Source organism: Pseudomonas sp. XS1P51 (genome assembly GCF_054897845.1).
In genome coordinates, this window is sequence record NZ_CM142707.1 from 393,604 (window position 1) to 508,946 (window position 115,343).

The 115,343-nt window shown below is 56.6% G+C and carries 99 protein-coding genes and 4 pseudogenes (2 of these 103 only partly in view); 53 read left to right on the plus strand and 50 right to left on the minus strand.

The annotated features are described in order from the left end of the window. From ACYZUD_RS01950 to ACYZUD_RS01960, 3 genes are all read left to right on the plus strand, one after another. Positions 1–574, plus strand: partial view of an NADP-dependent oxidoreductase gene (locus ACYZUD_RS01950; RefSeq protein WP_462022346.1) — the 3' portion only. It extends 431 nt beyond the left edge of the window; the window shows 574 of its 1,005 coding nt (coding positions 432–1,005); its start codon lies off the left edge, out of view; its stop codon occupies positions 572–574. A 207-nt stretch (positions 575–781) separates the two neighbouring features. Then, complete coding sequence (locus tag ACYZUD_RS01955) at positions 782–2,230, plus strand: aldehyde dehydrogenase family protein (protein ID WP_462022347.1); 1,449 nt, start codon at positions 782–784, stop codon at positions 2,228–2,230. 667 nt (positions 2,231–2,897) lie between these two features. Continuing rightward, the gene (locus ACYZUD_RS01960) at positions 2,898–3,356 is read left to right on the plus strand and encodes a phage minor head protein (RefSeq protein WP_462022348.1); all 459 of its coding nucleotides are present in this window, start codon (positions 2,898–2,900) and stop codon (positions 3,354–3,356) included. Positions 3,357–4,085: 729 nt separating this feature from the next. Here the strand turns inward: ACYZUD_RS01960 and ACYZUD_RS01965 are convergent. The 4 genes and pseudogenes from ACYZUD_RS01965 to ACYZUD_RS01980 form a co-directional block, all read right to left on the minus strand. Continuing rightward, a complete protein-coding gene (locus ACYZUD_RS01965; RefSeq protein ID WP_462022349.1) occupies positions 4,086–4,490 on the minus strand; it encodes a type 2 periplasmic-binding domain-containing protein in 405 nt (134 codons plus the stop codon). Between the two features lie 11 nt (positions 4,491–4,501). After that, complete coding sequence (locus ACYZUD_RS01970; protein ID WP_462022350.1) at positions 4,502–5,659, minus strand: porin family protein; 1,158 nt, start codon at positions 5,657–5,659, stop codon at positions 4,502–4,504. A 26-nt stretch (positions 5,660–5,685) separates the two neighbouring features. Further along, positions 5,686–6,570: a methyl-accepting chemotaxis protein gene (locus ACYZUD_RS01975; protein WP_462025167.1), complete on the minus strand. Its 885-nt coding sequence runs from the start codon at positions 6,568–6,570 to the stop codon at positions 5,686–5,688. Beyond that, a pseudogene (locus ACYZUD_RS01980) lies at positions 6,544–7,305 on the minus strand (HAMP domain-containing protein); the annotation flags it as partial. The gene ACYZUD_RS01975 and the pseudogene ACYZUD_RS01980, both read right to left, overlap by 27 nt. A gap of 1,198 nt (positions 7,306–8,503) precedes the next feature. Here ACYZUD_RS01980 and ACYZUD_RS01985 point away from each other — a divergent pair. After that, a complete protein-coding gene (locus ACYZUD_RS01985; protein ID WP_462022351.1) occupies positions 8,504–9,277 on the plus strand; it encodes a hypothetical protein in 774 nt (257 codons plus the stop codon). Here the strand turns inward: ACYZUD_RS01985 and ACYZUD_RS01990 are convergent. The 7 genes and pseudogenes from ACYZUD_RS01990 to ACYZUD_RS02020 all read right to left on the minus strand — a co-directional run bounded on the left by ACYZUD_RS01990 (position 9,179) and on the right by ACYZUD_RS02020 (position 18,093). After that, positions 9,179–9,961 (minus strand): SDR family NAD(P)-dependent oxidoreductase, encoded by a 783-nt coding sequence (locus ACYZUD_RS01990; protein WP_462022352.1) that lies wholly within the window; start codon positions 9,959–9,961, stop codon positions 9,179–9,181. The genes ACYZUD_RS01985 and ACYZUD_RS01990 overlap by 99 nt on opposite strands. A 201-nt stretch (positions 9,962–10,162) precedes the next feature. After that, positions 10,163–10,306: a hypothetical protein gene (locus ACYZUD_RS01995; protein WP_462022353.1), complete on the minus strand. Its 144-nt coding sequence runs from the start codon at positions 10,304–10,306 to the stop codon at positions 10,163–10,165. 390 nt (positions 10,307–10,696) lie between these two features. Beyond that, positions 10,697–12,361: an AMP-binding protein gene (locus ACYZUD_RS02000; RefSeq protein ID WP_462022354.1), complete on the minus strand. Its 1,665-nt coding sequence runs from the start codon at positions 12,359–12,361 to the stop codon at positions 10,697–10,699. Between the two features lie 161 nt (positions 12,362–12,522). Further along, the gene (locus tag ACYZUD_RS02005; RefSeq protein ID WP_462025168.1) at positions 12,523–13,278 is read right to left on the minus strand and encodes a methyl-accepting chemotaxis protein; all 756 of its coding nucleotides are present in this window, start codon (positions 13,276–13,278) and stop codon (positions 12,523–12,525) included. A gap of 102 nt (positions 13,279–13,380) precedes the next feature. After that, positions 13,381–14,523 (minus strand): annotated as a pseudogene (locus tag ACYZUD_RS02010) (HAMP domain-containing protein); the annotation flags it as partial. Between the two features lie 82 nt (positions 14,524–14,605). Then, entirely contained in the window at positions 14,606–16,966 is a 2,361-nt protein-coding gene (locus ACYZUD_RS02015; RefSeq protein WP_462022355.1) for an efflux RND transporter permease subunit, read from the minus strand. Beyond that, complete coding sequence (locus ACYZUD_RS02020; RefSeq protein ID WP_462022356.1) at positions 16,963–18,093, minus strand: WD40/YVTN/BNR-like repeat-containing protein; 1,131 nt, start codon at positions 18,091–18,093, stop codon at positions 16,963–16,965. The genes ACYZUD_RS02015 and ACYZUD_RS02020 overlap by 4 nt, the downstream gene beginning before the upstream one ends. 634 nt (positions 18,094–18,727) lie before the next feature. Here ACYZUD_RS02020 and qhpR point away from each other — a divergent pair. From qhpR to ACYZUD_RS02065, 9 genes are all read left to right on the plus strand, one after another. Next, on the plus strand, positions 18,728–19,729 hold the full coding sequence (qhpR, locus tag ACYZUD_RS02025; protein ID WP_462022357.1) for an AraC-like transcriptional regulator QhpR: 1,002 nt from the start codon (positions 18,728–18,730) through the stop codon (positions 19,727–19,729). Between the two features lie 246 nt (positions 19,730–19,975). Further along, a complete protein-coding gene (locus ACYZUD_RS02030; protein ID WP_462022358.1) occupies positions 19,976–20,596 on the plus strand; it encodes a c-type cytochrome in 621 nt (206 codons plus the stop codon). Positions 20,597–20,603: 7 nt separating this feature from the next. After that, the gene (locus ACYZUD_RS02035; RefSeq protein ID WP_462022360.1) at positions 20,604–21,770 is read left to right on the plus strand and encodes a cytochrome-c peroxidase; all 1,167 of its coding nucleotides are present in this window, start codon (positions 20,604–20,606) and stop codon (positions 21,768–21,770) included. Further along, positions 21,767–22,834, plus strand: a complete 1,068-nt coding sequence (locus ACYZUD_RS02040) for a tetratricopeptide repeat protein (protein WP_462022361.1) — start codon at positions 21,767–21,769, stop codon at positions 22,832–22,834. The genes ACYZUD_RS02035 and ACYZUD_RS02040 overlap by 4 nt, the downstream gene beginning before the upstream one ends. An 11-nt stretch (positions 22,835–22,845) precedes the next feature. After that, positions 22,846–24,219: a parallel beta-helix domain-containing protein gene (locus ACYZUD_RS02045; RefSeq protein ID WP_462022362.1), complete on the plus strand. Its 1,374-nt coding sequence runs from the start codon at positions 22,846–22,848 to the stop codon at positions 24,217–24,219. Positions 24,220–24,523: 304 nt separating this feature from the next. Beyond that, the gene (locus ACYZUD_RS02050; RefSeq protein WP_462022363.1) at positions 24,524–26,320 is read left to right on the plus strand and encodes a DUF1302 domain-containing protein; all 1,797 of its coding nucleotides are present in this window, start codon (positions 24,524–24,526) and stop codon (positions 26,318–26,320) included. A gap of 17 nt (positions 26,321–26,337) precedes the next feature. Beyond that, positions 26,338–27,690, plus strand: a complete 1,353-nt coding sequence (locus ACYZUD_RS02055; protein WP_462022364.1) for a DUF1329 domain-containing protein — start codon at positions 26,338–26,340, stop codon at positions 27,688–27,690. 155 nt (positions 27,691–27,845) lie between these two features. Continuing rightward, positions 27,846–28,253, plus strand: coding sequence for a GNAT family N-acetyltransferase (locus ACYZUD_RS02060; protein ID WP_462022365.1), 408 nt, complete (start codon positions 27,846–27,848; stop codon positions 28,251–28,253). A 124-nt stretch (positions 28,254–28,377) separates the two neighbouring features. Next, positions 28,378–29,223, plus strand: a complete 846-nt coding sequence (locus ACYZUD_RS02065) for an alpha/beta fold hydrolase (protein WP_462022366.1) — start codon at positions 28,378–28,380, stop codon at positions 29,221–29,223. A 108-nt stretch (positions 29,224–29,331) separates the two neighbouring features. On the opposite strand, the gene ACYZUD_RS02070 is transcribed toward ACYZUD_RS02065, so the two are convergent. Together ACYZUD_RS02070 and ACYZUD_RS02075 are read right to left on the minus strand one after the other, a co-directional pair. Then, positions 29,332–30,645 (minus strand): aspartate aminotransferase family protein, encoded by a 1,314-nt coding sequence (locus tag ACYZUD_RS02070; RefSeq protein ID WP_462022367.1) that lies wholly within the window; start codon positions 30,643–30,645, stop codon positions 29,332–29,334. 77 nt (positions 30,646–30,722) lie between these two features. Beyond that, entirely contained in the window at positions 30,723–31,379 is a 657-nt protein-coding gene (locus ACYZUD_RS02075) for a TetR/AcrR family transcriptional regulator (protein WP_462022368.1), read from the minus strand. A 1,297-nt stretch (positions 31,380–32,676) separates the two neighbouring features. Here ACYZUD_RS02075 and ACYZUD_RS02080 point away from each other — a divergent pair. Together ACYZUD_RS02080 and ACYZUD_RS02085 are read left to right on the plus strand one after the other, a co-directional pair. Then, positions 32,677–33,933, plus strand: coding sequence for a hypothetical protein (locus ACYZUD_RS02080; RefSeq protein WP_462022369.1), 1,257 nt, complete (start codon positions 32,677–32,679; stop codon positions 33,931–33,933). A gap of 71 nt (positions 33,934–34,004) precedes the next feature. Further along, a complete protein-coding gene (locus tag ACYZUD_RS02085) occupies positions 34,005–34,802 on the plus strand; it encodes an alpha/beta fold hydrolase (protein WP_462022370.1) in 798 nt (265 codons plus the stop codon). Positions 34,803–35,314: 512 nt separating this feature from the next. Here the strand turns inward: ACYZUD_RS02085 and ACYZUD_RS02090 are convergent. From ACYZUD_RS02090 to ACYZUD_RS02100, 3 genes are all read right to left on the minus strand, one after another. Further along, a complete protein-coding gene (locus ACYZUD_RS02090; RefSeq protein WP_462022371.1) occupies positions 35,315–36,589 on the minus strand; it encodes an MFS transporter in 1,275 nt (424 codons plus the stop codon). A gap of 64 nt (positions 36,590–36,653) precedes the next feature. Beyond that, positions 36,654–37,808 (minus strand): acyl-CoA dehydrogenase family protein, encoded by a 1,155-nt coding sequence (locus tag ACYZUD_RS02095; RefSeq protein WP_462022372.1) that lies wholly within the window; start codon positions 37,806–37,808, stop codon positions 36,654–36,656. Between the two features lie 58 nt (positions 37,809–37,866). Further along, the gene (locus ACYZUD_RS02100; protein ID WP_462022373.1) at positions 37,867–38,733 is read right to left on the minus strand and encodes an IclR family transcriptional regulator; all 867 of its coding nucleotides are present in this window, start codon (positions 38,731–38,733) and stop codon (positions 37,867–37,869) included. A 237-nt stretch (positions 38,734–38,970) separates the two neighbouring features. Between ACYZUD_RS02100 and ACYZUD_RS02105 the strand changes: the two genes are divergently transcribed. From ACYZUD_RS02105 to ACYZUD_RS02130, 6 genes are read left to right on the plus strand one after another with little or no spacing between them, the layout of a single operon-like run. Further along, the gene (locus ACYZUD_RS02105) at positions 38,971–39,756 is read left to right on the plus strand and encodes an enoyl-CoA hydratase (protein ID WP_462022374.1); all 786 of its coding nucleotides are present in this window, start codon (positions 38,971–38,973) and stop codon (positions 39,754–39,756) included. Between the two features lie 3 nt (positions 39,757–39,759). Further along, positions 39,760–41,289 (plus strand): 3-hydroxyacyl-CoA dehydrogenase, encoded by a 1,530-nt coding sequence (locus ACYZUD_RS02110; RefSeq protein ID WP_462022375.1) that lies wholly within the window; start codon positions 39,760–39,762, stop codon positions 41,287–41,289. A gap of 24 nt (positions 41,290–41,313) precedes the next feature. Further along, the gene (locus ACYZUD_RS02115; RefSeq protein ID WP_462022376.1) at positions 41,314–42,516 is read left to right on the plus strand and encodes a 3-oxoadipyl-CoA thiolase; all 1,203 of its coding nucleotides are present in this window, start codon (positions 41,314–41,316) and stop codon (positions 42,514–42,516) included. 24 nt (positions 42,517–42,540) lie between these two features. Next, a complete protein-coding gene (locus tag ACYZUD_RS02120) occupies positions 42,541–43,779 on the plus strand; it encodes a CaiB/BaiF CoA transferase family protein (RefSeq protein WP_462022377.1) in 1,239 nt (412 codons plus the stop codon). Positions 43,780–43,839: 60 nt separating this feature from the next. Further along, positions 43,840–44,589, plus strand: coding sequence for an electron transfer flavoprotein subunit beta/FixA family protein (locus ACYZUD_RS02125; RefSeq protein WP_462022378.1), 750 nt, complete (start codon positions 43,840–43,842; stop codon positions 44,587–44,589). A gap of 16 nt (positions 44,590–44,605) precedes the next feature. Beyond that, positions 44,606–45,535 carry an electron transfer flavoprotein subunit alpha/FixB family protein gene (locus tag ACYZUD_RS02130; protein ID WP_462022379.1) on the plus strand — a complete coding sequence of 310 codons (930 nt, stop codon included), beginning with the start codon at positions 44,606–44,608 and terminating at the stop codon, positions 45,533–45,535. Between the two features lie 38 nt (positions 45,536–45,573). Here the strand turns inward: ACYZUD_RS02130 and ACYZUD_RS02135 are convergent, their stop codons facing one another. Continuing rightward, entirely contained in the window at positions 45,574–47,442 is a 1,869-nt protein-coding gene (locus tag ACYZUD_RS02135) for a sigma-54-dependent Fis family transcriptional regulator (RefSeq protein WP_462022380.1), read from the minus strand. 313 nt (positions 47,443–47,755) lie between these two features. Between ACYZUD_RS02135 and ACYZUD_RS02140 the strand changes: the two genes are divergently transcribed. From ACYZUD_RS02140 to ACYZUD_RS02165, 6 genes are all read left to right on the plus strand, one after another. Continuing rightward, complete coding sequence (locus ACYZUD_RS02140; protein WP_462022381.1) at positions 47,756–48,556, plus strand: SDR family NAD(P)-dependent oxidoreductase; 801 nt, start codon at positions 47,756–47,758, stop codon at positions 48,554–48,556. Between the two features lie 157 nt (positions 48,557–48,713). Continuing rightward, entirely contained in the window at positions 48,714–50,393 is a 1,680-nt protein-coding gene (locus tag ACYZUD_RS02145) for a flavin-containing monooxygenase (RefSeq protein ID WP_462022382.1), read from the plus strand. Continuing rightward, on the plus strand, positions 50,390–51,838 hold the full coding sequence (gene gabD / locus ACYZUD_RS02150; RefSeq protein WP_462022383.1) for an NADP-dependent succinate-semialdehyde dehydrogenase: 1,449 nt from the start codon (positions 50,390–50,392) through the stop codon (positions 51,836–51,838). The genes ACYZUD_RS02145 and gabD overlap by 4 nt, the downstream gene beginning before the upstream one ends. A 117-nt stretch (positions 51,839–51,955) precedes the next feature. Then, the gene (locus ACYZUD_RS02155) at positions 51,956–53,287 is read left to right on the plus strand and encodes a carbohydrate porin (protein WP_462022384.1); all 1,332 of its coding nucleotides are present in this window, start codon (positions 51,956–51,958) and stop codon (positions 53,285–53,287) included. Positions 53,288–53,358: 71 nt separating this feature from the next. Beyond that, positions 53,359–54,141 carry a (S)-acetoin forming diacetyl reductase gene (locus ACYZUD_RS02160; protein WP_134101500.1) on the plus strand — a complete coding sequence of 261 codons (783 nt, stop codon included), beginning with the start codon at positions 53,359–53,361 and terminating at the stop codon, positions 54,139–54,141. Between the two features lie 79 nt (positions 54,142–54,220). Then, positions 54,221–55,345 (plus strand): glycerol dehydrogenase, encoded by a 1,125-nt coding sequence (locus ACYZUD_RS02165; RefSeq protein WP_462022385.1) that lies wholly within the window; start codon positions 54,221–54,223, stop codon positions 55,343–55,345. A 119-nt stretch (positions 55,346–55,464) separates the two neighbouring features. Here ACYZUD_RS02165 and gfa read toward each other — a convergent pair whose 3' ends face one another. From gfa to ACYZUD_RS02205, 8 genes are all read right to left on the minus strand, one after another. After that, entirely contained in the window at positions 55,465–56,043 is a 579-nt protein-coding gene (gfa, locus tag ACYZUD_RS02170) for an S-(hydroxymethyl)glutathione synthase (protein ID WP_462022386.1), read from the minus strand. A gap of 50 nt (positions 56,044–56,093) precedes the next feature. Continuing rightward, a complete protein-coding gene (locus tag ACYZUD_RS02175) occupies positions 56,094–57,203 on the minus strand; it encodes an S-(hydroxymethyl)glutathione dehydrogenase/class III alcohol dehydrogenase (protein WP_201021280.1) in 1,110 nt (369 codons plus the stop codon). A gap of 72 nt (positions 57,204–57,275) precedes the next feature. Then, positions 57,276–57,551 carry a formaldehyde-responsive transcriptional repressor FrmR gene (frmR, locus tag ACYZUD_RS02180; RefSeq protein WP_323570261.1) on the minus strand — a complete coding sequence of 92 codons (276 nt, stop codon included), beginning with the start codon at positions 57,549–57,551 and terminating at the stop codon, positions 57,276–57,278. Between the two features lie 185 nt (positions 57,552–57,736). Then, the gene (locus ACYZUD_RS02185) at positions 57,737–58,105 is read right to left on the minus strand and encodes an ArsR/SmtB family transcription factor (protein WP_462022387.1); all 369 of its coding nucleotides are present in this window, start codon (positions 58,103–58,105) and stop codon (positions 57,737–57,739) included. 86 nt (positions 58,106–58,191) lie between these two features. Continuing rightward, a complete protein-coding gene (locus ACYZUD_RS02190) occupies positions 58,192–59,175 on the minus strand; it encodes an LLM class flavin-dependent oxidoreductase (protein WP_462022388.1) in 984 nt (327 codons plus the stop codon). Between the two features lie 44 nt (positions 59,176–59,219). Further along, entirely contained in the window at positions 59,220–60,026 is an 807-nt protein-coding gene (locus ACYZUD_RS02195; RefSeq protein ID WP_462022389.1) for a sugar phosphate isomerase/epimerase family protein, read from the minus strand. A gap of 15 nt (positions 60,027–60,041) precedes the next feature. Beyond that, entirely contained in the window at positions 60,042–60,842 is an 801-nt protein-coding gene (locus tag ACYZUD_RS02200) for a sugar phosphate isomerase/epimerase family protein (RefSeq protein WP_462022390.1), read from the minus strand. Beyond that, the gene (locus ACYZUD_RS02205; RefSeq protein WP_462022391.1) at positions 60,839–61,855 is read right to left on the minus strand and encodes an LLM class oxidoreductase; all 1,017 of its coding nucleotides are present in this window, start codon (positions 61,853–61,855) and stop codon (positions 60,839–60,841) included. Before ACYZUD_RS02205 ends, ACYZUD_RS02200 begins: the two co-directional genes overlap by 4 nt. A 158-nt stretch (positions 61,856–62,013) precedes the next feature. Between ACYZUD_RS02205 and ACYZUD_RS02210 the strand changes: the two genes are divergently transcribed. Then, positions 62,014–62,895 carry a LysR family transcriptional regulator gene (locus tag ACYZUD_RS02210; RefSeq protein ID WP_462022392.1) on the plus strand — a complete coding sequence of 294 codons (882 nt, stop codon included), beginning with the start codon at positions 62,014–62,016 and terminating at the stop codon, positions 62,893–62,895. Positions 62,896–62,976: 81 nt separating this feature from the next. Here the strand turns inward: ACYZUD_RS02210 and ACYZUD_RS02215 are convergent, their stop codons facing one another. Genes ACYZUD_RS02215 through ACYZUD_RS02230 form a run of 4 tightly spaced genes read right to left on the minus strand, consistent with a single transcriptional unit; the run spans position 62,977 to position 65,553 of the window. Further along, positions 62,977–63,378 (minus strand): DoxX family protein, encoded by a 402-nt coding sequence (locus ACYZUD_RS02215; protein WP_134101522.1) that lies wholly within the window; start codon positions 63,376–63,378, stop codon positions 62,977–62,979. 18 nt (positions 63,379–63,396) lie between these two features. Then, entirely contained in the window at positions 63,397–64,068 is a 672-nt protein-coding gene (locus ACYZUD_RS02220) for an alpha/beta hydrolase (RefSeq protein WP_462022393.1), read from the minus strand. Beyond that, complete coding sequence (locus ACYZUD_RS02225) at positions 64,061–64,903, minus strand: DODA-type extradiol aromatic ring-opening family dioxygenase (protein WP_462022394.1); 843 nt, start codon at positions 64,901–64,903, stop codon at positions 64,061–64,063. Before ACYZUD_RS02225 ends, ACYZUD_RS02220 begins: the two co-directional genes overlap by 8 nt. Positions 64,904–64,923: 20 nt before the next feature. Continuing rightward, positions 64,924–65,553 carry an NADPH-dependent F420 reductase gene (locus ACYZUD_RS02230; RefSeq protein WP_462022395.1) on the minus strand — a complete coding sequence of 210 codons (630 nt, stop codon included), beginning with the start codon at positions 65,551–65,553 and terminating at the stop codon, positions 64,924–64,926. 109 nt (positions 65,554–65,662) lie between these two features. Here ACYZUD_RS02230 and ACYZUD_RS02235 point away from each other — a divergent pair, with 109 nt between their 5' ends. Beyond that, a complete protein-coding gene (locus ACYZUD_RS02235) occupies positions 65,663–66,562 on the plus strand; it encodes a LysR family transcriptional regulator (RefSeq protein ID WP_462022396.1) in 900 nt (299 codons plus the stop codon). 145 nt (positions 66,563–66,707) lie between these two features. Here ACYZUD_RS02235 and ACYZUD_RS02240 read toward each other — a convergent pair whose 3' ends face one another. Continuing rightward, positions 66,708–67,661 (minus strand): alpha/beta fold hydrolase, encoded by a 954-nt coding sequence (locus ACYZUD_RS02240; RefSeq protein ID WP_462022397.1) that lies wholly within the window; start codon positions 67,659–67,661, stop codon positions 66,708–66,710. A 167-nt stretch (positions 67,662–67,828) separates the two neighbouring features. On the opposite strand from ACYZUD_RS02240, the gene ACYZUD_RS02245 reads away from it, so the two are divergent. Together ACYZUD_RS02245 and ACYZUD_RS02250 are read left to right on the plus strand one after the other, a co-directional pair. Further along, entirely contained in the window at positions 67,829–68,737 is a 909-nt protein-coding gene (locus ACYZUD_RS02245) for a LysR family transcriptional regulator (RefSeq protein WP_462022398.1), read from the plus strand. Between the two features lie 140 nt (positions 68,738–68,877). After that, positions 68,878–69,672 carry an SDR family NAD(P)-dependent oxidoreductase gene (locus ACYZUD_RS02250; RefSeq protein WP_462022399.1) on the plus strand — a complete coding sequence of 265 codons (795 nt, stop codon included), beginning with the start codon at positions 68,878–68,880 and terminating at the stop codon, positions 69,670–69,672. A 129-nt stretch (positions 69,673–69,801) separates the two neighbouring features. Here ACYZUD_RS02250 and ACYZUD_RS02255 read toward each other — a convergent pair whose 3' ends face one another. From ACYZUD_RS02255 to ACYZUD_RS02270, 4 genes are all read right to left on the minus strand, one after another. Beyond that, positions 69,802–71,187: an MFS transporter gene (locus tag ACYZUD_RS02255; protein ID WP_462022400.1), complete on the minus strand. Its 1,386-nt coding sequence runs from the start codon at positions 71,185–71,187 to the stop codon at positions 69,802–69,804. A gap of 91 nt (positions 71,188–71,278) precedes the next feature. Next, positions 71,279–71,893, minus strand: coding sequence for a nitroreductase family protein (locus ACYZUD_RS02260; protein WP_462022401.1), 615 nt, complete (start codon positions 71,891–71,893; stop codon positions 71,279–71,281). A 72-nt stretch (positions 71,894–71,965) separates the two neighbouring features. Beyond that, positions 71,966–72,319, minus strand: a complete 354-nt coding sequence (locus ACYZUD_RS02265) for a putative quinol monooxygenase (protein WP_462022402.1) — start codon at positions 72,317–72,319, stop codon at positions 71,966–71,968. Between the two features lie 84 nt (positions 72,320–72,403). Further along, complete coding sequence (locus tag ACYZUD_RS02270; protein ID WP_201021264.1) at positions 72,404–72,601, minus strand: tautomerase family protein; 198 nt, start codon at positions 72,599–72,601, stop codon at positions 72,404–72,406. Positions 72,602–72,765: 164 nt separating this feature from the next. Between ACYZUD_RS02270 and ACYZUD_RS02275 the strand changes: the two genes are divergently transcribed. Next, positions 72,766–73,668 (plus strand): LysR family transcriptional regulator, encoded by a 903-nt coding sequence (locus ACYZUD_RS02275; protein WP_462022403.1) that lies wholly within the window; start codon positions 72,766–72,768, stop codon positions 73,666–73,668. A 65-nt stretch (positions 73,669–73,733) separates the two neighbouring features. On the opposite strand, the gene ACYZUD_RS02280 is transcribed toward ACYZUD_RS02275, so the two are convergent. Continuing rightward, positions 73,734–74,633: a LysR family transcriptional regulator gene (locus ACYZUD_RS02280; protein ID WP_462025169.1), complete on the minus strand. Its 900-nt coding sequence runs from the start codon at positions 74,631–74,633 to the stop codon at positions 73,734–73,736. Between the two features lie 148 nt (positions 74,634–74,781). On the opposite strand from ACYZUD_RS02280, the gene salA reads away from it, so the two are divergent. The 6 genes from salA to ACYZUD_RS02310 all read left to right on the plus strand — a co-directional run bounded on the left by salA (position 74,782) and on the right by ACYZUD_RS02310 (position 81,513). Beyond that, a complete protein-coding gene (gene salA / locus ACYZUD_RS02285; protein ID WP_462022404.1) occupies positions 74,782–76,065 on the plus strand; it encodes a salicylate 1-monooxygenase in 1,284 nt (427 codons plus the stop codon). A 72-nt stretch (positions 76,066–76,137) separates the two neighbouring features. Beyond that, on the plus strand, positions 76,138–77,076 hold the full coding sequence (gene catA / locus ACYZUD_RS02290; protein WP_462022405.1) for a catechol 1,2-dioxygenase: 939 nt from the start codon (positions 76,138–76,140) through the stop codon (positions 77,074–77,076). A 45-nt stretch (positions 77,077–77,121) separates the two neighbouring features. Further along, on the plus strand, positions 77,122–78,270 hold the full coding sequence (locus ACYZUD_RS02295) for an NAD(P)-dependent alcohol dehydrogenase (protein ID WP_462022406.1): 1,149 nt from the start codon (positions 77,122–77,124) through the stop codon (positions 78,268–78,270). 28 nt (positions 78,271–78,298) lie between these two features. Beyond that, positions 78,299–79,750: an aldehyde dehydrogenase gene (locus ACYZUD_RS02300; RefSeq protein ID WP_462022407.1), complete on the plus strand. Its 1,452-nt coding sequence runs from the start codon at positions 78,299–78,301 to the stop codon at positions 79,748–79,750. A gap of 119 nt (positions 79,751–79,869) precedes the next feature. Next, positions 79,870–80,793 carry a SphA family protein gene (locus ACYZUD_RS02305; protein WP_462022408.1) on the plus strand — a complete coding sequence of 308 codons (924 nt, stop codon included), beginning with the start codon at positions 79,870–79,872 and terminating at the stop codon, positions 80,791–80,793. Positions 80,794–81,045: 252 nt separating this feature from the next. Further along, positions 81,046–81,513, plus strand: coding sequence for a cytochrome b (locus tag ACYZUD_RS02310; RefSeq protein ID WP_462022409.1), 468 nt, complete (start codon positions 81,046–81,048; stop codon positions 81,511–81,513). A gap of 66 nt (positions 81,514–81,579) precedes the next feature. On the opposite strand, the gene ACYZUD_RS02315 is transcribed toward ACYZUD_RS02310, so the two are convergent. The 3 genes from ACYZUD_RS02315 to ACYZUD_RS02325 form a co-directional block, all read right to left on the minus strand. Continuing rightward, positions 81,580–82,893: a sensor histidine kinase gene (locus ACYZUD_RS02315; protein ID WP_462022410.1), complete on the minus strand. Its 1,314-nt coding sequence runs from the start codon at positions 82,891–82,893 to the stop codon at positions 81,580–81,582. A gap of 77 nt (positions 82,894–82,970) precedes the next feature. After that, the gene (locus ACYZUD_RS02320; RefSeq protein WP_462022411.1) at positions 82,971–83,636 is read right to left on the minus strand and encodes a response regulator transcription factor; all 666 of its coding nucleotides are present in this window, start codon (positions 83,634–83,636) and stop codon (positions 82,971–82,973) included. 320 nt (positions 83,637–83,956) lie between these two features. After that, a complete protein-coding gene (locus ACYZUD_RS02325; RefSeq protein ID WP_462022412.1) occupies positions 83,957–84,568 on the minus strand; it encodes a TetR/AcrR family transcriptional regulator in 612 nt (203 codons plus the stop codon). A 400-nt stretch (positions 84,569–84,968) separates the two neighbouring features. On the opposite strand from ACYZUD_RS02325, the gene ACYZUD_RS02330 reads away from it, so the two are divergent. Next, positions 84,969–86,405, plus strand: coding sequence for an MDR family MFS transporter (locus tag ACYZUD_RS02330; protein WP_462022413.1), 1,437 nt, complete (start codon positions 84,969–84,971; stop codon positions 86,403–86,405). Here ACYZUD_RS02330 and ACYZUD_RS02335 read toward each other — a convergent pair. From ACYZUD_RS02335 to ACYZUD_RS02370, 8 genes are all read right to left on the minus strand, one after another. Beyond that, on the minus strand, positions 86,312–87,271 hold the full coding sequence (locus ACYZUD_RS02335; RefSeq protein ID WP_462022414.1) for a class I adenylate-forming enzyme family protein: 960 nt from the start codon (positions 87,269–87,271) through the stop codon (positions 86,312–86,314). The genes ACYZUD_RS02330 and ACYZUD_RS02335 overlap by 94 nt on opposite strands. 232 nt (positions 87,272–87,503) lie before the next feature. Then, positions 87,504–88,319, minus strand: a complete 816-nt coding sequence (locus ACYZUD_RS02340) for a MipA/OmpV family protein (protein ID WP_462022415.1) — start codon at positions 88,317–88,319, stop codon at positions 87,504–87,506. A gap of 353 nt (positions 88,320–88,672) precedes the next feature. Continuing rightward, entirely contained in the window at positions 88,673–90,193 is a 1,521-nt protein-coding gene (locus tag ACYZUD_RS02345; protein WP_462022416.1) for an MFS transporter, read from the minus strand. An 11-nt stretch (positions 90,194–90,204) separates the two neighbouring features. Beyond that, positions 90,205–91,395, minus strand: a complete 1,191-nt coding sequence (locus ACYZUD_RS02350) for an HlyD family secretion protein (RefSeq protein ID WP_462022417.1) — start codon at positions 91,393–91,395, stop codon at positions 90,205–90,207. Further along, positions 91,392–92,900, minus strand: a complete 1,509-nt coding sequence (locus ACYZUD_RS02355) for an efflux transporter outer membrane subunit (protein WP_462022418.1) — start codon at positions 92,898–92,900, stop codon at positions 91,392–91,394. The genes ACYZUD_RS02350 and ACYZUD_RS02355 overlap by 4 nt, the downstream gene beginning before the upstream one ends. 126 nt (positions 92,901–93,026) lie before the next feature. Then, positions 93,027–93,647, minus strand: coding sequence for a TetR/AcrR family transcriptional regulator (locus tag ACYZUD_RS02360; protein WP_462022419.1), 621 nt, complete (start codon positions 93,645–93,647; stop codon positions 93,027–93,029). Positions 93,648–93,806: 159 nt separating this feature from the next. Continuing rightward, a complete protein-coding gene (locus tag ACYZUD_RS02365; protein WP_462022420.1) occupies positions 93,807–94,415 on the minus strand; it encodes an alpha-ketoglutarate-dependent dioxygenase AlkB family protein in 609 nt (202 codons plus the stop codon). 160 nt (positions 94,416–94,575) lie between these two features. Beyond that, positions 94,576–94,911 (minus strand): ArsR/SmtB family transcription factor, encoded by a 336-nt coding sequence (locus tag ACYZUD_RS02370; RefSeq protein WP_462025170.1) that lies wholly within the window; start codon positions 94,909–94,911, stop codon positions 94,576–94,578. Between the two features lie 59 nt (positions 94,912–94,970). Between ACYZUD_RS02370 and ACYZUD_RS02375 the strand changes: the two genes are divergently transcribed. Next, complete coding sequence (locus ACYZUD_RS02375; protein WP_462022421.1) at positions 94,971–96,062, plus strand: NADH:flavin oxidoreductase/NADH oxidase; 1,092 nt, start codon at positions 94,971–94,973, stop codon at positions 96,060–96,062. Positions 96,063–96,261: 199 nt separating this feature from the next. Here the strand turns inward: ACYZUD_RS02375 and ACYZUD_RS02380 are convergent. The 3 genes and pseudogenes from ACYZUD_RS02380 to ACYZUD_RS02390 form a co-directional block, all read right to left on the minus strand. Next, positions 96,262–96,696 (minus strand): annotated as a pseudogene (locus ACYZUD_RS02380) (site-specific integrase); the annotation flags it as partial. A gap of 3 nt (positions 96,697–96,699) precedes the next feature. After that, positions 96,700–97,924, minus strand: a pseudogene (locus ACYZUD_RS02385) (DUF3422 domain-containing protein). Between the two features lie 5 nt (positions 97,925–97,929). Next, positions 97,930–98,547 carry a TetR/AcrR family transcriptional regulator gene (locus tag ACYZUD_RS02390; protein WP_462022422.1) on the minus strand — a complete coding sequence of 206 codons (618 nt, stop codon included), beginning with the start codon at positions 98,545–98,547 and terminating at the stop codon, positions 97,930–97,932. Positions 98,548–98,662: 115 nt separating this feature from the next. On the opposite strand from ACYZUD_RS02390, the gene ACYZUD_RS02395 reads away from it, so the two are divergent. The 9 genes from ACYZUD_RS02395 (at position 98,663) to ACYZUD_RS02435 (ending at position 110,620) form a co-directional block, all read left to right on the plus strand. Then, positions 98,663–99,412, plus strand: coding sequence for an SDR family NAD(P)-dependent oxidoreductase (locus tag ACYZUD_RS02395; protein WP_462022424.1), 750 nt, complete (start codon positions 98,663–98,665; stop codon positions 99,410–99,412). Then, complete coding sequence (locus ACYZUD_RS02400; RefSeq protein ID WP_462022425.1) at positions 99,405–100,163, plus strand: SDR family oxidoreductase; 759 nt, start codon at positions 99,405–99,407, stop codon at positions 100,161–100,163. The genes ACYZUD_RS02395 and ACYZUD_RS02400 overlap by 8 nt, the downstream gene beginning before the upstream one ends. Before the next feature lie 169 nt (positions 100,164–100,332). After that, a complete protein-coding gene (locus tag ACYZUD_RS02405; RefSeq protein ID WP_462022426.1) occupies positions 100,333–102,408 on the plus strand; it encodes a hydantoinase/oxoprolinase family protein in 2,076 nt (691 codons plus the stop codon). A gap of 29 nt (positions 102,409–102,437) precedes the next feature. Next, entirely contained in the window at positions 102,438–104,105 is a 1,668-nt protein-coding gene (locus ACYZUD_RS02410; RefSeq protein ID WP_462022427.1) for a hydantoinase B/oxoprolinase family protein, read from the plus strand. Further along, on the plus strand, positions 104,105–105,307 hold the full coding sequence (locus ACYZUD_RS02415; RefSeq protein ID WP_462022428.1) for a pyridoxal phosphate-dependent aminotransferase: 1,203 nt from the start codon (positions 104,105–104,107) through the stop codon (positions 105,305–105,307). Before ACYZUD_RS02410 ends, ACYZUD_RS02415 begins: the two co-directional genes overlap by 1 nt. 35 nt (positions 105,308–105,342) lie before the next feature. Further along, complete coding sequence (locus tag ACYZUD_RS02420; protein ID WP_462022429.1) at positions 105,343–106,155, plus strand: NAD-dependent epimerase/dehydratase family protein; 813 nt, start codon at positions 105,343–105,345, stop codon at positions 106,153–106,155. Between the two features lie 34 nt (positions 106,156–106,189). Then, a complete protein-coding gene (locus ACYZUD_RS02425; RefSeq protein ID WP_462022430.1) occupies positions 106,190–107,386 on the plus strand; it encodes an NAD(P)/FAD-dependent oxidoreductase in 1,197 nt (398 codons plus the stop codon). A gap of 25 nt (positions 107,387–107,411) precedes the next feature. Next, complete coding sequence (locus ACYZUD_RS02430; protein ID WP_177132583.1) at positions 107,412–109,100, plus strand: thiamine pyrophosphate-binding protein; 1,689 nt, start codon at positions 107,412–107,414, stop codon at positions 109,098–109,100. 68 nt (positions 109,101–109,168) lie between these two features. Next, positions 109,169–110,620 carry an NAD-dependent succinate-semialdehyde dehydrogenase gene (locus tag ACYZUD_RS02435; RefSeq protein WP_462022431.1) on the plus strand — a complete coding sequence of 484 codons (1,452 nt, stop codon included), beginning with the start codon at positions 109,169–109,171 and terminating at the stop codon, positions 110,618–110,620. 24 nt (positions 110,621–110,644) lie between these two features. On the opposite strand, the gene ACYZUD_RS02440 is transcribed toward ACYZUD_RS02435, so the two are convergent. Further along, positions 110,645–111,370: a FadR/GntR family transcriptional regulator gene (locus tag ACYZUD_RS02440; protein ID WP_462022432.1), complete on the minus strand. Its 726-nt coding sequence runs from the start codon at positions 111,368–111,370 to the stop codon at positions 110,645–110,647. A 443-nt stretch (positions 111,371–111,813) separates the two neighbouring features. Between ACYZUD_RS02440 and ACYZUD_RS02445 the strand changes: the two genes are divergently transcribed. The 4 genes from ACYZUD_RS02445 to ACYZUD_RS02460 form a co-directional block, all read left to right on the plus strand. Beyond that, on the plus strand, positions 111,814–112,962 hold the full coding sequence (locus ACYZUD_RS02445; protein ID WP_462022433.1) for a branched-chain amino acid ABC transporter substrate-binding protein: 1,149 nt from the start codon (positions 111,814–111,816) through the stop codon (positions 112,960–112,962). Positions 112,963–113,103: 141 nt separating this feature from the next. After that, a complete protein-coding gene (locus tag ACYZUD_RS02450; protein WP_462022434.1) occupies positions 113,104–114,042 on the plus strand; it encodes a branched-chain amino acid ABC transporter permease in 939 nt (312 codons plus the stop codon). 11 nt (positions 114,043–114,053) lie between these two features. After that, positions 114,054–115,298: an ABC transporter permease subunit gene (locus tag ACYZUD_RS02455; RefSeq protein ID WP_462022435.1), complete on the plus strand. Its 1,245-nt coding sequence runs from the start codon at positions 114,054–114,056 to the stop codon at positions 115,296–115,298. Continuing rightward, positions 115,295–115,343: the beginning of an ABC transporter ATP-binding protein gene (locus tag ACYZUD_RS02460; RefSeq protein WP_462022436.1), read on the plus strand. The gene runs 725 nt beyond the window's last position; 49 of the gene's 774 nt are visible here — the first part of the coding sequence; its start codon is at positions 115,295–115,297; its stop codon lies off the right edge, out of view. The genes ACYZUD_RS02455 and ACYZUD_RS02460 overlap by 4 nt, the downstream gene beginning before the upstream one ends.

Sequence of the window (115,343 nt, forward strand, 5' to 3'; positions counted from 1 at the left end):
ACCTCAAGCGGGCGAGACCGTTTTCGTCTCGTCAGCCGCTGGCGCCGTTGGGTCTCTTGTCGCGCAGATCGCCAAACTCAAGGGCTGCCGAGTCATCGGTTCGGTGGGTTCGGAAGCGAAGGCAGAATGGTTGCGAGATGAGTTGGGCGTGGATGTCGCGATCAACTACAACGCAGAACCTGATCTTGAAGCGGCCCTGCGCCGGGCTGCACCAGAAGGTATCGATATCTATTTCGACAACGTGGGCGGCTCTCATCTGAAGGCGGCTATCGCGGTGGCGAAGGACTTCGCTCGTTTCCCGCTTTGCGGAATGGTGACCCAGTACAACGGTGAATCCGAAGGGCCGAGCAATATCTACGCAGTCATTCAGAAGAGTCTGCTTCTGCAAGGGTTCGTCGGTATTAACCACTTGGATATCTGGGAGGAATTTACGCACGAGATGATCAAGTGGATTGCTGAAGGGCAGATCAAAACACGGGAAACCATCGTGAATGGCCTGGAGAATGCGCCCGATGCGCTGATCGGCCTGTTCGCAGGTGACAACATCGGAAAAATGCTGGTCCGGCTCGGATAAGCGACCACTTTACCAAATCCTCGGATCAACAGTTGATTCGGGGATTTTGTGTCAGCACCTTGATATCGAGTTTCGCTCGCTCAATAAACCGTGGCCTCAGGCCTTCCAGTCGCTGATTTTCTCTACAGCACAGTGCCTCAGTCCATACGTTTGACAGCCCTGGCCTCGCGGCCCAAGTGATGCTCCAAACTGACCGGAGATAACAACATGACGTTTATAGAACGGGAACAACAAGATGGCTCCGACGGTACATCCATTGCCAAGTTGCGCCACGTCTTCGCGCTGCAGAAGCATGCTTTCCTCGAAAACCCCATGCCAAGTCTCGAACAACGCCTGGAACTGCTAGGCGCTTTGGCCAACATGATGCTGACCAACCGCCAAAAGATTCAGGAGGCTGTTGCCGCGGACTTTTCCTCACACCCGCGCCAACTCTCCGACATGGTGGAATGTCTGAACATAGCCGGGCGCGTCCAATATGCAGCCACACATCTGGCTGAGTGGATGCGACCTCAGGAGCGAGTTGCCGACGCCAGCTTTTTCGGCAGTGGACGGGCTTGCGTACAGGCACAGCCCAAAGGCGTTGTGGGAAACATGGCACCGTGGAACTTCCCGTTCGACATCGGCATCGGCCCTTTGGTGGAGATGCTCGCGGCGGGTAACCGGGTCATCGTTAAACCTTCCGATCTGACACCAGCCTGCAGCGAGCTGACCATGGAGATGATCAGTAATACCTTCGATCCCGCGCAGGTGGCAGCTGTCGCCGGCGGCCTGGAACTGGCCAAGTTCTTCCCGACCCTTGAATGGGATCACCTGATGTACACGGGCAGCACTGAAGTGGGGCGCAGCATTGCAGTGGCCGCCGCTCAGAATCTGGTGCCAGTCACTCTGGAACTCGGTGGAAAATGCCCGGCTCTCATTGCCGCAGATGGTTTGAGTGCGCGCACGATCGAGCAGGTTGTCGGGTGCAAGACATTCAAAAGCGGTCAGATGTGCGTCACGGTGGATTACGCCCTGGTTACTCATGCGCAACGCGATGAGTTTGTTTCCCTGGTGCGCAAGCATGTCGAAACCAATCTACCCAATTACACCCAGCGACAGGACACCACCGGCATCATTAACCAGCGCCACCTACAACGCCTGCAAAGCTATCTGGATGACGCCGTTGCCAAAGGTGCCACGCTGGTGCAACTGGGCGGCGATGTGGATGAGCGCAACCGGCGTATGCCACTGACCCTGGTCCTCGATGTGAGCGACGACATGCTGGTGATGCAGCAAGAGATATTCGGTCCGATATTGCCGATCAAGACCTACGGGGAAATTTCCGAGGCCGTTGCGTATATAAACGGTGGCGAGCGCCCTCTGGGTATTTACGTCTTCACCGAGACACCCGCCGTTGCCGAACAGGTGCTTTCACATACGGTTTCGGGAGGCGCCTGTGTCAATTCGGCCGCCTTGCATGCTTCCATGCCTTGCCTGCCGTTTGGTGGCATCGGCAAAAGCGGGACCGGTCGTCATCATGGGTATGAAGGCTTCCAGGAGTTCTCCAACGCGCGTGCGATCTTTTACCGTGGCGAGAATGATTTGGTGGCTGCAATGTTCGCGCCCTACGGCGAACTGGCTGACGCAGTGATTGCTGGCGCCCTGGGTCATTCCTGATGAATCGTCTGCGCAGGGTTTCCTCTGCGCAGACAGGAAAGCCTTCGCCTGAATTGGTTGATGCAGTTTGAGCATGCCAGCGCACCCTTTATTGAGGCACTTCAGCGCAGCCGTAACGACGCTGAGGGCTTGGGCTTGCTAGCAGAAGCTTTCGCGCAATCGGAGGGTCAGAAGCTCGAACAACCACTCGCTGACCTCATGTTCATGGCCAACACCTGAGGCTAGCTGAGCGCAAACGCAGACCGGGAAGACTGACATGGCCAGCCCGCGAAAGTCCTCAGTCCCGCCGACCTCCTTGCCATCTTCGGGCTTGAACCGGCTAAGGCCATCGCCTATCTCAAGCAAAAAGGCGAAGCAATCACCTGGCACTGGCAAAGAGATGCTCGATCAAGCACATAACGTTCACCGTCGCCAAGGCTATGCTGCCTCGACTTGCTGTCCGATATATCCGCGCAGCACTGCAAACGGCCCTTCAACAAGGTCAAACGCTCAAACATTTCACCGCCAACGTACAACCCATTCTTCAGGCTCAAGGCTGGTGGGGCCAACAGATCATCATCGACAGCGAATGCACAAGTGAACTCGTCCGACTCGGCAGCCCACGCCGCCTTAAAAACAACTACCCAACCAACTTGCAAAGCGCCCACATGGCAGCCCGCTAGCCAGCATGCAAGCCACCGCCAAAACTCACCCCAGCCATCGCGCACTGCACGGTCAAGTCTTCCGTCACGACGATCCCATCTGGGCATCCATCTTCCCGCCCAGCGGCTTCAACTGCCGACGTCGCGTCATCGCCCTGAGCGAAGCGCCGTGGGCTAACGCTAGTATCGAGCGCAGGAAGGGTATTCACGGAAACAGTCGAAGTAGGCACCAACAAACGTACCGGCGAAGTTCGTACAGCCACGGTTACCGGTATTCGCTTAAAAGACGCCCAAGGCCCGCCATCACATTCCGCACCGATCCAGGCTTCAACCACTCGCCCGGCAGTGGCTTGGTAGAAGCCATAAAACGCAAACAGGCATTCGGCGCTCAAGGTGCACGAAATGTCATCATCGAAGTGGAACACCATCGTGTTCAGAGTGTTCTACGCCAAGTACGGTGGGTCGTCAGCGACCTCTCAATCTGATGCAAAGCATTTCTGCTGGGCTTGCTGAAAAAACCGAGGAAAATTTTGAAAACGAAGGCCGTACTCAATGGGCCGCATAACGGCGATACACATCCCAATAGCAAACGCGACAGAAATAGGAAACGTGTTCATGTCGAATATACCGCGCAGCGAATACCATGCTAAGCATCCAGCAACAGCTATTAGGGCGATCCAGCCCTGATTACGGCGTAAGGTTTCCTCCCCGCGTGGAGGCAATTGAATGACGCTCCGGGCTAGCCACACCGCCACTATTCCTGAAATCACCACAACAGTAAAAATATTAGACCTGTGAGCATGATGCGTGTCTCTAGGGGGCGAGCCCGGCCGTATCTAAGAACGGGTAATTATTTAATCGCACAGGCTGCCTTCTCGGCGCTTATGTAACGCTCCACATACCGATGGTGACTGGAAATAGCTGCAGCTCAAAGCGCACAGCACGATCGGCAGGCGGTGGCGAGCGACCCGCCAGCCGGGGTGCAGTGTCGGGTATGTGAGAACGGTCAGAAGCGGTTCAGGCAGGGAAACACTGTAAATCGAATCTACCGCGTCACGTCATTCACGAAACACGGGGGCTTGAGCATATTAGAGTGGTTGTTCGGGTCTGCCGTCTTATCAGGCCTTGCGCAGAAAATCGCCGTGCTGAAAAACGTCCGGCAACGGCCACACGGATGTGGCCGGGCATTCATCGCCTACACACTGAAGCGCAGGTCAAGGCAAGGTAAAAAGCACCTTCACTTTGTCCGTTACTGCGCCTTTGTCGACGTAACCAATGGCATCCTCCTCGGCACTCACCTTGGCGACTACCGCGGCATCGTCGGTGACGCTTGTCAGCGGTTGGCCTTTACCGGTGAACACCAGACCAGACCAGTACGACTTCAACTGCGACTCATTTTTGCTCGCCACGGCGCTATAGAACTTGTCCTTGGTCGGATTCCAGTCTTTCTGGTCAACGCCTTTCAGGGACTTGTCCTTGCCGAGGAAAATGTTGGCAACGTCAGATTGCGATGGTGCCACGCTCGCTGCGGGGTTGACGATGACGGCTACTTCGGCGTGGGCAGTAGTGGCAATCGCCACCAAGGCGCAAGCACTGAGAGCACTTAACAATAGCTTCATGGGGGCTCTCCTTAAAATACGAAGTCAACGCCGACACTGATGATGTCGCCGTCATAATTGCGTGCGGGGGTGCCGGCCACGCCGTTCGTGATCGAGTGCACCGCATGGTCGTAGGACTCTTGCGAACTTTCGACAAACACGCCAGCGTAACCGCCTGAGGTGTCTACGCGCTTGTATTCGGTTTTTACGATCACGTTTGCCGACACGTTGTAATTCAGGCCATAGGTCCAGGAATTCTGCCTGCCCTGGTCGGCGTCTAACTGGGCGTAAGTGATGTGAGCCAGGAAGTCGCCAAAGCGACGGCCGCCCATCAGGTAGAAGGCCTCGATACTGCCCTGGCCATCTCTCTCGGTAACCAGGCGAGTCCATTCGTTGGCGGTCAGCCAGGTCCCATTGTCATACTGGTAGCCAACCGAGGTGAACTTGCTTTTCTGCTTGTCCAAATGACTCAATGTCGCGATTTCGGGAGCGCCGAACGGGTCGATGACCGTAGCGTTGACCGTATTGTCGACGTCGGCTTCGGTGTACCCCACACGCACAGTACCGAAGTCGCTGGTTTCGAGGCTGACATTGGTGGCAAATATCTTTTTGTAGTCGATGTCGTACAGCCCATCGGTTGCGAAGATATTGCGGTTTACCGCCTGGCCACCCGCCACCTGGAAAGTCACCGAACCAAACGACAGCGGCACGGTATAGATCGCATCCGCACCTTCGTAGTTACTCACCTGAACCTGGCTGTAAACCTCGTCCGGTAGACGCAGCCACGGATAGGTGAAACCCACATCCAGGGTTTCCGAATACATGTACACCGGGCTACGCAAACGGCCGGCGCGCAGTTTCAAACCGTCAGTGGCCTGCCACGAGAGATAAGCCCACTCCAGATTGGCTTTCCAGTTGTCCTGCTCGGGCTTGGCAGTGGCTTGTACCGTAACGCCAAGGGTGTCGGTCAGGCCGTATTGAAATTGGCCTCCAATCTTGGAAAGCTGATCGCCACGCCAGGAATCGGTAGTCTGGCCGTTTATACCGTAGCTGCGGCCATCGCCTTCACCGCCGAGACGGGTGATGCCGGCGGTGCCGAAGCCGTTGAAGCGGTATTCACCCTGATCAAGGGCGAAGGCAGAGGTGCTCGCAAGGCTGGCTGCGAGGGTTAGGACTCGAAGTGGGGTCATGCTAGTGCTCTCTCGGTCTGAGTCAATTAAACGCGGAATTGGGCTGTAGCAGCGCGCAAGTGGTCCCCGGTGGTGACCAGTTGCTCGCCAAGGCGCGCGGTCGCATCGGCTCCCTGGGTCGTTGCCTGGGTGTCCTGCTGCAACACTTGGGTGTCTCGCTGGATCGAATTGGAAAGGCCGATTTGCTCCTGGGTGAACTGGGCAATACCGGCATTCAATTCGTCGATCTGGCGCACCGCTTGAGCAATGGCTTCGAGGGTTTGAGTGGCCTGTACCGAGCGTTCGATGCTGACCTGGGCTTTCTCGCCATTGAGGGTCATGACATCAAGCACACCGTTGGCACTGTTTTGCAGGCGCTGAATGATGTTTTGGATCTCTTCGGTAGACGCGGCGGTTTTCTGCGCCAGGTTGCGCACCTCGTCAGCGACCACAGCAAAGCCACGGCCTTGCTCGCCTGCACGGGCCGCTTCGATGGCGGCATTGAGCGCAAGCAGGTTGGTTTGCTCGGCGATGCTGCGAATAACGGTGAGCACCGAACCCACTTGCTGGGTTTCTTCTTCCAACTGCTGCATGGCCTGAACCGAGTTCATCACGCTGTTGCCCAGGTCGCTGATGCTGGTGGATAGACCACCGATATTCTGCCGGGCGGTTTCCGCTTGCCTGGAAGCCGCGCCCGCTTCGTCCGAGGCCTGGCGCGAACGCTGAGCGACCTCCTGAATGCTGCCGGTCATATTGCTGATATCGCGGCTGATGGATTCAGCATGGCCTTGCTGCGAACGGGCGTTTTCTTCAGCGCCCTGGGTCAGGCGATAGAGTTCCTTGGACATACCACCCAGCGGGCTGGCGGAATCGATAATCTGGCGGATGGTGCCCTGCAGCTTGTCGAGGAAGCCGTTGAACAGTTTGATCATCACGCCGATTTCGTCGCCGGTTTCCACGTTGACGCGACGAGTCAGATCGCCCTCGCCGGTGGCGATGGCTTTCAACGAGTCGATAACGCCGTGGATATTGCTCATCACGCTGCGGATCACCATTATCGAACCAACACTCACCAAGAGCACCAGCAAAGCGCTCAAGCCAAAGCCGACCCGGGTGGTGGTGGCGTTGTCGGTACGGGTTTTCGCCAGACCTTTCTGGAAGTCTTCGTAAGCGTGGCCGCGGAACGCATCGCCGGCTTTTTGCGCGGTTTGCAGGTCAGTGGCCATACGGTCGAGGTTTGGGCGCAGGTCTTCAAAGGCCGTGCCTTTAAGCAAATGCCCGGAGGCGGAGAAGGCGTTGTCGGCATAGTCCTTGATCGCCGCATTCCAGGCGCTCAGTTCTTCGCTGCGTTGTTTGTGCGCACTTGTAAGGGTGTTCAGTTCCTGCTGCTTGCTACTGATTTCTTCGATGATCTTGCGGGCTTCGTTGAGGGTCTCCGCTTCGCCAGCCGCCACGGCGCTATTGAGCAGTCCGGGAATTCGGGAAAACTGAAAAATAACCGCGTCGGCCTTTTCCAGGGTCGGGTAGCTCTGTTTTTCCAGTGCGACCAAACGGCTGTCGTTATTGCTCAGTTGTACGGAGGTATAGATTACGAACAGCAAGAGGCCGATCAGGGCCACGGCCGGCGGCAAGGAAAGCTTTAGAGTCAGCGAAAGATTTTTGAACATGAATTATTTTCCCGACTGCGCACAGGGTGAGTGTTAGATGAACAAATAGAACCTGTTTTTTGGTCATGCTCCGACAACTACAACCACCCACACCGGAGCGCGGCGATCATTAAGATAGATGGCCGAAAGTTGGTGTACGAAAGAAAATAAGTCTCTATTTAAGAGTCGCCTGAATGGCTTTTCAACCACGAACACCACGAGCACGAAAAGCGTGACAAACAATTTACTTACTCACTAAAATGGCAGTCAAAAACATCAGCATGTCGTAGCCGGCGGAGTTAATCCACAACCTGTTAGTTAACCAGATTTGTGGCACGCAACCTGACAGCGCTCGTCATCCCTCGCGCCCCGATCAAAGGCGCGAATACATCGCGCTGAATCACGCCTCTCTATGCTGTCGCCACAAAACCCTGCCCACATGTCCCAATGGCTGAATCGAAAAAGTATTGAGGACTGTAAGACTGCATATCTCAGCTGGCATAAAAAAGAGGCAGGTCAAAAAGACCCACCTAAACTCCATGTTGATACGCACAGCAAGGCTATTCAAAAGAAGAGTGCACAGCTTGCCAGCAGGTGACAGTTACGTTGACATTCCATGCCAAATAAATGGTTTCAGACTTGTGTGCGCTAGAGAAATTGCGAAGCAGCGAGAAACACCATCTTGCACGCGACGATTAACAAATAAGTCAACAACTAATTCGGCAGCGCTGCTACGAAAAACGCCAACTAGCCGAACCATTATAATTTCGGTGCCTGCGCGCAGCGGCTACCCTTTAAGAATGCTTTCTCGATAGTCAGAAAGATATGAATGTCGGCCAGCTGACAACAGCGCAAAATTGGACCACCTCCAGTGGCTACCTCGCGCCCGCCAAAGACATTGCATGGGGATTGGTGTGGAAGGCCCTGGAAGGGATCAAGCCAACAGGCCTGGTGGCATTTCTGTTGCCTGCCATGGGGATCTTGCACAACTCCGAGAGCCAAGCCGCGCGCCGCATGTTGCTGCAGCGGTCCAGGACCGCCGAATTATTAATATGTCTGATCTCTGCTTTCAGCTTTGATGGAGTGCAGTGTCCAACCGCCTTCGTGCTGTATAGGCCTTAGTAGCAGGAGCAAGCTCCCTACCGCTTCGAGTACTGGGTCCCTAAGGCTGACCTTACTCGACAACAGCGGCGGCAAAGTCTAGACCGGTGCAGGCGCCATGACCCTGGTTGCCGATGATCTGCGCAACCAGCAAGGCCAGCTCAATGCTCAAGGCGGCAAGCTCAAGGTCAATAGCTCCACCTTCGACCACACTCAGGGTGACGCCCGCGCCGACAATGTAGAAGTCACCAGCACCACGCGCCTTACCAACGATCGCGGTCACCTGGTCGCCACCACTGGCAACCTCGAACTCAAGCGCGGAGAAATCCTCAACAACTCAGGCGAACTGAGTGCCCGCCAACAGTTGCAGGTCGATGCCGACAAGCTGAAGAACCTTCAGGGTAATCTGAGCGCAGAGGTCATTGGTCTGACGCTGAGCGACGCTCTGGATAACGACAATAGTCTGATCGAGTCTCGGGAAACCCTCGGCATTGATGCAGGCACCCTGACTAGCCTCAATGGCAAATTGCGCGCACTGGGCTCCAAAGATAGAAGCCAGTTCAAGGTCGGCGGTCATTTCAACAACGACAATGGCCTGGTGGAAATCGGCAATGATCGGTTTGCCCTCGACAGCTCGAGCTTAAGCAACCAGCAAGGCACCGTCCGCCACCTCGGCACCCAAGGATTCGATCTGTCACTGGCGGATAGCCACAACGTCAAAATTTTTTGCGCTCGGCATCATGTGGAATCTATTTTTGGAGTCAGCTTCACCCCATCCCCGACATGCTGTTGCTCAGAGGCCGCTAATCAAGTGACCACCATCGACCGCAAGGATGCTGCCAGTCATGAACGAACCGGCCTCGCTGGCGAGGAGCAAGAAAGGCCCGTCTAACTCTTGCAATTCACCCAGGCGGCGCATAGGTATCTGCCCACGGACATATTGTTTACTGTCGTCACTCTCGAAATAGGCTTCGTTCATTTCGGTCTTGAAATAGCCTGGGGCGATCGCGTTAACGCGGATACCGAAGCGCGAGAGCTCCAGCGCCAGCGATTTGGTCAGATGTACCACTCCGGCCTTGGCTGTGCTGTAGTGGCTGTAGCCCATGCTGACGCGCAAACCGAGGATCGAGGCGATGTTTACGATGCTGCCGCCGCGTCCTGCTTTGACCAACCTCTGGGCGGCGACTTGGGCGACGCGCCAAACGCCATCTAGATTGGTCGACAGCATGGCGCGCCAGTCCTCTTCACTGATCTCCAGAGGACGCTTGCCGTCACCGATGCCGGCGTTGTTGAGCACTACGTCGACGACACCGAAATGTGCCTCGGCTGTGTCAAAAGCCGCTTCCACGCTGGCCCGATCGGTGACATCGAGTGCCACCACCAATGCTTGACCTTCTGCCTGTTCGATTTCTGTGGAGAGTTGCTGTAGCCGTTCGATGCGGCGCGCGGCCAATACCACGCGAGCGCCAGCCCTGGCCGCTACGCGTGCCAGATGTGCCCCAATGCCGCTGGATGCACCTGTAACCAGCACTACGCGATTGGCGAGGGAAAAGTTTTGGGCGTAACTGTTGCTCATAGGTAAACCTCGGAGAGAAAGGATGAATGCATTGCGCGTCAAACCCTGTCGATTACCAGCGTGGGGTGATCATGCGCACCTTGAGGCTGGGTGCTCGTAAACCCGCCGTAAATGCGTGTCGAAACTCCACGGTGCCGGTTGCTCAGCGATGCTCATGATCCATGACAAACCGGATGATCATCAGTCTCCGTGCACTCAATCTCAGTGCTTGTAAAGGTCACCAAAGCTGGCAGTGGGGTAGGCGGTGTACACCTTGACGACATTGACCTTGGGCGTTGACTCGCAGGTATAAATGACCCCTGCGGCCAGGGCCATGCTCAGGCACACGAAGTAGAATGGGCGCATGGAAACCTCCGTCGCCCGGCCGAAGCCGAACGCAGTCTTTTATTATTTGGGACCTTGATTTTGGTTAGAGGCGGGGAGGAATGCTTTGCATGTCGTGCCACAAAATAAGCAAATCGTGTCACTCGAACAGCCGGTTGCTTGTCCCGGACTTCATAGGTCCGCCAAGCCTTTCATAGACCCGCCAACGTGTACATTGGCAGGGTGGGTGGATTTTGATTCGCATGTGAGATCAAGAGGCTGAAATCGCTGATGAGTGACCTGTCTCTCAATGCGCATTCGCTGGCATCATCATTTTTCATGCCGATACCATGTCCCTTGGCAGCGCTTGAACTCAAACCATTTGATCAATGGTCGGAAAGAGGGGGGCGTGTCGTTTCGGGGCTGAAGTTATTAACTCAGGTCAGCCAGTTTGCGAAGTTCTCGACGCAAGATTTTACCGACAGGAGATTTCGGCAGTTCGTCTAGAAAGACGACGGTTTTAGGGACCTTGTAGGCGGTCATCCCAAGCCTGCAATGCGAAATGACGTCGAAGGGTTTCAGCGAGCTTCCTGGGGTTTTGACGACATAGAGCTTTACGGCTTCGCCTGTTCTCTCATTAGGCACCCCTATGCATGCGCACTCTCGTACGCCTGGGCAACTGGATGCATACGCCTCGATCTCATTGGGGAAAACGTTGAAGCCGGACACAATGATCATGTCTTTCTTTCGATCGACAATGGTCAAAAAGCCGTTTTCATCGATCCTGCCAATATCACCCGTCAAAAAATAGCCATCGGCAGTGAACGATGAAGCGTTGGCGTCAGGCTTGTTCCAGTAACCCCGCATGACTTGAGGCCCCTTGGCGCATATCTCCCCCACTTCCCCCGCGGCGACTTCCGACCCATTTTCGTCGAGCAATTTAATGTCAGTACCGGGTACGGGCAGACCTGTGGTTGCGGTGAACTCTTCGATCTTCAAGGGATTGAAGGACAGGATCGGTCCGGTTTCCGAGAGACCATAGCCTTCACGAATAAAGGTACCGGTCAGCTTTTGCCATTTTTTTGAGGTGACCTCCAGGACAGCTGCGCCGCCTCCACCTGCCAGGTGCAATCTTGAAAAATCAACTTCGCCAATACGGGGGTGCGCTACCAGATTCGAATAGATGGTGTTGACCCCCATAAACACGCTTGGTTTGGCTTGAATCAATATGTCGATGAACCCGTCCATGTCGGAAGGATTGGCAACCAGCCAGTTATCTGCTCCAGCTGAAAAGCAGGTGATGAAATTCACCATCAACGCAAAGATATGGTAGAGCGGTAAGGCAGTGACCAGTACTTCCTGTCCCGGTTGCAGGCTGCCCGGCATCATGCTCTGAAACTGCTCGGTATTGGCCAGCAGGTTGTGATGCGAAAGCGCCGCTCCCTTGGACAATCCAGTGGTCCCACCGGTGTATTGCAGCAACAGCAGGTCATCGCCCCCCACCTCCACTGCGGTGCGCTGTAGCTTCGCGCCTCCCCGAAGTACCGTTTCGAATGCGATCGTATCGGTCAGCCAGTCGCCCATCGGCAGGGGAGGCGGAGGTAAGTAATCGTCGTCGTCCTCCTGCTCGACACTGACGCCGACGGTAATGACCGACCGGATCCGGGTTTCGCCGATCACCGACGTCAGCGTTGGGCTCGATCCGTTGAAAACGACGATGATTTCGCACCCTGAATCACTCAGTTGGTGTTCGAGTTCGCGTGCTGTGTAAAGCGGGTTGATGCTGACTTGTATTGCCCCTGCACGCGCAATCCCGAGGAATGCAATGGGAAAAGCCAGCAGGTTCGGCATCATCACCGCGATGCGATCGCCTTTCTTGACCCCGAGCTTGTGCTGCAACCATGCGGCGAACGCGCTTGAAAGACGGTCCACGTCTCTGTAGCTCAGCGTTTGACCATACGAACGGAAGGCGGGTTTGTGGTCGAATGTCCTCATGGCCTCTTCGAGCAAGTCAACCACCGAGTGATGGCGGCTCGGGCTGATGTCGGAAGGAATTCCATACTGGCGATAGGTGGCGAACCAGGGCTTAGAGTTCATTGGGCAGAGTCCTTGTTGCATTCGTCGAATAGAGGCTGGGCTCGAGTATCCCCGGAGGGGGGGGGAGCTGTTGGATATCTCGCGCCAAAAAGTTGCTTTTTAGTGCCAAGTGCATCGTGATGGTGCGCATCTCTAATCGCTGCTGTTGCCTGATCGGCGATTCACACTCTGAATGTGCTGATTAATCCATTGAGCCTGCTGACCAATCGGCCCAGCTCCCGGCTTGCCTGCTCAGCTCGGTCGGCGCCTTGTGCCGTGAGTTCAGCCGCCTGATTGATCTGCAGAATGTGTTGATCGATCTCCGTTGCCACGGTGGTTTGTTCCTCCGCACTGGCCGATATCTGCAGGCTTTGTTCAGCGATCTGGTCGACGGTCAGCAGGATGCCTCCGAGCTTGTGCTGGACCTGGATCGAGTCTGCGGCATTGCCGGTTGCCTTCGTCTGACTTTTATCCATCGCTTCCACTGCTGCGTTTGCACCCCTTTGTAATTGGCTGATCATCTGTTCGATCTCGCCACTGGAGTCCTGCGTGCGCCTTGCCAGATTGCGCACTTCGTCAGCCACGACGGCGAAACCGCGACCTTGTTCGCCAGCGCGTGCGGCTTCGATCGCTGCATTGAGGGCAAGCAGGTTGGTTTGCCCGGCAATGTCTTTGATCACGTTCAGGACTTGGCCGATGGCTTTGCTTTCATCCGCTAGACGCTCAATGACCTGAACCGCTTCCTCTATTCCCGTGGCCAACTGGTGGGTGCTGGTTGTCTGATTGCTGACCAGGGAATTGCCAAGGGCGGTTTCATGGCTAACCTGTTCTGCGCCGCGTGAAGCCACTGCTGCGCTGCGCGCCACTTCCTGAGCAGTCATGGTCATCTGATTCATCGACGTGGCGACTTGGCCGATCATTTCGCGCTGACTACTCATTGCCGCGTTGGTATCGCCGGCGATTGCTTCGACTTGCCGGGCTTGGGCTTCGACAAGCTCGATCCCCGCATGGATCTCACTGATTAGCAGGCGTATGCGCTGCACGCTTCCATTCAAAACTTGGCTCAATGCATTGATTTCGTCTCGGCTATTGGTTGTGTACTCACAAGTAAGGTCACCCTCTGCGACTTGTCGCAACGTTGCCGCTAGTCCGTTAAGGTTGCGGCGCAGAGAAACGTAAAACGCGCTGTATAAATAGACGATCAACAGCAGGCCGAAAGACGTCAGCCCTGCTTGTAGCCACATTCTCTGCTGACTTTTCTGCAGATTCTGTTCGAGCTGTGTACGTAACAGCGACAGGATGTCCTGTTCGATATTCAGCGTGTGCTCAAGCTGCCCGGTGGTGTTGTCGAAGAACAGTTGCCACGGCTGGTCCAGCTCATCGGCTAGCAAAATCTGCTTTTCCAATAGGTCGCGAATCGATGACAAGCTGTTGATGCTGGTTTGGAGAGAGCCGTACAGCGACGAATCCAACTCTCCATTCTGTCGCAGGATCTGGTATTCACTGCCCAGGTTCTCCAGCTCGACAGTCAGTTGGTCGAGTTGGTCGCTGGCGGCGGCGGGGAGACTTTTAAGGAGTAGCGCTTCGGCGCTGATGGCGCGGCTCTGACCAATAATCCAGCGCGTCTTTGGACCGTTCCTGACCAGTAGGGCCACAAGCTGTCTTAGTTGTGCCGAGGCGTTTTGGGTCAGTCCCGAGCCACTGGCGGCCAATTCGATCAGCGTGGGTGCCTGGTCGAGTGCCTGCTTGAATTGGCTCTGCCTGGTACTGACCGATGCTTGCATCACCCCCTCAAGCGTGGTTGCCAACTCATCTCGCAGTTTGACAAAACGCGCCACACTGACCGGCTCGCCCCAGTCCGCCTGCAGTGCTCGCAGTTGCTCCATTGTTTTTTGGCGTAGCGGTTCAATACCTATTGTCTCGGCCCCGACCTGCGTGGCCCGTTGCGCCTGGTTTAAGTCATGCAATGTCTCCAGTGAACTGAGCAACTCAAGACTCTGTTTGATCGGCGTCAGCCCGTTGACCTCGTTACGGATGGCAGCGCTTTGCCCAAGGCGCTCGTGGAGTAACAGGTAGTTTGTCGTCAGCGTGGGAACAAAGATAAACAGGCTGATCAAGCCAAATTTGCGACTCAGGGATAGACGATCGAGCAGGCGGCTGCCAGGACGGAGCACGTTGAACATCGTTGAATTCCTATTAAGCCGTGGCGGCGATGATTGTTTTGGAATCAGCCGTCGCCCGTATTGCACGGGCGACGGCGTTTGCTCAATTGCGTTGTTTTTTGCTCATCAGCATTGAGGCAATAGCGGGTAGCAGTAGCAGGGCGCCGACCATGTTCCAGATGAAGATGAGCATGAGCAGCAGGCCCATGTCAGCTTGGAATTTCAGGGCGGAGAAGGTCCATGTACCGACACCGACCGCCAGCGTCAGGCCAGTGAACGCCACTGACGTGCCTGTCGTTTTCAGCGCTTCAAAGTACGCAGCGCGCAGGTTCAGGCCTCGGTGAAGGAACGTCTCCATTCGACTGTACAAGTAGATGCCGTAGTCCACGCCGATGCCGACGCCAAGGGCAATCACTGGCAGGGTGGCGACTTTCACTCCAAGTCCCATTTGCGCCATCACGGCCTCGCAGAGCACCGTAGAAAGGTAAAGCGGTGCCATCAGTGCGAAGGTCACTTTGAGCGAGCGGAATTCCCAGAGCACCACCAGCGAAATGATGACGAACACCAAAATCAGCATGCGCTTTTCGGAGTCCTTGATGACGATGTTGGTCGCCGCTTCGATGCCGGCATTCCCGGCTGCCTGGAGGATCTCGAACTCACCGGTGTCGTATTGCTTTTTAAATGCCTCTACCGCATCGACTACGCGACTGAGCGTTTCTGCCTTGTGATCGGCCAGATACAGGCTGATGGGGGCAACGCTGCAATGGGGGTCGACGAATTCGGCGGAAACCCCCGAGCGTGCATTGTTCATGACGAACTGATCCCGCGACAGCTCCGCCCACTTCGGGTTGCCTTCGTTGTGCGCCAGGATGTCGAAGCGCATGGCCTGATACAACGATTGCGCCGATTCGACACCTTTGACCTGCAACAGGGTCTGCTCAAACTGGTTGGCGAGGTCGGCCGCAGCAAATCGCGAGCATTGTTCCGGTGGTGTTTTGAACATCACCACGTAGACGTCGGTACTGGTCGAGTAGTGGTTGAGCAGGAAGGCGTTGTCCTGGTTGTAACGAGACTCGGGACGGAACTCCGGGGCACCCTTGTCCAGATCGCCGATCTTCAGATCCTGACGCAGATGGTAGCCGACTCCCAGCAGCACAAGGCTTGTCAGAATCAGCGGTATGGCCGCTCGCGGTTCGACCACGGCCGACAAACGACGGAATACCGGCCAGGAGGATCGGGCTCGTTTGTGTTGCTGGCGTAATCCTTTGGGGCTGACACCGCAATAGGACATCAGCACGGGCAGCAGGAACATCTTGGTGAAAATGGCAACGAATACGCCGATGCTCGAGGTGATCGCCAATTGCTGGATCACGCCGATGTCGATCACCAGCAGCGTAAGAAAGCCCACGGCGTCGGCCAGTAGCGCGGTTGAGCCGGGGATGAACAGCGCCCGGAAGGTTCGCCGGGAGGCCTCCAGCGGAGTGGCGCCGTCGCCCATCTCGCTCATCATCAAGTTAATGTTCTGTACCGCATGACTGATGCCGATGGCAAAAATCAGAAACGGCACCAGGATTGAATAAGGGTCCAGGCCATAGCCCAGCAGGTTGAGCAAGCCAAGCTGGCAGACCACTGTGAGCAGGCAGGTCAGCACGGTCGCCGCAGTGCTCCGCCAACAGCGGCAATAGGCGTAGAGCAATAAGCTTATAAGGCAGACCGTAATGGCGAAGAACACCGCGATATCGCTGGCTGCAGCCAGCAGATCACCAATGATCTGGGCGAACCCGATGACTCGAATATTCACGCCTTGGCTGGCGAAGTACGAACGAACATCCCGTTCCAGTGCGAGGCTGAAGGCTCCGTAATCCAGGGGCTTGCCGGTTTCAGGGTCGTTTTCAAGAAGGGGGACCCGAATGACCGTCGATTTGAAGTCATTGGCCACGAAACTGCCGATCATGTCGGCGCGTTGTATGTTGTGCTTGACCTGCGCGAGCGCGCCCGCACTTCCATCGTAGGTATCTGGAATGACTCGTCCGGCCCGCAGTCCCTCAGTGGTGACTTCGGACCACATCGCGTTAGGTGTCCAGAGCGATTTGAGATTGCCCCGGTCCACGCCCGGTATGTAGAAGACCTTGTCGTTCACCTCACGCAACGTCTCCAGATACTCTTTCGTCAGGATGTCACCTTGAGGGTTCTCCACGACGATTCGCAGCACGTTGCTTTGGGGGCGCAGCACCTCTTCGAACTTCAGGTAGTTGGTCACGAACGGATGGTCAGTGGGGATCATCCTGGTAAAGCTGGCATCGGGTCGTAATGACAGAGCGCCGATACCCAGCGTTATCGAGGCAAGCAAAAATAGCAGGATAACCGCCAGGCGGTGGTTGAACAGCAACCTTTCCGTCAAGTCCACAATGCGTTGTACAGCCGTCGGTTTTGATGTGCAGGGCAGTTCGCATTGTGCGTTCATTGCAACTGCTCCTTAACGGTGTCCAGGGAGATAACTTGCAACCCACTGCTGCCGGCCAATGCCAGTAGTCCGCTGTTGATTTGCTCAATGCCCATCAGCGAGTTGATATTTGCGCCTTGCCAAAGTCTGAAATGCTCGCCGTCACGGCTATATAGCAGCACGCCTCCTTGACCCGATAACACCAGTGATCCATCGGCAAGTTGCCTTCCACCGTAGAGGCCTATTGATGCTGGAGTCTTGATGCTCTTCCAGGTTTTGCCCTGATCCAGACTCGAGAGCAGAGTGCCGCCGAAACCGAAAGCGATCAGGCGACCGTCGGTGAGTTGCATCAGTTTATAAAGCGAAGCCTGAGTCAGCTGCTGAGGGGGGAGCCAGTGCGTTCCACCGTCCTCCGAGCGGTAAAGGTTTCCACCTTCCCCGGCTACGACCAGCGTTCCATCGGATAGGCCCAGAACGCTATTAAGATGCAGCCGGTCCGGGTTGGCCAAAGCAGAAACGTAATCCCAGTTTCGGCCTCCATCCCGGGTGTGCACGATCATGCCGTACGCACCGACCGCCCACCCTTCGTTCACGTCGCGAAACCAAACGTCCAGCAGTGGTCGTGACGGGCCCGAAGCGCTGCTCGCTTTCGCGTCGTCGAGAGCGAAGTACGCATTGTCCAGGGCGGCGGTCAAATCCTCGTCATGTAGCACTGTGCTACTTGCGTCTTCCAGGCGGGTTACTTCAGCTTGGGCCCTTTCGAGGAGCAGAGGACTGATCTGGCTGCCGTCGAGTTGTTTCACCCACGTTTTCCCTGCATCTGTACTGTGCAGAATGACCCCGTCATGCCCTACAGCCCAGCCCTGCTGCGAATCAACGAAATGCAGCGCTGTCAGGAGAAGATCCACGGGTACCTTGGACTGACTGATTTCGCCTTCGGTATCCCGTATCAATATGTGGCCGCTTTCTCCAACCATCACCATCCCCTGTCCTACGCTTTGGACATCGGTGAGTGGCGCATGGGTTACGCCAGGCGTTAGAAGGGAGGGGCGCTCCAAGCGATCCGGTAGAGGTGCAGCAGATAGAGGTTCTGTGCTGCTAACCGCAAAATGCAGTAGCGTGAAGGCACAGAAAGAGAGGGTCTTCATGCGAAATACTCTTGAAAAAAAGGGTTTCAGGCGGAGTAAGTCTTATGCCCTGACGTCACGGGGCTGCCCGTGAAGGCAAGCAGCGTTTGTGCTGCAGGTCTGCAGACATTGGGGCAGTGCATAGAGCGGGAAGTGGCGAGACTCTGTGAGGTCTGGCTGGGAAGCGAAATACACCGATCACACGAGCGCGATGAGAGTGAGTGGAACCCTGGATGTTGTTCATGGAATCCCTCTGGTTTTTCTTATAGTTGGGTTGGCCGCACAATGCATGCCGCTGGCTGAACCCGTCGAAGGTGCTTCGAGTATCAGTGAGCGAGAGGGACTTAACTGGATGTTTCGTGCCAGAGATTTGCTATTTGGTGCCACCCGGAGCGCGCTCGTGGAAAGCAATTTTCTTGACGAGCGGCATCGCCTGTGTGCTCTATGCAATCCCGTTGGCTATCAGGATTGTTACGCTTTGTTGCAATTTTGGTGCATTATTATTGGCCAGGCTCTGGACTTTCGTAAGAAACGCATTGGGCGTATTTGCGCGGGTCGGCCCGGTCTTTCTTTACCAGGTGGTATCCATTCCGGCGTGGCCCGCGAGTGGTATCCCTGGGGAGTTCTCTGTACTGACGACCTTTGAGATAGATCGATGGCACTTGCGCAAAAAAATACCCTTCAGACGGAGCTGCTCTTCAGTCGGTTCGCCAATGAGCTTTCCCCATTTCTTGAGGAGGCGGGCCTGGGAACCTCTTTCTTTACCGACCCGGAGTTGGAGGTTTCGGCGGCGAGTCTGGTGAAACTCATGGAGTTGGCCGGACGCAGCCTTGGTGACAACATCGGCTTGCGCCTCGGGTCGCAGGTTCAATCTTCCGACATGGGTGTATTGGGCCAGGCGTTGCGCAGCATGGATCGACTCGGAGATACGTTCAAAGGATTGAGTCGCTACATGGTTACGCGAAGTCAGGCCGAACGTATCGAGTTTGTGGAGTCGGATCGGCAGGTTGTTGTCTCCTACCAAATTGCAGACCCCAGCATCACGCAGAAACGTCAGGATGCAGAGTTCAGTATCGCTGCAATGTTGTCGTGCATGCGGGAAATGACGGGCTGCGCGATCACGCCTGTACGGGTTGATTTCGAGCACGCCGCCCCTGGGGATTTATCCTGTCATCGCGAGATGTTTCATTGCCCCATACGATTCGGCCAGGACTGCAATCGTCTGTATTTCAACAGGTCGATACTCGATCTACCGATCTGCACTTCCAATCGACGCTTGCTGCAGGCACTTCAGCCCTACCTGGAGGAGCAGCGCAAGATACGCAGTCAGTCTGCCAGTTTGCTCATCGACGTTTCCCGTGCCATTGCCACGGAGTTGGGGCGAGGGCGGATTGGCGTAGTGCAGGTCGCCGAGGCCATGAATCTGAGTGTGCGAACGCTGCAGCGCAGGCTGCGTGATCTCGATCTGGAGTTCGGTACGGTTGTGGAGGATGTCAGGAGAGCCCTGGCCATCGAATACGTCGGCAACAGCAGCTTCCGCCTGACCGATGTGGCATTGATGCTCGGATACACCGAGGCTAGCTCATTTTCCCGGGCATTCCGGCGCTGGACCAATCTGACCCCTCGTGAATACCGCAAAACGTCAGGTCTCCCCTGACCCGGACGGAGGTGCTCAAAAATCTCTGCCTTGAGGCCCGCGAGGGCCTCTATTTCTTGCTCATTCCCTCCCTTTAGTGCCGCGCGCTGCAAATGACAATTTTGTTGGCGCGTACTGGCAAGCTGGTCCCTCTCTCTCTCCTTATCGTCGCTGCATAGCCTGGCGGGTGTCCGCCATAGGGTCGCCTCGCGGACGTTGCTCTTGGGAGCGTTCGCACGGCGGCCATAACAATAAGAGGGGTTGGACGTGAACAAGTCGGTAGCGGCACTGGGTTTGGCATTTGCTCACCTGTGTAGCCCCAGCTGGGGCGCAGAGGCGGGTAAAACCCTCTTTGAACAGCGCTGCGTGGCATGCCATCAGGTCAGCGGCGCAGGAAGCGAGGCGCTCAAGGCGCCAAATCTCACCGGTTTGTCTCAAGACTACCTCCAGCGTCAACTCAAGCATTTCAGCGAGGGTTTGCGCGGTGATGACGCGAAGGACGCCGAAGGGCAAATGATGCGCGGCATGGTCGCGGGTTTGAAAGACGACGATATCAAGCAGCTGAGCCAGTACGTCGCGACCCTTCCGCGGCAGCCCGCGCCCAAGCCGGATAAGCCGGCAGGATTTGGGGGGCGAGGTCTGTATTCGGGGTGCACCAGCTGTCACGGCGCCCAGGCGGAAGGCTTCGATCAATTGGGCGCGCCGCGTCTGGCCGGCCAGTATGGTTGGTACTTGAAAGCCCAGCTATTGAAGTTTCGTGCCGGATTACGCGGCGCTCACAGCGATGACGCGTTTGGTCAGCAGATGCGCGCCATGGCATCGGCCATTCGCGATGACGCGGCGATAGATACCTTGGTGAGCCACATCGGCAGCCTGGCCGGGGAGTGAACGCACTATGTGCAAACTCCTTCTTCTGGGCCTGGTGTCGTTTTCGTTATTCGCCCACGCGGAGACTGTCGAGCTGAGCAAGCTCTGCCCGCCCAGTTTCGAGTTGTTGGCGGACGGCAAGTGCAAGCTGCGCACGCTCTATGACTTCTACGATTCGCCTGAGGAACACGGCGGCGTGAAGGTGCGTCTGCCCGAGCTGGAGACCACCTACACGCCGCAGCAGATTGATTTGGGACGTCAGCTCTTTTTCGACCCACTGCTGTCGGCCAAGAAGGACCTGTCGTGCGCTTCCTGCCACCAGCCGGATAAGGGTTTCGCTGATGGACGAGGTCGCGGGCTGGGCGTTCGTCAACCGGATGGTTCGCGTAAGGACCTGTCGCGTGGGGCACCCACCCTCTGGAACGTGGCATTTCTCAAGCGCCTCATGTGGGATGGCCGGGCCGGTAATCTGGAGCAGCAGGCGTTGTTGCCGCTGTTCAATCCCGATGAAATGGGCAACAACGCCCACCAGCTTCAGAGGGATCTGGATGCCTCACCGGTTTACGTTGATCTGTTCAGGCAGGCGTTTGATGCGTCGCCCACCATCGACAACCTGGCCCGGGCATTGTCGGCGTTTCAGACCAGTCTGGTGAGCTTCAACAGCCGGTATGACCGCTATGCCTACGGTGATACAAGTGCGCTCAATGACCAGGAGATCCGTGGTTATAACGTCTTCCGCGGTTTCGTCGCGCGGTGCTCGCAGTGCCATATTCCGCCGTTATTCACGGACAGTGAGTTGGCCGTCATCGGCAGCCCCTCATTGCCTGGCAAGGCGCCCGATCCAGGTGCCGGAGGACTGTCCTCCGATCCCAACCTGCAGGGTGCGTTCCGGGTTCCCACACTGCGGAATATCAGCGCCACTGCGCCTTACTTTCATGCGGGTCAGTTCACGACGTTGAAAGAAGTCGTGCACTTCTATAACGACAACCGCGGTCACGCGGCGCCCGAAGATGAAAAGCTGAAAATCCACTGGCATATCCACATGACTAGGGGGCCTGAGCTGAGTAAGCAGGATGAAGAAGACATCGTTGCGTTCCTCGCCAGTCTGGATGACCAGAGCCTGACCCCCGCAGTTCCAAAGACCGCGCCCTCAGGGCTGCCGGTTGCACCTGTGCTCAACCTGGAGACACCATGAAAATAAGACCCCCCAAGCCCCTGACCGTGGCTGCATTTGTAGGACTCGCCGGTTTATTGGGTGCCTACACGCACGTCCAGGCCGAAACAAAAGCACCTGCCACGACAACGCTCGAGGCCGAGATGCAAGACCCGGTGAAGCAGGCTGCCTATCGTAAAGAGGCAGAATCGCTAATGGTTTGCGACCCCCTGAAAGATGCCCAGCAAAAGGCTGCGGCCTTCGCTCGGCTGGCGGTTATGAAGTGGGATCGCCAGCAGATGGGTTGTGGCGTGCGCTACGGCTTCGAGCTGGCCCAGGCACAACCTGAGAATGTTGAATTGCAGCTTCAGGTTCTGGGCGCTCATGTCGAGTACTTCAGTGTTCTCGACAAGAGCTATGCCCGTCTCTACTCCGCCAGCCCGGTGAAAGACGTTGAGTTGCGCCTGCGCTGGACCGAGACCCGCGAACACAGCGCCCAGTTGCTTAAGGGGCTTGCACCGCTGGCGGGTCAGGTCGCTGAGGTGTCGGCTTTGCGCGGGATCAATACGCTGCTGTCGGTGCAGCGTGAGGCTTCGGAAAAGGAAAAACTCACGGCGCCAGGCCTTGCGCTTGGAGATCTGGAAGCGGCTATCAAGGCCAAGCCTGACGTACTTGACGGCGCCGCTTTGCTGACGCTGGGGAGCGTGATTGCAACGCTGCCGGAGTTTGCCGGTGGTGATACCGAGCGCGCGATCCAGCTGTTTGAGCAAGGCACCTCGCTCAAACCACAGAACCTTCAGTTGAAAACCGCTCTGGTCGGTGCCGAGCTGGGCGAACGTAACAACCAGAAGGCGCTTGATGTACTGCGCGAGGCCGCCAATCTCAGTGATGAGGGCCAGAACGAGCAGGACTACGCGGATTCGTTGCGCATCATGGTCGGTCAAGCCACGCGCCTTGACCAGCGTGATCTCGCCAAGCAGATCGACGTCAAGCGGGATGCCTTCCTGGAGGCACATCCGTATCTCGACAAGCGCAAGACAAGCGCCGCAGCCGGACACGGCGGTGTCGATCCGTTTACCGGCCAAGACCCGGAAAAAATCCAATGAGGAAGATCCAGATGAAAAAATTTACTTGCCTGGTCGCGCTGCTTGCTGCCTACGGCTTGAGCACGACCGTGGCGGCCCAACAATTGACGGTCAAGCCCGGCCAAAGCATTCAGGACACAGTGAAGAAAGCCAAGGACGGTGACACGATCCTGGTCGAGCCGGGCCGCTATGCCGAATCCATTTATATCGACAAGCAGAACATCACGCTCAAAAGCACTCGAAAGGGTGGGGCGATTCTGGATGGCGAGAACAAGCGTAACGACGGCATCATTGCTTCCGGGCACGGCGTGGTGATCGATGGTTTCATGGTCAAAGGCTACAAGGGCAACGCGATCATGACCCAGGGAGCCAATAACTTTAAGATCATCAACAATGAAGTGTCCGGCGCTTTCTACGCGATTTTTCCGCAGTTCGGCAAGAATGGACTGGTGCAGGGTAACGAAGTCTATGGCTGTGAAGACGCCGGCATTTATGTGGGTATGAGTGACAACATCAACGTGCTCGACAACGTGGCCCACGGCAACGTGATGGGTCTGGAGTTCGAGAACACCCGCAATGCACTGATGGCTGGAAACAAGGTCTACAAAAACACCGCCGGCATCATGCTTTCGCTGATTCCCGGTCTGCCGGTCAAAGACTCGCAGTACGTGGTGATTCGCGATAACGAGGTGTATGACAACAACCTCAAAAACTTCGCGCCGCCAAGCTCCATCGCCGCGAGCATCGCTCCGGGCATTGGCATCCTGGTGGTCGGTTATGACGACGCAACCATCGAAAACAACCTGATCAAAGATAACCGTGGTATGGGTATCTTCGTTCTGGATAACGTCACGTTCGGTATGGCGGATGACCCTAAAGTCGACCCGTATCCGGATAACACTCGCATCATGAACAATACCTTCGTCAATAACGGGGAGAAGCCGGAAGGGCTGATCGCTGAGTTCATCGCACCGGCGGGTCGAGTGGGCTTCGAAGTGGTGACGACGGGTAAGGGAAAGGGTAGCTGCTCGGTCAAGCAGGAAGGCGTCGACATGCTCGGCACCAATCGCTGGGCTGTCTGTGACAGCAGCATGAGCAAGGCTGACTACACGACGGCGATGCTCGACGCTCCCGTACCAAGCGTTCCGATGACCGCTGAGCAACGCGGTCGCCTGACCTACCTGGCGGTATGTACCGGGTGCCATACTTACTCGAGCGTGCTGCACGGTCCATCCATTCAATCGATCCAGGCCATCTATGGCAAGGATGAAGCTGCACTGGCGAAGTTCGTTGCCAACCCGGTGCGCAAGCGTGCCGACTTTGCAGAGATGCCACCCCAGGCCTATCTGGGCGATGAAACGATCAAGGCCATCTCGCATTACATCCTGAACGACGTTCACCAGTAACAGTCACGCCTCTCGAAAGCCTTAAAACCCCAGAGAAAAGGCGGTGTTGAACTTCGGTTCAGCACCGCCTTTTTCCTTTTGCAATGACGGGTTTTGCCCCGCCTCTTTCTCCTCTAAACATTGGCATGTCAAGCCGACTTCCTGGCACGGGATGTCGAGTAATGCGCCAGCCATCTTCTGATACTCGACATACCTGGAGCCATTACAGCCAGGGCCTCAATAAAAACAAACAGTGGAGTTAACGCCCGTGTATCTACTCTGCAAGAAGAGGAGCCTGGCTGTCGCCAGGCTAGCCGCTACCACTTTGGCCCCCCTGACGATCGCTATTTCGGCTCAAGCAGCAGAGTTCGAGCTGGGGGAAATTTCAGGCAACGCGCGGGGCAGCATCGCGGTCGGTGCCATCTGGAACGCCGAACAGCCAAACCCGAGTTTCGTGAATCAGGGCAACGCAACCAGTGTTGGGCTCGGGGGAGGGTATAACCCGAACAACGCGACGACAAACGACGACAGCCGGCTGAACTTCCGCAAGAAGCGTCAACTGGTCAGTTCGCCAACCACTCTGCTGGGTGAGCTGGAACTTCGCTACCAGAACTACGGAGCGTTCATTCGAGGAAAAGCCTGGTACGACTACACCCTGGAGAACAAAGACGTCGACTTCGGTCATGTGTCGAACGGCTATCAACCGAACAGCAAACTCGACGACAGCCGCTTCGATGAACTGGCCAAGTTCCAAGGGCTGGCGTTGTTGGATGCTTATGTCTACGGCGACTTCAAACTGGGTGAGAATCCGCTGCACCTGCGCGCTGGACGCCAGGTGATCAGTTGGGGGGAGGGCTTGTTTTTCCAGAGCGGGATCAACGAGATCAACCCGTTCGATGTGGCGGCGTTGGTGCGTCCAGGGTCTCAACTCAAAGAGGCTTTTTTACCCACCAACATGCTCTATGGCAACTACGGTATTACCGATAACCTGACCCTGGAAGCGTTCTACAAACTGGAGTGGCGCAAGACCGTATTGCCGGGTTGTGGCACCTATTTCTCAGCAAACGACTTCGTCCAGGACGGCTGTAATGGCCTGACGGTACTGAATGACGTCAATGCGGCATTCGGTGGTGAATCCAATGACGGTTCGGCGTTCAACAACGGGATGTATGTTCACCGGGCGAAAGACGATGACGCGCGCAACGGCGGTCAGTTCGGTGTAGCGGCGCGATACTACATCGAGTCACTGGGCACTGAGGTGGGGGCTTATGCAATGAACCTGCACTCAACTGTTCCATTCGTGACGTCACGGCTAGCCGGTGCCGGTTTCACTGGCGACTTCGCTAGCGCGGATGCATCGCAGTATTTCGCCAAGTACCCGGAAGACATTCATATCTTCGGCCTGAGCTTCAGCGCCAACGTATTGGGCACCTCCGTTTTCGGCGAGTACAGCTATCGACCCAACCAACCCGTCAGCATTTACGGTGGCGACTTGCTGCCAGCGACCCTCGATCCGGCAACCATTGCCGCCAACTTTGGCTTGCCGCTTGCCAATGATGTTCTGGCGGCCGCACCAGGCAGCAACTTCAAAGGTTACGACCGGCTGAAAACTTCGCAGCTGTCGCTGGGGTTTATCAAGAGTTATCAGCAAGTACTTGGTGCGGATAGCCTGAACCTGATAGGCGAGGCCGCTTTCAAGTACATCCACGACCTGCCGGGTACCGATACTCGTCGTTATGGCAACGTCGATAACTACGGCAGCGATTTCAACTCCGAGCAAGGTTGTCAGGCAGCGGTATTGCCGCAGTACCAGAAGTACGGATGCTCCGGTGAAGGGTTCGTCAGCAAGTTTGCATGGGGATACCGGCTCAATGCCGAGCTTTCCTATTTGAATGCCGTGGCCGGGGTCAACCTGACTCCATACGTTTCCTTTGGCCATGACGTCAAGGGTTGGTCCCACGACGGAGAACTGGTCGAGGACCGCCTGCGCGGAACGGTCGGCTTGCGTGCCGACTACGCCAAAAAATACACGGTCGATCTGTCGTGGTCGGGTAGTGGCAATACCCGCTACGCCCCAACTGATCGTGACTTCGTCGCCCTCAGTGCGCGAATGAGCTTCTAAAGATAGAGGAAACAAAGATGAACAATAACCTCGCCAGCAGCGCGATATTCATTGGACTCATGGCTCTTGGGTCCAACCTGGCCTATGCCAAACTCAGTACAGAAGACGTGGCCCGTCTGGGCAAGGATTTAACGCCAACCGGTGCCGAAAAGGCCGGTAACGCCAGCGGCACTATCCCCGCATGGGATGGCGGCCTCACCGCAATACCGGCGGGCTATAAGCCTGAAGCCGGTTATACAGACCCTTTCCCCGGTGAGAAGCCGCTGTTCACTGTGACGTCGGCCAACGTAGGGCAATATGCCGCCATGCTCAGTGACGGCTACAAGGCTTTGATGAAGCAATACCCCGACTACAAGATGAACGTTTATCCAAGTCATCGTACATTCGCGTTGCCTGCAGGAGAATATGCCCAGATCGCCAAAGAAGCGCCGAAAGTGGAATTGGTATCGGGCGGTGTGGGCTTGGTCAATTACGAAAGCAGTACTGTTCCGTTCCCAATACCAAAAGACGGTCTGGAGGCGATGTGGAACCATATCGTGCGTTATCGCGCCGGTGGTCTCCAACGGTTCTATAGCCAATTGATCGTGCAGAGTAGCGGTAGTTTCTCCGCGGTCCATACCGAGGCCAAGACAATCATGGCCGCGGCGCTAGGTAATCCAGAACCGAACCGGTTATTTTACTACCTTGATATGGTCACCGGTCCTGAGAGTCTGGCGGGGCTGCAGACCCTCGTCCACGAGCCGCTGGACCAGGTCAAGGAAAGCCGGCAGGCCTGGCAATACAACCCTGGCCAGCGCCGTGTGCTGCGTGCCCCGGAAGTGGCTTATGACACGCCGGAACTCAGCGCCGATGGCTTGCGCACCAACGACAGCGTTGATATGTACAACGGTGCTCCCGACAAGTACGACTGGAAGTTGATCGGCAAGAAAGAGATGCTCATTTCGTACAACAATTACAAGCTCAACGACCGGAGTCTGAAGTACGACAAAATCGTCGGCAAAGAGCACATGAATCAGGATCTTGTGCGTTATGAGCCTCATCGGGTGTGGGTGGTCGAGGCGACATTGAAACCGGGTGTGCGCCATATCTACGCCAAGCGTCGTTTTTACATCGACGAAGACAGTTGGAACATCGTGCAGGCGGACTTGTTTGACGGTCGTGGTGAATTGTGGCGGGTGCAGGAAGCACATACGTTGCAGCGTTACGATGTCAACGTGAACTTTCCTTCGAGCGATGTTGCTTATGACTTGCAGGCTCGTCGGTACATCGTCAACGGCGTTGAAAACGAGGAAAAAGCGCCTAGCCAGTTCGGCTGGAAGGGTAGCCTGCGAGAGTTCAGCCCATCGGCATTGCGCCGCTCTGGCCGCTAATCTCCTTTAACCAAGCAAGGTCGAGTGCGAAAGGATTCGCCTTCCGCGCTCACTCCCTTGGAGCCCAGGTTCTTCAGTTGGTAACAGGCAGGATTGTGCATGGATTATCTATGCGCATATTTTCCAAAAGGCTTGGTTCCAGATGAGTATGCAGCATGGTCGGATCAGTAGCGATTGTCGTAGCCAGCACGGAACAGCGAATCACAATGATTGCATCGATGCAGGTTGTCGCAGTTCAGGAATTGACATGGCTCCATGGGATTGATAGCGATCTGCTCGACATTTTTTATATCGTACTACTGCACGGCAAGGCCGTCGGATATTGCGTTTTCCGTCGCTCGGTATCCGAGATCCGTCGTTTGTTTATATTACCGGAGTACCGACGAAGCAAAATGGGTACGGACGCCATCGCTCGACTTTTAGTGTTGTTACGTAAGGATGGGCACTCATTCATAACGTTTCAGTACTCTGACGAATCCGTAGCGGCTTTTGTAGCGAAAGCGTTTCGTTCCTGGCCAATATTCACCATTGATGAGGGGGTCATCTTAGTGGATATCGCTTAAGCATGATTAGGCGTGACAGCGGTTTACGTTTCTGAGTTTGACTCCCTTGTTGACGCTTTCCCTGACTTTGTCCGCGCTTGGTAGGGAGAGGCGCTAATTCGAATTATTGACAGTTGAGCATCCTATGCATCTGATTACGTATGAAGGTCTAGCGACACAAGACATCGTCACCTGCCTTGGCCGCTTGAGAGTGCGCAGCATTGGGCAGGGGGAGGCGATAGTGTTTTGGTCTAGCCTCCTGATGAGCGGACGCATGTGGATGGCCCAGGTGCGATATTTCAGTAACAGGTATCGAGTCATACTTATTGATCCGCCCGGTCACGGAGACAGCGAAAAGTTGACTCGGGGATTTACGTTCTCGGAGTGCGCGCAGTGTGTGGTAGAGGTACTGGATGAGTTGGGCGTTGAAAAAACCCATTTCGTTGGTAATTCCTGGGGCGGGATGATTGGTGGAACTTTCGCGGCAATGTATCCCGACAGGGTCGGTGCTGCTGTGTTGATGAATTGTACGGGGTCACCGGCAGGGTTGAGGCAACGGTTGGAGTTTCCGCTCTTGGCAGGGCTTATCAGGCTATTTGGAGGATTTCGTGGATTTACGCTGAACGCCGCGACTCGTGCATTCGTGGGCCCGACTGTCGAACATGAAAAATGTCATGTTATTGCTCATATCCACAAGGCGCTGAAGGCCTGCAATGTCGACTCTATTGCATGGGCTGTCGCTAGCGTTGTTCCCAGCCGCCCGAATCAACTTTCACTATTGGCGGCAGTTCGTTCGCCGGTTCTGGTAATTGCAGGTGAAGAGGACCGTACATTCGCGGTCGATGAAACCAGAGAGATGGCCAGGGCGATTCCGGGCGCTAAATTCGTGATGATGGAAAGGACAGCGCACCTAGCAGCACTGGAGAGTCCCGCAGAGGTTAATTCACTCATTGATCGATTCTTGAAGAGCGTTGAAGAAGTAAGTGAGTAGTCAATCTCTCAAATGAGCTCAGAGAGCTATACCACTGAAGTGATCATGAATGCGCCATATTTCGGTTTAAGCTCCCGTGGTAAAGCGTGTTGAGGGGCGCGCAAGGAATTATTTTTTGCTACCGGGTTCGATACCAGGATTTTTTGTGCCTGCGGCAATCTTACTCAATACCTTATCCAGTTTTTCGGTCAACAAATCGCAGTTGTCTTTTGAAAATATCAAGGGAAGCCTAATCATCAAGACATTTCCCTGGCGGCCCGCTGCGTCGATCAAAACCCCTTCTATACGCATCAACTCCATCGCTGTTCGAGCTTCCTGTCTGGCAGGAAGCATCGTATGGCGATCAGTAACGAGTTCAATGCCAAAGGCGAACCCCAGGCCCTGAATATTCCCGATTAAAGAATGTCTTGCCGCCAGGGATTGGAGTTCTGAACGAAGATATCGACCAACCGCTTGTACATTCTCAAGTAGGCTCAGCTTGTCGATTTCCTTGAACACAGCGTTCTCAACAGCCGTCGACAACGCGTTGCTCATAACATTGTTGAAATGCCCTCCGCTGTGTTGAAACGCTTGACCAATCGCTGCGGTTGTCACGACGACGCTCATTGGAAGTCCGGGCCACACGGATTGTCCTGATATCACGATGTCAGGAACAACGTCGTAATGCTCAAAGCCCCACATCAGGCCAGTTCGCCCCATCCCCGCTTGCATTTCATCGGCAATGCAAAGCCCTCCTGCCAGGCGGATTCTGGTGTAAACGCGATCAAAGTAATCGCTGGGTGCCTCTAAAAAGCCTTCCATGGCAAAAATCGAATCGCACATGAATGCCGCTACACCGCGGCCATTGATGTCCAATGTGTTGATGGCATCGTCAATCAATTTTATATATCGCTTGGAAATGTCAGGTGCTGTAAACGGCGGGCGATAGGTGTTGGGGGGCTCTACAGCGACGATTTGAGGCGTCCATTCTTTGTTGGAACTCCCGTCATCGAAATATTCGTCTCGGTGTAGAAGATTGCAATTGCCTGCATTCTCCATAACTATCGCTCCGGATTTTTTAGTCACGATTTGGGCTATGCGCATGGCCAGCTCAATAGCTTGAGTTTCGGTGTAGACAAAAAAACAAAGACTCAACTCGCCAGGCAGGCTGCTCGTGAGTCGTTCAGCGTAGTTAACGACATGCTCATCAATAAAATAGGGATTAATATTGAGTTGACACGCTTTTTCACCGATAGCTTTGGTGACTGCTGGATGATGGTGGCCGACACTAGCCCGCTGACTGTAACAGTCCAGATATTTACGATCTTGTGTATCAAAAAGCCAAACACCTTCCCCTCGAACCAGGCCAGTTAGCATGTCGAAATGATTAGAGCCAGCCACGTAGTGCCGGCAAGGGCGGACCAAGTCGAATTCATTAATCATGCTGCTGAAACTCTTCAAGGTGATCTCTCAAAACGAATTGAAGTATTCATCCATTATTGGCGGTGTTTTGGCAGAACTTAAACACGGAATTTAGACGTTTTGGCGTGAGGGAGTTCATCTGGAAGGTGATTTCCTAAGTAACTGATCGCGGCAAGTTGCGCCTCCTTGGCGAACTCCTCAGTGATTTTTCCGTGCTGAACATTTGAGAGTGTGAAGAACAAAGAAGTGATTTTTGCGCTGTAAAAAAATATATCTGCTCGGGCAGAGAAGTCCGGCAATTTAAAGTGTCGTTGAATTATATCAATCATAACTTGGCCTATGGCGTGATCATTAAAGCGATCGGCGTGTTTGATTTCTGGTGGGGCTTTGTCGCTGAGCACCAAGTGTCGAGCGTCTGGCCTCTGATTGTAAAATGTTAGCCTGCGTCTAATAGATTCCTCAATGATTGCTTGCCAGCTTGCTTGGGTTTGCCTTGTATAGGGTTCCATAAGCTGAATAAGAAATTGATCATGTAATCTCGCAACTACTGCAGCTAATAAATGGTTTATCTTTGGGTAGAAGTGATAAGTTGATCCAATTGGGATGTCGGCACGATGGGCAACAACTGCAAGCGTGATCTCCTCTATAGGTGTGATGTCAAGTAGAGTGATGGCGGCAGCAATCAAGCGCTCGCGTCTCTCCATGCTTCGAGCTTGAGTTATTGTCATGCGTTTTTGATTTAATATTACTGTCATGGATTGACTTCTTCTAAGTAACTGCTGTTGCGCTTCTGGGTAGATTGGCTTGTGCGACCTAAAGTGTGATTTTCTGCAGTGCGCGGTTTGTTAATGACGGTGGAGCCACAGATACGCATTGTATGCGGGGGGGCGGACAGTGAACTGGACCTGTCTGACGACCGCTCAATGGTTGCTCAGACATTAGCATCATCTGATGCTGAGGCTATCGCCAGTAGCGGGTGACCGCTTGACAGCGCGTGCCAATGGTATTGGCAATTCACGCCAACTCGCAGGTGTTTCTCTCTGGCGGATTGTTATTCACAATGTATGCCGGTGGTGCGGACCTATGTTGGAGCTTTGCAGCGTTGTCGAATCGGAGCCAACACTGCCGGCCGCATACGAGTATGAGATTACTGATCAACAGGAACACTAAACGAAAGGCATTGTCCCAGGAATTAATGCACATAAGATCCATTGCAGCCCGCTGGATGAATTATTCAGAACGCTCTCTTCAGTCTTCAGTCTTTAACTACAATAGTTGTAGTTGTAGTTAAGAAGTTGAGAGGGTCGGTTTGGCGTAAATGTATAGGTGGGTATAACTGTTTCTGTATTATTTTTAATAAAATAAACTTTGCCGGGCTTTTTTATCGTAACCACCGATGTGAAAGTTTTCCGCAGTGGACTACGGTGGTCAGACGGGCTCGAGTGAAAAGGCAGTAAGTGGCCGGCGTACAGCGTGGTCAGTCTTGCTTTCTTGGCATTGCACGTCCTCCTAGTGGTGCCGTTAGTCGGCCGGCAGTTTGCTGAGCTGCTGGACCGAGAGTGGATGTGGATCAATCGGCTTGCGGGGACGGCTGGAGCTGAGTAGGAGCCGCTGGGCATCGCCGGATTGACGCGTCCATGGCCAGTGAGTGCTGGTGGCGATGGAGCGGTGCTGTCGCACCAGAACCTCTAAGGCCATCGAGAAGCATCGAGTGATCGGGCACGGATCGGGATGAGGCGGATAGTTTAGCTAACTCCATCCAAGAGGCGAGGAGACCCCGACGTCTTCGGCGAGGCGTAGCAAATGGCAATTTCGTGGCGTGTACTGCCAATCTATCTTCGATTGGTTGGTTTAGGCTGCTGTTCGTGTGGTTTTCAGGCGACAAGTTTGAACAGCAGTAACTCCTGAAGGCATTCAGACCCGCTGGAAGCCAAGCAAGTCACCGAGTGTGGCCCTCCGCGTACTTCGTTTAAAGATGTGACGCGGGAGAACTCTGTCGTGCGTCAACGTCCCGCCTAGAAGTGCTTAACAATAAAAATGAGGAAGGTTGTGATGGATGAACACACAGTAACGTCGTCCAACCGAGAGTCGGGGCGATCCTTTGAAAATCTCCCGGATTCGTCAGGCGCGATCGCTGCCCGGGAGCGTGACAACCTGTCGGCGATCGTCGCAGCCTTGTTCGTTGGCTGTGCAAGCCTTATCGGCCTGGGGGTAATTCCCATCCTTTTGGGTGAACTGGCTCAGATGGGGCGGCTTTCCGTTGCAGGAATTGGAAACGCCGCGTCCGCGGAGATCACGACCCTTGCTTTCGGCGCTTGCGTTGGGCCTTTCCTCATCAACCGAGGCTACGTCCGAATGGTCGGTGTGGGGGCTTGCTTGCTTCTTGCTGTTTCGACCATTGCGCTTCGCTGGGCTCCCACACCAGAGTTCATCTACGTAATGCGTGGAGTTGCGGGGTTGTGCGAAGGATTCGCGATGGCTGCAGCTGTCCTTGTGACGACGCATTCCGCGCAACCTGATCGGCTGAACGCTGTGTTCCTAGCCGTCACCGCCATACCACAGCTCCTCGCTGCCTATCTTCTACCTCTGGTCCTGTTACCCCGCTGGGGGATCGACGGCGGCTTGGTCTACATCGCTGCCGTGGGACTGATTGCCGCGGTTGGGGGGCTATTCCTTCCTCGCAGCGTCCAACTAAAAGGCCAGGAAGAGGGCGGCACCCAACGGTTGACTGGCGGGGCCTTGATCTTCAGTGTTGCGATCCTGCTGGTGTGTGCGGCAGAGGGCACAGCGTGGACTTATGTCGAACGCATGGGCTCAATACTTCAACATTCTGCCGAGGTAATCAGTTTCACTATCGGTGCGTCACTCGCGCTTCAGATTATTGCGAGCTTCGGTGTTGCGATCATCGGTTGGCGCCTTTCCTTTCGATTTGCGTTGACGGCGGGGGCGCTTATTCTGGCCATTTCCGCAATAGGCATTACGTGGCAAGGCGGTCTGAATATTTACGTCATTTCCACATGTGTCTTTATGACGTTGTGGGTTGCACTACAGCCCTTTCAGGTCCGACTTGCCATCCAGATCGATCCCGGCCGAAGGTTGGCCTTGCTCATCACCCCGCTGAGCCTATTCGGTTTAGGCATTGGTCCGTTCTTGCTTTCTCCAGTGATTGCCATCATAGGGGTGACCGGTGCCTTTCATGGTGCGGCTGTCCTGATCATGATCAGTCTCGTGCTCTTCTCCATGGTGTATGGGGCTTCGGGCCCTGCCCATGTACAAGGTAATCGCGCCGGCAACCTGCATGAAGGATAGGCAGTGCCAGCGCGCGAGCGTCAGATACGTCAAGGATCTTCCATGCCACAAAATAAACATAAGGACTGCGCATGCCCTTCGCTACGATCAACCAGCAAGAGATTCACTTTACCGACCACGGCGGCTCCGGCCTACCGGTAATCCTTAGCCATGGTTTTTTGATGGACGAGCAGATGTTTGTCCAGCAGGTTGCTGCCTTAAGCCCTGAGTTTCGCGTGATCACCTGGGACGAGCGTGGTTTTGGCCAAACCCAATACGATGGCAAACCCTTTACCTATTGGGACTCCGCTTGCGACTGCCTCGGCCTGCTCGATCACCTGGACATTCAACGGGCCGTGTTAGGCGGCATGTCGCAAGGCGGCTTTCTATCGTTGCGTGCCGCGCTGCTGGCGCCAGAGCGTATCTTGGGTCTTGTGCTCATGGACACGCAGGCAGGCCCGGAAGCCGTTGAGCATGTCGAGCAGCACAAGCAGCTGCTGCAGGCCTGGATCTCCAGCAGCCTGACCACCGAAATGGCTGAGTACGTTGCCAACTTGATCATTTCCGAGCCCACCGAAAACGCCAAGTGGATTGCCAAATGGAAGGCCATGAATCCACAGCAACTTGCCAACCCCAGCAGTTGCCTTATACAACGCGAGGACATCAGTGATCGCTTGGCAGAAATCAGTGCGCCCGCCCTGGTGATTCATGGCAGCGATGACCACGCCATTACCCTCAACTTAGCTGAGGCACTGTGCCACGGCCTAAAAGGCAGCGAACCATTGGTTCTAGTCGAGGGCGCAGGCCATGCTGCCAACCTCACCCACGCTGAGAAGGTGAATCCGCCACTACTCGCATTCCTGCGCGGACTGGTTACTTATCACGCCTAGCTTTCCTCGCTCGGGGTGTTGGAAGTTAGAAGTGGCTTAGCGAGTAGGACCTGCCTCTCTGGAGGCCATTAGGCCCCAAAACTAGGCTCATCCGTCTTGATGTGTAGCCGTTCGTTTTTGGCCGATTTCTGCCGCTCATGACTGGCAAAAATCGAGCTGAAGCAATCGCTCAGCGAAAGCTACGAATCCAAGAGCTGCTCCGTGGTGCAGAATTTGGCCTATGGGGTCGGGTTCATTCCTGTCGAACGTTATCGGCGGTACTGGCCGATAGCTGTCGGTCGCGACAGGCTTCTTCAAGGCGTATTTTTCACCCTGGCCAAAGCGCCCTGGAAAGATAGTTTTCGAAAATGCCAGAAAGATCCGGGCTAAATGGTCGAAGTTTGTTGCGGGGAATATGACGGTTCAAACAGATTTGAACAAAAAATTGACGTCTCTTGAGCATGTTCAATAGCAGCGGTCAGTCGGATAAGGAGTCTCCGACAGACTGCTACTGAATTGTTGAGTTACCGGTTTTATTGCTTTTGCGGATCGAATTGTTTGTCCCTGATAAACACTGCTGGAATCACGCCGCAGATGAAGTAGGCTGCGCCCATGACCAGAAAACCCACACCGATCGAGCCATGAGAGGCAAGGAACCCGATAGCGGCCGGAGCAACCGCTGCACCCAGACGCCCGATATTGTAAGCACCGCCTACGGCGGATCCGCGAAATTTAGCCTCGAAGCTTTCGGTCATGTACGTGGCGTTCACACCGTAAGGGATGCCGTACAAAAAGCCGAACACCACCAGCATCCAGAGTATGTTTTCCTGGCTTTGGAACAGCACGATCACCGGCAGGAATACCGAGGTCCCCAAGGCGCCAAAGGCGAAAACGGTACGACGCCCGATACGATCAGCCGCCAGGCCTGCAAGAATTTTGCCGAGGATCATGGCCGTGTAGGTGCCAACCATATAGCCGGTCATGGATTTGAGATTCATGCCCAGTTCACTTTCCAGGTACGTCGGCATCCAGTTGTTCACGCCGTAGTAACCGAACTGTAGAAAGCCGGCAGTCAGAGCCCAGAAGATAAACATCCGGCTAGCTTGCGGATCACTGAAGATCAGCTTGTACATGCTTTCGCGCTTTTCGGAGAGCCGATTTTGGCCGCCCGTGATTTTCTTCTTGGCGCGCTCGGCCTGAGCGTTGATCCAGGCTCGTGGCTCCGGCACGAAACGTTGCATGACCACCGCGAGGATCACCGGGATGATGGCAATGTAGAAAAGCCAACGCCAGCCATGGATCGGTAATATCCAGCCGGCCAGCAGCGTCGCCACGATGTATCCCACTGACCAGCCTGCTTGCAGTGTGCCGAGTACCGTAGTTCGGTAGCGGGTGGGTACGTATTCGGACATCAACGTGTTGCAAGCCACGTACAGTGCGCCTATCCCGAGTGATGCCACGAATCGGGTGATCGCGAACTGCCAATAGCTATGCGTCATGCCTAGCACAGCGGTGCCGACGGAAAACAGTACGATACTCCAGACAACGGTTTTCACCCGGCCGAAGCGATCGCAGGCCCAGCCACCGTAGATGCCACCGATGGCCATCCCGGCCAGGGTAAAGCTACCCAGGCTGCCGGCTTCTACGTTGCTCAGGCCGAATTCGGCCTTCAGGCTGCTGAGGCTGTAGGAAAGCAGCATCAGATCGGCACCGTCGATCAACAATCCAAGAAAGCAGAAGATGAAGACCAGCACCCAGGTACTGGTTTTGGCGTGCGTAGTCACACTCGCCTGAGCTGCAGCGTCCATGGTGTTACCTTTTTTGTATTTATTGGGGGAGGGCACTTGAACCGAAAATTGAAAGCCCGTGGCTTCAGCGTTGAGCGTCGCGGATCATGTTTCGGGCGATGACTATCTGTTGGATCTGGGTAGTGCCTTCGTAAATGCGGAACAGGCGAACATCCCGATAGAAGCGTTCGATGGCGTACTCGCTCACATAGCCGGCACCACCATGAACCTGCACGCAGCGGTCGGCGACCCGTCCGCACATTTCAGTGGAGAACATCTTGGCGCAGGAAGCTTCAGTGCTGACGTTGCGTCCGTCGTCACGCTTGCGTGCGGCATCCAGCACCATGCAGCGACTCGCATAGATTTCAGCCTTGCTGTCGGCGAGCATGGCCTGGATCAGTTGAAACTCGGCGATCGGTTTGCCGAATTGTTTGCGCTCCATTGCGTAGCGCAAGGCATCGTCGAGCATCCGTTCAGCAGCGCCGACACTCAGCGCGGCAATATGCAGCCGACCTTTGTCGAGTACTTTCATCGCGGTCTTGAAGCCCACGCCTTCGACACCACCGATCAGTTGGCTGGCCGGGACCCGTGCATTCTCAAATATAACGTCGCAGGTGTGAGCACCTTTGTGGCCCATCTTGTGATCGGGCTTGCCCAGTGATACGCCGGGTGTTCCACGCTCGACAATAAACGCGCTGATGCCGGCGGCGCCTTTGATCTCGGGATTGGTTCGCGCCATGACCGTATAGATTCCGGCGTGTGGGGCATTGGTGATGAAGCGCTTGGTGCCATTGAGAATGTAGCTGTCGCCGTCGCGCACGGCGTTGGTTTTGAGCGAGGCGGCGTCTGAGCCCGCATCTGGCTCTGTCAGGCAGAAGGAGCTGAGCAGCTCGCCACTGGCCAGTTTGGGCAGGTAGTGATGCTTCTGTTCTTCAGTGCCGTCCAGGAGGATACCGATGGAGCCGATCCCGTTGTTGGTACCGATGTAGGAGCGAAACGCCGGTGAAGTGCGGCCCAGCTCGAAGGCGATATTCACCTCTTCCTCCATCGTGACGCCCAAACCGCCAAACTCTTCCGGGAGCGTCAGGCCAAACAAGCCCATTTCCCGCATCTGTTCGACGATGTCTTGGGGGATCGCGTCGGTGTCGGCCACTTCGTTTTCACGGGGAATCAGCACTTCGCTGACGAACTGACGAAGGGAATCCAACAGTATCTGCAGGGTTTCGGTATCACGGATCATGTGCACTCCTAAGGCTCGCAAGCGAGCCGGTTTTCTAGGGCGCCGTTACTCCGTTGTGTCAGCGAGCAGCGGCGCCAATGTTGTTAACCATGTTGATCAGGCGAGGCCCGATATCGTCCACGAGCTGTTCACGGGGTAGCTGAAAGCTCGGTCCACCGCAGTTGAAGGTCAGTAACCCGTACTGCGGGTGCAGCAATGGAACTGCAACGGAGTTGACGTCGCGATGCCACTCACCGATCGACAGGCAGAAGCCGTAGTCGGCGAAATCCCTGAACGCTTTGTCCAGCCCCTTGCGGATGGCTGGCCATTGCTCCGATTCGCGCTGGCGAATGTGATCGAGCAGAAACTCCCGCTCGGTTTCCGGCATCGCAGCAAGGCACGCCCGACCTACCGAACTCTGTGCCAGCGGCAAGTAGCTGCCGATCTGCCGGCGCATGGTCATGTTGCCCTGACCCTGAACCACATCCAGGTACACCATCTGAAGTCGATCGCGGGCGGCCATGGCGACGGCCGCCTGAGCGTGATTGGCCAATTCCTCCATCAACGGATGAGCCACTGTGCGAATCGCCAGATTTGACAACATGGCGTAACCGAAACCCAACACACCTACGTCCAGCTGATACTTGCCTGAATGCACTTCACGTTTGAGGCAGCCCAACCGCATCAGCGTATTGGTCAGACGCGTCACCGTCGGTTTGGGCAACCCGGTCATTCGCGCCAGGTCCTGATTGCCGAGCACGTTGTCGCGCGGGGTGAAACACCTCATCAGCTCAAGTCCGCGTGCCAACGCAGTTACGAACTGGCCACTGCTTTCGTCTTCGCTCAGCGCGCTGGCGGGATCTAGCATGCCCATCTTCAGTAAGCCGATTTCATCCGCTCCTTTCGTCTTGTCCACGGCCTGTTGATCTGCCTTGTTGCGACCCATGGTAGAACCTCGCTTTCGAGAAATGCAAGAAAATAAAACATAGTTTCGTCTGGCGAAATTGTATTTGGTGCTTAAACAAAAACCAATCTATTTATTTATCTTGTATAAATCTCTGTAATTAAAGGACTAAAACAGATTTATTGGTTTGCCTGTTTACAGGGATTTAGAAGCGTATCTATGATTGATCGTAATTACGGTATTCAGTTTCGCATAGCGAAACAAAAATAAGAGGTAGGTATGGACTCCCAGCTTAACGCTGTAGTGGATCTGCAAATCCGCGATGATGCCGTCGCTGTCGTACGGATCCAGCGGCCCGAGGTCAAAAACGCACTCAACAGCGCGGTGCGCGAACAGTTGGCAGAAATCTTTCGCTCTCTGGCCGGCAATGAGCAGGTGCGTGCGATCGTCCTCACTGGTGGTGAACAGTGCTTTGTCGCCGGTGCCGACATCCGCGAGTTCGCCGAGGCCAGCCCTATCGAGATGTATCGCCGCCACACGGAGTACTTGTGGGAGGCCATCGCTCGTTGCCCTAAACCCGTGATTGCAGCGGTGAATGGTTTTGCTTTGGGGGGCGGCTGCGAATTGGCGATGCATTGCGACATCATCGTTGCAGGGCAATCGGCACGCTTCGGTCAACCGGAGGTCAAGCTTGGCCTGATGCCAGGAGCCGGTGGCACCCAACGCCTGATTCGCGCCGTCGGCAAATTCCAGGCGATGCGTATTGCACTGACGGGCTGTCTGGTCCCGGCCCCCGAAGCGCTTGCCATGGGCATGGTCAGCGAGGTGGTGAGTGACGAACGCACCGTGCCGCGAGCACTTGAGCTGGCTGCTGAAATAGCCGCCTTGCCGCCTCTTGCTGTAGCGCAGATCAAGGAAGTGATGCTGCTCGGTGCGGACTTGCCACTGGACAGCGCCTTGGCGTTGGAGCGCAAGGCGTTTCAGTTGCTGTTCGATTCCAGGGACCAGAAAGAGGGTGCCAATGCCTTTCTTGAAAAACGCAAAGCCACCTTCTCGGGAGAGTGATTCATGACACGCGAGATCAACCATATAGCAGTTGTGGGGGCTGGCATCATGGGCACCGGCATAGCCCAGATTGCCGCCCAGGCCGGTATTCAGGTCCTGCTGTTTGATAACCGCGAAGGCGCTGCCCGGACCGCTCGCGATAACCTTCAACAGACGCTGGACAAGCTGGTGAGCAAGGGCAAGATCCTCGGTGCAGACGCACAGGCCACACTCGATCGCCTGCAGGTAGCGACCGCTCTGACCGAGCTCAAGGACGTCGACCTGGTAGTCGAAGCCATTATTGAGCGCCTCGATGCCAAGCAGGCTTTGCTCGCACAGCTTGAAGCGGTCGTTGGTGACGATTGCATTTTGGCAACCAATACCTCTTCGCTGTCTGTGACTAGCATCGCCCGGGAATGTCGGCGTCCTGAGCGTGTCGCGGGGTTTCACTTCTTCAACCCGGTGCCACTGATGAAAGTCGTGGAAGTCATCGACGGCCTTGCCAGTGATCCGCAAGTGGGTGATCGCTTGCAGGCATTGGCGGCGCGCATGGGCCACCGCGGTATTCGAGCGAAGGACACGCCAGGTTTCATCATCAACCATGCGGGGCGTGCCTATAGCACCGAAGCCTTGCAAATTCTCAAGGAAGGCGTGACTGAACCCGCCGAAATCGACCGCATCCTGCGCGAAGGCCTGGGTTTTCGCATGGGACCGCTGGAGCTGTTCGACCTTACAGCCCTGGATGTCTCACACCCGGTGATCGAGTCGATCTACAACCAGTTTTATCAAGAGCCTCGATATCGCCCGGCAGCGCTGACTCGGCAGATGCTCGAGGCCGGGTACGTCGGTCGCAAGGTTGGGCGTGGTTTTTACCGGTATGCCAACGGCCAAATGGTTGATGCACCCCAGGCGCAGGCAGTGCCGGTAGTGGAGGCGCTGCCGCCGGTGTGGCTGGGTACCGAGAACGAGGTCGATCGTGTCAGCCTGACTGCTTTGCTGGAGCAGCTCGGCGCGCAGGTAGAGCAGGGCACCTCACCGTCCAGTGAAGCACTCTGCTTGCTGGCGCCCTATGGCCTGGATGCCACCAGCGCTGCGGAACGCTTTGCCACTGACCCGACGCGCACGGTCTGCATCGACCCGCTGCTCGACAGCGCTCGCTACCGCACGCTGATGCTGAACCCGGCAACCCGAGTCGACATACGCAATGCCGCGCATGCATTGCTGGCTTGCGACGGCGTCGGTGTCAGCGTGATCAACGACAGTGTCGGCTTCGTTGCCCAACGCGTGCTGGCAATGATCGTCAACCTGGCCGGCGATATCGTCCAACAGCGCATCGCCAGCGTCGAAGACCTGGATGAAGGCGTGCGCCGGGGGCTGGGTTATCCGCAGGGGCCGTTGGCCTGGGGCGACAGTGTCGGCGCCAAACGCCTGCTGACCATCCTGGAGCGCATGACCGAACTGACAGGAGATCCGCGTTACCGGCCGGGTCCTTGGCTGCGCCGACGCGCGACCCTCGGCCTGTCGTTGTGCCACATCGAACCGACACTGACCTGACCTTTTAACGCCTAGGATACTTCCATGCTCGACGCCTACATCTTTGCAGGGTTGCGGACTCCCTTCGGTCGTCACGGTGGTGCGCTCGCACCCGTGCGACCCGATGATCTTGCTGCTCATGTGATTCGAGAACTGCTTGCGCGATATGCCATCCCTGGTGACGCCATCGAGGACGTGATCCTCGGCAATACCAACCAGGCAGGAGAGGACAGTCGCAATATCGCCCGCCACGCTGCGCTGCTCGCCGGTTTGCCGGTGACGGTGCCGGGGCAGACGGTCAATCGATTGTGTGCCAGTGGTCTGGCCGCCGTGATCGACGCAGCCCGCGCGGTGACCTGCAAGGAAGGCGAACTGTTCATCGCTGGCGGGGTGGAAAGCATGTCTCGCGCACCGTTTGTCATGGCCAAGGCTGAAGCCGCCTACAGTCGTGAGTTGACGGTGTTCGACAGCACCATCGGCGCGCGTTTTCCCAACCCCAGAATTGTGGCCGAGTTCGGCAACGACAGCATGCCGCAGACCGGCGACAACGTGGCCCAGGAGTACGGCGTCGAGCGGGCCCAGGCCGATGTGTTCGCCGCACGCTCCCAGGCCCATTACGAAGCTGCCCGCCAGCGCGGTTTCTTCAACGACGAGCTGCTCGGCGTCAGCGTGCCCACCGGCCGCAAGACGCCGCCGCATCTGGTGGAGCAAGACGAACACCCGCGCCCGCAGTCTGACCTGGCTGCCCTCACGCGTCTGCGCCCCTTGCACGAAGGGGGCGTGGTCACCGCCGGCAACGCGTCTGGTGTCAACGATGGGGCCGCAGCACTGCTGATCGGTACGGCTGCCGCGGGTGAGCGTCACGGGTTGGTGCCCATGGCGCGTATCCTGTCGAGTGCCGCGGCGGGTGTGGCGCCGCGCATCATGGGTGTCGGCCCGGTGGAGGCGATCAACAAAGCCCTGGCCCGCGCCGGGCTGACGCTGGCGGACATGGATATCATCGAAATCAACGAAGCGTTCGCCAGCCAGGTACTGGGCTGCCTCAAGGGGTTGGGCCTGGCGTTGGACGACCCTCGGGTCAACCCCAATGGTGGCGCGATCGCGGTGGGCCATCCATTGGGCGCCTCAGGTGCGCGCTTGGCGCTTAGTACTGCGCGGGCGTTGCAGGAAAGTGGCAAACGCTACGCCGTGGTCAGTCTGTGTATCGGTGTCGGCCAAGGGCTGGCGATGGTTATCGAGCGTGTGTAAACGCTCAAGCAAAGGTGAAATGACATGGGTGCTTTGACTGGATACCGCGTGCTCGACTTGAGCCGTGTGCTTGCCGGCCCCTGGTGCGGGCAAACACTGGCCGACCTGGGCGCCGAAGTGATCAAGGTCGAACGGCCGGGCGTGGGTGACGACACCCGTGGCTGGGGCCCGCCCTGGATGAAAGGCCAGAGCGATGAGTTGACCTCCGAGGCCTCTTATTATCAGTCGACCAATCGCGGCAAGTTATCGGTGGCACTGAACCTGGCCAGCCCGGAAGGGCAGGAACTGGTGCGTGCGTTGGCGACCGATTGCGATGTGCTGATCGAAAACTACAAGGCTGGCTCCCTGGCCAAGTATGGGTTGGATTACGCCTCGCTGGCGCAGATGAACCCGCGCTTGGTGTACTGCTCCGTCACCGGCTTCGGGCAGACCGGGCCGCGCGCTGCGGAGCCGGGCTACGACTTTATCGTGCAGGGCATCGGCGGGCTGATGAGCATCACCGGCGAGCGCGATGACCTGCCCGGTGGCGGGCCGCAAAAGGTCGGCGTGGCGTTTTCCGATCTGATGACCGGGCTTTATTCCACGGTCGCGATCCAGGCGGCGTTGCTCAGCCGTGAAAAGACCGGCGTGGGTCAGCACATCGACATGGCGCTGCTGGATGTGCAGGTCGCCACCTTGTGCAACCAGAGCCAGAACTACCTAGCCTCGGGCAAACCACCCGGCCGTTACGGCAATGCCCACGCCAACATAGTGCCGTATCAGGTGTTTCGCGCCAGCGACCAGGACTTCATCATCGCTTGCGGCAACGACTCGCAATTCGTCGCTCTGTGTGAAGCCATCGGCCTGGTGCACCTGTCTCAAGACCCGCGCTTCATGCGTAACGCCGACCGCGTTGCCAATCGCGAGGCGATTATCGAGATCTTGTCGCGGCACTTCCTTGAGGGCTGTGCGCAGGCGTGGATAGACCGTATCCATCCCCGGGGCGTGCCGATAGGGGCGATCAACAGCATCGCACAGGCGCTGGATGAGCCTCAGGTCAAGGCGCGCAATATGCTGGTGACGATTCCCCATCCGCTGAAGGCCGATTTCGTGACCGTTGGGAGCCCGATCAAGCTGTCCGGCACGCCGGTGGAATACCTGCGACCGGCGCCGATGCTCGGCGAGCATACGGATGAAGTGCTTAAACGTCAGTTGGGGTTGGATGACGAGCGTCTGGCGCAGTTGAAGGCCAGCGGTGTCATTGAGCAGTTGGGCGCGCGCTGATCTGCTTTGCCCGGCCCGCCGAGGGTGAGTCGGGTTCACTATTTTGTAATGGAGTTATCCATGAAAGTCCTCGTAGCTATCAAACGAGTGGTCGACTACAACGTCAAGGTTCGCGTCAAGGCGGACAATTCCGGCGTCGAGCTCGCCAACGTCAAGATGTCGATGAACCCGTTCTGCGAAATCGCCGTGGAAGAAGCCGTACGCCTGAAAGAGAAAGGCGTTGCGACTGAAATCGTCGTCGTCTCGATCGGCCCGTCCACCGCTCAAGAGCAACTGCGCACCGCGCTGGCTCTGGGTGCCGACCGCGCCATCCTCGTTGAATCCGCTGAAGACCTGACTTCCTTGGCGGTTGCCAAGCTGTTGAAAGCCGTTGTCGACAAGGAACAGCCTCAACTGGTGATCCTCGGCAAACAGGCCATCGACAGCGACAACAACCAGACGGGCCAGATGCTCGCGGCATTGAGCGGCTACGGTCAGGGTACGTTCGCGTCGAAAGTCGAAGTCAGTGGCGACAGCGTTGCCGTGACCCGCGAAGTTGACGGCGGTGCGCAAACGGTTTCCCTGAAACTGCCGGCCATCGTCACCACCGACCTGCGTTTGAACGAGCCGCGCTACGCGTCCCTGCCAAACATCATGAAAGCCAAGAAGAAGCCTCTCGAAGTGCTGACTCCGGACGCTTTGGGCGTTTCCACCGCCTCCACCAACAAGACCGTGAAAGTCGAAGCGCCGGCTGCACGCAGCGCGGGTATCAAGGTCAAGTCGGTGGCTGAACTGGTCGAGAAACTGAAAAACGAAGCGAAGGTGCTTTGAATTGGAGAGCCGAATAATGACTATCTTGGTCATCGCAGAACATGACAACAAAGTGCTGGCTCCGGCCACTCTGAACACTGTTGCTGCTGCCGTTAAAATCGGCGGTGACATCCACGTGCTGGTGGCCGGCGCATTCGTGGGCGCCGTGGCTGAAGCCGCAGCGAAAATCGCTGGCGTGGCTAAAGTGCTGGTGGCTGACAATGCCGCCTACGCTCATCAGTTGCCGGAAAACGTGGCTCCTTTGGTAGCCGAGTTGGGCAAGGGCTACAGCCACATCCTGGCTGCCGCCACCTCCAACGGCAAAAACATCCTGCCGCGCGTTGCCGCGCAACTGGACGTTGATCAGATCTCCGAGATCATCTCGGTCGAAAGCGCTGACACCTTCAAACGCCCGGTCTATGCCGGTAACGCCATCGCTACCGTTCAGTCGAACGCTGCGGTCAAAGTGATCACCGTGCGGGCTACCGGTTTCGACCCGGTGGCTGCTGAAGGTGGTTCCGCTGCCGTTGAAGCAGTTGCCGCTGCCCACGACGCCGGCACTTCCAGCTTCGTCGGCGAAGAACTGGCCAAGTCCGATCGTCCGGAACTGACCGCTGCCAAGATCGTCGTTTCCGGCGGTCGCGGCATGCAGAACGGCGACAACTTCAAACACTTGTACGCCCTGGCCGACAAGCTGGGCGCTGCCGTCGGCGCTTCCCGCGCCGCGGTCGACGCCGGTTTTGTACCCAACGACATGCAGGTCGGCCAGACCGGCAAGATCGTTGCGCCACAGTTGTACATCGCCGTCGGTATCTCCGGCGCGATCCAGCACTTGGCCGGTATGAAAGATTCCAAAGTGATCGTGGCGATCAACAAGGACGAAGAAGCACCGATCTTCCAGGTGGCCGATTACGGCCTGGTGGCGGACTTGTTCGAAGCAGTGCCAGCGCTTCAGCAAGCCCTTTAAGGATGAACCAGGCGGCGGTACGCGGCGCCTGGCGAGTCTCAGTCGTATGAGCCTTTGCCCGGCATTTTGATGCCGTGCAGGTTGACCTTGCGATACAGCGTTGCACGCGAAATCCCCAGCTCCTGCGCGGCCAACAGCGGCTTCCAGCGATTGCGCACCAGCGTATCAATCAAAGCTTGGCGTTCTGGACTCCCAGAGACCGTGTTCAAGCCTTTCGCAGGTGCACTCACGCTCAGTGTCACCGGTAGATCCTCCACCCCAATCACCTGGCTTTTGCATATAGCACAGGCGTAGCGCAGCACGTGGTGCAATTGCCGCATATTGCCGGGCCAGCTGTAATTCAGCAGCATTTCCAGTGCCGCTTCGCTTAACTCAAAGCGTTCCCCCGAGCGTGCGCATTCTTCTTCCAGCAGTTTAGTGATCAGCGCCAGCTTGTCCTTACGCTCGCGCAGCGGCGGGATATCGAAGCGCGCGCCGCTCAAGCGGAAGAACAGGTCCTCGCGGAAGTGCCCGGTTTCAACCAGGGTGGCGATATCACGGTGGCTGGCGCAGATGATCTGGATGTCGATCGACTGTGCACGTGCTGCACCCAATGGCGCTACCTCACCCTCGCTTAACACCCGCAGCAGGCGCGTTTGCAAGGACAGCGGCATGTCGCCGATTTCATCCAGGAACAGGGTGCCGCCGTCCGCCTGCTGCAACAGACCGAGCATGCCTTTGCTGGAGGCGCCGGTGAAGGCACCGGCGGCATAGCCGAACAGCTCGCTCTCAATCAGGCTCTCGGGTATCGCCGCGCAGTTGATAGCCACGAAGGCCTTGTCGCGGCGTTTACTGGCAGCGTGCAGTTGCAGGGCAAAGTGCTCCTTGCCGGCGCCGGTCTCACCATGAATCAGCACAGGCAGCCCGCGATCCTTGACGCGCACCGCCAGCTCCAGCGCTTGGGCGACCTTAGGGTCGAGGGCTGACGCCAGTGTGCTGGCCGCGGGCGCACTGATGGGCCGGCGGGGCATCTTGAGGCGCACATGCAGGCCCATCGTCGGCAGGTAGTGGATGTTGTCATCCCCGGCGGCGGGCAGTTGCGCTGAGGCGAAGGCTTCGTCGATATGTGTGGGGATCCGGCCACAGCGCTGCAAGAGCAGGCGTCGCGCGGCGGGGTTGAGCGCTTCGATGCGGCCATCACGGTCCCAGGCGAACAGGCACTGAGGCTGGCTGTCGACGTAGCCGGGCAGGGGATGGGCGCGTAACACCCACAGGTCTTGGGTGCTGTACATGAAGTAGGCATTTTCAAGGTCGATGGCACTTTGGATAACCATCTGCCGGATCAGATGCTGGCTGCGTCGGTCGTCCGGTGCGCGCACTGAAGAGACGTCCAATACCGCCAGGATCTCGCCGTTGGGTGAAAATATCGGCGCCGCCGAGCAGGTATTGCCAATGAACGCCGCGCGGAAATGATCATGCTTGTGCACGGTGACCGGCAGTTTGTCGATCAACACCGCGCTGACAGCGGTCGTACCTTCTTCGTTTTCCGACCAGCAGGTGCCGACGTCCATGCCAGAACGGCGGTACTCGCCGCGCAGGGTCGATTCGATCCGATAGTCGACGGTGCAACCCAGCGTATCGGTGAGCATCACACAGTAATCGGCGTCTCGTACGCGGCTATGCAGCCGCGACATCTCATCACCGGCCAAGTGCAGGAAATCGTCGACACGCTGGCGGTGTTCATTGATTTGGTGAGCCTCCAGAACCCTGGGGCCCTGCAATGACCCAGGGTCGAGTTTGTAGTGCTGTATCGAGCGTCGCCAGGAGTCGAGGATGATATTCGGCACCGGTAAGGTCGGGGCATTTCCAGCCGTGCGTAACACTCGATTCACATGCTCGACATGAACCTTTGACAAGCCAGAGGACATGGTACCTCCGAAGATTGGATCTTATTTTTCTGTGAGGCTCATTAAAGGCGCGATGGCCGTCCCCTTCAAGCTGAATCGGTCAGCCGGTCCCGGTGAGACATAACATCTCAGTATTCGCAGGGGGACGTGAGGAAGGAGAGCCATTATGTCTTGGATTAGCCGCCTTTCTCATACCTTGATTTAATCGCTTAACCTCTCTGTTCAGGGCTTCTCAGCCCGGTTTGCCGATCTTGGCATTCGACTTGCTCTGTCTGCCTCAGCGGGCCGCATGAGACGGCTGTATTTCAACAAGAAGAATGAACAGAGGCACCCCATGAGCCAATTCAAAGCTGTCAATTTCTCCCTGGAAGGCAAAGTTGCCCTAATCACCGGCGCCGGTCGTGGTATTGGCCAAGGTATTGCGCTGAGCCTGGCCCAGGCGGGCGCTGACGTAGTACTCGCCGACTACGACTTGAATATCGCTGAGGAAGCGGCGGCCAATGTGCGTGCCCTCGGTCGTCGTGCTGTCGCCCTGCAGGTAGATGTCAGCCAGGCAGAGAGTGTCGCAAGCATGATCGATCAAGTGCGGCAGACCTTTGGCCGTCTTGACGTAGCCGTCAACAATGCCGGCGTGGTGAGTCTCGGCCGGGTCGATGAGCTTGCGGTTAGCGAATGGGACCGCATCATGAATATCAACGCGCGCGGCGTTTTCCTGTGCTGTCAGGCTGAACTCAAGCTGATGCGGGAGCATCACTTCGGCCGAATCATTAACCTGGCCTCTATTGCCGGCAAAGTCGGTTTCCCGGATCTATCCCACTACAGCGCCTCCAAGTTCGCTGTAATCGGTTTTACCAACGCCTTCGCCAAGGAGGTAGCCCGCGAGGGCATCACTGTCAACGCCCTCTGCCCGGGCGTGGTCGGCACAGGCATGTGGCGCGGTGACGAGGGGCTTTCCGCGCGCTGGGCCCAGCCTGGGGAATCCGAAGTGCAGTCCTGGGAGCGGCATCAGTCCAGCCTGCTGCCTCAGGGTGAAGCGCAAACCGTGGAAGACATGGGTCAACTTGCGGTTTACCTGGCCTGCGCCCCCCATGTCACCGGCCAGGCTATCGCTGTAGACGGCGGCTTCTCGCTTTAGTTGTCCCCATGGGCCTGCCTTGGCCCGCTAGCACACGTTGAAGATTACATCCCCTGAACGCTTGGCTCAGGGGGCGGATACGGCTTGCCTGCAGCTTTGCATCACGCACTGAAGCGAGTTGTGCCTGCAGGCGCATTGATCGAAACAGGAGAACATAATGACAACTACAGTTCTGGCCAAACGTTCCGTTGGCACCGACGTTATCAACTACGACGCCATTGTGATTGGCGCAGGTTTCGGCGGCATTTACATGCTCAAGAAGTTGCGCGATGAACTGGGTTTGAAAGTTCGCGCCTTCGACAAGGCCGGCGGAATTGGCGGCACTTGGTTCTGGAACCGATATCCCGGTGCGTTATCCGACAGTGAATCATTCGTCTACTGCTTCTCCTGGGACCGCGATCTGTGCCAGGAGTGGGATATCACCACGCGCTACCTGACCCAGCCGCAGATTCTGTCCTACCTTAACCATGCGGTAGATCGACACGACTTGCGTCGTGATATCCAGTTGGAAACCGGCATCACCGCAGCGGTGTTCGACGAGCAGAGCGGCCGCTGGCTGGTGACGGCTGATGACGGCCATCAATACAGCGCCAAGTACCTGGTGACTGCGCTGGGCCTGCTGTCCGCGACGAATGTTCCGAAGATCAACGGCTTGGACCAATTCAAGGGGCACATGTACCACACCGCCAACTGGCCGGCCGATGCCGTGCTCGAAGGCAAGCGGGTGGGAGTGATAGGTACCGGGTCCACGGGCTGCCAAGTCATCACCGCGATCGCGCCGACCGTCGGCCACCTCACGGTGTTCCAGCGTTCAGCGCAGTACACCGTGCCGGTGGGCAACGGCCCGGTCAGTCGCGAATACGTCGACGACATCAAGCGCAACTATGATGCCATCTGGAAGGAAGTGCGTTCCTCGCGGCTAGCGTTCGGCTTCCCGGAGAGCGACGTCCCCACCATGAGCGTGGACGCTGCCGAACGAAAAGCCATCTTCCAGCGCGCCTGGGAAGGAGGTGGCGGTTTCCGCTACATGTTCCAGACCTTCAACGATATTGCCACCAGCGAAGAAGCCAACGTCGAGGCCCAGAACTTCGTCCGCGAGAAAATCGCTGAAATCGTCAAGGACCCGGAAACCGCACGCAAGTTGATGCCCCGCGATCTCTACGCCAAGCGACCGTTGTGCGACAGCGGCTACTACGCCACCTTCAATCGCCCCAATGTGTCGCTGGTGGACGTCAAGGCCAACCCGATTGAAGAAATCACCGCCAAGGGCATTCGCACGGCGGACGGGGTCGAACACGAGCTGGATGTACTGGTGTTCGCCACCGGTTTCGATGCCGTGGACGGCAACTACAAGCGTATCGATATTCGCGGGCGCGACAACGTCTCGATGAAGGATCACTGGGCTGACGGCCCGTCGAGCTACCTGTCGGTCGCCACCGCCAAGTTTCCCAATATGTTCATGATCCTGGGGCCCAACGGTCCCTTTACCAATCTTCCACCGACCATTGAAACCGAAGTGGAGTGGGTGTCCGAGCTGATCGACTTTATGGAGCAGAACGAGCTGGCTTGCGTGGAGCCGTCGGCGCAAAGCGAGCACGAATGGGGCGTGACCTGCCAGGAAATCGCCGATCAGACGTTGTTCGCCAAGACCGACTCGTGGATCTTCGGCGCCAACATCCCGGGCAAAAGCAACAAGGTGTATTTCTACATGGGCGGCCTGGGCGCGTTCAGCGAACAGCTGGCAGCGGTCAAGAACGACGACTACCGGGGCTTCAAGTTCAAGGCCGTGAGTGTTGACGGCGCGCAACCGCGCCGCGTAACGGAGAACCTGCAATGACTTTGAACAACCCTCAACTGTTGCGTCATCAAGCCTATATCGACGGTGAGTGGCTGGCTGCCGACAACGAAGCCACGATCACCGTGGTCAACCCGTCGACCGGAGTGACCATCGGCCAGGTTCCGCGCATGGGGCAAGCGGAAACACGCCGCGCCATCGAAGCCGCCGAGCGTGCGCTGCCCAGCTGGCGTGAGCTCTCCGCCAAGGCCCGCGCCAATGCTTTGCGCCGCTGGTACGACCTGATCATCGAGAACCAGCACGACCTGGCCCACCTCATGACCCTGGAACAGGGCAAGCCTCTGCCCGAGGCGTTGGGCGAAATTGTTTTTGGTGCGTCGTACATCGAGTGGTACGCGGAGGAGGCCAAGCGTGTCTACGGGGATCTGATCCCCGGCGCGACGGACAAGCGCCTGTTGGTGATCAAACAACCGGTGGGTGTTTGTGCCGCTATTACGCCCTGGAACTTCCCCAGTGCAATGATCACCCGCAAAGCCGGCCCGGCCTTGGCTGCCGGCTGCACCATGGTGATAAAACCGGCCTCGCAGACGCCGTTCTCGGCACTGGCATTGGTCTATTTGGCCGAGCAGGCGGGCATTCCCAAGGGCGTGTTGTCGGTGGTCACGGGCGCGGCGGCGGAGATTGCCGAAGAGCTGACTAGCAACCCGGCGGTGCGCAAGATTTCCTTTACCGGGTCCACCGAGATCGGGCGCCAGATCATGGAGAAATGCGCCCACGACATCAAAAAGGTCTCCCTGGAACTGGGTGGCAACGCGCCGTTTATCGTCTTCGAGGATGCCGATCTCGATGCCGCCGTGGACGGCGCGCTGGCCTCAAAATTCCGTAACGCCGGGCAGACTTGCGTGTGCGCCAACCGGCTGTACGTGCACGACAAGGTGTACGACGCGTTCGTCGACAAACTGGCTTCGGCGGTCGGAGCCCTGAAGGTGGGCGATGGCTTTACCGACGGCGTCACCCTCGGGCCGCTGATCGACGGTAAGGCCGTTGCCAAGGTGCGCGAGCATATCGAGGATGCGCTGGCCAAGGGCGCCAAGGTTGTTCAGGGGGGTGGCGCGCATGCCCAGGGTGAGAATTTCTTCGAACCCACCATCCTGGTGGACGTTCCTGACAACGCCCGGGTCGCCAAGGAAGAAACCTTCGGCCCCCTGGCGCCGGTGTTCCGCTTCTTTGATGACGCCGAAGTCATCGCCAAAGCCAACGACACCGAGTTCGGCCTGGCGGCGTATTTCTATACCGCCAACCTGAGTCGCGTGTTTCGAGTGGGGGAGGCTCTGGAGTACGGCATCGTCGGGGTCAACACCGGCATCATCAGTTCCGAGGCCGCGCCGTTTGGTGGGGTCAAGGCGTCGGGTGTCGGCCGTGAAGGGTCCAAGTACGGGCTTGAGGATTACCTCGAGATCAAATACCTGTGTCTGGCCGGCATCTGAGCTGATCCATCACTGTCCACTTTTCAATTGATCGCTTGCTTCATGGCCGTCAGGGCATTGCCCTGCGGTCCGGTTAACGCTGTGTCGTAAAACATAAAAACAATAGGAAAAATCGACATGAACATCGCTTGGAAACTGCCGCTGGGGCTTGGGCTCCTGTCGTGCATCGCCGTACCTGCATCCGCCGCTGACCCTTCATCGCAATGGGGAACGGGTGATTGGGGAGGGGTACGCAGCGAACTGCTGGAGCAGGGCGTTGACGTGATCGTCGGTTACGTCGGCGAAGCAGCCACCAATGTCCACGGTGGCTACAACCATGATCGTACCGCACGCTATACCGCGCAGTGGGCGCTCGGCACACACCTGGACCTGCAGAAGCTGCTGGGCTGGGACGACGCCGAGTTTCAGCTGCTGGTAACGGAGCGCAATGGCAATAACCTTTCCAACGAACGCATCTCTGACCCGCGCGCCCCGCAGCTCAGCTCGGTGCAGGAAGTGTGGGGCAGGGGGCAAACCTGGCGCCTGACCCAGATGTGGTATCGCCAGAAGTTTTTCGACAGCGCCCTGGATCTCAAACTGGGTCGCCTGGGTGTCAATGAAGACTTTGCCAGTTTCCCGTGCGACTTCCAGAGCCTGTCGTTCTGCAGTGCGCCCATCGGCAACGTGGCCGGGGATGTCTGGTACAGCGGCCCCGTCAGCCAGTGGGGCTTGCGCGTTCGCTACAACCTCGACGAGCAGTGGGCGCTGCAGGTCGGGGTGTACGAGCAGAACCCGTCGAATCTCAGCACCGGCAATGGCTTTAAACTCAGCGGCAGTGGTACTAAAGGTGCGCTGGTGCCGGTGGAGGTTGTCTGGAAGCCAACATTGGGCAAGGAAGCGTTACCGGGTGAATACCGTCTGGGTTACTACCACAGCAGTGCCAGCGCCAATGACGTATATGACGATGTCAACGGTGCTCCGCAGGCGCTGACTGGCCAAGCCCCCAAATCACGCAGCAGCAAGCATGGTGCGTGGATCATGGGCCAGCAGCAATTGACCACTCATCACGGCAATGCCTCGCGCGGCCTGAGCGTCTTTGCCAGCCTGACCGTTCATGACAAGGCTACCAGCGGCATCGAGAGTTTCCAGAACATTGGTGCAGTCTACAAAGGCCCTTTTGATGCCCGGCCCAAGGATGACATCGGGCTGGGTGTCGCGCGCCTGAAGGTCAACGACGACGTGACCAAACGGCAGCGCCTGATCAATGACAGTACGGGCATCACCGACTACGACGACCCGCTCTATGTCCCTGTGCAGCACAGTGAATACAACATCGAACTCAACTACGGCGTACACGTTACCGACTGGCTGACCGTACGCCCGAACGTGCAGTACGTGCGTAATCCAGGCGGTGTCTACGAGGTGGACAACGCGTGGGTTGCCGGTCTGAAACTTCAGGCGAGTTTTTGAGCGTAGGCACGTACGTGAGCAGTCAGTAGTCGCTATCTAATTCTCCGTCACGAGTGAGAAGGAAAACTGAAATGAGCAAATCTTTAGGAAAAGTCGCTTTTGTAACCGGTGCAGGTCAAGGGATCGGTGAGGCCATCGCGTTGCGATTGGCGGCAGATGGCTTTGCCGTAGCCTGTGCTGATATGAACATTGATACAGCCAGTCACGTGGCTGAAAGAATCAAAAAAGAGGGAGGTAAAGCTCTGGCCATAAAGGTTGATGTGGCCGATCGCGAGGATGTTTTCAAGGCCGTGCAGGCAGCGGTGGATGGCTTGGGTGATCTACATGTGGTCATTAATAATGCGGGTATCGCGCCTATTGCTCCCATTGAAGCGATTACGCCAGAGATCTACAGGAGAACGTTCGATATCAACGTAGGTGGTGTTCTCTGGGGCATACAGGCCGCGGTAAAGGCGTTTAAAGCGCTGGGGCATGGCGGGAAAATCATCAGTGCTTCCTCTCAGGCAGGTCATATCGGCAACCCCGACCTGGCTGTTTATGGGGGGACCAAGTTCGCAGTGCGGGGCATTACGCAAACAGCGGCCCGTGAGTTGGCCCATCTCGGTATTACGGTGAACGCATATTGCCCAGGCATTGTGAACACTCCCATGATGCGCAAGGTTGCCCAGGATGTAGCGGACAATGCCAACCAGAGTATTGAATGGGGGATGGAACAATTTGCACAACACATCACCTTGAAGCGGCTTTCCCAGCCTGAGGATGTGGCAGCCTGCGTTTCGTTCTTGTCCGGTCCTGACTCTGACTACATGACAGGTCAGGCGGTCATTATTGATGGCGGGATGGTATTTAACTGATTCGTCATCAGCGCTGGAGAACGTTCAAGTTTATGCGTGTTGAGCGTTTTCGCGCATGCGACGTGAGTGAGGGGTTGAGATGACTATTACTAAAGGCATTGCATCGCCGGCCAAGTTTCTGGTTCAGGCTGATGCGCTGGTTGATTTATCGATGCATGGTAAAGCCTATGGGGCCAATGCCTATCTGATCTGCGATCAATTTATTGTGGGCCGGGTTCATGAAAAAGCGATGCCAGGATTCAAGCATGAACAGTGTGCTGAGTTGGCCGTGTTCGGTGGGCAGTGTTCCGACAGCGAAATCAACAAGCATGTCCAAGCCGCGCGTGAGGCTGACTATATTGTTGGTATTGGTGGCGGAAAAACATTGGATACCGCCAAGGCAGCAGCACATTTCCTGGAAAAGCCCGTATTGATTCTGCCCACATTGGCTTCGACGGATGCGCCCTGTACCGCGATTTCAGTGATTTACAATGACGACGATACGTTTAATCGCTACCTGTTTTTATCAAAGAATCCGGACGTTGTTTTAGCGGATACGCGCATTTTGGCGGAACAACCGCCCAGGTTTTTTGCGGCCGGTGTGGGTGATGGTCTGGCAACTTATTTTGAGGCGAGAGCATGCTTTGCTGCGCAACGTGACAACCTGATCCTGGGCAATGACGGAAAAATGCTCAAGCCTACGTTGATTGGTTTTGCTATTGCCCAAACGTGCTATGCAACCATCAAGAAGTATTCAGCGCAGGCGGCTTTTGCGGTGGAGAAGAAAGTCATCACTGCTGCATTGGAGAACGCCATTGAAGCCACCATTTATATGTCAGCTGTCGGAGCTGAATCGGGTGGTTGTGCTGCGGCGCATGCGATCCATAACGGAATGACCATCGTGCATGATCTACACGGAGCACAGCATGGTGAAAAGGTGGTTTTCGGCTTGTTCACTCAATTAGTGATGGAGGCCGCACCGATGGAGGAGATTGAAGAGGTTGTTGATATTGCGATCGCCGTCGGTCTCCCGTTGACGCTTGAGGATTTAGGGCTCAAAAGCTTTAAGGAAGCGGAGTGGAGAAAGGTCGCCGAACTGGCATGCGACAAAAACGACACGATTCACAACATGCCTTTTACGGTGACGCCTGACTTGGTGTATGACGCGATCGTGGCGGCTGACGCACTGTTGCATGCGTTTAAAAAGAAAAAATCTCTGCACTAGTGTATTGATTGGGAACCGGTTAATCGGGAGCCAATAGCGCTCAATCGGTCAGGCGCCGTCAATCGTTCAAATTGATTGACGGCGCCTGGTGCTGAGGTGAGGCCTGACAGTTATCAGTATTATTTGGGCTGAACGATGCCCCTCAACTTGGCGACTTGCGTAGCCAGCACATCCATCAAGTCAGGGGACAGGCAGTCATAGGGTTCAAGGCCGATTGAACGAAGACGTGCACGGATTGCCTTCATCTCTTGAGGTGGCGTCCCTGTTTCGATTATCGATGAAACGAAAGCAGCGAACCCTGGAGCAGACCATCCGGCCAGGGGTGAAAGTTCAGTGTGTACGAAGTCCAACCCGTAGAACGCGTGATCCTTGTTCTCGATACGCCCGTACAAATGCGCGCCGCACTCGGTGCAAGCATGGCGCTGAATGGCCGCGTGCTCGTCCACAATGGCGAGTTTATCCGCGTGCGCGGTGACGCTGACTTTTTCCCGTGGGACGACCGCAATAACAGCGAATGTCGCACCTGCCGGTTTCCAGCATTTGCTGCAGCCACAGGCGTGGTTGTGCAACGTCTGAGCATCGATGGTGATCTCAACCTTATTGGCCGGGCACAGGCACTGCAGTGTACCGCCGGTGAAGTTCGAGGCAGCAGGGGATAGACCGTTATCCAGTGATGGATGAAGTTTTATGTTGCTCACTGTGTATCTCCAGATCGGTAGGGAACTCGGACTGACGCCAGGGGCTTGCATCAGTACTTGATGACGGTACGGATCGACTTGCCTGCATGCATCAGGTCGAACGCTTCATTGATGCGTTCCAGTGGCATGGTGTGCGTCACAAAAGGCGCCAGCTCAATCTCGCCCTTCATCGCGTCCTCAACCATCTTCGGCAGTTGGGTGCGGCCTTTTACACCACCGAAGGCGGAGCCTTTCCAGGTACGACCCGTTACGAGTTGGAAAGGGCGTGTAGAAATTTCCTGACCCGCCCCAGCCACGCCAATGACGATCGACTGTCCCCAACCACGGTGTGCACTTTCCAGCGCTGCACGCATGACGTTCACGTTACCGATGCATTCGAATGAGTGGTCGACGCCCCAGCCTGTCGCGTCAATGATCACCTGCTGAATTGGCTTTTCATGATCTTTCGGGTTGATGCAATCAGTGGCACCAAAAGACTTGGCGAGTTCGAATTTTCCAGGGTTGGTATCCACGGCAATGATGCGTCCTGCCTTGGCCTGGCGCGCGCCTTGAATCACCGCAAGCCCGATACCGCCGAGCCCGAACACCGCAACGGTGTCCCCTGGTTGTACCTTGGCGGTGTTATGCACTGCGCCGATCCCGGTGGTGACGCCACAGCCGAGCAAGCACACATGTTCGTGATTTGCGTCTGGATTGATCTTCGCGACGGAGACTTCAGCCACCACGGTGTACTCGCTGAACGTGGAGCACCCCATATAGTGGTAGAGCGGCTGGCCGTTGTAGGAAAAGCGGGTGGTGCCGTCTGGCATCACACCTTTGCCCTGGGTTTCACGGACGGCGACGCAAAGATTGGTCTTTCCGGATTTGCAAAACAGGCATTCGCCGCACTCAGCGGTGTAGAGGGGGATGACATGGTCACCGGGCTTGAGGCTTGTGACCCCTTCACCCACTTCCACCACTATGCCGGCGCCTTCATGGCCCAAGACCACTGGGAACAGACCCTCAGGATCATCACCCGATAACGTGAACGCGTCGGTATGGCACACGCCGGTGTCGGTGATCTTGATCAGCACCTCGCCTGCGCGTGGCGGTGCAACATCGATCTCGACGATTTGAAGCGGCTTGCCTGGCTCAAATGCAACTGCAGCACGGGATTTCATAAAGGTCTTTCTCCAAGTAGTAATGCTTGTCTGACCGAGGCAAATCGTCGGGATCGGTAGGTGTACCGGTTGTTACTTGAGGTAGGTACGCACCAACGAAACCACTTCGTCGATTGAGGAACGCTGCGTCTCGGACGTGTCGGTTAAATTTGAAAATTCCTCCCTGAGATGGCTTTCAAGAACGCCGGCCATCAAGCCATTTACCGCGCCGCGCAGTGCAGCAATCTGCTGCAATACAGGGCCGCACTCAGCGCCCTGCTCAAGCGCGGTCTGCAGCGCGTCCAGCTGGCCTCTGACCCGATTGACTCTTCCCAATACACGTTTTTTTTCAGCGGGCGAATGTGGCATCGAACGACTCCAGTTATAGGCGTGGCGGCCATTGTACATCGGTACTGGGTGGGAGTATTTAAAGTACTGGTGGGGAGTATATTCGTATGCCGAAGAAACAAACACGACCATTCTGTTTGGGGACTTCCATCAATTTGTTTCTAATGAACAACCGATGGTGAAAGGGCGCTGTTTGCCCTGCCTTTCTACTCCGCCTCGTGGATGGCCGGTAAGCGTCTATTTTCCAGCAAATCACTCAGGCAGCCAGTGAGGTGCTGAATAGTCGTCTCGTTTCGCTTCAAGAAATGAAACGGGCCGGTTTTGTGTACATCGACCAATGCCACCCCTTTGAGCACGGCCAGGTGTTGGGAGACTGTCGATTGGGACAGACCGCAACGTTGCGTGATCTGGCCAACGCTCACCCCGAACTCAAAACCGCATGGTTGCGGGGGGAAATGCAGAGTCGGCGCCTTGAGCCACTCGAGGATTTTTCGTCTCACTGGGTGTGCGATCGCGCGCATGGTCGCGTCGAAGTGGGGCGAGGTGGACGTCGATTTTTGATCTGTATCGAGCATATCGGATACCTCGGGCTCATAGCGTTCGCTGGCCTCGTGCCGAGGTCAGCGAAAGAGGGACCGCAGCAACACCGTTCCCGTTGGTATCAGTCGAGCAGGTCGGAAATGGATTCGGCGGCGAGTTGATAGGAGCGGCAGCGTGCGTCAGGGTCGTAAATCCTCGCATCGATTATCACCTCGTCCACCTCCGTGGTCGCGATGAACTGGCGCAGCCAACGTCCTACATCGTCTTTGTTGCCAATTGCGGTGCACGACATGGCTTCAGCCAAATTCTGCCGATCATAGTTGGACAGCCGTTCCATAAAGCCCTCTTCCGGACGCGGCAGAGCGCCTGCTTTGCCCGAGTACAAGTTGCTGACCCACTGACGGTGTGAGCTCGCCAGGTAGTCGGCTTCGGCTCGAGTCGAGGCAGCGAAAACATTCGCGCCTGCGATGACATAAGGACTCTCCAGCACTGCTGACGGCCGGAACGTGGCGCGGTAATGCGTAATGGCTTCCATCAAAAATCGAGGTGCGAAATGTGAAGCGAATGCGTAGGGCAGCCCCAGTTTCGCGGCGAGATCAGCACTGTTCATGCTCGAACCCAATAGCCATAGTGGAACGTCATGTTTTCCAGGGATCGCGCGAACCGGCTGATTCCCATCGTCCGCTAGATAGTCCGTCAATTGCTGGATGTCTTGCGTGAACTCTCGCTCGGAGGCATCGCCGCGTATGGCGCGGATAGCCGGTCCAGCGGATCCAGGTGCTCTGCCAATGCCTAAATCGATGCGGCCTGGAAACAAGGTGTCCAATGTCCCGAACTGCTCCGCCACCAACAGAGGTGAGTGGTTGGGGATCATGATGCCGCCAGAGCCCACTCGCAGGGTGCTCGTTGCCGCAGCCAGATGCTGAATGAGCAGGGTTGTAGCCGAAGATGCGATCCCTGGCAGGTCGTGGTGCTCGGCGATCCAGTAGCGCTTGTAGCCGTGAGCTTCCACGTTTCGCGCCAGAGAGACTGCGTCTTCTAGCGTGTGGGCGAAGGTTTTTTCTTCGCCGATCATCATGAGGTCAAGTACAGAGAGGGCTGTCATCACAGGCTCCATTTTTCAAATTAGGTTCGTGAGGCAGCGATGCGTTACTTCAATGGGAAGTCCGACCAGTGCGGATAACGTTCCAGGCGTCTTTCAATATCGCGTAACGTTGCCAGGCATCGCTGGAGCTTGAGGTAAATGTCCCCCCCGTAATCCCAGCCGAGCACGCCAATGCTGCCGGTATAGCCGACGCGGTTCAGCGCGGCGATCAAAGCGAAGTTGTCCATCTCTCCGCGGTCGATCGGCTCCATGGTGGCCACGCCGCCCCAACCCAGTTGCGAAAGTGCGCTGCCGGAAGTCACCACTTGCATGAGCCAGGGTTTCATCGCAGCGAGGCGCTGTTCCAACTCGCCTTCCTGGCTGGCATACCAGTGATAGCCATTGAACGAGGCCCCCAGGCGAGGGTGAGCAAAGTGCTCGCAAATCTGCACCACCTGCGCGGTGGTCTGGGTGACATGGTGAAGATGTGGATACAGCGCGATCCGTAATCCGCGCCGTTCGGCAATGGGCAGCAGCGACTCGATAAACCGCAGAATGGCTTGGCTGCCATTAACTGAGGTCTGAATCGCCAGCTCGATAAGCTCTACACCCTCGACGGTTTCGACGATGCGCCGTATCAGGGTATCGTTGCGCCCCTCATGCAGCACCAGGTAAAGCCCCTCGATGTGCAGACCATGGTTTTCCCAGACGCTGGGCAGCAGGCTGAGGTCGGTCAGGGGTGTGCCACCCCAGGCGGCGACAGTCATGCCGTCGTAGCCGAGCTCGGCCAACATTTCGCACTGTGTCTGAAAGGCGTATACGCCCATCGACGAGTAGAAGAAGGAATCGAGTGCATGGATGCGATGAGCCATGATTTATCTCCTGGCTCAGTGAGGCGAGTCGGTCAGGACGGCCCATTCAGGGTGGGCGGTCAACCGTTGCTCCATGGAACGGAACGCAGTGACCGAGCGGCGCAAGTTGCCGTAGACGTCGCCGCCCATGCTTTCCCAGCCGAGGACGCCAAAACGTCCGGCAAAGCCCCGACGCTCCAGGGCGCCCAACAGCACGAAGTTGTCCATTTCACCCTCATCAAGCGGTTCGATGGTGGCCAGGCCGCCCCATCCAAGGGGGGATCGCCGAGTGCCGGCAATGTTCACTTGTTTCAGCCATGGCCAAACTGCGTCAAGGCGCTGCTCCAGAGCATGTTCCTCAGTCGCGTACCAGTGATATCCGTTGAACACGATGTTGAGACGCGGATGGTTGAACTCTCTGCATAGCGCCACCGCCTCGGTGGTCGTCTGCATGCCATAGCGGGCGTGCGGGTACAAGCTGATCTCCAGGCCTCGGCGCTCGCAGATCGGCAGCAGGCGCTCGAGCATTCGGCGGTCAAAGTTCGTGACTTCGTCGCCGGAGTGCAGGGCCAGTTCGATTGTGGTGCAGCCCTCGATGGTCTCGAAGATGTTGGTCACAAACGATTCCAGGCCCTTGCGATAGATCAGGTAGACCGCGCCCACGTCCAGGCCCCAGGTGGGTTTAACCTGGGCGATCGACTTCAGGTCTTTGCTCCAGGCGGACATCGTCAGCCCCTGGTAGCCGAGTTCGGCGAGCATCTCGCACTGCGCTGCCAAGGGATAGGTCCCCAGGGTTGTCTGAAAAATGAAATCCATATGATGCAGTGGACGATTCATGAGTAGGCCTGCGCTGGCACTGGTTCGATGGGTAACGACGCACTTGGAAAGTGCGGCAAGAGGTATTCGCCTAGCTCGTCGATGACATCCGAGGCGTGGCGTCGCTGAGGTTTGAAGTGCAGGGCAACGTGACCGACGCCCTGATCCTGTTGGCGTTTCCAATGTTCAATCAGCGCATTTCGCCCGGCCCGCAGCACGCGGCCCGCTTGGACGGGATGGTTTGGATCACGGTCCAGGTCAAACAGGGTGCCGTAGCCATAGGGTTTGTAGACGTTGGCGCCACAGGCGGCACGCCAACGTTCGATGATTTGCGGAATCAGGGCCGGATTGGAGATGTAGGAAAGAATGCCGTCCGTATTTTCTCCAATCCACTCCAGCGACTGGCCGGCCTGGCCAACGATAATGGTCGGCATGCGTGAGCCTACCGGTTTGGGAATCAGGTCGATCTCTCCATTCAACTGGCCATAAAACCGCGACGGGTGCACGGCCCAGTGTGTTTCCGTCGTGGCGCGAATGATTGCCAGCGCGTCACGGAACCGCTCGGCACGGTTGCCGAAGTCGAGTCCGAAGGCGGGGTATTCCACCGGCCGATCGCCCGTGGCCAGGCCCAGAATAAAACGTCCCCCAAGCAACTGATCGATGCTCGCGGCCTGCTTGGCAACGATCAACGGATCGCGCAAGGGGAGGACGATGCCGGCGGTGCCGATGGCAATCTGCTTGGTCACGGCAGCGAGGAAGCCGGCATAGACCAGCGGATCAAGGATTTGCCCCACGTCACCGAAGTTCGGATCGTAAAACGGCACGTCCCGTAGCCAAATCGCGGAAAAGCCCGCTTCGTCAACCCGCTGGGCCAGCTGTGCGTGATCCTGCAGAGTCGGGCCTGGGCTATTAGGATAGCTTTCCAACGGCGCGATAAAGCCGAAGGTCAAATGGCCGGGTTGGAAAACGCGCGCGTAGCCGGGGTGTTGTTTGAACTCCGGCGCAAGTTTGTAGGTGGAAGACATCGAAGTCATTCGAGGGCTCTCGTGTAGTCAGATGACGGTGACTTCGCAGTGCGATATAGCGGGGTGAAGTCACAATGGCGGTGACTATAGGTTGTATGATGCGAAAGAAAAATAGGATGAAGTTCCGAACATTTGCGAATAAAACGCTCAAATAGATTGAGGTGGACATGGATCATTTTGGGGCGCTCGGCGCGTTCGTTCATGCCGCGCAAACGCGCAGCTTTACCGAAGCTGGACGCAGAACCGGCGTGTCTTCATCGGCCGTTGGTAAGGCGGTTGCGCGACTGGAGGAAGAGCTTGGCGTACGGCTGTTTCACCGATCCACGCGCGCCATTACCCTGACGTCCGAAGGCAGCCTGTTTCTGGAACGCTGCCATCGAATTTTTGCGGAGTACGAGGTTGCCAAGCGAGAGCTCACCCAGGCTGCTGGCAAGCCCCAGGGGAAGTTGCGCCTCGGTTTGCCACAACTGGGCATGAGGTTGATGCCTCACTTGATTGCGTTTCAGCAGGCGTATCCCGAAGTGGAGTTGGAACTGGAGTTCAGTGATCGGTTGGTTAACGTGATCGAGGAGGGTTTTGATGCCGTGATGCGTATCGGTGAGGTTGAAGACTCGCGCCTGATGATGCGCAAGCTCAACGGCTACAGTCATCGTCTGGTCGCGTCTCCACACTATCTTTCAAGCCGGGGTGTTCCATCACGGCCATCGGAACTGTCCAGCCATTCATGCCTGCGTTACCGATACCCCACCAGCGGTAAACTCGACCCTTGGCCTCTGGTGTCAAAAAAGGGACAGGACAGTGTTGAACTGGGACAGTCGGCTACCGCCAACGCGATTGAACCGTTGTTGGCAATGGCTGAGGCGGGACAAGGTATAGCGTGCCTCCCTGACTTTTTTGTCGAGGACGCCATTGCAGACGGACGATTGGTGCCTGTATTGGATCGCTACGTTCGCGACCACCGTACCTTCAGCATTCTCTGGCCATCGAGTCGTCATCCGTTACCCAAGATAAAGGCCTTTGTAAGCTTTATGACATCGCGTCTGACGTGAGGCGGTACGGTTGACCCGAGCGCAAACTGCCGATGCTCCGGAGAACTCCGCAGCGTCGGCAGTTTTTGAGTCCGCAGTGACTTACGCTTTGTTGGAGGCCTTTGCCGCAAAGACGCCGTCGCCCAGCAAGGCTACTACCAGTGCGGTGACGCTCAGGTAAATCGGGTATTCCCAGCCGCCATTGGCGTTGGTGAAGCTCCAGCCATTGCCGAAGTGGACGGTCGCGGCCACGAACAGCTGAACCACTGCCAGAGCGGCTACCCAGCGCGAATAAACTCCCAGCACCAGCATCAAACCACCGATCACTTCAAAGGCCATGACCGGGTAGGCCAGGAAGCCCGGGAAGCCGATGGACTCAAAGAAGCCCGCAGTGCCTGCCGGGGTGAAGACAAAGACTTTGGTCAGGCCGTGGGCAATGAACATAATGCCCAGTGCCAGGCGCATAACGAAGGCAGCGTATGGTGCGGTACGTGTGTCGATCATGGTGCAGCTCCTTTTTGTTTACTTGGAGAGTGACAGCGTGTTGGTCAGCCATTGCGAGAAGTCCGCCAGTTCTTCAGCGACGATCTCGTGGGCCATGTCGTATAAATGCGTTTCGTGGGCGACGCCGATTCGACTCAGCCATTCGTCCGCTTCTTTCGCCCAAGCCACTGGTAGTACGTTGTCCTGGTGACCATGGGCGATGAAAGCGTTGATGGACTGGAGTCGATCGGCCGAAGCAATCCGAGGATCAAGTTCGCGCAGCATCCGGCCGCTCAATATTGCAAATCCGGCAACCAGCTCGGGCTCGGTGACCCCGAGGCTCGCGCTCATGATGCCGCCCTGGCTGAAGCCGGCGATCACGGTCGGTAGCGTGGGCAGCGCTTCGATAAAGTGGTGCAACAGTTGCCGGGCGGCCTCTGCCTGTTCTTGATTGAATGAAGGGCCGTTGCTGGTGAAGTTCACCTGGTACCAGGCGAAGCCTTGTGGGCCAACCTGCAGCGGGCCGCGGAGCAGAATGACTTCCAGCTCCTCGGGCAGGGACGCGGCCAATGACGCGAGATTCGCTTCATTTGACCCGACGCCATGCAGCAGAAGCAGCCGGCCCTTAGGCGCCGATGTACTGCAACCCTTGCGGAAAAACAGGCCCGTTTGCGGCTCGCGAGCTGCTTCGGAAAAAGAGGTGTCACGCATGATCTGTAACGCCTTGGCTAGGTTGAATTGAGTCGAATCCAACAGGGTTGTTTGAGGAAAATAGATAGCTGTCCATCGCCAGTACCCCGTAGCTCACGCCGCCTTCCAGAACTCGAGTCTCGTAGTGTTCGCCGGCCGCACCGAGGGCGATGAGCAGCGGTAAAAAATGCTCATCCGTCGGATGGGCACGTTCGGCTGAAGGTGCGTGCTGCTTATAGTCCAGCAGGAAATCGGTGTTGCCCGCCTGCAGGGTTTGGGCTGTCCAGGCTGCAAACGCTTTCACGTAGTCGGCGCCATGGGTGGCCGCCCCCCGAAACTCATACAAGTTATGGGTCAGGCTTCCGGAAGCCACGATCAGCACATTCATATCCCGCAGTGGCTTGAGGGCTTGGCCCAGTTTCCAGGCGTGGTGGGTATCGAGGCCGGCAGGCATCGATACCTGAACGACGGGTATGTCTGCCTCAGGGGCCAGATACAGCAGTGGCACCCAGGCGCCGTGGTCCAGTCCTCGACGGTCGTCAAGCCGGGACTTCCATCCCGCATTCTGCAGCAGATCCACGATATGGGCGGCCAGGGCCGGAGCGCCCGGTGCGGGGTAGCGCAACTGGTACAAGGCGTCGGGAAATCCACCGAAGTCGTGAATGGTTTCAGGGGCGGTGCTCGCCGTAACGCTGACTTCGCCACGAGTCATCCAGTGCGGTGAAAGGATGACGATGGCATCAGGTCGCGGCAGTTCGCGACCGAGCTCAGCCAGCCGCTGACCAGCCAGACCGGGCTCGATGGCAAACATTGGAGCACCATGAGACACAAACAACAGGGGGAACGAAGTGTTCATGGTGAAGTGCTCCGAAGTGATTACTTGTTAAGCCAGACCGGTGCGATGGCGGTGCCCAGGCCGGCGCCGTAGCCGAGATAGATATTCAGGCCTGCCAATGGCTCCAGGTAACGGGCGTTGATCAGTCCACCAGCGTCCACTGTCTTCCAGCCCAGGCTGTGTGCCAGGGCAATCGCGGTCTGCTTGGCGCGCTCACTGTCACTGGCGACGAACACACTGCCACGCTGGTTTTCCGAGAATGTTGGGCCGTCGGCAAGCACTTGAGCGAACAGGGTGTTGAACGCTTTAACGACATGGGCCTGAGGCACTGCTTTGGCAATTTCTTCACCGGCGCTTGTCACGTGACCGATGGTCAGCGACATGTAGTCGGCGCTTAGTGGGTTGGTGATGTCGATAACCACCTTGCCCGTCAGGTCGCCCAGGCTTTGCAAGGCTTTGGCGGCGTCTTCGTAGGCGGTTGCAATAACAACGACGTCGCTATCACCCAGTGCCTCTGCCGCCGAATAGGCGTCGACATTGTCAAACTGAGCGGCCAGGACTTTAGCCTTGTCGATGTCGCGGCCCGTGACACGAACGATATGGCCGGCGCTGGACAGCTGTTTTGTGAACGCCGAACCCATGTTGCCGGTACCCAAAACTGTAATTTTCATAGCGACCTCATTTGCGTTGATGTGCGTTTCGATGGGCTCAGTTTATAGGTTGTGAAAACGAGATAAATAAGGCTGAATATGATTAACCGTTCCACTTAGTGAGATAATGATGGACAGAGCATTGGAGATGCAGGTCTTCTGCACCGTCGTCGATAAAGGCAGTTTTGTAGGCGCGGCCGAACCGTTGGAGATGTCCAAGGCGGCCATCTCGCGCTATGTGAGCAGCCTGGAAGAACGGCTCGGTGCGCGGCTTTTGCATCGCACGACCCGCCGGCTTTCATTGACGGAGGAGGGGCGCCAGTTTTACCACCTGGCGCGGGAGGTGCTGGCGCTGATGGATCAGGCCGAGGAGGCTGTTTCGTCCACCGCGCCGGAACCCAGTGGCGTGTTGCGGGTGAATGCACCGGTCAGTTTCGGAGTGCTGCACTTGGCGCCGCTATGGGGCGACTTCATGAAGGCCTACCCCAATATCGAGTTGGACATCAGCTTGAACGACCGACTGGTTGACCTGGTGGAAGAGGGATTCGATGCGGCTGTTCGCATTGCCCGCATGGAAAACTCTTCGCTGGTCGGGCGTCGTCTGGCGGGCACGCGGATGTGCTTGTGCGCTTCACCCGATTACCTGGCAAGTCACCCAGAGGTGCGCACTTTGTCTGACCTGACAGAACACGGCGTGATTGCCTATACCAACTTCGCCAGCGGCAATGAATGGCAGTTCCAAGGCCCTGACGGCAGCGAAAGTGTGCGCACCCGCTCGATTGTTCGCTGCAACAATGGCGATACCTGTCGCAGTATCGCGCTATCGGGCGGAGGCATATCCCTGCAACCCAGCTTTATGGTGAGTGAGGACTTGAGGGGCGGGACCTTGGTGGAAATCTTGCCTGAGTACCGATCCGTCGAGTTAGGCATCTACGTGGTATATCCCACCCGCAAGCACTTGGCGAGCAAGGTTCGGGTGCTGATTAATTTTTTGGCTGAGCGATTTATCAACCCTCAATGGGAGCAGTAGAAACCGTTTAGAGTAAAAAAAACCGGCTGACCAAAGGGCAGCATTCAGCCGGGCAAAAGGAGCTTTGCATTATTAGCGTGCAAGGCGTTGTCGCCGTCTCTTCTGGCGGCCGCGCAGCTTGTGGAGAAAGGAAGGAGGGCTTAACTCACGGTGTATCCAAAAAGCTACGCAGATCGGCAGTGAATTTTTCCGGATTCTTGAACGCCAGAAAATGGTCGCCTTGTTCGGCTTTGCTGTACACATACAGCACGGAGTCATTGATGACCGAGTCCATCCAGCGCTGACTTTCCAGCCAGTCGCTGTATTCCCCGGTGAAAATGGCCGTTGGAACATCAATCTTGAATTGGATGACATCTCGCCAATCGTTCGTGGCGTGATCGAAAAGTACGAGCCCTGTAAACGCCATGTCATCCTTCACAACCGCCTGTGCCAGACTCACGGCGTTATGAAAGTAGGGCGAGTCCAGGGCCATGGCCCGTTCAACAACCCGGCTTCCCGAGATCAACCGGTTGGTGGGCGTCATGTTGACGTAGGACGCAATCATGCGCTCAGGCGAAGTGGTGAAAGCACCTGCTTCCACTCGCTGCTGCTCCGTCCAGTCGGCATGGCAATAGATCGATGGCGCCTGGTCAATGATGCTTAACGTCCGTATGCCTTGCGTGCCGAATAGGTCGATGTAGGCCCACATGACGGATGCGCCCATTGACCAACCGCAGTAGTCGGCTTCGGACAAGTTCAGGTGCTCTGCAAACTCTTTCACATCCATGGCGTAACGTGAAATCCGGTTACCGAACGCGGCCCTCTCGGAAATACCCTGGTTTCGAACGTCCAGCACGTACACGTGGTAATGCTTGCTCAGGATGTGCATGAGGTGGAAGTACATCGCGCCGTTTGCCGACCAGCCAGGTATGAAAATCAGTGGATGACCTGCACCCGCTTCCCAATACCCCAGGTTGACATGGTCGCTAGTAACAAAGCTGCTGAGTTTCAGCTCGTCGAAGTCCGAGACGCGGAACGCTTGACCAATGATTTCGTGTGGAAAGTAAAAGTCTTCGCCGAGCAATGTGGGGAGCGATTGATTTTTCAGCGGGTATTTCACAGTCCAATCCTTTGTTGTTCAAAAAAGGTGTTTAAACACTTCACCCAAGAGCCGACCGTGGTTGCGCCGCACCTGGTACAGCGATTAGCTGCGAGGCGACGATAGAGCTTGGACAGTACCGAGATAAATACTCAAAATGCCTGAACATTCGAAACGGATCATTGGTAATGGATCGTCTGAGTAGCATGGCGGCGTTTGTCAAAGCCGTGGAGATGGGGTCTTTCAGTGCCGCTGGAGACGCGCTGCAAATGTCTGCGCAACTGATCGGCAAGCACGTTCATCATTTGGAGCAGCACCTTGGTGTACGTTTGTTGAATCGCACCACTCGGCGTCAAAGCCTTACGGACTTCGGGCGCGAATTCTACGAACGCTCCAAGTCCATTTTGGCGGAAGTAGAAACCGCCGAAAATATGGCTGCCGAAACTCAGGCCTCGCCCAACGGTCGCCTAAGGATCAATGCACCCGTTAGTTTCGGCATGCAGTCGCTTGCGCCAAGGCTGCCTGAGTTTATGCAGGCCAATCCTATGGTCAGTGTTGAATTGACCCTGGCCAATCGTGCCGTCGACCTGATCGACGAAGGCTTCGATGTTGTTTTCAGGGTGGGTCAACTCTCTGACAGTGGCCTTGTCGCAAGGGCCTTGGCACCCTATAGGCTTATTCTGTGTGCAGCGCCGTCCTATCTGAAAGACAAACCCCCGATTGAAACACCGTGGGATCTTAAAAAGCATGAATGCCTGGGTTTTTCACACACTGAACTGCGCACCCATTGGACGTTTAATGGGCCTGAAGGAAAGATCATTGTTCCGGTCGGCAGCCGGTTGATGGCTGATCACGGTGAGCCGCTTTTATGCGCCGCGCTGGCCGGATTGGGAATACTGCTTCAACCGGTTGAGCTTGTACGCAACTCGTTGCTGCAAGGTGAGCTGGTCGCTTTATTGCCCGATTACCCACCACCCAGTCGGCCCTTGCATGTTCTGTTCGCGCCCGACCGCAGGCTGACACCTAAACTGCGTAGTTTTCTCGACTTCGCGACGCTTGCCTTTGGCGCCGACGCTGTTGAGCCGGAGGAGTTTTGAAACAGGCTGTTGTAAATCCCCATCCGGAATTGACGTTTATCAGCGCTTGATCAGGCAATAGAGTGTCAACTTTGTTTTCTACGTAGAACGTAGGAGCTCCTGACGGGTAAAAATGCCCGTTCATTCTTGATGGAGGGATCATGAACATCCTGTTGAACACCAAGCGCGCCCTGGTTACAGCCTCCACCGGCGGTATCGGTTTCGCGGTTGCCAAAGGGCTCGCACAAGCCGGCGCAGCCGTCGTCATCAACGGACGCAGCGAACGCTCTGTAAATGATGCGGTTGCTCGATTGCTCGCAGCGGTGCCTGACGCAGCAGTCAGTGGTATCGCTGCAGACATTAGTAGCTCGGAGGGGGTTGAAGCCTTGTTGATGGGTATCAGTGGCATCGACATTCTTGTCAACAATGCAGGCATCTATGAGCCACAAGATTTTTTTGAAACTAGCGATGAGGTTTGGAACAACTACTGGCAAACCAACGTAATGTCGGGCGTCCGTTTAAGTCGCGCGCTGCTTCCTGCCATGGTTGAGAGTGGTTGGGGGCGGGTGGTTTTTGTCGCTTCCGAATCCGCACGAAACATTCCCGCAGACATGATCCACTACGGCGTATCTAAAACAGCGCAACTGGCGTTGGCGCGTGGCTTGGCCAAACGAGTCGCTGGTAGCGGTGTCACTGTAAATAGCGTACTCCCCGGACCCACGCTATCCGATGGCGTTGCTGAAATGATGAAGGGAGAGGTTGAGCGCACTGGCAAATCGCTCGAGTCGGTTGTTTCGGAGTTCGTCATGCAGCATCGACCGACTTCGATCATCCAGCGCGCTGCAACCGTTGAAGAAGTCGCCAACATGATCATTTATGTCTGTTCGCTGCAGGCGTCAGCTACAACAGGGGCGGCGCTGAGGGTAGATGGCGGCGTAGTCGACGACATCGTCTGATTGTCTGTTGCGCTTCCTCGATGATTATCTGCTACAGAATTGGGTGCGTGGTGGGTAAGCGTTAAATCGGATCGGAGGAGTCGGTGACAAACAGTTCGTTGCTGGCTCTTTTTCGCCGTTTAAATCCAGTCATTTTGAGAGGTGCACTGGCACCCGGGAATGGCGGGAAACATACAGATTCACACCTACGCACAAAAGTAAGGTCAACGCGGATAGCAGCATTGCGCTCGATATTCCGTAGGAGAATGACGCCCTGTCTGTGTGGGCGATCATTGTGCCGAAAACTGCTACGCCGATCACACCACCCAGTTGCCTGGCAGACGCCATCAAGCCAGAAGCTATTCCTGCATCGTGCTGGGTGACAGACGAAAGCATCGAGTTTGTAATGGAAGGCACCGACATAGCGCTGCCGATTCCCACAAGCATGAGCGCACCATTAAGCAGCCACAGAGAGTTGATTGAAGTGGTTTGCGACAGCGCGATGAACCCGACGATCTGAACCGTGAAACCCGTCGTGATTATACGAGTGGCACTGAACCGCTTGGCGAACCGTGACGAGAGCATCGTTGAAAGTGTCAGCATCGCCGTCAGCGGGATAAACGACAATCCCGTTTTGAACGCGTCGTAGTGCAGGAATGTTTGAAAGTAAATGCTGAAAACAAAGACCGTTCCATAAAATGTCAGATTGATCGCAGCGCCTGCGAGCGCCATGCTCCCCAGCACTTTGTTTTTGGCCAAGTGAGCGGGCAGCATCGGATGTTTTACCCGACGCTCAATCAAAACAAATGCCACCGCACAGATTACGGCAATCGCCATCGCGGTGAGTGTTTCGATTACCCAGCCTTTTGCACTGGATTCGGTTAAGCCATAGGTCAGCGAGGCCAGGCAAATCGCAATACTGATTTGGCCTGGAATATCGACCTGCTTATCAACCCGAGGGGAGGCGGGGGCGTAGCGCAGGATCAGTCCGATAGCCAGCAGGCCGATCGGAATATTCAGCAGAAATACGCTTCGCCAGCCAAAGTACTCGATCATCAGGCCACCGATCACGGGACCGGCTGCCAGTGCGATACCACCGCAGGCGCCCCAGAGTGCAACAGCGGCACGACGTGCATCGGGGTCATGAAATGACACGCGAATCAGGGTGAGTGATGTCGGGATCAGCAAGGCCGCGCCCATGCCCTGCACGACACGCATCGTGATCATCATGGTCATGCTGTCGGCGAGACCACAGCCAATAGAGGCGAGGGTAAAGATAGCGAAACCCGCAGCGAAGACGGATTTTGCACCCCACTTGTCGCCCCATACGCCTCCCAGGATAAGCAAAGCAGAGAAAGGCAGTGCGTAGCTGTTGATGACCCACTGCAGGCCTGTAAGGTCGGTACCGAACGCGCTCTTAAGGGCGCCAAGGCCGACGTTAACCACGCTGACATCTAGTTGAACGACAAGAAATCCCAAACAGGCGGCGGTCAGAATCGCGCGTAACGAAGAGGGTGATTTGGATTCAGCGGTCACTGGTTCACAGCCCCAGGCATGTCGTGGTTGCGAGTCGATCAGCAGACGCCAGCGGAGTCAGGGCATGCCTGGCTATCGCTGGCAGCACTATTTACACGAACTGCAGAACGTCTTTAACGGCTTTACGCGGCTTTTGCGGCCAGTTGGTCGAGCCAGGATAGCCAACGGTAATCAGCATGACCGGGATCTCAGTCGCGGAGAGACCAAATGCCTGCGCCACTGCCGACTGGTCGAACCCGATCATGGGCGTCGAAACAAGGCCTTGGCCCTTGGCGGCGAGCATCAGGGTCATGGCGGCTAGCGAGCCTGAACGGATCGCTTCGTCGCGTTGCAACTGCGGGTTTTCCTGGTACATACCTTCAGCGGCGCCCACCCACATGTCGTAGATCGCCTGATCAATGATGCCTGCATCCAGGGTCGGTTTCAGGGCCGCAGGCAGGGTTTCATGGGGATTCAGCGTGCCACAGACTATAAAGGTCACGGCTGCATCCATGACTTTTTGTTGACCGTAGGCCAATGGCAGCAACCGCGCCTTTGCTTCGGTGCTGTGCACCGCCAGGAACTTCCAGTTTTGAAGGTTGAAGGCGGAGGGCGCGTGCGTAGCCAGATCGATCAGGTCGGTGACCTGTTGCTCCGTCAGCTGACGTTCAGTGTCGTAGCTGTTGGCGGAAATTCGAGACTTAATAACTTCAGCAATACCGGACATGGTGATCTCTTTGCGGGAAAGGGGATGCGCGCAGTCCCGGTTGTTGCCGTCGAGCCTGCGCAGTCAATGAACTTAGCGGCTGAAGCCGTCGAAAGGGGTCATGTACACAGCCCCGAATGGGTCCAGGCGTTTGCGGACTTCTGCGTCCGGTGTGCCGTAGACCACCAGGCTGGTCACGGTGCACAGTTCGAGGAAACGCTTACCGAACGGTGCAAAGGTGGTGTCTACGTGGCTGACGACGGCATCGGCGTTATAGCGTTCAAGGATGTGAACGGTGCTGTTGTCTTCGTTGACGCTGTATTCGTAAACCAGTGTGCCAGGCTCGGCGCTGGTGGCTGCAACGATTGTCGCGATCAGCGCCTTGAACTCGGAAAATTCTGCGGGTTTTACCGCAAGGGAGAACAGGCATGAAATATGTGGGTGCATGGATAGCTCTTCCGTCAGAGGCGTCATAAGAAGCCTGTTGAGGATGCATCGCTGGCCCAGCCGATGCATTCGATGCCGCTGGGGTCAGGATTTCTCGGGCGCGTCCCCGAACAGTTTGCCGGCGCCAGCCCAGTCCGAAGCTGCAACGTCTTCAAAGATGACGTAGATATAGCTGGCATCGGTACCGGTGTGCTTCACGATGCTTTCGGTGATGTCTGCGGCAACAGCGGCTTTTTGTGCGTGTTCTTTACCTTCGAACCAGCTCACACGTACGACGGGCATGATGGTGTCCTCTTGGGGCATTGATCTGGAGATAGGGGCGCGATGTGCAATCACGATCTGCACCGTTGTATTTCTAGAATTCATCCTACTGTCGAACGTTATGGCGATAAACAGCCTAAAACTATAATCTGGGTAGATTAAAACTCTACAATAGGCGAGCCAGCATGGTACCTATCGATTCGTTTCAAGGCGTCATCACGTTCGTCTTGGCTGCGCGCTCGACGAGCTTCACCCAGGCTGCCGAGCGCTTGGGCCTGTCAAAATCCGCTGTAGGAAAAGCCATTGCACGTCTGGAAGAGCGCTTGGGTACACAGCTGTTTCATCGCACCACTCGCCGGATTTCCCTGACCGCGGATGGTGAGGCCTATTTCGCGGCTTGCTCTACAGCACTTGAGGAGATTGGCGCCGCAGAGAGCGGGTTGGGGCCCGGCGGTGGTGAACCTTCCGGACGTCTGCGAGTGGACATTCCTGTGGCATTCGGTCGTCGTGTTGTCGCCCCGTTGCTGTTTGAGATCGCCAACAAGTACCCGGCTTTGCAACTGAACTTGACGTTTTCCGACCACCTGGTTGATCCCTTTGAGGAGGGGATCGATTTGTTGGTCCGCTTTGGAGAGCTGCAGGACACTAGCGGTCTGGTGGCGCGGCGGCTGACCCGGCAGCGCTGGGCCATTTGTGCCGCTCCCGACTACCTGAAGCGCTATGGTGTTCCGCAGACCCTTGAAGATCTGAGCCATCACCGTTGCATTGTCGGGCATCGACGCGGCCAGCCGTTGTCGTGGCGGGTCATGCAAGCGGGGCAGACCGTACGCTACGCGCCACCCTCGACCCATCAGATTGGTGACGGGGAAGCCATGATTCTCGCGGCAGTCGCCGGCACGGGGTTGTGCCAGATGCCGCGCAGCCTTTTCCAGGAGGATATCGAAGCGGGCAGGCTGGTGGAGGTTCTGCAAGTGTATGAACCAGAAGCTGTCGATGTGCATGCCGTCTGGCCAAAGGTGTCCCATCTGCGGCCGAAGGTCAGGTATGTGGTCGATGAGCTGGTCAAACTATGTGAGCACTGGCGGTGATGCAGGCTGCCGCCAGGTGAGTTCCATCGCTGGATGAGTACCGCCGCTCCATCAGCCTTCATCACTCAATCGCTGAACAGATCAAACATCAGTTGCCGGAACCATTTGTTGGCCGGGTCCCGATTGTATTTACCGTGCCAGAACAAGTTGATGGCGATCTCGGGCAGCGGTAAAGGCAACGGCAGGCTCGTCAGTCCGAAGGGGCCGGCGCAGCTGTTGGCGAAACGCTCAGGTACCGTGGCGATCAGGTCGGTGTTCTGCAGGATATGACCGACCGCGACAAAGTGTGGAACCTCCAGTCGAATGTCTCGTTGTAGACCGGCCCGCTGCATATGCGTATCGATCTCTCCATGCCCCGTGCTGGCGGCGATGATCCTGACATGCCCGAACTCGCAAAAGCGCTCCCGTGTCATGGGCTGTTCAGTGAGCGGGTGGTTCTTTCGGCATAAACAGACGTAGCGATGGTGGAACAGGCGCCTCTGGTAGAAGCCCGCTTGCAGATCCGGCAGCAATCCCACGGCCAGATCCACCTCGCCATTGGCCATTTTCTCGGAAAGTTCGGTATTGCTGCGCAATGTGGTGACCGATATTCCGGGGGCCTGTTTGAGCAAGGCGTCGATCAACCGTGGCACAAAATAAATCTCCCCGATGTCGGTCATCGCCACGACAAAGCGCTTCTGGCTGGTCGAAGGATCGAACTCGTCATGGCGATTGATCGCGCCGTGCAGCAGGTTGATTGCCTGGGAGACTGGCTCGGCCAGTTGCGCGGCATAGGGCGTCGGCTGCATCCCCTGATGGGTGCGCACAAACAATTCGTCATTGAACGTGTTCCGTAAACGCTTGAGCGCATTGCTGACGGCGGGTTGGGTCAGCCCAAGGCTCTCGGCCGCAGCTGAAACATTTCGATCCACCAGCAATTGGTGAAAGATCACCAGCAGATTCAGATCCAGTTCACGCAGGTTCATCGCAAATTTTCTCGGCCTTGAGGCGGCTCTTGAAAGTGAATGAATATTCAGGTTGGTGATAGTTTGTATGGGGTTGAGGGCATTTATCAATGGTTTGTGAATAGTCATGATCGGGCTATTCCAAAAACAACACATAAGGTTTTCCCCCATGAGTAGCCCTCACTCTGTCTTGCAAGTGGGCATCGTCGGTGGCGGTATCGCTGGCGTCGCCTTGGCACTGGATCTTTGCCGTCATCAGCATCTGGATGTGAAATTATTTGAAGCTGCTCCCGCCTTCGGCGAGGTCGGCGCAGGTGTGTCCTTTGGTGCGAACGCCGTTCGGGCCATCGAAGGGCTGGGTATCGGCAAACCCTACGAACTCATCGCTGACCGCACCCCGCAACCGTGGCAAGACATCTGGTTTGAATGGCGTCGAGGCGTCGATGCCGGTTATCTCGGTGCCAGCGTTGCCCAAGGCGTCGGTCAGTCTTCCGTTCACCGCGCAGATTTCCTCGACGCCTTGGCCAAGCAATTGCCAGAAGGTATCGCCTGCTTCGACAAGCGTGCGGTTGGTGTCCATGAGACGGGGGACAGGGTCAGCGTGCAGTTCACTGATGGCACGGACTATCAGTGCGACCTTCTGATCGCCGCCGACGGTATCAAATCCTCGATTCGCGACTATGTGCTTCAGGGGCTGGGCCAGCCTTTGGTCGCGCCCCGATTCAGCGGAACCTGCGCCTATCGCGGAATGATCGACAGCGAGCAACTGCGCGCCGCCTATCGCACTGCGGGTGTTGATGAGCACCTGATCAACGTCCCGCAAATGTACCTGGGACTCGACGCCCACATCCTCACTTTTCCGGTCAAGCAGGGCCGATTGATCAACGTGGTTGCATTCGTTTCTGATCGCACCGACCCCAACCCGGTATGGCCGCAAGACACACCTTGGGTCAAAAGCACGAGCCAGGCGCAGATGCTGGAAGCGTTCTCCGAGTGGGGGGATGCCGTTCGCGTGCTGCTCGAGTGCATTCCCGAACCTACCCTCTGGGCACTTCACGAATTGGAGGAGCTTGCAGGCTATACCCATGGCCGCGTAGGGCTGATCGGTGACGCTGCCCACGCCATGCTCCCCCACCAAGGGGCCGGGGCGGGGCAGGGGCTGGAGGATGCCTGGCTGCTCGCGCGACTGCTGGGAGACTCTCGGGTGCTTCAACGTGATGCCCAAAGCGTGCTTGAGGTGTACGACGCTATCCGCAGACCTCGCGCCTGCCGTGTTCAGCGAACGTCCTGGGAAGCCGGCGAACTCTACGAGTTTCGAGACCGTCAGGTCGAAGACCAAGAACCCCTTCTGTCGACAACCCTGGCCAGTCGTTTCGACTGGCTGTGGAACCACGACATGCAATCGGACCTGGCAGAGGCTCGCACCCGACTCGGGTGGGTAGAGGCCATTTGATTGCGTTCCTGCAATGCGCCAGTTCCCAGAGGCTGGCGCGCTACACCCACAATAAAAATAGGTGAAATCTCTATGGCTGTCAGCATTTCCCATACCCCCCCAATGCTTGAGTTTTTCCAGGACGCAGCAGGGCTGAAGAACGCGGCGGGTAACCCGCGCAATAAACAAATCGTGTTACGTATTCTGCAAGAGACCGCCAGGCTCATTGAAGAACTGGAGATCAGTGATGGTGAGTTCTGGGCCGGTGTCGAATACATCAACCGCCTCGGCAAAAGCAACGAGGCCGGGCTGCTGGCGGCGGGGCTGGGGGTGGAGCACTTTCTGGATCTGCTCAACGATGCCAGGCAAGCCGAAGCCGGGCGCACCGGAGGAACACCGCGCACGATTGAAGGGCCTTTGTACGTAGCCGGCGCGCCGCTCAGTCAGGGCTATGCCCGTATGGATGATGGTGCCGAAGATGATGTCGCGACGCCTATGTTTGTCGAGGGTCAGATTCTGGATCTGCAAGGGCAGCCGATCGCTGGTGCCCTGGTAGACCTGTGGCAAGCCGACAGCCAGGGCAACTATTCCCACTTCGATAAAAGCCAATCCGAATTCAATTTGCGTCGTCGCATTGTGACCGACGCCGAGGGGCGTTATCGCGTCAGAAGCATCGTGCCGTCGGGCTACGGCTGTAACCCTCAGGGCCCGACCCAGGAGTGCCTCAACCAATTGGGCAGGCATGGCCAGCGTCCGGCGCATATCCACTTTTTCGTATCCGCCCCGGGCTACGAACACTTGACCACGCAGATCAACCTATCCAACGACGCTTACCTCTGGGATGACTTCGCTTACGCCACCCGGGATGGATTGATCGGTGAGGTGCAATTTATCGATGACCAAGCCTTGGCTGCGGCCCATCAAGTGCCAGGACGTTTTGCACAAATGACATTCGATTTTCAGCTGCGCCCGGCAGCCAACCTTGAGGCGGAGCAACGGAGCAATCGCCCGCGTGCTCTCCAAGAGGCGTAAGTCAAAGCTGCATACCCAGAAAAACTTATTAAAGAGGATAAAAGCATGTCCCAAAGCACTCTCACCCCCATCGAAGTAAAAGTCGCCGTGTTGCGTGAAGCCGGCGGCAAGCTCCAGCTCGAGCGCGCAGAGCTGGCTGTTCCGCGTGCCGACGAGGTCCGCGTGCGTGTCGTGGCTACAGGTGTCTGCCACACCGATATGGTCGTTCGCGATCAGCTCTTTCCAACGCCGTTGCCAATCATTTTGGGCCACGAAGGTGCGGGCGTGGTGGAGGCGGTGGGTGCTGCGGTGACGACCATCGCTCCTGGCGATCATGTGGTCATGACCTACATGTCCTGCGGCTTGTGCCTGCCCTGCGAAACAGGACACCCCGCGCATTGCTCGCATATGCACCCGCTGAACTTCGGCGGCGGGCGCCTCGACGGCAGTACGTCCACCTGCAGCTGTGCGACCGATGCACCGATACATGACCATTTTTTTGGCCAGTCTTCCTTTTCGACCTACGTCATCGCGAACGAGCGCAATGTCGTGAAAGTCTCCAAACAGGCTCCACTCGAACTGCTCGGCCCGTTGGGATGCGGCATTCAAACGGGCGCGGGTTCGGTACTCAAGGCCTTGCAGGTAGAGGCTGGAGCCAGCTTCGCCGCCTTCGGTGCTGGCGCGGTGGGCCTGGCCGCAGTGATGGCAGCCAAGGTTGCCGGTGCGACCACCATTATCGCCGTCGACGTCACGCCGAGTCGCTTGAGCCTGGCCCTCGAAGTGGGTGCTACCCACGTGATCAATAGCCGGGAAGAGGACCCGGTTCAGCGCATCCGCGAGATCACCGGCGGCGGCGTGAACTACAGCCTGGAATGCTCCGGGCGGGCGCAAGTGTTGCGTCAAGCGATCGATGCTCTCACCACGCTGGGCACATGCGGGATTGTAGGGGCGACCAAGATGGGCACGGAGGTGGCGTTCAACATCAACGACGTGATGATCCCCGGCAAGCGAATCATGGGCATTGTCCAGGGCGACGTGGTCGCTAACGCCTTCATTCCCATCCTCGTAGACCTGCACCTGCAAGGCCGCTTCCCGTTTGACAAGCTGTGCCGGTTCTACGCGTTTGACCAGGTCAATGAAGCGATGGCCGACAGCGAAAGCGGTATCACGATCAAACCGATTCTACGCATGCCGGCCCAGACCGACTTGTCGTGATTGTTCAGGCTCATTTAAGGACCCCAAGATGAATGTTCAGCTCGTAATCGACAATATCCCGCAAGATGCCTCGGATGGTAAAACCTACCAGCGGATCGACCCTGTCAGCGGCAAGGTCGTCACCACTGGCGCCGCGTGCAGCGTCGAAGATGCCCGGCGTGTTGCGGCTTCTTCGCAGCAGGCGTTCAAAACATGGTCGAAGGTCGGCCCTACCGAGCGCCGTCGCCTGCTGCTGGCGGCAGCCGACGTCCTGGAAAGCAAGATGGAGCTTTTCTGCAGAGTCATGGCAGAAGAGATCGGTGCTTCGCAGCTGTGGTCACAGTTCAATGTGGGGGCTTCGGCCAACCTGCTCCGTGAAGCCGCCGCACTCACAACGCAAATCAAGGGTGAAACCCTTGCCACCGACAAGCCCGGCACTTTATCGGTAACCCTGCGTCAACCCGCTGGCACGGTATTGAGCATCGCGCCGTGGAACGGCCCAGTTATCCTTGGCGCTCGGTCGATCGCTTACCCATTGGCGTGTGGCAATACCGTCATTTTCAAAGGCTCGGAAAATAGCCCGCGCACTCATGAGCTGCTGGCGCAGGCCTTCTATGAAGCGGGCTTTCCGCCCGGCGTGTTGAACTTCATCATCTCTGCGCCCGAAGATGCCGGTGCCGTGACGGAAGTGCTGATTGCCCACGATACGGTTCGCCGAGTGAATTTCACCGGTTCGACCAAAGTCGGCCGGATGATTGCCCAGACCAGTGCGAAATACCTTAAGCGCTGCCTGTTGGAACTGGGCGGCAAGGCGCCGTTTATCGTGCTCGATGATGCCGACCTGGATGGCGCAGTCAATGCCGCAGTGTTTGGCGCCTTTCTGTACCAGGGGCAAATTTGCATGTCGACTGAACGGTTTGTCGTCGACGAAGCCGTGGCGGACGAGTTTGTTGCGAAGTTTGCGCAGCGTATCCGCGGTCTTGAGCAGGGTAGTCCGGTGACCAACCCGGCCAGCGTTGTGGGCCCGATGATTTCCCAGGGCTCAGTGCTGCGCATCAACCAGTTGCTCGACGATGCCATCGGCAAGGGCGCGACTATTGTTGCCGGCGGGCTGGCGGAGCAGGCGCAAATGGCGCCGACGCTGGTGGACCGTGTGTCCTCGGCAATGGAGATCTACGATGAGGAAACTTTCGGCCCGGTCACCACGGTGGTGCGTGTCAAAGGTGCCGAGCAGGCGCTGGAAGTCGCTAACGACACAGCGTTCGGCCTCTCATCGGCGATTTTCAGTCGCAATGTCAGCCTTGCCCTGGACCTGGCCAGCCGGCTGGATGCCGGTTGCGTGCATATCAACGGTGCCACGGTGCAAAACGAGCCTCAGGCACCCTACGGCGGCATGAAGAACAGTGGCTATGGCCGGTTCGACGGCAGCGCCGTTATCGAAGAGTTCACCGAAGTGAAGTGGGTCACGGTCGAGCCCTCCGACCAACCTTATCCATTCTGACGTCAGGCCACGGTGACCGGCTCTTAGGAGTCGGTTACCGACACTCTTTGCTTCACGACGACACCTTGTGTTGCGGTAAGCGGTGCCTGTGTATTTTCAACAAATCCATGGTTGCGACAATGAATAATAAAAATACCTATGCAGCTGTAAGCCTCCTTAGAAATGTTCCTTGTGCGATGGCTGGATCCGCGTTGGCAATTTTTTTGCCCGCAGTGCAAGCCACCGAAGGAGGAGGGTCGTCGTACCCTATGGGGGCGGAAAACTACATGACCGGCGCCATGCCTCCGCCTGGTTTTTATGGGCAGATTTTTGCTGAAAGTTATCGCGCTGATCGTCTTCTCGATAATCGAGGGCAGCGGGCGGTTGACGACTTTCATTTGAGTGCAGATGTGATTGCGCCAAGGCTGATTTGGGTCACGAAGCAAAAAATTCTCGACGGGGTGCTGGCATTTCACGTCAACGTTCCATTGGTTGATCTAAGGGTGGAGGTCAACGGCCAGCATCAAAACAAAACGGGGCTTGGGGACATCATCTTTGGTCCGGCCCTGGGGTATCACTACAGCGAAAAATTTCACGCGATTTATGCAGTTGACGTCTTCGCCCCAACCGGGCGTTACGATCGCGGTGACCTGGCCAATATTGGCCGCAACTACTGGGCGTTTGAACCCATCGCGGCGTTTTCGTATGTCGATCCTGCGGGGGTGAACGCCGACATCAAGATGATGTATGACTTCAATCTGCGCAATGCCGCTACTGACTATCGCTCTGGCCAGGAGTTGCACGCCGACTATTCCCTGGGTTGGGGCTTCGGCAATGGCTGGGTGGTCGGGGTAGGTGGTTATGTCTATCGTCAAACCACCGACGATCGTCAAGACGGTGAGCGTATCGAGGACAACAAGGGGCGCGCGTTTGCCATTGGGCCGTCGATCAAATACGCCAGTAATTCCGGCTGGTTCGTGACTGCGAAATGGCAGAAGGAAAGCGAGGTGCGTAATCGCCCGGAAGGGGAGGCTTATTGGGTAAAACTGACCGTTCCCCTTTAGTGATGGTTCGCGCATCGGCCCCAATGCCATTGGCTAAACAGTAGAGGTTTTCTCTACACAGCGGTGATTTTCGCGGCGTTTATCCCTGCTGGAAAGCCCTATAGGATCGCGTTACGCGTGCCTCTGGCGAAACGCATCAGGTACTTTGAAAGCAGGGATAAATCGATGACGGTATCAAAAATCGACGGCTACACCGGCACTGCCAAGTGCTTGCACTGGGGCATGGTCCTGATATAGCTCGGCAGTTGGGGTGTGGGCATTCTGGCCACCCATTGGCGTGACGAACTCAATCCACATCATGAGCTGACCTATCTGCACAAGGCTGCGGCCAGTACCTTGCTTTTTCTGTTTGTGGTACGGGTCTTCTGGCGTTTGGTTAAGCGCCCGCCAGCCTTGCCGGTCAGTATGAGCCCGCTGATGAAGCGCGGGGCAGTGCTTGGGCACGTACTTCTGTATGCAGTTGCACTAATGGCTTTACCCCTTTCGGGCTGGTACTGGAGTTCGGTGGCAGACAAACCCATTATCGTCGCCGGCCTGTTCATTCTGCTGCCATTGGTTGCGCCCAATCCCGACCTTTACGACTTGGCCAAGTCCGTCCATGCATGGACGGCGTGGTGCAGCGGCGCGCTTGTAGGTGGGCATTTGCTGGTTGCGCTTAAGCACCATTTTCTTGATAAGGATGACATCCTCGCCCGCATGCTGCCCAGGACCAAGCCCTGAGTGGAGAGGGTAGCTTCATTAGGTCAGGGCCACTGGCGCAACGTCGCTCAGTTCAGGACCGCGTCCCTAATTTACGGAACCATCGACGGAGGTGGCTCCTGGGAACACCACGCGCACTGCAAGCCCCCGACCACCGAGTCCAGCGTGAGTTTCTATGGTCGCGCAGTGGAGTTGAGCTATACCTGCTACCAGTGACAAACCGATGCCACTACCCCGTGTGAGTGTTCCAGCTACTCGGTGAAATCGCTCGAAGATGGCCTTATGCTCTGACTCCGGAACGCCCGGCCCGTCGTCGGCCACTTCAAGGTAGACGTTGTTGTTTTGTTCTAGTGTTGCTGTTCCTTGGTATCCGCAACTCACGCATACACGCCCGCCCTTGGCGGTATAGCGTAATGCATTGTCGACCAGATTGCGGAGCAGTATTCCGATTTCATCTATGTCGCAACGAATCATACAAGGTTGGATGTCGAGAAATATCGAGCGCTGTTGTTGACAGGCGTAGATCTCGAATTCGTGCACAACATGCAGCACGAGACTACTCAAGTCAGCAGGTGAATGCAGCGGCGCATTGGCACCCGAGTTGAGGCGAGCCAGGTCGAGCAGTTGTTCGGACAGGCGAGTGCTGCGCTGAGCAACCGTGAGTAGCTTCGTAAGTGCCACATCTTTCTCTTCGACACTAGGAGCACGTAACGCAATCTGAGCCTGTGCCTGTAGTGCTGATAGGGGCGTACGCAATTCGTGGGCTGCATTGCCGATGAATCGGCGCTCACCCTCGACAGCTTCGTCGAGTTGCTTGAGCGCGTGATTGAAGGATTCAACCAGCGGGTGGAGTTCTCGTGGCAACGGTACCGAAGGCAGGGGTGTGAGATCAAAGCTGCGCCGATTGCGCATCGCAGTACCAAGGGCCACCACCGGTTTTAGGGTGTTGCGAACTACGAACCACATCACTCCCCCCACCAGTAAAAGCAGTAGCGTCGCAAGCACCAAGCCGATCAGCGCGTCGTGTTGCATCTCCGCATCTACCACGCTATGCAGATTGCCGACCTGTACATCAACATGGCCGGTGCTGTCTGACACGGAATAAACCCGCCATCTTTGCCCTTCAATAACGGTCGAAGCAACGCCCTCAATGAAGTCTGGCCGCAGCGCAACTTCAGGTGCACCGGGAGTGCGTGCTACCAGTTTGGTGCGATCAAACCATACTTGGAATACGAGTTTATCGTGTTCCGCGAGTGCGGGATTACGCAGTTTAAGACCCGGCCCCAGGATTGTTTGGAGTTTGTTATTGGCCGGAATAGTCATCAGGATTCTGATTGCAATTGTCTGGAGTTTTTCGTCCCATGTGCTGGTCTTGTTGTGGGTGAAGTATGCGAATAGCATGGCCAGCGCTCCTGCCCAACATAGAGCGATAGTTGCAACAAGCACCAAAATCATCCGTCCATGTAGCGACTTCGACTTCATGGGCGTAGCTGCCCGACTACATAGCCGTGACCGTGCACAGTGCGAATCAAGTCATCACCTAATTTGCGGCGTAATTGATGGATAAAGACTGCGATGGTGTTGCTTTCCACGGCGCTGTTGACGCCATATACCACGTCTTGCAAATGGTCGCGCGTGACTACATGTCCAGGACGATCGAGTAGCGCAAGCAGTGTCCGGTATTCGTGTGAACTTAGCGTCACATCCATGCCGGCCTTGCTGACAACTCTACGACTTCGGTCGACTTGAATATCGCCATGAGTAAAAACGGGAGTGACTCGCCCCTGACTGCGTCGGAGTACCGAGCGGACGCGAGCCCATAGCTCATCGAACTGAAAAGGTTTGACCAGGTAGTCATCAGCACCTGCATCCAGGCCGAGAATACGCTCGCTGAGCTGTCCCCGGGCAGTCAACATCAGCACAGGCGTAGGGTCGCAGCGGCTGCGCATTGAGCGCAGCACCGTAAGCCCCGAGTCGCCTGGTAAGCCGATATCAAGGAGTACAGCGACATAAGCATGATCGACCAGAGCTATTCGAGCCGAAGGTGCGTCACATACGTGGTCGATACTCCAGCCGCTTTGACGCGCCCCGTCGCAAATCGCCTCGCCGAGCATGGAGTCATCTTCTACTAGGAGCAGGTGCATGCAGAGTCACTCCGAGATCGCAGAGGGTAGGCTGTCTTTGGAATATGAGGCTTGGCGATTAGTTTTTTATTAAGAGTCCATACGGTAGTTCAGCTTTTGACCATTGAGCGCAACCGTCAACGCATTTAACGCATCGTGCTGGCTGCGTTCCGGTTGAGTCCTAATACGACCTTGTCCTTCAGGGAGGTCATGCCCGACAGGTGCTGCATGCGGGCAACTTTGGGGATAGAGCCCCGTCGTGACGGAGTTGACCGTATGAGCATAAAAACGGTTGAAGGGCGGTGTTTGCTAGCAGCATGAACTTACGTTGAGCCGTCTCATCAGGGACGGGATACGCAAGACTGGATTGCAGCAATAACCAACGTCACTGATTCGTCCTTTAAGATTTTGTCGAGATCCGGTGATTTAAGCAAATGTCGCATGGTGGCAAGTCCTATGACATAGGAGCCTATTAACGCTGCTCGCACGTTGGCATTTCTACCGCCTAACTTGAGCGCCAGTGGTTGCACAAACTCGGCATGAAATCGACTAGACGCGAGAGTAGATGTCGCAGGGCTTGCGGAGGCCAGCAGTAGCAAACTCAATGGGTTGAAGCCGTCATCATTGGGGGCAGGGTTGTTGCTCAGGACGCGTTCAACCAGAAATTTACCGACATCCTCCAAATCATCAGGTAAATGCTCCTCCACGTTGAATGCCCCCTGAATGATTTCGGCGAACAATTGTTCTTTGCTGCCAAAGTAACGGCTTACCAGTGCCGCATCCACACCGGCAACGCTGGCAATCTCGCGCATACCGACGCTCTCATAGATCTTGTATGAGAAGCACTGCCGCGCGGCCCAGAAAATGCGCTGCCGCGTTTCCGCAGAATTTCGTCCCTGAGCAGTGCGCTGCGCACCCAGAGTAGAGGCTTTTGACTGCTTTTGTATGTTCATGAGTCGATTTTGTCATCAGTTGTTGACATTGGCAAACGCCGTGTGGAGTAATGATGTCATCAGCTGATGACAAGTCGCTCTGGAGGCGCGTTCGATGACTGAATCTGTATCCAAACTCTCTTGCAAGGTCGCGCAAGTGACCGGAGATTCCAACGACATAGATTTGTCGGTAGCGCAGTTGATGCGGCCGTATGGGCATTGGTGGTTGGGAGTAACCCAAAAATGCTCAACGAGGCCCTGTTCAACATATGCAGCAGTATCGATAAAGCGCTGGGGAGAGGCACAGGAGATGGCCAGTACTGCGCCATTTCTCACCAGTGCTAACTCGTCCTAACAGGCAGTACCCTCGCTATGGACGGCGGTATGGCTCAAGTCTGAAACCTCTAGTTGAGAAACCGATATGCCAAGTGCCGACTACCGATCTCCGGATGCGAAACAGCCCTTAACAGGTACCTCTGTTTCAGCCGTGTTATTGCCTTTGATGTTGGTGTTATTCATATCCACCTTGGATCAAACCATTGTCGCCACTGCACTTGCCCAGATTGGTGAGGAGCTCGGCGATACTGCAAACGCCCCTTGGATTGCTACTGCCTACTTGCTTACCAGCGCCATTAGCACGTTAATTTTCGGCAAGCTTGGCGATATGCATGGACGGAAAAAGGTGTTTCAAGCCTCGGTAGCTATCTTCGTCCTTGGTTCCGCTCTCTGTTCGTTTGCTCCAACGATGCTGTGGCTGATCGGATTTCGTGCATTGCAAGGCATAGGCGGCGGAGGGCTCAATTCGTTGGTTATGGCAATTGTGGGGGATATGGTTTCACCCCGTGAGCGAGCACGGTACCAGGCCACGCTTGGAATCGTCCCTGCTATAGCAATCATTCTCGGGCCGGTGTTGGGTGGATTGATCGTGGATCATTGGAGCTGGCCCTGGATATTTCTGATCAACGTGCCAATCGGTGTGCTGGCCTTTGTAATAATTGCGACTCGCCTGCATCTACCCACTCATAAAAGCGCACACCGATTGGATATTGCCGGTTCGCTTCTTTCAATTCTTTTTACCACATCGTTTTTGCTCGTTATGGTTCAGGGTGGTAGTACTTTTGCTTGGTGGTCATGGCAGATACTCGGTTTGGCGGGTGTCAGTCTGTTGTCGCTCATTGCGTACTTACAGGTCGAGCGATATGCATCTGAGCCGATTACGCCGCTGATACTATTTGCCAACAGCATTTTTTCGATTTCATCGGCATTGTTTTTCCTGTCTACAGCAACGCTGTTTGTTGCCATGTTTTTCGTACCACTAATGCTGCAGAAAGTGTTCGGGCTGTCAGCCTTTCTCTCTGGTAGCTGCATTGTCCCATTGTTGCTCGCACTGATCGTTGCAACAGCGTTGACAGGGGCAGTCATTTCTCGCACAGGTCGGTACCGCATTTTTCCTATCCTGGGGGCGCTACTTGCGGGTGGCGGGCTATTTATGTTGAGTCTGGTGCAAGTCACAACTCCGCTTTGGCTCGTCATGCTCATGTTGGTCATACTTGGCGTTGGCCTGGGTTTTTTCATCCAGGTCGTTCTACTGGCCGGGCAGAACGCCGTAGCGCACCGCCACCTTGGGGTTGCAACAGGGGCTCTTAATTTTTTCAAAACCCTGGGTGGCGCCACGGGCGCAGCAGCATTTGGTGCAATTCTGACGAATGGGATGTCCGTTGCCACGAATACCGAGTTGATGCTCGTCGCTTTTCGCTCGGTGTTTCATGGCGCGTTGATAATGATGGGGTTCGCCTTGATATTGGCCCTGCTGCTTGAGGAAAAACCGCTATCGACCGTCTTGAGGAACTCGCCGTAGCTGTTCTTGAACAGTACGTTGCGTAGGTCTGTCGGGTAGATGGGGGTGTCCCCATGGATGATGGTCTTGATGCCCTTACCGTCGTAGCCTTGGCGGCGCGCCTGCTCGATCATGTCCTTGAACATGGCGGGTGCCACGAACAACGTGATATTGCCGAACCCGCTGGCCAGCTCGAACAGTTCGTCGGCCTTGAAGTCGCGGGACTCCGGGACGACATGGCGAGCGGCCCTGTGCACATGGATCAGGCTGTAGAGACCGGCGCAGTGAGACATCGGCGCGGCATACACCACGGTCTCATCGACGTCGAGCGGATCGGCGTCGGGCGAACAGTCCCGTGACATGGCCGTCAGGTAGCCATGGCTCAGCATCACCCCCTTGATGTCGCCAGTGGTGCTGGAGGTGTAGAGCAACCAGGCCAGGTCATCGGCATGACGCGGATGAGGCGTGTCCGGCGGCGAAGCGGCCGAGGCCAGTGCTCCCATGTCCTCTCGATCCAGCTCTCGACACGCCTGGGACAGGGTCTCGGGTGCGAATACCTGGCCTCCATCGGTGAAAATCAGCCGGGCCTGGGCGTTGCGCACTATCCAGCCGGCCTCGACCGGGTGCAGCTTGCAGTTGATCGGCACCGCCACGGCGCCGGCCCACCAGATGGCGTAGAGCAGTTCAAGGTATTCGCAACAGTTCTTCATGAACAGTGCGACCCGGTCGCCGGGGGCAATGGCATGCTCGTCGATCAGATACGCGGCGCGGTGCCGGACCAGGGCGACAAAGGCGCCGTAGTTGGCGACTTGCTGCTGCCCCTCGAACAAGGCTGGGCGCTTCGGGAAGCGAAGGCCGGCTTCGTCCAGCCAGTTGGCAATATTCATGCTTGGCTCCTGCGTGGCGGAAGGACATGCGCACACTGATCAGCCTGAAGGGAGACAAGTCCAGGTACGGTTGGATATGAGTGCGAAGCTGTATCCAACCAACGGACGAAAAGTGCACGTGGAGCTGACCGATTGAGCCCTCCACTCCTGATTTTATTTCTGGGAAATGATGCGCCTTGACCTGTATTTTCCGTGGTGGGGCGCATGTTAAACGCGGAAGGGCATGTCTCACTCAGAACCGGTAAACGTAACCTGCACGAAGTCCTGTCTGGTTAGAATGGTCAACCAGCGGGCTGTCCTTGATACCGTTGCCGAAGCTGGTAGCGCCGACATCGACGAAAAGCAACTGCTTCGGCGTAACGGCATAGTCCACGCGTAGGCCCACTTCGATGTTGGTAGTGGACTTGCCGTCGTAAAGGGGGCGGTCGATGCGGGCTTCTGATGCACGTACACCGTAGTAGTAATCGACGTATTTGCTATCGACCATGTGCACCGCCATCCGTGGAGTGAACCCCCAAGCACCTGATGACAAACGGCGGTCTACCTGAAGCTTGAACTTTGTTCCTTTGCTGTTGCTCGAACCGTCAGTCAGCACCTCTGTTGTCAGGTTCGCAAAGTCGTTGTGCCAAATGGCTGCGCCGCCCACCCAAACACTGTTCTTGCGCTTGTCCATGCCGCTTAGGTAAGAGGAATCACCGGAATCGTAACCATCGTTGGCATATCGTGCGCGCAGCCGGAATTCGACAGGCCCGGCTGACGGTAGCTTCAGATCGAGGGTAGGGACAGAGAGGCTGACCCATTTGTTTTCGTACGTGATCATCGGAAGGACCCGCGTCTTATCGTCAAAATCGCGATAGGGCCTCCGTTCCATCGCCACGCCGATACCGAGTCCCCATTGTGAGCCACCGTCGCGGAACTTTTCCTCGTTCGTCTGTGCCCATGCGGACGGTAGGAAGCTCGCCGATAGTATGCTTGTGGCAATGGCTACAAGTGTTGGACGAGGCAACCGGTATTTGTCACGCGCGAAGAGGCGGTTTGACTTCGTCATAAAATAACCCTCATGGCGAAATAGGGCCAAGAGGCTTGATCGGTTGGGCGAAGAGTATATAAGTGCTGTGCGAATCAATATGGCATCCCCGGTTCTATTGCAAACCTCAGAAAATTTCTGGCTTGCTGCAGTGGACGATGCCTAAAAGGCTTTAAGATATTTTTAGTATTGTTAATAATTTGTTAATGAAGAGGTTTTTGTTTTCTCACTGACTATTTGAGGTGACTTTTTTTCTGGATTTTTGAATGCTAGGAAGTGATCGCTCTGTTCTGCCTTCGTATACACATGAAACAGCGAATTCTTGATGGTCGAGTTTTATCATGATCTTTGATTGCCAAAGGTTACCGCGGTCGTCACTTGAAGGTCTTCTGCATCATGGAAATGACCAGTGCAACACTGGCGACTACGATGACAGCCCAGAAATACTCCATGCTTGCGACCAGGGTTGATTGTTGGTGCAGGGATTGGGCAAGCGTCGATACCGAAATCTGACTGGCTGGGCCCGCACCTGCGGCAGGTGTGAGTGCCTGAGCCAGCAGTTGAGTCTGTTCCAGATAGAGCGGATCACCTGAACTGAAATGCTCGTTGAGATTGTTGTATTGCAGAGTGGTGCGCCATTGCAGGAACAAGGTGGCAACGGTTGTGCCAAGTGCCATGGCGATCTGCGCCAGCATACTTTTGATCTGATAGGCGTGGGCGAACAGCGTGTCATGGTGTGTCACATCGCGAAAGGTCTGCATGGCCGCCGTGGCGAGTACAAGCATCACGAAACAGCCGTTAAGCACCAGTGCAGGCAGGATGTTTGACCACATATTGGCGTCGGGAGTCAGGGATGACAACAACACGCCAAAGCAGATCAGGGCACTGAAGCCCGCTACGAAGAACTTCTTCGGAGCTGGATACTTTGGAATGACGATAGCCATGACGAACCATGTCAACAGCGCACCGGTCAGGCCAAAGGCCTGGAACGTACCGATGGTGTCCCAGGAGTAACCCAGCGCGGTTTGCAGGAAATACGGCAAGATGTAGTTGTTACTGCCCAGCACAATGTAGGTAAAGCAGAACAACGCAACTCCGAGGATGTAACGAGACTGCATCAAGTCCTTGACCTTAAGGAAGGGCGCCTCTTTACCGTGTTCGGCGTGGAAGAAAATGTACACGCCCAAGGCGGCGAGCAGCGCGAAGGTGAGGAGGATGAACATCTCGTTGTAAAAATCGTAGTAGGAACGCTGAAGCACATACAGCAGGAAGAAAGTGCTGACGGATAACAACAGGATGTTAGCCGGGCTGGAGGGCGTCCGGTCATCCTCGTGAATAGGTATGTTGGGTAAAAAACGTGTGCAGAGAACGGCCGCTACCGACGCACCGACAATCAGTAGCCAGAAGATCGCGTGCCATGTGTCCTCGACGACTACCAGTGATGAAAGAAAGGGCGCCGCTGCCGTGCCAAAGGCCAGCCCAGTGGCGAATACTTTTACCCCGACGAATCGCCCGGGCCCCGGCGGGAGCAGGTTGACCATCAGGCGTGCTGAGGTCATGAACGATGCGCCGCCCAGCGCCATGACCACGCGGCCGGCGGTGAAGGTGGTGAGGTTACTGCTGACGCCGCACACGAAGGCCCCCAACACGTAAATGCTGATGGAGCCCAGCATGAAGTTGCGCCAGCCGAGCCGTTCCACCAACCAGCGTTGTTTTGAGATAACCACCACGGCGATACACGCGTAGAGCGCCGCAATCAGCGTGAACTCTTCAGGGCTGGCGTCGATCTCGCCGCGTATGGGGGCCGAGGCAAAGGCGATCATGCCGGCTTGCAGATACTCCAATGCACACAGCAGTCCTACGGTGATCAACAAGGCGGCGTTTTTCCGGTACATGAAAGACCCCGTCAAGGTTTCAGATGCTTGGCATATTGGCCACGGTCATCGTTGGCGCTGATCACTTGCTCCACGACGTCATTGGCGTCTTTAAGCTCGTTTTCAAAAATATTGGTGCTGTAGGCCGGTTGCGCGGGTGTCTTCTTGTTAAGCACCTGCCCACTGGTGTCGGTGGTGTCAACGGACACACGCATGGATAGGCCAAGGCGCAGCGGGTTGTCGGCGACCTCCTGCGGTTGCAGGGCGATTCGCACAGGCACGCGCTGGGTCACCTTGATCCAGTTACCTGTCGCGTTCTGGGCCGGCATCAACGAAAACGCGCTTCCGGTGCCAGCATCCAGACCTACGATGGAACCGTGAAATATCACCTTGCGGCTGTAGGCATCGGCACGCAGAACCACTGGTTGGCCTATGCGCAAATCCTGGATCTGCGATTCCTTGAAGTTGGCGTTCACCCACACCTGGTCGATTGGCACCACCGACATCAGGGCCACGCCTGGATTGATTCGCTGACCAACCTGCACACTGCGTTTGGTGATTACACCGGTAACCGGCGAGTAGATTTGGCTGCGATGCAGAGCAATACAGGCATCGCGCAAATTGGCGGCAGCCACCAGCACATCGGGGTGGGTACGCAGAGTCGTGTTATCGACCATGGCCAGGCGAACCGCCAGTGCATGCCGACTACCGTCCAGGCCCGCCAAGGCGTTTTTAAGCACCTCTTCGGCATGGCTGATCTCTTCGCGCGAAACAGCGCCGCTGGCGGCAAGCTGGCTGCGTCGGCGTACATCATCCTGGGCCTTATTTACGTCGTTTAGTCGTTGGCTGACTTCAGCCTCCAGTTGTTGCACCTGGTAATACTGGGTGCGGGCCTGGCGCACGGCGCGGGCAAGGTTAGATTTAGCGCGCTCGAATTGGATCTCGGCGTCCACAGCATTGAGCGTGACCAGCGGCGAATGGGCATCGACATGGTCGGTGTTGTCACCACTGATCACCGTCACGGTGCCGCTGACCTGAGAGGTCACCTGAACGATGTTGCCGTCCACATAGGCATCGTCGGTAGATTCGGTACCCAGTCCCAACAGGTACCAGATGCCCAAGGTCGCCATTAACAGCGCAATGCCCAGGATCAGCAGCAACTGAGGGCGATAGGAGGCTTTGGGTTGAGCGGGATCGACGGGGGAGGACGTTTGGGTGGTCATGATTTATCAGCTACGGTTGGGAGTGCAGAGGGATTGCTGGAGAACTCGGGGCGATAGCCACCGCCCAGCGCCCGGCTCAAGTTGGCTTGCAGAGAAAGCGCACGGGACTGCAACGCGACCAATTGACTTTTTTGGGTCAGTGTCGCGTTCTCGGTTGCCAGCACTTGCAGGTACGTGGCCAGCCCCGCGCCATAGCGCAGGTTGACCAGATCGGACGCGGCCTGGGCTGTGTTGACCGCCTCGAGTTGTTGGGCCAGTCGCTCTTTTAACCAACGCAGCGAAGACAGTTGATCGGCGATGTCACGTAGCGCGTCGATGACGGTCTGGTTGTAGTTTTCAACGGCGAGGTCGTAAGCCGCATCCTGAGCATCCAAATTGCCGCGCAAGCGTCCACCCTCGAAGATGGGCAGGCTGATCGCCGGCGAAAAGCCCAAAATTCGACTGCTGTGGTCGTTGAAGGTGTCGAACGCTAGGCTTTGCAGGCCAATAAAGGACGTGAGGTTCACGTTTGGGTAAAACCGGGCTTTGGCTACATCAATCTCATGCCCCGATGCCTCTACGCGCCAGCGTTGAGCGACCACATCGGGACGGTGCCCGACCAGCTCGGCAGGAATATGGCTGGGAAGCGCGACGGTGTTGCTTGCCTGCATGTGCGGGCGTGCGATCGAGCGTCCACGGTCAGGTCCCTTGCCCAGTAAAGAGGCGAGCTTGTTCTGGTTCAGCTCAATCACTTCTTTGAGGCCAGCAATGTTGGCCCGGCTGGCGGGTAGCGAGGCTTGGGATTGCTTGATATCAATTTGCGTGCCCAATTCGGCGGTAAAGCGTTGCTGCGTCAGCTTTTCAATGTGGACTTGCTGGTCCAGTAACGCTTGAGCAACATCAAGTTGCTCATAAGTGTCCTGCAAGGCGATATAGGTTTGCACGATGGACGTCGACAGCATCAGCGCAGCCGCGTGGCTGTCGACCTCAAGCGCATGTCGACGTCCCACGGCGGCTTCAACGGCAGAGCGATTTTTACCCCAGAAATCCAGTTCGTACCCAACATTCAGCGTCGCTTGGTCGACATTTTGCCAGGTGCCTTTGACAGGTGCAGGCGTGGTGCCGTTAGCACTGAAGCGTTCACGGGTGGTGCTCGCCGCTACGTCAACACGTGGCAGCAGTGAGGCACTTTCGATAGCCTCCAGGGCGCCGGCCTGGCGCACGCGAGCGGCGGCGGAGCGCAGTGTCGGACTATCCGCGAGCGCCTCTTCAACCAAAGTGTTGAGCTGCGGATCGTTGAAACTGGTCCACCAGGTTTCGGTTGGCCAAGCGGCAGGTGATAACGTGATGCCGCTATCGGCCAAGGTTTCACCGGCATCCTCGGGTGAGAGCATTCTGGACTGCGGCTTCAAGTCGCTGAAAGAGCAACCGGCGAGCAGGATCAGCAAGATAGCGGCTGACGCTTGGGCGGCAAAGGGGCGTCTGGATCGCACGTCCGTAAACTCCTCATTTTTTCGACTGTTCATGAACGGTGTTCTCTGGCGTAAGGATTGGCGGGCAGAAATGAAAGGGTGACGGGTTGTGAGTGCGATTTAGTCAATAAACACTATTAGTGTCGTTATGGGCAAAAAAAGAACTAGACCTTCTGACGACTATTGAACTCTAAGGCCCTTGACGATCACCGCGACTGAATTGTCTATGTCATCTAGGTTTTCCAGGTTCGCGGTGATCAGATGCAGCCAGGACATGCCTGTGAGCATCGAGACGGCGGCCTCCACGGCAGGACCGTCGACAATTTCCCCTGCGCTCACTGCTCTGGCGAATATCTTGCGCAAAGTACGTTCGCGACGCGGTAGAAACTCCTCTCGGAATTCCGCAATGGCCTTTGAATCCATCTGAATTTCAATGAAGAAACTGCGGAGGGTTTCCCCGGCGCTAGACGACTGCCACCAAGTCCAAAGCGAGCGCAAATGCACAATCAAATCCTGCTCCAGATTGCCGGTGTCGGGGGAGGTGACGAAAGTCAACGCGGTGCGCTCGTAAACATCTCTCAACAAAGCGCCTTTGCTGCGCCACCAGCGATAGATGGTCGGCTTGCTTGACCCGGCACGCTCGACCAGCGCATCCATGGTAAACGCCCGATACCCTTGCTCTTCAAGAATAGCGGCGGCCGCTTCCAGGATGGCCTCGGTGCTTTGCGGGCTGCGAACCGCGCCAATCGAGGAGCGGCTGCGGGGTTTGGCAGGCGTGGACTTGGTGGGCTTTTGGGTCATGGGCTTGGCGATGCTCGAAATCGGCTGGTTAATGCTTTGCGGATTCTATAGAAACTGGCAGTGTTTATACAATAGCGCCTTTCCAAGGCAGAGCAGCTAGCTGATGGTCTGAGGGGCTGCTTGCCGGTGGGGCGCGACGATGAGTTGAAAACGTGCAGACTACGGGAACCGTCTGAACGTCAGGCTGATACGCGGGGAGACCACAGCGTTGGTTTTCGTCAGTGCATGAAGCCAATATTGTTGCGTATCCCCTCGCATCACGATCAGTTGTCCATGGTGCAAAGCCATTTCCCTACGCTCACCGGAGCTCTTGTGTTTGAAGGCAAACTTTCGAGTTCCCCCCAGACTCAATGACGCGATCACAGCGTGCTCACCCGTAGCCTCACTGTCGCTGTGCCATCCCATTCCTTGGGTGCCATCCTCATAACGATTGAGCAAGCACGAGTTGAACGTCGTTGCGGTCAAGCGCTCAACCTGGGCTCTGAGCGAGTCGAGGATTTCGACATCCCATGGCAACGATTGTCTCAGGACACCGGAATGGATGTAGCGCGATGGGGTGTCTGCATACCACGCCACTTGGCGCCTGGTTTCGATGACGTTGCCATTGATGAGCGCGGTATCGGCCAGCCAGGCAATCTCTGATATCAGGCGTGAGAAAATAACATCGGCTTCTATCATGCTCAGGACAATGCCGAAATCGTTCACGGCACCATCGGAAGGAAGCAGATTTAGATCCTCGGGTCGAGCCAGAAATAGGTCTGCTTGCATGGGGCGTCCATTCGACGATCAAGAAATTTACAGGGTGGCTGAGAGAGCGTACGGCGAACCGGCCATTAATTTAATGGGCAAGGAATTAGCTTCATTGCCGCCCGCTGCAATCGTCGGGTTGCCTCCAGTGACGGGTGGCGGCATTTGCCGGAGGTCTGGTTTACTGCTGAGAAAGAATGCTCTCAAGCAATCCGGGGAACCGACAGCCAAGCACGTCGGCACGCAACGAATTCATATGCGTAGTTCCCACGCTACGGGTGTGTACAAGCCCTGCATCCCGTAATACCCGAAAGTGATGAGACATGCTGGATTTCGGACGTCCCCCGTCCAGTTCGCCGCAACTGGCCTCGAGAACCTCTGCGAGGCAGCGAACGATTTCCAAGCGAACAGGGTCACTCAAAGCGTAAAGCACTCGTTCGAGAATCAGGTCTTCGGTATTTGGGTGTTTAAAGGCTCGCATGACTCGAATAATAACAGGGCTATCGCTCATTACCATAGTTCGATTAGCATCGAACAATCGAATGAAATTGCCTCTTCGCTTCCTGGAGCTCTCCCATGTCTGCATTGTTCGAACCCTTCAAACTGAAAGACGTTATGTTGCGCAACCGGATCGCCATCCCACCGATGTGCCAGTACATGGCTAACGACGGCATCGTCAACGACTGGCATCACGTCCACCTCGCAAGTTTGGCCCGCGGCGGCGCTGGCTTGCTGGTTGTCGAGGCTACCGCTGTCGCGCCTGAAGGCCGTATCACGCCAGGTTGCGCGGGGATCTGGAGTGATGAGCATGCGCAAGCCTTTGTCCCTATGGTGCAAGCTATCAAGGCCGCAGGCTCCGTACCCGGTATCCAGATTGCCCATGCCGGTCGTAAGGCCAGCGCTAATCGCCCGTGGGAAGGCGACGACCATATCCCCGCTTCCGACGCTCGCGTTTGGCAAACCATCGCACCATCGGCCATCGCTTTCGGCGCTCATCTGCCGAACGTGCCGCGCGCCATGACCCAGGAAGACATCGCCCGTGTTCGCCAGAACTTCGTCGATGCCGCCCGACGTGCCCGTGACGCAGGTTTTGAATGGATCGAACTGCATTTCGCTCACGGTTACCTGGGCCAGAGCTTTTTCTCCGAACATTCCAACCAACGTACTGATGCCTACGGCGGCAGCTTCGATAACCGTAGCCGTTTCCTGCTGGAAACCCTCGCCGCAGTTCGCGAAGTCTGGCCGGAAAACCTGCCGCTAACCGCGCGTTTCGGCGTGATCGAATATGACGGACGTGATGAGCAGACCCTGAGCGAATCCATCGAGCTTGCCCGTCGTTTCAAGGCCGGTGGGTTGGACTTGCTGAGCGTCAGCGTTGGCTTCACCACGCCCGACGTCAATATCCCCTGGGGTCCGGCGTTCATGGGGCCAATCGCCGAGCGCGTGCGTCGCGAAGCCGGTTTGCCAGTGACGTCGGCCTGGGGCTTTGGTACGCCGCAACTGGCCGAAGGAGCGTTGCGGGCAGGGCAACTCGATCTGGTGTCAGTAGGACGTGCGCATCTGGCTGATCCACACTGGGCGTACTTTGCGGCTAAAGAACTGGGGGTCGACAAGGCGTCCTGGACATTGCCTGCACCCTACGCTCATTGGCTGGAGCGCTATCGTTAAGGAGTGACAGCGCATGGGGCGGCATCGGCAGTTTGATGCCGTCCTCAAGGGGGTAGTCTTTTAGGTACTTGTCTCCCCCTGAAATCAAGACTTTCTGTGCTTAGGAAAAAAACCTCTGGATTTTATCGAATAAGACCCTTTGTGCGAGTCTCGCTTCCCGTCTCATAGGCATACGCAAAAATGCCACTCATTTGAGCGGCTATTTCATGTGTGCGTGATTTTTCTCTTCGGCATAATCGTGATGCAGGTAGTGGCGCCTTACCCGGGTGCCGGCCAGCACATGGTTTTAACAGCGATCGATGACGTCCAGGCTGACCCCTAAGGCTTGCATCATGGTCGCGCCCATGCGGCGTCCAGTCACCGTTCTGGCTGTCGGCAAGGACCAGGGTGTCGTCATGACGCCGTCTGGAGAGAGCCTTACGGGTTTTGAACAGAGTCTGACGATCGCCCACCTGCTTGCTCACCACTTTTACATCAACATGCTGATCATCCTGCTTGTTGGGAAAGCACTACTGAGAGTCTCCCAGGCTGATCCTGAGCGCGAGTTGTGTTTCTTTTTTAAGGACCGAATGCCCCCGTATTTTTGGTCGGCGGAGAGAGCGCTGTAATCGGCTGTCATTTGTTGGAGGCGGTTAGTTCAATGCTGTTTTGCTGCCCTTATCCGTATAAGAATTTGCACCAGGATGAAAATTGCAATGGGTGCCATCGCAATGACCGCTGATCTTGGAGACAGCTCCATGCCCAGCAAATGCACTCCGGAATAAAGCAACTTCAACAGGTTCAGGACGTAATAGGTGATGGCGATAATGGAGAGGCCTTCAACCGCTCGTTGAATCTTGATCTGTGCATCCGCTCGTGCATTCAGGCTTTTCAAGATTTCGGCGTTTTGCTCCTCCATCTCCACCTGCACGCGTGCCTGTAAGAGTTCACCCAGATTGGCCACGCTCTTCGCCAGTACCTCGAGCCGTTGTTCCGTAACGGCGCAGTATCTCACTGTTGGTTTGAAGCGGCGTTCGATGAATATGCCTAGACGCTGGCAATCGCCAGCGCGGTTTTCCCGCAGTTCTGCCAAACGTTCGAATACGAGCTGTGCGTACGCTTGTGTGGCGCTGAAGCGGTGGCGGTGCTTGGCTGCGAGGCTGACGACTTTTGCAGACAACTCTGCAATTTCTGAAAGCAGGGCTTTTGTATTGCTTCTGTCGGGCGCGGCGTTTCGCTCCGACAGATCGGCCAGCGTTTTATCGAAAACGTTGAGCTGGGAACTCAGTTGCTTTGCCGCGGGCAGCGAAAGTGAGGCCATCATGCGGTAGGTTTCAATCTCAAGGAGGCGGCGAATCATGCGCCCTTGGCGATAGGCGTTGAGGTGATTATTGATGAACAGAAACCGGTTCTCGCCGCATTCGCTCAACCGGAAATCGCTCCAAACCGCTGCATCGCCACCCCCCTATGGATGATCCGCAGGGGTCCTTGAATCCGTATTCCGAGTGATCACCCGTCGACGAACTCCTGTTGCAAACCACTATTTGCACGCTGTTGATTAACAATTGGGTGTAGGGAGTGATTTTTACCGCCAGGGCATCTGGCAAGGAGCTCCAGTGCGGTCTATCCGTTGGCGCGGTGACGACGTAAGTGAGGGTAAAGAACTCGGCATGTCGTTCCCATTTCAGCCAATGCCCGTCAAGTCTGGTGATGCCTTGGGGGATTTCACCGCTAACCGGTTCATCATAGAGACTGTTGAGAAGTGACTGGCGCTCGCTTTCACTCCCCATGACGGCCATGTGAAAAACGTAGGCCGGCTCGCTGAAGTACAGAGAAGGGCGAGCGTGCAGTTCGTTATGAAGGGCATGTCGTAGCGGGTGCATGGTGCTTATGCCTTGAACGCTGAGTCTTTGCCGCAGGTAATGATTCCCACGACAAAGTGAGTCAGGGCATCTGTCAGTTTTTGTTCTGGGACTTCTGTGCTCTGCCAGAGGGATTGTCCGTAAAGCATACCGATGACGGCTTCTGTGATCAGTCCGGTGCGGTCGCTGATGCAACCGTTCTCACCGAGTTCAGCGGCAATGATTACTTTCAATATGGCGGCATAGCTGCTCTTGAGTTGGATGATTTCCTGCTGTTGCTCATCGGTCAGGTTGACGAATTCACGTGTCACCAGTAGGAGTCGGTGCTTTTCTGCCAAGTTGAATGCCACGAACGCATGCACGAAGCGGTGGAGGCGATCACGGTGAGTCCTGGCTCCACGCATACGACGTTTGGTATCGGCCAACAGGTCAGACACCGCGCCTTCAATCAGTTCGAACAACAAACACTGTTTGTTCTCGATATGCGCGTAAAGCGAGCCTGCATGCAGCCCCAGTTGCCCTGCAAGATCGCGCAGGCCTATTGCCTGATAGCCGCGCGTCGCGAAGAGTTCCAACGCCACATCAAGCAGACGGTCTCGGGCACTGCTGGGTACGGATTTCGAGTAGATAATGGCCGCAGGCATGGTGCTGTCCTGTGTTCTTGGACGGGGTACTTGCCGACCAGTGTCGGACAAATTGGGTTTGACCAAATGTAAGACAACAGGCATCTTACGTAAAGACTAATCGCGGAGGTGTTTTATGGATGGGCAAACGGTCGTAATCGTCGGTGGCGCTTCGGGTCTGGGGCTGGAAACCGCCAAGCTGATGCGCAAGCGTGGAGCCGCGAAAATCGGCATCATCGATAGAAATGAGCAGTTGATGGCTGTCGCGGCAGAGGTGCTTCGCGCCGATGGTTGTGAAGTTGCCACTGCGGTAGGCGATATTTCCCGGCAGGAATCCGCCCATGGCGCTTTCCAGCAAATCGTCGATGCGCTGGGGCGTGTGCATTGCCTAGTCAACAGCGCTGCGATCTACCCGCGAAAGGATATTTTCGAGATTACCGACGAGGAATGGGATCTGGAAAACGCGGTGAACATTAAAGGGACTTACCACATGATGGTCGCCGCGGTGAAACACATGCAGGCCTACGTGGCGGCACCTGCCGTGACTGGCCGCATCGTCAATGTCACTTCGGTAGACGCTTTCAAGGCTCACCCGCAGAACGCCCACTACGCCGCGACTAAAGCAGCCGTTGTCAGTCTGACCAAATCCTTTGCCCAGGCCTGCGCCAAGGAACAGATCCTGGTCAATTCGGTGGCGCCCGCAGGTTTCGCCACTGAGCGCGCAAAGCAATTGGGCTTCCTCGGTGAGCTGGCTGCGGCCAACCCGCTGGGCCGTGCAGCTGAGCCTGCCGAGATTGCCGAGTGGATCGTCATGATGGGTAGCAGTCGCAACAGCTATGCCACGGGTGAGAACGTGATCGTAAGCGGGGGCTACATCTATGCCTGATTCAGTATCGGTGCCGGCGATCTACCGCAGGGCTTTAGTCACGGGTGCCACCAGCGGTATCGGCAAGGCCGTTGTCCTGGCATTGCGCGATGCCGGTTTGCAGGTGATTGCGGTCGGTCGCAGTCCTGAGGCGTTAGCCGAGTTGCGTTCGGAACCGGGCGTAACGGTGGTCGAGGCTGATGTGCGTCAAGTCGATGCCTTCACCGAAATCCTGGCGCGCTATCCGGTGGATGTGTTGGTCAATAACGCCGGGGTGTTGTCCACCCGATCCTCGTTCCAGGAGATGGATCCGGCGGAAATCGACAACATGTTCGACATCAACCTAAAGGCGCCCTTGCATCTGACACGCAAGGCATTGCCCGGGATGATCGAGCGTGGCCATGGTCATCTATTCTTTATTGGCTCCAGTGCTGGTCGTGCGCCACATCCTGGGGCTGCTGTTTATGGTGCGTCCAAGGCGGGGATCAGTTTGTTCTGCGATGCATTGCGCTGCGACTTGCTTGGCAGTGGGGTGCGCGTGACGGAAATTGCCCCCGGTCGGGTCCAGACGCAATTGTACAAAGCCACCATGGGTATGCAGTCCGCTGACGCCGAACTGTACGAAGGGTATGAGTCGATCATGCCGGAAGATATTGCGACCTTGCTGTTGGCAGCGCTGAGCCTGCCACAGCAAGTGGACGTGTCTCGCCTTGAGGTTTTCCCTACCTCTCAAGCGGTGGGCGGGGGACGAATGGTCAAGACCAAGGGTTGATGACCAGGGCCGGGATCTCATCGATCCCGGCTGACACTTTTCGGGGTGTCTGAAGCAGCCGAATACCGTGTGACAATGCTTGACTGCCTGTAAGACAACATATAACTTACATTTCAAGCGGGCTTGATTGCCTCTTGTCATGAAATCAGGAATTTCAGGGGATACGACGATGACTGCTACTTCATGCCGGGTCGGCGTGGACATAGGTGGGACCTTTACCGATATCGCGCTTGATGTGGGCGGGGTATTGCACTCAACCAAAATTCTTACCGACTATGAGCTGCCAGAGCGCGCGATTCTCACCGGTGTGAAAAGTGTCATCGATGCCGCCGGCCTGAAGCTGTCCGACATTGAGCAACTGATCCATGGCACCACCCTGGCCACCAACGCACTGATCGAGCGGCGCGGGGCCAAGACGGCATTCATTACCACCGAAGGTTTTCGTGACACGCTGGAAATGCGCACGGAAAACCGCTTCGAACAATACGACATCAACATCACATTGCCGCCGCCGCTGATTGAGCGCGAACACCGCTACACCTTGCGCGAGCGCCTGGATGTACACGGTGATGTGTTGATCGCGCCTCAACAGTCCGATATCGATGCGCTGGTCGAGCGAGTGGCCGAAGGCAACTACGAGAGCATCGCGGTCGGCCTGATTCACAGTTACGTCAATGGTGCCCACGAACGCCTGTTGCGCGATGCCTTGCAACGGCGCTTGCCGAAGGTATCGGTGTCGATTTCCAGTGAAGTCTCTCCGCAGATGCGCGAGTTCGAACGCTTCAATACCGTCTGTGCCAATGCTTACGTCAAGCCGCTGATCAAGTCCTATCTGGATCGTCTGGTGGTGACGCTCAAGCAATCCGGTGCCGATTGCCCGGTCTTCATGATCCACTCCGGTGGCGGGATTATCTCGGTGCAGAGCGCCGCAGAGTTTCCTGTGCGGCTGGTCGAGTCCGGCCCGGCCGGTGGTGCGATTTTCGCAGCCGACATTGCACGCAAATACTCACTGGATTCGGTGGTCTCCTTCGACATGGGCGGCACCACGGCGAAGATCTGCCTGATCGAAAACCAGGTGCCAAAGACCGCCAAGACCTTTGAAGTGGCGCGTACCTACCGCTTCAAGAAAGGCAGCGGCATGCCGATCTCGATCCCGGTAGTGGAAATGGTTGAGATCGGTGCCGGTGGCGGCTCGATTGCCAGCATCGACAGCATGCGCCAGATCCGGGTCGGCCCGCACAGCGCCGGCTCCGAGCCGGGCCCGGCTTGCTACGGTCGTGGCGGCCTGGAGCCGACCATCACCGATGCCAACCTTTTGCTGGGGCGCCTCGATCCGGACAACTTCGCCGGCGGCGCGATGCGCCTGTCCATCGATAACGCCGCTTCGGCCACCGCGCGAGTCATCGGTGCGCCACTGAACATGGAAGCGGTCACCGCTGCCTACGGCGTGTGTGAAGTGGTCGATGAGAACATGGCCAACGCGGGGCGTGTGCATGCCGTGGAAAGCGGTAAGGACATCGCCGAATACACCATGATTACCTTCGGTGGCGGTGGTCCACTGCACGCTGCGCGTCTGTGCGAAAAAATGGGGGTGTCGCGCTTCCTCGTGCCGGCAGGTGCAGGTGTCGGATCGGCTATTGGCTTTCTGCGTGCGCCGTTTGGTTATGAGGCAGTACGCAGTGCTTTTGTGCGCCTTTCTGAATTCGATGCGGCACAGGTCAATGCTCTGATTGATGACATGAAGGCCGAGTCCATCGGTTTCCTGCGCCAGGGCATGCCTGAAGGTGAGCCTGAGCTGGAATGCACGGCGTTTATGCGTTACGTCGGCCAGGGCTGGGAAATTCCCGTTTCTCTGCCATTCAAACCATTCAGCAACAGCGACACCGCACAGTTCAAGACCCTGTTTGAAGCGGCTTACACCCAGTTCTTTGGTCGCCCAATCGAAGGACCGGATGTCGAGATCGTCAGCTGGTCGGTTAAAGCCAGTTCGCCGTTATTTCCGGTGCAGCCAGTCGAGCAGATCGGCGCCTCGCATCGTGCCCACGAAGTTTCGCGTCGAGAGGTCTTCGACGTCGTCAGCGGTGGTTTTGTCGATGCTGGCATCTTCCAGCGTGAGGAGTTGCAACCGGGTGCTCGTGTTGATGGCCCGGCCATCATCGCCGAGCGCGAAACGTCGACCTTCGTGTCGTCCTCCTTCATCGCCACGGTCCAGCCTGACGGCTGCCTGTTGGTTGTTCGACGCTAAGCGTCACTTGCATAGAAGGCGATTTTCCCATGAGCGATACCTTGATCGATATTCAAATGCAGGTGATGTGGAATCGCCTGATTTCGGTGGTTGAAGAGCAAGCCTTGACGCTGATCCGCACCGCGTTCTCGACCAGTGTGCGTGAAGCCGGCGACTTGTCCGCCGGCGTCTTCGACCGGGCTGGCAACATGCTTGCCCAGGCTGTTACGGGCACCCCGGGACACGTCAACACCATGGCCGAGGCGGTGGTGCATTTCATCAACGACATTGGCCAGGACAACATCTTCGAAGGCGATGTCTACGTGACCAACGACCCGTGGAAGGGTACGGGCCACCTGCATGACATCACCATCGTTTCGCCCTCGTTCTACAAGGGCAAGTTGATCGGCTATTTCGCCAGCACCGCTCACGTGGTCGATATCGGCGGCCGCGGTTTCGGCCCGGATGCTCGTGAAGTCTACGAAGAAGGCTTGTTCATTCCGATCATGAAGTTGTTCGAGCGCGGCAAGGTCAATCGCGACCTGATCAACATCCTGCGCAACAACGTGCGCGAGAACGATCGGGTGGTGGGTGATTTCTACGCGCTGTCGGCCTGCAACGAGACCGGTCACAAGCGCCTGCTGAGCATGCTTGATGAGTTTCGCCTGGAAGACCTGGAGCACATCGGCGGCTTCATCCTGGAACACAGTCGCCGCGCAACGCTGGAGTGCTTCAAGTCCCTTCCATATGGCACCTACCAGAACAGCATGACCTTGGACGGGTACGACGTTCCAGTGACCTTGTCGGTAACCCTGACGGTCGGGCCGGACGGCATTTTGACTGATTTCGGCGGCACCTCCGGCATGAGTCAGTTCGGTATCAACGTACCGCTGGGCTATGCCAAGGCCTACGCCTGTTACGGACTCAAGTGCATCGTCGCGCCAGAGATCCCGAACAACTCCGCGTCGCTGGCGCCGTTCGATGTCGTGGCGCCCGAAGGCTGCATTCTCAACGCCAAGCACCCGGCACCGGTCTCGGTGCGTCACGTGCTCGGGCACTTCGTGCCTGACCTGGTGCTCGGTGCGTTGCACAAATGCTTGCACGGCCAGGTCCCGGCCGAGGGCGCCAGTGCCCTTTGGAACCTGCACTTGAGCGTTCGCCCACTGGAAAGCAATCCAGAAGGGCGCAATGCCGAGATGCTGATGTTCAACAGCGGTGGCATGGGCGCACGCGCCGCCAAGGACGGTTTGAGTGCCACGGCGTTCCCGAGTGGCGTGCACACCATGCCGGTCGAGGCCACCGAGCATGCCGGCCCCGTCATTGTCTGGCGCAAGGAGCTGCGTAACGGTTCTGGTGGTGCCGGCCAGTTGCGCGGCGGCCTGGGCCAGGAGATCGAAGTATCGGCTGCCGAAGGCTATTCGTTCCGCTTCAGCGCCATGTTTGACCGCATTCTCTACCCGGCTCGTGGCCTTGAAGGCGGCAAGGAAGGCGCCAAGGGTTATGTCGGTCTGGACGATGGCACGCTGCTGCGCGGCAAGGGCCAGCAGTTCGTGCCTTCGGAGCGACGTTTGATTCTGAGCCTGCCAGGCGGCGGTGGCTACGGTGATCCGCGCCAGCGTCCGCGTGAGGATGTCGAACGCGACCTGCGTTTCGGCTACATCAGTGCCGAGCAGGCGCGTGACGATTATGGCTATGAAGCCGGGCAGGGGAGCAATTGATGGAATTTCAAAGTTCGCGGGTCAGGACAGTCAAGAGTTCGCCAAGCATGGCGGTCTCGGTCCTGGCCAAGAAAATGCTCGCTCAAGGCGAGCCGGTGATCAATCTCAGCCTGGGCGAGCCGGACTTCAATACCCCGGCCCACGTGATCGAAGCGGCCTACCAGGCCATGCTCGCGGGCAATAACCATTACACCGCGCCGAACGGCTACGAGGCATTGCGCCAGGCCATCGTCGACAAGTTCTCTCGTGAAAACGATCTGAATTACGGCCTGGATGAAATCTGCGTCGCCAACGGCGCCAAACAGTTGCTGTTCAATGCCTTCCTGGCGACCCTGGAGCCGGGTGACGAGGTCATCACGCCTGCTCCTTATTGGGTGTCCTACACCGATATGGTGCTGCTCAACGGTGGTGTGCCGAAGGTCATTCCCTGCGGTTCCGAGTCTGGGTTCAAACTCGATGCTGCACGGCTTGAAGCGGCCATTACGCCGAAGACGCGTTGGCTGATGCTCAACTCGCCGAACAATCCCTGTGGCGCGATTTACACCCGGGAAGAATTCGCGGCACTGGGTGTCGTGTTGCAGAAGTATCCGCGGGTCCTGGTGATCTCCGATGAGATCTACGAGCACATCATTCTCGGCAACAAACCCTTCGTCCCATTCGTGACGGCGTGCCCTGAGCTGCGTGAACGCACCCTGCTGATCAACGGGGTGTCCAAGGCCTACGCCATGACGGGCTATCGCCTGGGGTATGCCGCGGGTCCAAAAGAACTGATCGTCGCGATGAACAAAACCCAGTCGCAGACCACGACATGCCCCTCGGCCATCTCACAGTTGGCAGCTGCGGCAGCCTTGAACGGTCCGCAAGACTTCGTGCGTGACGCCAACCGTGAGTACCAAGCCCGAGGCGCAATGGTCGTCGAAGGTCTCGCGGCAATCGACGGACTGGAATTGCAGATGCCGGAAGGGGCGTTCTATGCCTTCCCGAAATGCTCGGCGTTTATCGGCAAGCGTACGCCCGATGGGCAAGTGATCGAGAGCGATACCGACCTCGCCAACTATTTGCTGCGGGTTGGCAATGTCGCAACGGTTCCGGGTTCTGCGTTTGGTCTTGAGCCCTACATCCGCCTGTCATTCGCAACGTCCAGGCAACAGCTTGAGCAGGCCATTGTGCAGATGCGCGATGCGCTGGCCCTGTTGGTTTAAGCGTTGCAGTCACTGACTAATTCGAGATTGATCTGATGAGCAAACCTTTCAAACGACTGTTGATTACCGGTGCTGCCGGCCGCTTGGGCAAAGTCTTGCGCGAGCACCTGCGGGACTTCGCCGATGAGCTGCGCCTGACCGATATCGCTGACATGGGCGCGGCGGCACCGCACGAACAGCTGGTGCGCTGCGACCTGGGCAATCTGGCCGATGTGCTGCCGCTCGCCGAGGGCGTTGATGCGATCATTCATGCGGGTGGTATACCGCTGGAAAACACCTTTGCCGCGATCCTCAACGGCAATATCGTCGGCACCTACAATATCTACGAAGCCGCGCGTCAGCATGGTGTGAAGCGAGTGGTTTATACCAGTTCCAATCATGCCATTGGTTTCTACGACCGAACCGAAACCATCGACTCTACTGTTGCGCATCGTCCCGACAGCCTGTACGGAGTGAGCAAATGCTTTGCCGAGGATCTGGGTCGGTATTACTGGGACAAGTTCGGCGTCGAGTCGGTGAATCTGCGCATTGGTTCCTCGTTCGAAGAACCGTTGGATCGCCGCATGTTGGCGACCTGGCTATCGTTCGCCGACTTTGCTCAGCTGGTGGAGCGCTCGCTGACCGCACCGCGCGTTGCGCACATGATTGTCTACGGCATGTCGGCCAACCGTGAATCGCTGTGGGACAACCGCACCGCCTCGTCGATTGGCTACGTGCCACAGGACAGTGCCGATGATTACCGCGAAAAAATTGAAGCGAAATTCCCGCCCCTGGACCCCAATGAGCCTGCCGCGCGCTACCACGGTGGCAATTTTGCTGGCGCAGGCCATTTCGAAGATCCGAAGTAACGTTTCCCTATCGAATTCTTAGAGGTCCCGAACCATGGCTTCGACAGCTACAAAGCAACACTACGACGTAGTGATCGTGGGCGGCGCGGTGAACGGCAGTGCCACGGCTTATTTCCTGGCCAACAACCCTGACTTCACTGGGTCGGTGCTGGTCATCGAGCGTGACTGGACCTATGCGCAGTCGGCCACGGCGCTCTCCAGCAGCTCGATCCGCGTGCAGTTTTCCAACCCGATCAATATTCAGATCTCTCGGTTTGGTGCTCAGTTTATCCGGGATTTCCCGCAATTGATGGAGGTCAATGGGGACAAGCCTGACCTCGCCTTCAAGGAAAACGGCTATCTGTTCCTGGCCGACCAGAAGGGCTTCGACGTACTCAAGCGTCTGCACCAGACGCAGCTGGACAACGGCGCCGATGTGACCCTGATGGACACCGACGCGCTGATCAAGCGTTTCCCCTGGGTCAATCCCGACAGCCTGGCTGGCGGAACCTATGGCGAGAAGGATGAAGGTTGGTTCGACAATTACGGCATCATGAATGGCTTTCGCAAGAAAGCGCGCTCGATGGGTGTCGAGTACATCGAGAACGAGGTGGTTGAAGTCTTGCGCAAGGGCGATCTGGTCACTGGCGTGACCTTGGCCAGTGGCGAGCGCATCACCTGTGAATACTTGGTCAATACCGCCGGCACCCGCGGGCCCACAGTAGCAAAAATGGCCGGTTTGCAGATCCCGGTCGAGTCGCGTCGGCGCTCGCTGTTCGTTTTCGACTGTCACACACCACTGCCCGGTGTAGTTCCGCTGACGATTGATCCGACCGGTGTTTTTTTTCGCCCGGAAGGCCATCTGTACCTCGGCGGTACTTATCCCAAGGTCGATCCGGAAGTCGATTTCGATGACTTCGAGGTCTTGCACGACGAATTCGACGAAGAGGTCTGGCCGATCCTTGCTGAACGTGTCCCTGCGTTTGAGGCTATCAAGGTGGTCAACTCCTGGGCGGGGCACTACGACTTCTGCGTGCTGGATCACAACGCAATCGTCGGGCCGCACAATGAGGTGCGCAACTTCCTCTTCTGCAATGGCTTCAGCGGTCACGGCCTGCAACAGGCACCAGCGATTGGTCGTGGCCTGAGTGAGCTGATCACTTACGGCGAATACCGCAGCCTGGATCTGAGCGCGCTGTCCTACGACCGCGTGGTGGAAAACCGTCCCTTTTTGGAAGACTCGGTCATCTGACCGCGTGGCCTGATGGAGAACAACGATGACTAACAACAATTCCACAGCGACCCGCACAGGCGGTCAGGTGCTGGTCGATGCTTTACGCATCAATGGTGTCGAACGTGCCTTCTGTGTGCCCGGTGAAAGTTATCTGGCAGTGCTCGATGCATTGCATGATGCCAAGGATGATATTGAGCTGATTGTCTGCCGTCAGGAAGGTGGGGCGGCATACATGGCTGAGGCGTACGGCAAGCTGACGGGCAAGCCGGGCATCTGTTTCGTGACTCGTGGTCCGGGCGCAACCAATGCTTCGGTGGGCGTGCACACGGCGTTCCAGGATTCCACGCCAATGATCCTGTTCATCGGCCAGGTGGCCCGGGATCAGGTAGAGCGCGAAGCCTTCCAGGAGATCGACTATCGCCGCATGTTTGGTCAAATGGCCAAATGGGTCGTCGAAGTGGACGATGCCGCGCGCTTGCCGGAGCTACTCAGTCAGGCCTTCCATCGCGCCACCAACGGTCGACCGGGTCCGGTCGTCGTGGCGCTACCGGAAGACATGCTGACAGATCTGGTGGATGTCGCTGATGCCGGTCCTGCGCAGGCCATCGAGCCGGCCGCTTCGCCAGCTTCGCTCGAACAGCTGCAAAGCCTGATCGGTCAGGCGCAGCGCCCGCTGGTGGTGCTTGGCGGTGGCGGCTGGAGTTCCGAGGCTGTTGAAAACATTCGCGCGTTTATCGAGAAGCAGAATCTGCCGGTAGCGGCGTCGTTCCGCTGCCAGGACCTGTTCAACAATACGCTGCCTAACTACGCCGGTGACCTGGGCCTGGCGGCTGGTCCCGAGTTGGTCGAGGCGGTGAAAAATTCGGATCTGTTGTTGGTGATCGGCGCGCGTCTGGGCGAGATGACCACGGGGGGCTATTCGCTGGTCAATATCCCGGTGCCGAAGCAAAAGCTGGTTCACGTCCACGGGGGAATTGAAGAACTCGGGCGGGTTTATCAACCCACCCTGGCGATCAATGCCGGGATGAAAACCTTCGCGGCGCAGGTGGCAGCCTTGCCAGCCGTCAACCCGCAAGGGCTGGCTGACTGGACGGCACAACTCAACCGTGGCTACCGCGCCAATTTTGATTGCCCAGCTTCGCCGGGTCCAGTGCAAATGAGCGAGGTCATCGCCTGGCTCAATGATCGCCTGCCTCACGACAGCATCATCACCTGCGGTGCGGGCAACTACACCGGTTGGGTGCATCGCGGCTATCAGCACCGCACCTTCCGTACGCTGCTGGGCCCAACCAACGGCTCGATGGGTTATGGAGTGCCGGCTGCGGTGGCGGCCAAAATCACCGCGCCAGAGCGGACGGTCGTGGCATTCGCCGGTGATGGCTGTTTCCTCATGAACGGTCAGGAGCTGGCAACGGCCGCCAACTACGACGCCCGTCTGGTGGTAATCGTGGTGAACAACGGCATGTACGGCACCATCCGTATGCACCAGGAGCGTAGCTATCCAGGTCGCGTTTCCGGCACTGAATTGCATAACCCGGATTTCGCCATGTTGGCCCGTTCCTACGGCTTCCATGCCGAGACAGTCGTGGCGACCGAGCAGTTCGCCGAGGCCTTCGAGCGGTGTGTCGCTTCGCAGAAACCTGCGTTGATCGAGATTCAGGTCGATCCGGAGGCACTGACGCCTCGAATGACCCTGAGCCAGATACGCGAAAAAGCCCTCGCTTCGCGCTGATTGACCTTGGGCGGGACGGATTGATCGTCCCGCCTTTTTTTGCCTTCAATTTATACGAGCGCCTCATCATGAGACTTGCCGATCCTGAACTGCTGCGTGAATTTTGCTACATCGATGATCAATGGGTAGCGGCCGACAATGCTCAAACCATCGACGTTACCAACCCGGCCACCGGGGACGTGATCGGACGTGTACCGCGTATGGGGGCTAGTGAAACCCGGCGAGCGATCAACGCCGCTCAGGCCGCGTTACCCGCCTGGCGTGCACTCACGGCCAAGGAGCGGGCCGCTCGCCTGCAAGGCTGGTTTCGCGAAATCATGAATCATCAGCAAGATCTCGCGCAGATCATGACGGCCGAGCAAGGTAAACCGCTGGCCGAGGCGCGGGGCGAAATTGCCTTCGCTGCGGCTTACGTGGAGTGGTATGCGGAGGAGGGCAAGCGCATTTATGGCGATGTGATCCCATCCCCCCATGCTGATCGACGTCTGATCGTGACCAAGGAGCCTATTGGTGTCTGTGCCGCGATTACCCCGTGGAACTTCCCGGCGGCAATGATTACCCGCAAGGCTGCACCCGCGTTGGCAGCCGGATGTACGTTGGTGCTCAAACCGGCTTCGCAGACGCCTTTCAGTGCTCTGGCACTGTGTGTATTGGCAGAGCGAGCCGGCATCCCACGTGGTGTCTTGAATGTCGTTACGGGAGATTCCGGCGCGATTGGCGGCGAACTGACCGCCAGTCCTATTGTGCGCAAACTGTCGTTTACCGGCTCCACCCCAATAGGCATCAAGCTTCTTGAACAGTGCGCGTCAACGGTCAAAAAAGTCACCATGGAGCTGGGGGGCAATGCGCCTTTTATTGTCTTTGATGATGCTGATCTCGACGCTGCGGTCGAGGGTGCGGTGATTGCCAAATTCCGCAACGCCGGGCAGACCTGTGTGTGCGCCAATCGCTTCTTCATCCAGGATGGCATCTATGATCGTTTCGTCGAGAAGTTCGCCGCCCGGATCAATGGTCTAGTGGTGGGCGATGGCACTCAAGCAGGTATCGAGGTTGGCCCGATGATCGACAGCAAGGCTCTGGCGGGTGTCGAGGCGTTAGTGGTTGAGGCTCGGGAAGCCGGAGCGCGGGTGATTGCCGGAGGCAAACGTCATTCTTTGGGTGGTGCCTTCTACGAACCCACCTTACTGGGCGATGTCACGACCGATATGCGTGTAGCCCGTGAAGAAATCTTCGGCCCGGTGGCACCGTTGTTCCGCTTCAGTAGCGAAAGTGAGGTGATAGCCCAGGCAAACGCCACGGAGTTTGGCCTGGCCTGCTATCTCTATGCTCGTGATCTTGGGCGGGTGTGGCGAGTGTCGGAGGCTCTGGAATACGGAATGGTCGGTGTCAATGTTGGGGTGTTGGCCACAGAAGTTGCGCCATTTGGAGGAGTTAAATCCTCTGGCTTGGGGCGTGAAGGATCGCGCTACGGTATCGAGGATTACCTTGAAATCAAATACGTATGCCTTGGTCTGAGCTAATCAGCTGAAACGGCAGAGCGGAGATCACTCTCCGCTCTGTACCAGGCGTTGATAGCGTGAAAGGCTTTCTTCAAGATGCTTGCGCAAGGCGTTACGGGCCGCATTGATGTCACCCATAGTGATCGCCGAAAGAATCGCACCATGTTCACGACCGATCTTCTTGATGTGTGCCTGGCGGCTTTTGCCGGTGGATTGTCCGTGTTTGAGGTGCAGGTCAAATATGATATCTGGCCCCAATGCCTCTAGAAGCTGGGTGAAGTGAGGGTTATTGGTTGCGCGTGCAATAGCAAGGTGGAACTCGAAATCGGCCTTGGCCTCTTCTTCAAGATCATTGCCATCCAATGCGTTGAAGCGATCAAAGGCTTGCGTGATGTCGGCCATGCTCGTCGGGCTGCGTCGTTCCGCAGCTCGTGCAACGGATTCGGTTTCAATGCCGAGGCGAAGCTCCAGTACCTGCGCGGCGGCACGAACGTCGTCAATGGCGGTGCTGAGTGCATAGCCAATGCGCTTCACATCCTGCTCGACGACAAACACTCCAACACCTTGTCGCGCGATCAAACGCCCGCCTAGGCGCAGTGAGGCGACCGCCTCGCGGATGACCGGGCGGCTGACGCTGAATTCTTTGCACAGTTCCTGCTCGGACGGAAGTTTATCCCCCGGACGATACGTGCCCACATCAATTCGATTGGACAGTTCACGGATAACCGTCTCAGCAAGATTGCCCCTGCGTGCACCAGTTGTCGCGTCCATTTGTGTTGCTCCTTAACCTAGTTGCTCATCACGGAAGATAAATGGTTGAACAGCTGCGTCGACCTCGTCAATTAATTGCGAAGTCTCTATTTTTTTCGTCTGAAAGCCGATGATCCGGGCAGTTAACCACGTCCCATATGTTATCAAACATCTGACCTCTCATGGTGCGATCGTCCAATACTACCGTCGGAAACGCTTCGGATCTGTGCATTTTCCCGTCTCCCGAATTTCTTCGTTCGCATTTTTCTCGAGACCAAGCATACATCCATTGACAGTTGCCTGCTGACTGTTATCTTACAAGTGCGGCCGCTGATGGTGGCGACGCAATGCAGTGAGATTGTCCCGAATAAGGTCTGGTTGCTGTGATAGGCCCGGACGTGGAAAAGAAGACTTGCACGCCAACGTGCTCAATTCGTTTGTCCGATGATTTCTGGGAGGGGTATATGTATAAAAACAACCTGATCTTCACAGCGCTCGCTGCGGCCATGGCCTCAGCTCTAAGTGTTGGGATCGCCACTGCTGCTGACACTGAGCAGGTAAGAATTGGCTTTGCCGGTCCATTGACGGGACCATCAGGCCACCAGGGCCTTGACGTTGAGCATGGCGTGAGCATTGCGATCGAAGAGGCTAACCAGCAGAAGTTGAAAATTGGTGGCAAGGTCGCCGAGTTTAAACTGGTTTCGGAAGACGATGTCGCCGATCCACGTACGGGCACAGCAGTGGCCCAACGTCTTGTGGATGCGAAGGTGGCGGTGGTCATTGGCCACTACAACTCGGGTACTAGTATTCCTGCCTCAAAAATCTACGGCGACGCCGGCATTCCTCAAATCTCACCGTCTGCTACCAATCCAGTACTAACCAAACAAGGTATCAAGTCAGTTTTTCGGGTGGTCAACGATGACGCTACCTTGGGTCGTTACGCGGGTAACTATCTGGTCAACAAGCTTGAAGCCAAACGCATTGCCATCTTCGATGACCGTACAGCTTACGGTCAGGGTTTGGCGGATGAGGTTACAAAGGCTGTTAAGGCTGCCGGTGGCAACGTTGTCGTTCGTGAGTACACCAATGACAAAGCTACTGATTTCAACGCCATATTGACGACTGCTAAAGCTCAGCAAGCTGATGCGGTGTTCTTTGCTGCTCTGGATTATCAGGCTGCGCCAATGGCCAAGCAGATGAAAAACCTGGGCATAAAAGCGAAGTTCATGAACATCGGCAACCTGCCAAACGATGAGTTCAAGAAAATGGCCGGTAGCGCTGCTGAAGGTACCTATGCCTGGAACTACGGGACCCCTTTGCAAGACATGCCAAAGGGTGCGGCATTCGAGCAAAAGCTCAAGGATAAATATGGCGTCGGCGTCGTTCAGTCATCCCCGGCTGCATACGATGCTACATGGGCGGCGATCAACGCCATGGTCAAAGCACAATCGGATGATCCTGCCGTTTACCTGCCTGTACTGAAAAGCGAAAGCTATGACGGAGTGACCGGGACGATCGCATTCGACGACGCCGGCAATCTGAAAAATGCGGCGGCGACGATCTTCCAGTTTGAAGGCGGTAAATGGAAAACCCTGTCTGTCGAGCGCGATTAAGTCGTTAGCTACTACCAGAACTATAAGCGGGCCGTGATGGCCCGCGACAAAAACAAGAAAACTTTTTCTGATCTGCCATGAATGTCACCGCGTTGCGACCACTAGTCATCGTGGTTACTGCGCAGTTTTGAGGACTCACACGTGGAAGCCAACCTTAATATCTTGTTGCAGCAGGTCCTTAACGGTCTGGTGCTCGGCAGCATTTATGCCCTGGTTGCTCTGGGTTACACCATGGTCTACGGCATCATCGGTTTGATCAATTTCGCTCATGGCGAGATCGTCATGGTCGGCTCAATGGTGACCATTTCGGTGTTGACCATGCTGGCGGGTTTTGGATTCGCTCCAGGCGTGCTGACACTGCTATTCGCAATAATGATCGCGGCGATTGTTTGCATGCTGATGGCACAAGGTATGGAGAAGTTTGCCTATCGTCCCTTGCGCAAAGCCCCTCGTTTGACGCCGCTCATACTGGCAATCGGTATCTCTATTTTTTTGCAAAACCTGGCGATGATGATTTGGGGCCGGGGCTACAAGACCTTTCCCGAGGTCGTTGAGACTCGGCCGATTGAAGTGTTTGGCGCGACCATCACCAACGTACAGATGAGCATCATGATTATCTCGGTTGTCATCATGCTTGCACTCTGGTTGTTGGTGGATAAGACAAGGCTGGGTAAGGCCATGCGAGCTACTGCGCAAAACCAGGAAGTCGCTGGCTTGATGGGTATCAACATCAATCGGGTGATCTCCGCCACCTTTGTCATTGGTGCGTCATTGGGGGCTGTGGCAGGTGTTATGCGGGCTGTTAACTATGGCCAGGCTGATGCCTATATGGGTTTGCTCCTGGGGCTCAAAGCTTTTTCCGCAGCGGTACTGGGCGGAATCGGCAACCTTTTCGGGGCCATGGCTGGGGGCATATTGCTAGGTCTGATTGAGTCGCTTGCAGCGGGCTACACCGGTCAACTGACTGGCGGATTCCTGGGCGCCAATTATCAGGACATCTTCGCGTTCATGGTGCTCATCATGGTTTTGCTCTTCCGACCCAATGGTCTGATGGGTGAACGTCAGGCCGATCGCGCGTAGGAGGTTATCCCATGAAAGATCATTACGCTCAGTACGCGCTGCTCGCCCTAGCGTTCATTGCTCTTCCCTTTGTGGTTGACGCAATACCATTCCTTGGGCCGACCTGGGTCCGCATCCTCGGATTTGCGATGCTCTACGTGTTGTTGGCACTGGGGCTCAACATCGTCATTGGTTATGCCGGTCTACTGGACATGGGGTATATCGGTTTTTACGCCATTGGCGCGTACCTTTATGCCTTGTTGTCATCGCCCCATCTGAATATGGCGGGATTGGCTGAGGGTGTATTGAACTGGCCGATCTGGATCATTATTCCCCTGGCAGCCGTCATCGCAGCTTTTTGTGGTGTATTGATCGGTGCCCCGGTACTCAAATTACGGGGCGACTACCTGGCAATCGTCACCCTGGGTTTTGGCGAAATTATCCGGATCTTCATGAACAACCTGGACCAGCCGGTGAACATCACCAACGGCCCGCAGGGTATCTCCGGGATTGCACCGTTGCACATCGATGGTGGTTCCTGGAGTTACGTTGCTGGAAAAGCGCCCGATGCGATTTTATCGTTGCAGACCAAATGGAGTTTGTTCGGTTTGCAGGTTTCTCCGGTTATCAGCTATTACCTGTTCTTTCTGGCGGTAGTCATCCTGGCGATCATCTTGTCCAAACGCCTTGAAGTCTCTCGTATCGGACGCGCCTGGATGGCGTTGCGGGAGGACGAAGTCGCCGCTGAGGCGATGGGGCTGAACAAGCGCAATCTCAAGCTCTTGGCGTTTGCCATGGGCGCCACTTTCGGTGGCGTGTCCGGCGCTCTGTTCTCTGCATATCAAGGCTTCGTCAGCCCGGAATCATTCACTTTGATGGAATCGATCATGGTCTTGGCCATGGTGGTGCTCGGGGGCATGGGCTCGATTCGCGGTGTGGTGCTTGGCGCTCTGATCCTGTCGATCATGCCGGAAGTTTTCCGTGATCTGGTGAACTGGGTCCAGCCATTCGTTCTGGACAACGTGACCTTCATCAGTCGGGAAGTGCTGCGCAACATTCTCGATGCATCAACGCTGCGGATGCTGGTCTTTGGCCTTGCGCTGATTCTGGTCATGCGCTTTCGGCCGGAAGGATTGTGGCCATCGAGTCGACGTCGGGCTGAATTGCATGAAGATGAAAGCGAGCCTTTGGTATCAGGACCTGTGCTCGATAGCACTGTAGAGCACCTTGATCCGGCACCCGCCGAGTTCGGACTGAAAGAGGCAAATAAGGTATGAGCGACGTACTGCTGGAGCTGCGCTCGGTCAGCAAATTTTTTGGTG

Bases quoted from the DNA above. Each gene is read 5' to 3' on its own strand.
- ACYZUD_RS01955 (WP_462022347.1), top strand. From the start codon at position 782: ATGACGTTTATAGAACGGGAACAACAAGATGGCTCCGACGGTACATCC.
- ACYZUD_RS01960 (WP_462022348.1), top strand. From the start codon at position 2,898: ATGCAAGCCACCGCCAAAACTCACCCCAGCCATCGCGCACTGCACGGT.
- ACYZUD_RS01965 (WP_462022349.1), bottom strand. From the start codon at position 4,490: ATGAAGCTATTGTTAAGTGCTCTCAGTGCTTGCGCCTTGGTGGCGATT.
- ACYZUD_RS01970 (WP_462022350.1), bottom strand. From the start codon at position 5,659: ATGACCCCACTTCGAGTCCTAACCCTCGCAGCCAGCCTTGCGAGCACC.
- ACYZUD_RS01975 (WP_462025167.1), bottom strand. From the start codon at position 6,570: ATGATCAAACTGTTCAACGGCTTCCTCGACAAGCTGCAGGGCACCATC.
- ACYZUD_RS01985 (WP_462022351.1), top strand. From the start codon at position 8,504: ATGACCCTGGTTGCCGATGATCTGCGCAACCAGCAAGGCCAGCTCAAT.
- ACYZUD_RS01990 (WP_462022352.1), bottom strand. From the start codon at position 9,961: ATGAGCAACAGTTACGCCCAAAACTTTTCCCTCGCCAATCGCGTAGTG.
- ACYZUD_RS01995 (WP_462022353.1), bottom strand. From the start codon at position 10,306: ATGCGCCCATTCTACTTCGTGTGCCTGAGCATGGCCCTGGCCGCAGGG.
- ACYZUD_RS02000 (WP_462022354.1), bottom strand. From the start codon at position 12,361: ATGAACTCTAAGCCCTGGTTCGCCACCTATCGCCAGTATGGAATTCCT.
- ACYZUD_RS02005 (WP_462025168.1), bottom strand. From the start codon at position 13,278: ATGAGTAGTCAGCGCGAAATGATCGGCCAAGTCGCCACGTCGATGAAT.
- ACYZUD_RS02015 (WP_462022355.1), bottom strand. From the start codon at position 16,966: ATGAACGCACAATGCGAACTGCCCTGCACATCAAAACCGACGGCTGTA.
- ACYZUD_RS02020 (WP_462022356.1), bottom strand. From the start codon at position 18,093: ATGAAGACCCTCTCTTTCTGTGCCTTCACGCTACTGCATTTTGCGGTT.
- qhpR (WP_462022357.1), top strand. From the start codon at position 18,728: ATGGCACTTGCGCAAAAAAATACCCTTCAGACGGAGCTGCTCTTCAGT.
- ACYZUD_RS02035 (WP_462022360.1), top strand. From the start codon at position 20,604: ATGTGCAAACTCCTTCTTCTGGGCCTGGTGTCGTTTTCGTTATTCGCC.
- ACYZUD_RS02040 (WP_462022361.1), top strand. From the start codon at position 21,767: ATGAAAATAAGACCCCCCAAGCCCCTGACCGTGGCTGCATTTGTAGGA.
- ACYZUD_RS02045 (WP_462022362.1), top strand. From the start codon at position 22,846: ATGAAAAAATTTACTTGCCTGGTCGCGCTGCTTGCTGCCTACGGCTTG.
- ACYZUD_RS02055 (WP_462022364.1), top strand. From the start codon at position 26,338: ATGAACAATAACCTCGCCAGCAGCGCGATATTCATTGGACTCATGGCT.
- ACYZUD_RS02060 (WP_462022365.1), top strand. From the start codon at position 27,846: ATGGTCGGATCAGTAGCGATTGTCGTAGCCAGCACGGAACAGCGAATC.
- ACYZUD_RS02065 (WP_462022366.1), top strand. From the start codon at position 28,378: ATGCATCTGATTACGTATGAAGGTCTAGCGACACAAGACATCGTCACC.
- ACYZUD_RS02070 (WP_462022367.1), bottom strand. From the start codon at position 30,645: ATGATTAATGAATTCGACTTGGTCCGCCCTTGCCGGCACTACGTGGCT.
- ACYZUD_RS02075 (WP_462022368.1), bottom strand. From the start codon at position 31,379: ATGACAGTAATATTAAATCAAAAACGCATGACAATAACTCAAGCTCGA.
- ACYZUD_RS02080 (WP_462022369.1), top strand. From the start codon at position 32,677: ATGGATGAACACACAGTAACGTCGTCCAACCGAGAGTCGGGGCGATCC.
- ACYZUD_RS02085 (WP_462022370.1), top strand. From the start codon at position 34,005: ATGCCCTTCGCTACGATCAACCAGCAAGAGATTCACTTTACCGACCAC.
- ACYZUD_RS02090 (WP_462022371.1), bottom strand. From the start codon at position 36,589: ATGGACGCTGCAGCTCAGGCGAGTGTGACTACGCACGCCAAAACCAGT.
- ACYZUD_RS02095 (WP_462022372.1), bottom strand. From the start codon at position 37,808: ATGATCCGTGATACCGAAACCCTGCAGATACTGTTGGATTCCCTTCGT.
- ACYZUD_RS02100 (WP_462022373.1), bottom strand. From the start codon at position 38,733: ATGGGTCGCAACAAGGCAGATCAACAGGCCGTGGACAAGACGAAAGGA.
- ACYZUD_RS02105 (WP_462022374.1), top strand. From the start codon at position 38,971: ATGGACTCCCAGCTTAACGCTGTAGTGGATCTGCAAATCCGCGATGAT.
- ACYZUD_RS02110 (WP_462022375.1), top strand. From the start codon at position 39,760: ATGACACGCGAGATCAACCATATAGCAGTTGTGGGGGCTGGCATCATG.
- ACYZUD_RS02115 (WP_462022376.1), top strand. From the start codon at position 41,314: ATGCTCGACGCCTACATCTTTGCAGGGTTGCGGACTCCCTTCGGTCGT.
- ACYZUD_RS02120 (WP_462022377.1), top strand. From the start codon at position 42,541: ATGGGTGCTTTGACTGGATACCGCGTGCTCGACTTGAGCCGTGTGCTT.
- ACYZUD_RS02125 (WP_462022378.1), top strand. From the start codon at position 43,840: ATGAAAGTCCTCGTAGCTATCAAACGAGTGGTCGACTACAACGTCAAG.
- ACYZUD_RS02130 (WP_462022379.1), top strand. From the start codon at position 44,606: ATGACTATCTTGGTCATCGCAGAACATGACAACAAAGTGCTGGCTCCG.
- ACYZUD_RS02135 (WP_462022380.1), bottom strand. From the start codon at position 47,442: ATGTCCTCTGGCTTGTCAAAGGTTCATGTCGAGCATGTGAATCGAGTG.
- ACYZUD_RS02140 (WP_462022381.1), top strand. From the start codon at position 47,756: ATGAGCCAATTCAAAGCTGTCAATTTCTCCCTGGAAGGCAAAGTTGCC.
- ACYZUD_RS02145 (WP_462022382.1), top strand. From the start codon at position 48,714: ATGACAACTACAGTTCTGGCCAAACGTTCCGTTGGCACCGACGTTATC.
- gabD (WP_462022383.1), top strand. From the start codon at position 50,390: ATGACTTTGAACAACCCTCAACTGTTGCGTCATCAAGCCTATATCGAC.
- ACYZUD_RS02155 (WP_462022384.1), top strand. From the start codon at position 51,956: ATGAACATCGCTTGGAAACTGCCGCTGGGGCTTGGGCTCCTGTCGTGC.
- ACYZUD_RS02160 (WP_134101500.1), top strand. From the start codon at position 53,359: ATGAGCAAATCTTTAGGAAAAGTCGCTTTTGTAACCGGTGCAGGTCAA.
- ACYZUD_RS02165 (WP_462022385.1), top strand. From the start codon at position 54,221: ATGACTATTACTAAAGGCATTGCATCGCCGGCCAAGTTTCTGGTTCAG.
- ACYZUD_RS02175 (WP_201021280.1), bottom strand. From the start codon at position 57,203: ATGAAATCCCGTGCTGCAGTTGCATTTGAGCCAGGCAAGCCGCTTCAA.
- frmR (WP_323570261.1), bottom strand. From the start codon at position 57,551: ATGCCACATTCGCCCGCTGAAAAAAAACGTGTATTGGGAAGAGTCAAT.
- ACYZUD_RS02185 (WP_462022387.1), bottom strand. From the start codon at position 58,105: ATGCTCGATACAGATCAAAAATCGACGTCCACCTCGCCCCACTTCGAC.
- ACYZUD_RS02190 (WP_462022388.1), bottom strand. From the start codon at position 59,175: ATGACAGCCCTCTCTGTACTTGACCTCATGATGATCGGCGAAGAAAAA.
- ACYZUD_RS02195 (WP_462022389.1), bottom strand. From the start codon at position 60,026: ATGGCTCATCGCATCCATGCACTCGATTCCTTCTTCTACTCGTCGATG.
- ACYZUD_RS02200 (WP_462022390.1), bottom strand. From the start codon at position 60,842: ATGAATCGTCCACTGCATCATATGGATTTCATTTTTCAGACAACCCTG.
- ACYZUD_RS02205 (WP_462022391.1), bottom strand. From the start codon at position 61,855: ATGACTTCGATGTCTTCCACCTACAAACTTGCGCCGGAGTTCAAACAA.
- ACYZUD_RS02210 (WP_462022392.1), top strand. From the start codon at position 62,014: ATGGATCATTTTGGGGCGCTCGGCGCGTTCGTTCATGCCGCGCAAACG.
- ACYZUD_RS02215 (WP_134101522.1), bottom strand. From the start codon at position 63,378: ATGATCGACACACGTACCGCACCATACGCTGCCTTCGTTATGCGCCTG.
- ACYZUD_RS02220 (WP_462022393.1), bottom strand. From the start codon at position 64,068: ATGCGTGACACCTCTTTTTCCGAAGCAGCTCGCGAGCCGCAAACGGGC.
- ACYZUD_RS02225 (WP_462022394.1), bottom strand. From the start codon at position 64,903: ATGAACACTTCGTTCCCCCTGTTGTTTGTGTCTCATGGTGCTCCAATG.
- ACYZUD_RS02230 (WP_462022395.1), bottom strand. From the start codon at position 65,553: ATGAAAATTACAGTTTTGGGTACCGGCAACATGGGTTCGGCGTTCACA.
- ACYZUD_RS02235 (WP_462022396.1), top strand. From the start codon at position 65,663: ATGGACAGAGCATTGGAGATGCAGGTCTTCTGCACCGTCGTCGATAAA.
- ACYZUD_RS02245 (WP_462022398.1), top strand. From the start codon at position 67,829: ATGGATCGTCTGAGTAGCATGGCGGCGTTTGTCAAAGCCGTGGAGATG.
- ACYZUD_RS02250 (WP_462022399.1), top strand. From the start codon at position 68,878: ATGAACATCCTGTTGAACACCAAGCGCGCCCTGGTTACAGCCTCCACC.
- ACYZUD_RS02260 (WP_462022401.1), bottom strand. From the start codon at position 71,893: ATGTCCGGTATTGCTGAAGTTATTAAGTCTCGAATTTCCGCCAACAGC.
- ACYZUD_RS02265 (WP_462022402.1), bottom strand. From the start codon at position 72,319: ATGCACCCACATATTTCATGCCTGTTCTCCCTTGCGGTAAAACCCGCA.
- ACYZUD_RS02270 (WP_201021264.1), bottom strand. From the start codon at position 72,601: ATGCCCGTCGTACGTGTGAGCTGGTTCGAAGGTAAAGAACACGCACAA.
- ACYZUD_RS02275 (WP_462022403.1), top strand. From the start codon at position 72,766: ATGGTACCTATCGATTCGTTTCAAGGCGTCATCACGTTCGTCTTGGCT.
- ACYZUD_RS02280 (WP_462025169.1), bottom strand. From the start codon at position 74,633: ATGAACCTGCGTGAACTGGATCTGAATCTGCTGGTGATCTTTCACCAA.
- salA (WP_462022404.1), top strand. From the start codon at position 74,782: ATGAGTAGCCCTCACTCTGTCTTGCAAGTGGGCATCGTCGGTGGCGGT.
- catA (WP_462022405.1), top strand. From the start codon at position 76,138: ATGGCTGTCAGCATTTCCCATACCCCCCCAATGCTTGAGTTTTTCCAG.
- ACYZUD_RS02295 (WP_462022406.1), top strand. From the start codon at position 77,122: ATGTCCCAAAGCACTCTCACCCCCATCGAAGTAAAAGTCGCCGTGTTG.
- ACYZUD_RS02300 (WP_462022407.1), top strand. From the start codon at position 78,299: ATGAATGTTCAGCTCGTAATCGACAATATCCCGCAAGATGCCTCGGAT.
- ACYZUD_RS02305 (WP_462022408.1), top strand. From the start codon at position 79,870: ATGAATAATAAAAATACCTATGCAGCTGTAAGCCTCCTTAGAAATGTT.
- ACYZUD_RS02315 (WP_462022410.1), bottom strand. From the start codon at position 82,893: ATGCTATTCGCATACTTCACCCACAACAAGACCAGCACATGGGACGAA.
- ACYZUD_RS02320 (WP_462022411.1), bottom strand. From the start codon at position 83,636: ATGCACCTGCTCCTAGTAGAAGATGACTCCATGCTCGGCGAGGCGATT.
- ACYZUD_RS02325 (WP_462022412.1), bottom strand. From the start codon at position 84,568: ATGAACATACAAAAGCAGTCAAAAGCCTCTACTCTGGGTGCGCAGCGC.
- ACYZUD_RS02330 (WP_462022413.1), top strand. From the start codon at position 84,969: ATGCCAAGTGCCGACTACCGATCTCCGGATGCGAAACAGCCCTTAACA.
- ACYZUD_RS02335 (WP_462022414.1), bottom strand. From the start codon at position 87,271: ATGAATATTGCCAACTGGCTGGACGAAGCCGGCCTTCGCTTCCCGAAG.
- ACYZUD_RS02340 (WP_462022415.1), bottom strand. From the start codon at position 88,319: ATGACGAAGTCAAACCGCCTCTTCGCGCGTGACAAATACCGGTTGCCT.
- ACYZUD_RS02345 (WP_462022416.1), bottom strand. From the start codon at position 90,193: ATGTACCGGAAAAACGCCGCCTTGTTGATCACCGTAGGACTGCTGTGT.
- ACYZUD_RS02350 (WP_462022417.1), bottom strand. From the start codon at position 91,395: ATGACCACCCAAACGTCCTCCCCCGTCGATCCCGCTCAACCCAAAGCC.
- ACYZUD_RS02355 (WP_462022418.1), bottom strand. From the start codon at position 92,900: ATGAACAGTCGAAAAAATGAGGAGTTTACGGACGTGCGATCCAGACGC.
- ACYZUD_RS02360 (WP_462022419.1), bottom strand. From the start codon at position 93,647: ATGACCCAAAAGCCCACCAAGTCCACGCCTGCCAAACCCCGCAGCCGC.
- ACYZUD_RS02365 (WP_462022420.1), bottom strand. From the start codon at position 94,415: ATGCAAGCAGACCTATTTCTGGCTCGACCCGAGGATCTAAATCTGCTT.
- ACYZUD_RS02370 (WP_462025170.1), bottom strand. From the start codon at position 94,911: ATGGTAATGAGCGATAGCCCTGTTATTATTCGAGTCATGCGAGCCTTT.
- ACYZUD_RS02375 (WP_462022421.1), top strand. From the start codon at position 94,971: ATGTCTGCATTGTTCGAACCCTTCAAACTGAAAGACGTTATGTTGCGC.
- ACYZUD_RS02390 (WP_462022422.1), bottom strand. From the start codon at position 98,547: ATGCCTGCGGCCATTATCTACTCGAAATCCGTACCCAGCAGTGCCCGA.
- ACYZUD_RS02395 (WP_462022424.1), top strand. From the start codon at position 98,663: ATGGATGGGCAAACGGTCGTAATCGTCGGTGGCGCTTCGGGTCTGGGG.
- ACYZUD_RS02400 (WP_462022425.1), top strand. From the start codon at position 99,405: ATGCCTGATTCAGTATCGGTGCCGGCGATCTACCGCAGGGCTTTAGTC.
- ACYZUD_RS02405 (WP_462022426.1), top strand. From the start codon at position 100,333: ATGACTGCTACTTCATGCCGGGTCGGCGTGGACATAGGTGGGACCTTT.
- ACYZUD_RS02410 (WP_462022427.1), top strand. From the start codon at position 102,438: ATGAGCGATACCTTGATCGATATTCAAATGCAGGTGATGTGGAATCGC.
- ACYZUD_RS02415 (WP_462022428.1), top strand. From the start codon at position 104,105: ATGGAATTTCAAAGTTCGCGGGTCAGGACAGTCAAGAGTTCGCCAAGC.
- ACYZUD_RS02420 (WP_462022429.1), top strand. From the start codon at position 105,343: ATGAGCAAACCTTTCAAACGACTGTTGATTACCGGTGCTGCCGGCCGC.
- ACYZUD_RS02425 (WP_462022430.1), top strand. From the start codon at position 106,190: ATGGCTTCGACAGCTACAAAGCAACACTACGACGTAGTGATCGTGGGC.
- ACYZUD_RS02430 (WP_177132583.1), top strand. From the start codon at position 107,412: ATGACTAACAACAATTCCACAGCGACCCGCACAGGCGGTCAGGTGCTG.
- ACYZUD_RS02435 (WP_462022431.1), top strand. From the start codon at position 109,169: ATGAGACTTGCCGATCCTGAACTGCTGCGTGAATTTTGCTACATCGAT.
- ACYZUD_RS02440 (WP_462022432.1), bottom strand. From the start codon at position 111,370: ATGGACGCGACAACTGGTGCACGCAGGGGCAATCTTGCTGAGACGGTT.
- ACYZUD_RS02445 (WP_462022433.1), top strand. From the start codon at position 111,814: ATGTATAAAAACAACCTGATCTTCACAGCGCTCGCTGCGGCCATGGCC.
- ACYZUD_RS02455 (WP_462022435.1), top strand. From the start codon at position 114,054: ATGAAAGATCATTACGCTCAGTACGCGCTGCTCGCCCTAGCGTTCATT.